104 protein-coding genes, 1 other RNA gene and 3 pseudogenes (2 of these 108 cut by a window edge) are annotated in these 115,343 nt (G+C 38.2%); 19 read left to right on the top strand and 89 right to left on the bottom strand.

Going from position 1 to position 115,343, the window contains the following annotated elements; translation table 11 throughout:
* The 5 genes from BKO01S_RS07280 to BKO01S_RS07260 form a co-directional block, all read right to left on the bottom strand.
* Nucleotides 1–5, bottom strand: partial view of an alpha-glucosidase/alpha-galactosidase gene (locus BKO01S_RS07280; protein WP_066051041.1) — the beginning only. Its footprint begins 1,324 nt before the window's first position; only the first 5 of its 1,329 coding nucleotides appear in the window; it begins with the start codon at nt 3–5; its stop codon lies off the left edge, out of view.
* Between the two features lie 122 nt (nt 6–127).
* Nucleotides 128–958: a carbohydrate ABC transporter permease gene (locus BKO01S_RS07275; protein WP_066051040.1), complete on the bottom strand. Its 831-nt coding sequence runs from the start codon at nt 956–958 to the stop codon at nt 128–130.
* On the bottom strand, nt 958–1,863 hold the full coding sequence (locus BKO01S_RS07270; protein ID WP_066051323.1) for a carbohydrate ABC transporter permease: 906 nt from the start codon (nt 1,861–1,863) through the stop codon (nt 958–960). The genes BKO01S_RS07275 and BKO01S_RS07270 overlap by 1 nt, the downstream gene beginning before the upstream one ends.
* A 92-nt stretch (nt 1,864–1,955) precedes the next feature.
* Nucleotides 1,956–3,221 carry an ABC transporter substrate-binding protein gene (locus tag BKO01S_RS07265; protein ID WP_066051037.1) on the bottom strand — a complete coding sequence of 422 codons (1,266 nt, stop codon included), beginning with the start codon at nt 3,219–3,221 and terminating at the stop codon, nt 1,956–1,958.
* A gap of 263 nt (nt 3,222–3,484) precedes the next feature.
* Complete coding sequence (locus BKO01S_RS07260; RefSeq protein WP_066051034.1) at nt 3,485–4,498, bottom strand: LacI family DNA-binding transcriptional regulator; 1,014 nt, start codon at nt 4,496–4,498, stop codon at nt 3,485–3,487.
* Nucleotides 4,499–5,071: 573 nt separating this feature from the next.
* On the opposite strand from BKO01S_RS07260, the gene BKO01S_RS07255 reads away from it, so the two are divergent.
* The gene (locus BKO01S_RS07255; RefSeq protein WP_066051031.1) at nt 5,072–5,275 is read left to right on the top strand and encodes a hypothetical protein; all 204 of its coding nucleotides are present in this window, start codon (nt 5,072–5,074) and stop codon (nt 5,273–5,275) included.
* Here BKO01S_RS07255 and BKO01S_RS07250 read toward each other — a convergent pair.
* From BKO01S_RS07250 to BKO01S_RS07215, 9 genes and pseudogenes are all read right to left on the bottom strand, one after another.
* Nucleotides 5,268–5,432: pseudogene (locus BKO01S_RS07250) on the bottom strand (thiamine pyrophosphate-binding protein); the annotation flags it as partial. The gene BKO01S_RS07255 and the pseudogene BKO01S_RS07250 overlap by 8 nt on opposite strands.
* Before the next feature lie 187 nt (nt 5,433–5,619).
* The gene (locus tag BKO01S_RS07245; protein WP_066051023.1) at nt 5,620–7,032 is read right to left on the bottom strand and encodes a PQQ-dependent sugar dehydrogenase; all 1,413 of its coding nucleotides are present in this window, start codon (nt 7,030–7,032) and stop codon (nt 5,620–5,622) included.
* Between the two features lie 760 nt (nt 7,033–7,792).
* On the bottom strand, nt 7,793–9,253 hold the full coding sequence (locus BKO01S_RS07240; protein ID WP_066051021.1) for an aldehyde dehydrogenase family protein: 1,461 nt from the start codon (nt 9,251–9,253) through the stop codon (nt 7,793–7,795).
* Nucleotides 9,254–9,355: 102 nt separating this feature from the next.
* The gene (locus BKO01S_RS24275; protein ID WP_157077320.1) at nt 9,356–9,493 is read right to left on the bottom strand and encodes a GapA-binding peptide SR1P; all 138 of its coding nucleotides are present in this window, start codon (nt 9,491–9,493) and stop codon (nt 9,356–9,358) included.
* A gap of 23 nt (nt 9,494–9,516) precedes the next feature.
* Entirely contained in the window at nt 9,517–10,485 is a 969-nt protein-coding gene (locus BKO01S_RS07235; RefSeq protein ID WP_066051018.1) for a transketolase family protein, read from the bottom strand.
* Nucleotides 10,486–10,488: 3 nt separating this feature from the next.
* Entirely contained in the window at nt 10,489–11,358 is an 870-nt protein-coding gene (locus tag BKO01S_RS07230) for a transketolase (RefSeq protein WP_066051015.1), read from the bottom strand.
* Between the two features lie 27 nt (nt 11,359–11,385).
* The gene (locus BKO01S_RS07225; RefSeq protein ID WP_066051011.1) at nt 11,386–12,429 is read right to left on the bottom strand and encodes a zinc-dependent alcohol dehydrogenase; all 1,044 of its coding nucleotides are present in this window, start codon (nt 12,427–12,429) and stop codon (nt 11,386–11,388) included.
* Between the two features lie 11 nt (nt 12,430–12,440).
* On the bottom strand, nt 12,441–13,226 hold the full coding sequence (locus tag BKO01S_RS07220; RefSeq protein ID WP_066051007.1) for an SDR family oxidoreductase: 786 nt from the start codon (nt 13,224–13,226) through the stop codon (nt 12,441–12,443).
* 21 nt (nt 13,227–13,247) lie between these two features.
* Nucleotides 13,248–14,681, bottom strand: coding sequence for an MFS transporter (locus tag BKO01S_RS07215; protein WP_066051004.1), 1,434 nt, complete (start codon nt 14,679–14,681; stop codon nt 13,248–13,250).
* 185 nt (nt 14,682–14,866) lie between these two features.
* Here BKO01S_RS07215 and BKO01S_RS07210 point away from each other — a divergent pair, with 185 nt between their 5' ends.
* On the top strand, nt 14,867–16,462 hold the full coding sequence (locus tag BKO01S_RS07210) for a helix-turn-helix transcriptional regulator (RefSeq protein WP_066051001.1): 1,596 nt from the start codon (nt 14,867–14,869) through the stop codon (nt 16,460–16,462).
* Nucleotides 16,463–16,979: 517 nt separating this feature from the next.
* Here the strand turns inward: BKO01S_RS07210 and BKO01S_RS07205 are convergent.
* Together BKO01S_RS07205 and BKO01S_RS07200 are read right to left on the bottom strand one after the other, a co-directional pair.
* Complete coding sequence (locus BKO01S_RS07205) at nt 16,980–18,251, bottom strand: anaerobic sulfatase maturase (protein ID WP_066050998.1); 1,272 nt, start codon at nt 18,249–18,251, stop codon at nt 16,980–16,982.
* A gap of 124 nt (nt 18,252–18,375) precedes the next feature.
* Nucleotides 18,376–20,706, bottom strand: coding sequence for an arylsulfatase (locus BKO01S_RS07200; protein ID WP_066050996.1), 2,331 nt, complete (start codon nt 20,704–20,706; stop codon nt 18,376–18,378).
* 143 nt (nt 20,707–20,849) lie between these two features.
* Here BKO01S_RS07200 and BKO01S_RS07195 point away from each other — a divergent pair, with 143 nt between their 5' ends.
* Entirely contained in the window at nt 20,850–22,511 is a 1,662-nt protein-coding gene (locus tag BKO01S_RS07195; RefSeq protein WP_066050993.1) for a PucR family transcriptional regulator, read from the top strand.
* Between the two features lie 596 nt (nt 22,512–23,107).
* Here the strand turns inward: BKO01S_RS07195 and BKO01S_RS07190 are convergent.
* Nucleotides 23,108–24,085, bottom strand: coding sequence for a ring-cleaving dioxygenase (locus tag BKO01S_RS07190; protein ID WP_066050991.1), 978 nt, complete (start codon nt 24,083–24,085; stop codon nt 23,108–23,110).
* Between the two features lie 234 nt (nt 24,086–24,319).
* The gene (locus tag BKO01S_RS07185) at nt 24,320–24,913 is read right to left on the bottom strand and encodes an NADPH-dependent FMN reductase (RefSeq protein WP_066050988.1); all 594 of its coding nucleotides are present in this window, start codon (nt 24,911–24,913) and stop codon (nt 24,320–24,322) included.
* Nucleotides 24,914–25,615: 702 nt separating this feature from the next.
* Between BKO01S_RS07185 and BKO01S_RS07180 the strand changes: the two genes are divergently transcribed.
* On the top strand, nt 25,616–27,298 hold the full coding sequence (locus BKO01S_RS07180; protein ID WP_066050985.1) for a pectate lyase family protein: 1,683 nt from the start codon (nt 25,616–25,618) through the stop codon (nt 27,296–27,298).
* Nucleotides 27,299–27,728: 430 nt separating this feature from the next.
* Nucleotides 27,729–28,502, top strand: a complete 774-nt coding sequence (locus BKO01S_RS07175; protein WP_198158778.1) for an IclR family transcriptional regulator — start codon at nt 27,729–27,731, stop codon at nt 28,500–28,502.
* A 326-nt stretch (nt 28,503–28,828) separates the two neighbouring features.
* On the opposite strand, the gene BKO01S_RS07170 is transcribed toward BKO01S_RS07175, so the two are convergent.
* From BKO01S_RS07170 to fdhA, 12 genes are all read right to left on the bottom strand, one after another.
* Nucleotides 28,829–30,298 (bottom strand): sodium:solute symporter family protein, encoded by a 1,470-nt coding sequence (locus BKO01S_RS07170; RefSeq protein ID WP_066050982.1) that lies wholly within the window; start codon nt 30,296–30,298, stop codon nt 28,829–28,831.
* Between the two features lie 44 nt (nt 30,299–30,342).
* A complete protein-coding gene (locus tag BKO01S_RS07165) occupies nt 30,343–31,323 on the bottom strand; it encodes an amidohydrolase family protein (protein ID WP_066050979.1) in 981 nt (326 codons plus the stop codon).
* A gap of 32 nt (nt 31,324–31,355) precedes the next feature.
* Nucleotides 31,356–32,660, bottom strand: coding sequence for a TRAP transporter large permease (locus BKO01S_RS07160; RefSeq protein ID WP_066050976.1), 1,305 nt, complete (start codon nt 32,658–32,660; stop codon nt 31,356–31,358).
* A gap of 35 nt (nt 32,661–32,695) precedes the next feature.
* Nucleotides 32,696–33,271, bottom strand: coding sequence for a TRAP transporter small permease (locus BKO01S_RS07155; RefSeq protein ID WP_066050973.1), 576 nt, complete (start codon nt 33,269–33,271; stop codon nt 32,696–32,698).
* A gap of 92 nt (nt 33,272–33,363) precedes the next feature.
* The gene (gene dctP, locus BKO01S_RS07150; RefSeq protein WP_066050970.1) at nt 33,364–34,470 is read right to left on the bottom strand and encodes a TRAP transporter substrate-binding protein DctP; all 1,107 of its coding nucleotides are present in this window, start codon (nt 34,468–34,470) and stop codon (nt 33,364–33,366) included.
* 70 nt (nt 34,471–34,540) lie between these two features.
* On the bottom strand, nt 34,541–35,317 hold the full coding sequence (locus BKO01S_RS07145; protein ID WP_198158777.1) for an SDR family NAD(P)-dependent oxidoreductase: 777 nt from the start codon (nt 35,315–35,317) through the stop codon (nt 34,541–34,543).
* A 16-nt stretch (nt 35,318–35,333) separates the two neighbouring features.
* On the bottom strand, nt 35,334–35,666 hold the full coding sequence (locus BKO01S_RS07140) for a cupin domain-containing protein (protein WP_066050964.1): 333 nt from the start codon (nt 35,664–35,666) through the stop codon (nt 35,334–35,336).
* A gap of 61 nt (nt 35,667–35,727) precedes the next feature.
* On the bottom strand, nt 35,728–36,570 hold the full coding sequence (locus BKO01S_RS07135) for a beta-keto acid cleavage family enzyme (protein WP_066050961.1): 843 nt from the start codon (nt 36,568–36,570) through the stop codon (nt 35,728–35,730).
* Nucleotides 36,571–36,602: 32 nt separating this feature from the next.
* Entirely contained in the window at nt 36,603–37,403 is an 801-nt protein-coding gene (locus tag BKO01S_RS07130; protein ID WP_084361996.1) for a cyclase family protein, read from the bottom strand.
* A gap of 17 nt (nt 37,404–37,420) precedes the next feature.
* Entirely contained in the window at nt 37,421–38,365 is a 945-nt protein-coding gene (locus tag BKO01S_RS07125) for a 3-hydroxyacyl-CoA dehydrogenase family protein (RefSeq protein ID WP_084361995.1), read from the bottom strand.
* A 574-nt stretch (nt 38,366–38,939) separates the two neighbouring features.
* Nucleotides 38,940–40,220, bottom strand: a complete 1,281-nt coding sequence (gene ftsZ / locus BKO01S_RS07120; RefSeq protein WP_066050955.1) for a cell division protein FtsZ — start codon at nt 40,218–40,220, stop codon at nt 38,940–38,942.
* Nucleotides 40,221–40,651: 431 nt separating this feature from the next.
* The gene (gene fdhA / locus BKO01S_RS07115) at nt 40,652–41,866 is read right to left on the bottom strand and encodes a formaldehyde dehydrogenase, glutathione-independent (protein WP_066050952.1); all 1,215 of its coding nucleotides are present in this window, start codon (nt 41,864–41,866) and stop codon (nt 40,652–40,654) included.
* A 248-nt stretch (nt 41,867–42,114) separates the two neighbouring features.
* Between fdhA and BKO01S_RS07110 the strand changes: the two genes are divergently transcribed.
* Nucleotides 42,115–43,881 carry a sigma-54-dependent Fis family transcriptional regulator gene (locus tag BKO01S_RS07110; RefSeq protein ID WP_066050949.1) on the top strand — a complete coding sequence of 589 codons (1,767 nt, stop codon included), beginning with the start codon at nt 42,115–42,117 and terminating at the stop codon, nt 43,879–43,881.
* Nucleotides 43,882–44,108: 227 nt separating this feature from the next.
* Here BKO01S_RS07110 and BKO01S_RS07105 read toward each other — a convergent pair whose 3' ends face one another.
* From BKO01S_RS07105 to BKO01S_RS07090, 4 genes are all read right to left on the bottom strand, one after another.
* Nucleotides 44,109–44,459, bottom strand: coding sequence for a DUF6463 family protein (locus tag BKO01S_RS07105; RefSeq protein ID WP_066050946.1), 351 nt, complete (start codon nt 44,457–44,459; stop codon nt 44,109–44,111).
* A 16-nt stretch (nt 44,460–44,475) separates the two neighbouring features.
* A complete protein-coding gene (locus tag BKO01S_RS07100) occupies nt 44,476–44,700 on the bottom strand; it encodes a hypothetical protein (RefSeq protein WP_066050943.1) in 225 nt (74 codons plus the stop codon).
* 15 nt (nt 44,701–44,715) lie between these two features.
* Nucleotides 44,716–45,897, bottom strand: coding sequence for an ArsA family ATPase (locus BKO01S_RS07095; RefSeq protein ID WP_066050940.1), 1,182 nt, complete (start codon nt 45,895–45,897; stop codon nt 44,716–44,718).
* 219 nt (nt 45,898–46,116) lie between these two features.
* Entirely contained in the window at nt 46,117–46,599 is a 483-nt protein-coding gene (locus BKO01S_RS07090) for a MarR family winged helix-turn-helix transcriptional regulator (RefSeq protein WP_066050939.1), read from the bottom strand.
* A gap of 443 nt (nt 46,600–47,042) precedes the next feature.
* Between BKO01S_RS07090 and BKO01S_RS24270 the strand changes: the two genes are divergently transcribed.
* Complete coding sequence (locus tag BKO01S_RS24270; RefSeq protein ID WP_157077318.1) at nt 47,043–47,189, top strand: BH0509 family protein; 147 nt, start codon at nt 47,043–47,045, stop codon at nt 47,187–47,189.
* Between the two features lie 92 nt (nt 47,190–47,281).
* Here the strand turns inward: BKO01S_RS24270 and BKO01S_RS07085 are convergent, their stop codons facing one another.
* The 7 genes from BKO01S_RS07085 to BKO01S_RS07055 all read right to left on the bottom strand — a co-directional run bounded on the left by BKO01S_RS07085 (nt 47,282) and on the right by BKO01S_RS07055 (nt 56,490).
* Nucleotides 47,282–48,364: an ABC transporter ATP-binding protein gene (locus BKO01S_RS07085; RefSeq protein ID WP_066050935.1), complete on the bottom strand. Its 1,083-nt coding sequence runs from the start codon at nt 48,362–48,364 to the stop codon at nt 47,282–47,284.
* Nucleotides 48,348–50,063 (bottom strand): ABC transporter permease, encoded by a 1,716-nt coding sequence (locus tag BKO01S_RS07080; protein WP_066050932.1) that lies wholly within the window; start codon nt 50,061–50,063, stop codon nt 48,348–48,350. Before BKO01S_RS07080 ends, BKO01S_RS07085 begins: the two co-directional genes overlap by 17 nt.
* Before the next feature lie 89 nt (nt 50,064–50,152).
* A complete protein-coding gene (locus BKO01S_RS07075) occupies nt 50,153–51,172 on the bottom strand; it encodes an ABC transporter substrate-binding protein (RefSeq protein ID WP_066050930.1) in 1,020 nt (339 codons plus the stop codon).
* 564 nt (nt 51,173–51,736) lie between these two features.
* Nucleotides 51,737–53,389, bottom strand: a complete 1,653-nt coding sequence (hcp, locus tag BKO01S_RS07070) for a hydroxylamine reductase (protein WP_198158781.1) — start codon at nt 53,387–53,389, stop codon at nt 51,737–51,739.
* 348 nt (nt 53,390–53,737) lie between these two features.
* The gene (locus tag BKO01S_RS07065; RefSeq protein ID WP_066050924.1) at nt 53,738–54,127 is read right to left on the bottom strand and encodes a YkvA family protein; all 390 of its coding nucleotides are present in this window, start codon (nt 54,125–54,127) and stop codon (nt 53,738–53,740) included.
* 60 nt (nt 54,128–54,187) lie between these two features.
* Nucleotides 54,188–54,520, bottom strand: a complete 333-nt coding sequence (locus BKO01S_RS07060; RefSeq protein WP_066051314.1) for a nucleotide pyrophosphohydrolase — start codon at nt 54,518–54,520, stop codon at nt 54,188–54,190.
* 299 nt (nt 54,521–54,819) lie between these two features.
* Nucleotides 54,820–56,490 (bottom strand): DUF2075 domain-containing protein, encoded by a 1,671-nt coding sequence (locus BKO01S_RS07055; protein WP_066050920.1) that lies wholly within the window; start codon nt 56,488–56,490, stop codon nt 54,820–54,822.
* Nucleotides 56,491–56,936: 446 nt separating this feature from the next.
* Here BKO01S_RS07055 and BKO01S_RS07050 point away from each other — a divergent pair, with 446 nt between their 5' ends.
* The gene (locus BKO01S_RS07050) at nt 56,937–57,893 is read left to right on the top strand and encodes an NAD(P)-dependent alcohol dehydrogenase (RefSeq protein WP_066050915.1); all 957 of its coding nucleotides are present in this window, start codon (nt 56,937–56,939) and stop codon (nt 57,891–57,893) included.
* Between the two features lie 211 nt (nt 57,894–58,104).
* On the opposite strand, the gene BKO01S_RS07045 is transcribed toward BKO01S_RS07050, so the two are convergent.
* From BKO01S_RS07045 to BKO01S_RS07035, 3 genes are all read right to left on the bottom strand, one after another.
* Nucleotides 58,105–59,925, bottom strand: a complete 1,821-nt coding sequence (locus BKO01S_RS07045) for a GmrSD restriction endonuclease domain-containing protein (protein ID WP_066050913.1) — start codon at nt 59,923–59,925, stop codon at nt 58,105–58,107.
* Between the two features lie 269 nt (nt 59,926–60,194).
* Nucleotides 60,195–60,956, bottom strand: a complete 762-nt coding sequence (locus BKO01S_RS07040; RefSeq protein WP_066050911.1) for a hypothetical protein — start codon at nt 60,954–60,956, stop codon at nt 60,195–60,197.
* Between the two features lie 79 nt (nt 60,957–61,035).
* The gene (locus BKO01S_RS07035) at nt 61,036–61,593 is read right to left on the bottom strand and encodes a hypothetical protein (RefSeq protein WP_066050908.1); all 558 of its coding nucleotides are present in this window, start codon (nt 61,591–61,593) and stop codon (nt 61,036–61,038) included.
* A 1,672-nt stretch (nt 61,594–63,265) separates the two neighbouring features.
* Between BKO01S_RS07035 and BKO01S_RS07030 the strand changes: the two genes are divergently transcribed.
* Nucleotides 63,266–63,796 carry an RNA-dependent RNA polymerase family protein gene (locus BKO01S_RS07030; RefSeq protein ID WP_066050905.1) on the top strand — a complete coding sequence of 177 codons (531 nt, stop codon included), beginning with the start codon at nt 63,266–63,268 and terminating at the stop codon, nt 63,794–63,796.
* 453 nt (nt 63,797–64,249) lie between these two features.
* Here the strand turns inward: BKO01S_RS07030 and BKO01S_RS07025 are convergent, their stop codons facing one another.
* Genes BKO01S_RS07025 through BKO01S_RS07015 form a run of 3 tightly spaced genes read right to left on the bottom strand, consistent with a single transcriptional unit; the run spans nt 64,250 to nt 69,614 of the window.
* Nucleotides 64,250–66,718: a restriction endonuclease-like protein gene (locus BKO01S_RS07025; RefSeq protein ID WP_066050902.1), complete on the bottom strand. Its 2,469-nt coding sequence runs from the start codon at nt 66,716–66,718 to the stop codon at nt 64,250–64,252.
* Nucleotides 66,690–69,269, bottom strand: a complete 2,580-nt coding sequence (locus tag BKO01S_RS07020) for an MrcB family domain-containing protein (RefSeq protein WP_066050898.1) — start codon at nt 69,267–69,269, stop codon at nt 66,690–66,692. Before BKO01S_RS07020 ends, BKO01S_RS07025 begins: the two co-directional genes overlap by 29 nt.
* A 21-nt stretch (nt 69,270–69,290) precedes the next feature.
* Complete coding sequence (locus tag BKO01S_RS07015; protein ID WP_066050895.1) at nt 69,291–69,614, bottom strand: nucleoside triphosphate pyrophosphohydrolase; 324 nt, start codon at nt 69,612–69,614, stop codon at nt 69,291–69,293.
* 176 nt (nt 69,615–69,790) lie between these two features.
* Here BKO01S_RS07015 and BKO01S_RS07010 point away from each other — a divergent pair, with 176 nt between their 5' ends.
* Nucleotides 69,791–70,162 carry a hypothetical protein gene (locus BKO01S_RS07010; RefSeq protein ID WP_066050893.1) on the top strand — a complete coding sequence of 124 codons (372 nt, stop codon included), beginning with the start codon at nt 69,791–69,793 and terminating at the stop codon, nt 70,160–70,162.
* A 56-nt stretch (nt 70,163–70,218) separates the two neighbouring features.
* On the opposite strand, the pseudogene BKO01S_RS07005 reads toward BKO01S_RS07010, so the two are convergent.
* From BKO01S_RS07005 to uppS, 6 genes and pseudogenes are all read right to left on the bottom strand, one after another.
* Nucleotides 70,219–70,692: pseudogene (locus tag BKO01S_RS07005) on the bottom strand (DUF6946 family protein); the annotation flags it as partial.
* Nucleotides 70,693–71,046: 354 nt separating this feature from the next.
* Entirely contained in the window at nt 71,047–71,916 is an 870-nt protein-coding gene (locus BKO01S_RS07000) for an ABC transporter permease subunit (protein ID WP_066050886.1), read from the bottom strand.
* Nucleotides 71,900–72,832 (bottom strand): ABC transporter ATP-binding protein, encoded by a 933-nt coding sequence (locus tag BKO01S_RS06995; RefSeq protein WP_066050883.1) that lies wholly within the window; start codon nt 72,830–72,832, stop codon nt 71,900–71,902. Before BKO01S_RS06995 ends, BKO01S_RS07000 begins: the two co-directional genes overlap by 17 nt.
* A 66-nt stretch (nt 72,833–72,898) precedes the next feature.
* The gene (locus tag BKO01S_RS06990) at nt 72,899–74,032 is read right to left on the bottom strand and encodes an anti-sigma factor family protein (protein WP_066050880.1); all 1,134 of its coding nucleotides are present in this window, start codon (nt 74,030–74,032) and stop codon (nt 72,899–72,901) included.
* Nucleotides 74,029–74,577 (bottom strand): RNA polymerase sigma factor SigX, encoded by a 549-nt coding sequence (locus tag BKO01S_RS06985; RefSeq protein ID WP_232311187.1) that lies wholly within the window; start codon nt 74,575–74,577, stop codon nt 74,029–74,031. Before BKO01S_RS06985 ends, BKO01S_RS06990 begins: the two co-directional genes overlap by 4 nt.
* 76 nt (nt 74,578–74,653) lie before the next feature.
* The gene (gene uppS / locus BKO01S_RS06980) at nt 74,654–75,415 is read right to left on the bottom strand and encodes an undecaprenyl pyrophosphate synthase (RefSeq protein ID WP_066050874.1); all 762 of its coding nucleotides are present in this window, start codon (nt 75,413–75,415) and stop codon (nt 74,654–74,656) included.
* Nucleotides 75,416–75,765: 350 nt separating this feature from the next.
* Here uppS and BKO01S_RS06975 point away from each other — a divergent pair, with 350 nt between their 5' ends.
* From BKO01S_RS06975 to BKO01S_RS06965, 3 genes are all read left to right on the top strand, one after another.
* Complete coding sequence (locus tag BKO01S_RS06975) at nt 75,766–77,277, top strand: glycine betaine uptake BCCT transporter (protein WP_066050871.1); 1,512 nt, start codon at nt 75,766–75,768, stop codon at nt 77,275–77,277.
* A 229-nt stretch (nt 77,278–77,506) separates the two neighbouring features.
* Nucleotides 77,507–77,983, top strand: a complete 477-nt coding sequence (locus tag BKO01S_RS06970) for a DUF2975 domain-containing protein (RefSeq protein ID WP_066050868.1) — start codon at nt 77,507–77,509, stop codon at nt 77,981–77,983.
* Between the two features lie 10 nt (nt 77,984–77,993).
* Nucleotides 77,994–78,218 (top strand): helix-turn-helix domain-containing protein, encoded by a 225-nt coding sequence (locus BKO01S_RS06965; protein ID WP_066050866.1) that lies wholly within the window; start codon nt 77,994–77,996, stop codon nt 78,216–78,218.
* 282 nt (nt 78,219–78,500) lie between these two features.
* Here the strand turns inward: BKO01S_RS06965 and BKO01S_RS25170 are convergent.
* The 8 genes and pseudogenes from BKO01S_RS25170 to BKO01S_RS06930 all read right to left on the bottom strand — a co-directional run.
* A pseudogene (locus BKO01S_RS25170) lies at nt 78,501–78,596 on the bottom strand (hypothetical protein); the annotation flags it as partial.
* A 4-nt stretch (nt 78,597–78,600) separates the two neighbouring features.
* Nucleotides 78,601–79,827 (bottom strand): SLC13 family permease, encoded by a 1,227-nt coding sequence (locus BKO01S_RS06960; RefSeq protein WP_269748503.1) that lies wholly within the window; start codon nt 79,825–79,827, stop codon nt 78,601–78,603.
* A 445-nt stretch (nt 79,828–80,272) separates the two neighbouring features.
* A complete protein-coding gene (locus tag BKO01S_RS06955; protein WP_066050860.1) occupies nt 80,273–81,439 on the bottom strand; it encodes a sialidase family protein in 1,167 nt (388 codons plus the stop codon).
* 320 nt (nt 81,440–81,759) lie between these two features.
* Nucleotides 81,760–82,764: a 4-hydroxythreonine-4-phosphate dehydrogenase PdxA gene (gene pdxA, locus BKO01S_RS06950; protein ID WP_066050856.1), complete on the bottom strand. Its 1,005-nt coding sequence runs from the start codon at nt 82,762–82,764 to the stop codon at nt 81,760–81,762.
* Complete coding sequence (locus tag BKO01S_RS06945; RefSeq protein WP_066050854.1) at nt 82,712–84,046, bottom strand: four-carbon acid sugar kinase family protein; 1,335 nt, start codon at nt 84,044–84,046, stop codon at nt 82,712–82,714. The genes pdxA and BKO01S_RS06945 overlap by 53 nt, the downstream gene beginning before the upstream one ends.
* A 9-nt stretch (nt 84,047–84,055) precedes the next feature.
* Nucleotides 84,056–85,219, bottom strand: coding sequence for an iron-containing alcohol dehydrogenase (locus BKO01S_RS06940; protein WP_066050851.1), 1,164 nt, complete (start codon nt 85,217–85,219; stop codon nt 84,056–84,058).
* Nucleotides 85,220–85,264: 45 nt separating this feature from the next.
* Nucleotides 85,265–86,164, bottom strand: a complete 900-nt coding sequence (gene dapA / locus BKO01S_RS06935; RefSeq protein WP_066050848.1) for a 4-hydroxy-tetrahydrodipicolinate synthase — start codon at nt 86,162–86,164, stop codon at nt 85,265–85,267.
* Nucleotides 86,165–86,326: 162 nt separating this feature from the next.
* Nucleotides 86,327–88,090 carry a sigma-54-dependent Fis family transcriptional regulator gene (locus BKO01S_RS06930; protein WP_066050845.1) on the bottom strand — a complete coding sequence of 588 codons (1,764 nt, stop codon included), beginning with the start codon at nt 88,088–88,090 and terminating at the stop codon, nt 86,327–86,329.
* Nucleotides 88,091–88,521: 431 nt separating this feature from the next.
* Between BKO01S_RS06930 and BKO01S_RS23840 the strand changes: the two genes are divergently transcribed.
* Complete coding sequence (locus BKO01S_RS23840) at nt 88,522–88,635, top strand: VOC family protein (RefSeq protein ID WP_198158776.1); 114 nt, start codon at nt 88,522–88,524, stop codon at nt 88,633–88,635.
* Between the two features lie 27 nt (nt 88,636–88,662).
* Here BKO01S_RS23840 and BKO01S_RS06925 read toward each other — a convergent pair whose 3' ends face one another.
* From BKO01S_RS06925 to BKO01S_RS06900, 6 genes are all read right to left on the bottom strand, one after another.
* Nucleotides 88,663–88,878 (bottom strand): hypothetical protein, encoded by a 216-nt coding sequence (locus tag BKO01S_RS06925; protein ID WP_066050841.1) that lies wholly within the window; start codon nt 88,876–88,878, stop codon nt 88,663–88,665.
* A 197-nt stretch (nt 88,879–89,075) separates the two neighbouring features.
* On the bottom strand, nt 89,076–89,429 hold the full coding sequence (locus BKO01S_RS06920) for a DUF4181 domain-containing protein (RefSeq protein ID WP_066050839.1): 354 nt from the start codon (nt 89,427–89,429) through the stop codon (nt 89,076–89,078).
* Between the two features lie 183 nt (nt 89,430–89,612).
* Complete coding sequence (locus tag BKO01S_RS06915) at nt 89,613–89,792, bottom strand: hypothetical protein (protein WP_066050836.1); 180 nt, start codon at nt 89,790–89,792, stop codon at nt 89,613–89,615.
* Between the two features lie 89 nt (nt 89,793–89,881).
* Nucleotides 89,882–90,919 (bottom strand): TolB family protein, encoded by a 1,038-nt coding sequence (locus BKO01S_RS06910; RefSeq protein WP_066050833.1) that lies wholly within the window; start codon nt 90,917–90,919, stop codon nt 89,882–89,884.
* Between the two features lie 130 nt (nt 90,920–91,049).
* A complete protein-coding gene (locus tag BKO01S_RS06905; protein WP_066050830.1) occupies nt 91,050–91,628 on the bottom strand; it encodes a hypothetical protein in 579 nt (192 codons plus the stop codon).
* Between the two features lie 300 nt (nt 91,629–91,928).
* Nucleotides 91,929–93,503 carry a histidine kinase N-terminal 7TM domain-containing diguanylate cyclase gene (locus BKO01S_RS06900; RefSeq protein ID WP_066050827.1) on the bottom strand — a complete coding sequence of 525 codons (1,575 nt, stop codon included), beginning with the start codon at nt 93,501–93,503 and terminating at the stop codon, nt 91,929–91,931.
* Nucleotides 93,504–93,767: 264 nt separating this feature from the next.
* On the opposite strand from BKO01S_RS06900, the gene BKO01S_RS06895 reads away from it, so the two are divergent.
* Nucleotides 93,768–95,177 (top strand): phospholipase D-like domain-containing protein, encoded by a 1,410-nt coding sequence (locus tag BKO01S_RS06895; RefSeq protein WP_066050824.1) that lies wholly within the window; start codon nt 93,768–93,770, stop codon nt 95,175–95,177.
* A gap of 100 nt (nt 95,178–95,277) precedes the next feature.
* A non-coding RNA gene (gene ssrS, locus BKO01S_RS06890) (6S RNA) lies at nt 95,278–95,474 on the top strand.
* Between the two features lie 42 nt (nt 95,475–95,516).
* Here ssrS and BKO01S_RS06885 read toward each other — a convergent pair.
* From BKO01S_RS06885 to BKO01S_RS06840, 10 genes are all read right to left on the bottom strand, one after another.
* Complete coding sequence (locus BKO01S_RS06885; protein WP_066050821.1) at nt 95,517–96,278, bottom strand: ABC transporter ATP-binding protein; 762 nt, start codon at nt 96,276–96,278, stop codon at nt 95,517–95,519.
* Nucleotides 96,275–97,075, bottom strand: a complete 801-nt coding sequence (locus tag BKO01S_RS06880; RefSeq protein ID WP_066050818.1) for an ABC transporter ATP-binding protein — start codon at nt 97,073–97,075, stop codon at nt 96,275–96,277. Before BKO01S_RS06880 ends, BKO01S_RS06885 begins: the two co-directional genes overlap by 4 nt.
* On the bottom strand, nt 97,072–97,920 hold the full coding sequence (gene nikC / locus BKO01S_RS06875; protein ID WP_066050816.1) for a nickel transporter permease: 849 nt from the start codon (nt 97,918–97,920) through the stop codon (nt 97,072–97,074). The genes BKO01S_RS06880 and nikC overlap by 4 nt, the downstream gene beginning before the upstream one ends.
* A complete protein-coding gene (gene nikB / locus BKO01S_RS06870) occupies nt 97,917–98,864 on the bottom strand; it encodes a nickel ABC transporter permease (protein WP_066050813.1) in 948 nt (315 codons plus the stop codon). Before nikB ends, nikC begins: the two co-directional genes overlap by 4 nt.
* A complete protein-coding gene (gene nikA, locus BKO01S_RS06865) occupies nt 98,864–100,405 on the bottom strand; it encodes a nickel ABC transporter substrate-binding protein (protein ID WP_066050810.1) in 1,542 nt (513 codons plus the stop codon). Before nikA ends, nikB begins: the two co-directional genes overlap by 1 nt.
* Before the next feature lie 181 nt (nt 100,406–100,586).
* Nucleotides 100,587–100,943, bottom strand: a complete 357-nt coding sequence (locus tag BKO01S_RS06860) for a hypothetical protein (RefSeq protein WP_066050807.1) — start codon at nt 100,941–100,943, stop codon at nt 100,587–100,589.
* Nucleotides 100,944–100,964: 21 nt separating this feature from the next.
* The gene (gene rpsN / locus BKO01S_RS06855) at nt 100,965–101,234 is read right to left on the bottom strand and encodes a 30S ribosomal protein S14 (protein ID WP_066050802.1); all 270 of its coding nucleotides are present in this window, start codon (nt 101,232–101,234) and stop codon (nt 100,965–100,967) included.
* A gap of 40 nt (nt 101,235–101,274) precedes the next feature.
* The gene (locus BKO01S_RS06850; RefSeq protein WP_066050799.1) at nt 101,275–101,529 is read right to left on the bottom strand and encodes a type B 50S ribosomal protein L31; all 255 of its coding nucleotides are present in this window, start codon (nt 101,527–101,529) and stop codon (nt 101,275–101,277) included.
* A 210-nt stretch (nt 101,530–101,739) separates the two neighbouring features.
* The gene (locus tag BKO01S_RS06845) at nt 101,740–102,933 is read right to left on the bottom strand and encodes a GTP-binding protein (RefSeq protein WP_066050796.1); all 1,194 of its coding nucleotides are present in this window, start codon (nt 102,931–102,933) and stop codon (nt 101,740–101,742) included.
* Between the two features lie 48 nt (nt 102,934–102,981).
* Nucleotides 102,982–104,142, bottom strand: coding sequence for a Rossmann-fold NAD(P)-binding domain-containing protein (locus tag BKO01S_RS06840; RefSeq protein WP_066050792.1), 1,161 nt, complete (start codon nt 104,140–104,142; stop codon nt 102,982–102,984).
* Between the two features lie 295 nt (nt 104,143–104,437).
* Between BKO01S_RS06840 and BKO01S_RS06835 the strand changes: the two genes are divergently transcribed.
* A complete protein-coding gene (locus BKO01S_RS06835; protein ID WP_232311186.1) occupies nt 104,438–105,445 on the top strand; it encodes a metal ABC transporter solute-binding protein, Zn/Mn family in 1,008 nt (335 codons plus the stop codon).
* A 57-nt stretch (nt 105,446–105,502) separates the two neighbouring features.
* Here BKO01S_RS06835 and BKO01S_RS06830 read toward each other — a convergent pair whose 3' ends face one another.
* The 5 genes from BKO01S_RS06830 to BKO01S_RS06810 form a co-directional block, all read right to left on the bottom strand.
* Nucleotides 105,503–105,916: a hypothetical protein gene (locus BKO01S_RS06830; RefSeq protein ID WP_066050791.1), complete on the bottom strand. Its 414-nt coding sequence runs from the start codon at nt 105,914–105,916 to the stop codon at nt 105,503–105,505.
* Nucleotides 105,917–105,971: 55 nt separating this feature from the next.
* Entirely contained in the window at nt 105,972–106,523 is a 552-nt protein-coding gene (locus tag BKO01S_RS06825; protein WP_369690988.1) for a histidine phosphatase family protein, read from the bottom strand.
* A gap of 30 nt (nt 106,524–106,553) precedes the next feature.
* Entirely contained in the window at nt 106,554–107,432 is an 879-nt protein-coding gene (locus tag BKO01S_RS06820) for an alpha/beta fold hydrolase (protein ID WP_066050788.1), read from the bottom strand.
* A gap of 154 nt (nt 107,433–107,586) precedes the next feature.
* Nucleotides 107,587–108,048, bottom strand: coding sequence for a hypothetical protein (locus tag BKO01S_RS06815; RefSeq protein WP_066050785.1), 462 nt, complete (start codon nt 108,046–108,048; stop codon nt 107,587–107,589).
* A 164-nt stretch (nt 108,049–108,212) separates the two neighbouring features.
* Nucleotides 108,213–108,758: a DUF3231 family protein gene (locus tag BKO01S_RS06810; protein WP_198158775.1), complete on the bottom strand. Its 546-nt coding sequence runs from the start codon at nt 108,756–108,758 to the stop codon at nt 108,213–108,215.
* A 224-nt stretch (nt 108,759–108,982) separates the two neighbouring features.
* On the opposite strand from BKO01S_RS06810, the gene BKO01S_RS06805 reads away from it, so the two are divergent.
* Together BKO01S_RS06805 and BKO01S_RS06800 are read left to right on the top strand one after the other, a co-directional pair.
* Nucleotides 108,983–109,762 (top strand): ABC transporter ATP-binding protein, encoded by a 780-nt coding sequence (locus BKO01S_RS06805; protein ID WP_066050780.1) that lies wholly within the window; start codon nt 108,983–108,985, stop codon nt 109,760–109,762.
* 2 nt (nt 109,763–109,764) lie between these two features.
* Entirely contained in the window at nt 109,765–111,405 is a 1,641-nt protein-coding gene (locus BKO01S_RS06800; protein WP_066050778.1) for a hypothetical protein, read from the top strand.
* Nucleotides 111,406–111,546: 141 nt separating this feature from the next.
* Here the strand turns inward: BKO01S_RS06800 and BKO01S_RS06795 are convergent, their stop codons facing one another.
* The 7 genes from BKO01S_RS06795 to BKO01S_RS06765 form a co-directional block, all read right to left on the bottom strand.
* Entirely contained in the window at nt 111,547–111,861 is a 315-nt protein-coding gene (locus BKO01S_RS06795; RefSeq protein ID WP_066050777.1) for a DUF1048 domain-containing protein, read from the bottom strand.
* Nucleotides 111,858–112,184 carry a PadR family transcriptional regulator gene (locus BKO01S_RS06790; protein ID WP_066050774.1) on the bottom strand — a complete coding sequence of 109 codons (327 nt, stop codon included), beginning with the start codon at nt 112,182–112,184 and terminating at the stop codon, nt 111,858–111,860. The genes BKO01S_RS06795 and BKO01S_RS06790 overlap by 4 nt, the downstream gene beginning before the upstream one ends.
* Nucleotides 112,185–112,337: 153 nt before the next feature.
* A complete protein-coding gene (locus tag BKO01S_RS06785; protein WP_066050770.1) occupies nt 112,338–112,628 on the bottom strand; it encodes an RNA polymerase alpha subunit C-terminal domain-containing protein in 291 nt (96 codons plus the stop codon).
* A gap of 57 nt (nt 112,629–112,685) precedes the next feature.
* Complete coding sequence (locus BKO01S_RS06780) at nt 112,686–113,003, bottom strand: hypothetical protein (RefSeq protein ID WP_066051304.1); 318 nt, start codon at nt 113,001–113,003, stop codon at nt 112,686–112,688.
* 267 nt (nt 113,004–113,270) lie between these two features.
* Nucleotides 113,271–114,038 carry an alpha/beta fold hydrolase gene (locus BKO01S_RS06775; RefSeq protein ID WP_066050763.1) on the bottom strand — a complete coding sequence of 256 codons (768 nt, stop codon included), beginning with the start codon at nt 114,036–114,038 and terminating at the stop codon, nt 113,271–113,273.
* A gap of 127 nt (nt 114,039–114,165) precedes the next feature.
* Entirely contained in the window at nt 114,166–115,002 is an 837-nt protein-coding gene (locus BKO01S_RS06770) for an aminoglycoside adenylyltransferase domain-containing protein (protein WP_066050762.1), read from the bottom strand.
* Nucleotides 115,003–115,201: 199 nt separating this feature from the next.
* Nucleotides 115,202–115,343: the 3' end of an MFS transporter gene (locus BKO01S_RS06765; protein ID WP_066050760.1), read on the bottom strand. The gene runs 1,040 nt beyond the window's last position; only the last 142 of its 1,182 coding nucleotides appear in the window; its start codon lies beyond the right edge, outside the window — the gene reads right to left on this strand; it ends in the stop codon at nt 115,202–115,204.

Genomic DNA, 115,343 nt, shown 5'->3' with positions numbered 1-115,343 from the left:
GACATAAGGGAACCTCCAATTTTTTTAAGTGAGTTTTAATAGCTGTTTAGTAAGTTATTACACTTTGATTTTATAAACCAGACTTCCAATTGATGACTTCGATAGATATGAAGCTTTTTCTCGTAGATTATCCTTTAACCGATCCAGATGCCAACCCTTTAACAAAGTGCTTCTGCAATAGCAGGAACAAAACGACCATTGGAAGGACAGCCATGATGGCTGCGGCAGCAACAAGATTCATTCGGTTGGCATTTTCCCCAAAGAATCCTGCCAGTGCAACGGTACTGGTCTTCACTTCCTCTGCTTGAAGGAAGAAGATGGCAAATTGGTAATCGTTCCAGATGAATACGCATGAAATGATTAAAATAGATGCCGTAACCGGCTTTAACAGAGGGAATACAATCCGGAAAAAGATCCCGAGTGTACTGGCACCATCCATTTTTGCGGCTTCTTCCAATTCCTTTGGGATTGTCGAGCGAATAAATCCTGAATACAAGAAAATGGTTAATGGAAGGAATGACGCCACGTTATTCAAGATGGCAATTTCGAGAGTGTTCATCATTCCGATGTCGACTACAAGCTTATATAATGGAACTAAAGCAGTTAAAGGTGGTATCACCATCACCGCAATAAATATCATGAAAACAAACTTATTTAGCTTCGTCTGCCTTCTGGCCAAGGGATAGGCGGCCATCGAGCCAAAAACAATCAATAATAAAGCACTTACAAAGGTAATAATCGAGGTATTCGATAGCGCATTGCCAAGACTCGCCGTTTCCCACGCCTCCGCAAAGTTCTCAAACGCCAGCACCTTGGGGAACACCCATTTCGAGCTAAAATCTCCCCTTTCCTTTAACGATGTCGTAATCAAAATATAAAAAGGGATTAGGTGAAAGGCTGAGATCAAAAGAGCGACTCCTGAGAGTAACCACTTTTTCTTTTTACCCATATAGTCCATTACGCCTCAATCTCCTTTCGTTTGAAGTACACAAGCGCTGCCAGACTAAGAATCAAAATGATGATGGCCATAAATACACCTTGCGTCGCTGCATATCCCGCATCCTGTCTATTAAAATATAAATCATACATAAACGTGGACATGGATTGCGAAGCATAGCCCGGTCCGCCCCCTGTTAGCGAGATGATCACATCGAACAATTTTAATCCCCCAATAATGTTAATAACCATGTTGATGGTGATGGAAGGCATTAACATCGGCAAGGTAATATTTTTAAATTGCTGAAAACCAGACGCTCCGTCAATTTGTGCCGCTTCGTAATAATCCTTTGAAATACTTTGTAACCCAGCGAGGTAAATAATCATCGCAATCCCGACAAACTGGAAGGTATTAACGAACACGATCAACCAAATATTAATTTTTGGATTGCCTAATGCATTAATTTTATCCAATCCGATAAATACAAGCAGATCATTCAGTGCCCCGCCTTGGAAGGCAAAGAAAAAATAGAAGATGTATCCCATAATTAGCGGGCTGATAATAACCGGAAGGTACACAACCGTCCTGGTAAAATTCCTCATATGAATGCTTTGATTTAATAAAAGTGCGTACCCAAGACCAATCACATTTTGCAAAATGGTACTGCCGACACCATATAACAGGGTATTTTTTACTACCAGCCACGTATCCGGGTCCTTCAGCATCCTTGTATATTGACTGAATCCAACGTAGTCGTACGTTTGTGAAAACCCGTTCCAGTTTGTAAAAGAAATTTTAATTCCGTTTAAAAAAGGATAAAGGATGAAAAAGCAGACAGCAGCTAGAGCTGGAAGATACATCCACCACAGCGAAGATTCCTTCCGACTTTTACGGTTCCTTTTCACTTCTACAGAAGAGCCGGCCATCGACTTGCTTCTTGTCTCCACTCCTATCAACGTCACCAACTCCTAGAATGTTAGATTAGGAGGAGAGGCGCTACCCTTCCTCCATCACAAAACTATTTCTTCTGCGCTAGCAATCTCTTATATTCCTCTTCCATCTTTTTTGAAACCTCGTCCGGTGTCATTGTTCCAGATAATAACTCTTGACCAGTTGCACCCATTGGATCCCACATGCCGCTTGGAAGGTAAACCCTGTCGAAGTAAGGTTCAACTTTCACATCCTTGTACTTTTCGTAGTATTCAGAGTAATAGTTTTTCGACTCCGCATTGGTCAGACCACTTGGAAGAGACGTCCCCTCCGCAATCTCTTTCACCATCTCCGGTTGTGAAATGAATTCCAGGAACTTTTTCGCTTCGTCTTTGACTTTAGAATCTTTCCAAACGGCTAAGGTATGACGCTCCCCACCAATCCAACTTGGCTCGTCGCCTTCCTCGATCACAGGCATGGGAATGACCCCAAGCTTGACCTCTGGGTTTAACTCTTCCACAGAAGGACCAAGCATCCCGCCGCCAACGATAAATCCAATTTTGTTCTGCGCCATTAAGTCGACCATCTGATGATTCTGGGCCGTCAATATATCTTCATTAAGGAGCTTCTTATCGTGCATTTCCTTTAGTTTTTCTGCTAAAAACGTGTAATTTGACCAATCAAACGTCCCATCTAGTAATTCTTTTTGGAAATTTTGTTCTCCAGTAATTAATAGTGGTGTGGAAAACTGATCAAAATACTGTCCGAATGCGGATTTATCAGAACCAGCAAACCAAAGTGGAGTTACTTCGCCCTTTCCTTGTTTCTTGATTGTTTCAAGTGCTGTCACGAACTCATCAAAGGTGGTTGGCGGCTCAATTCCATATTCCTCTAGCAATGTTGCGTTATATGTAAGTCCGTCTTTTGCCTGGTTTAGAGGGTACGCATAGACTTTTCCAGATTCATCTTTTAAAATCTGCTCCAGTGCCGGATCAAGATCCTTCACCCAGTCCATATCATTTAAATCTTCTACATATTCCCCGTAACGGTGAATCGCCCAGCCGTGGGTATCAAATAAGTCAGGCATATCATTTGCCGCCATTTTGACTCGCAGCATTCCTTCATACCCGTCAGCAGGATAATTTTCTTTAATATCGATATCAGGATGTTCCTTTTCAAACTTTTTCACCACATTTTGCAGAGTGATTTTATCTGCTTCATTCGTTACAGTCGAATACAAGTTTACAACCGTCTGATCACTGTTTGCTTCATTCCCACCGGAAGCTTTATTGCATCCAGTCACAATTGTTGTCAACGCGGCTGCAAACACCACCGTTTTTAAAAGCTTTTTCAAAATAAACGCCCCCTCAGTCATTTTTGAAATAACAATAAGTGAAATTACCTATTAAACGAGTTCGTTTTCTTGCTGACGTTCGGGAGCAACTATATAATAGAGTTAGCTCCCGTTCAATCGTGGAGTAGTTTGTTAGTTTCCGCCCAATGCAATGTGATGGCAGTCACTTTGCACCCTGCAAGCTTTCATGCTGTGCAGGGTGGGCATTTAATAATTGAACAAGATCTACATGGTCGTAATTTTCATAACCACCTCCTTAAAAGTTATTTATTTTTCTTGCAGCTCTCCCGGATCACCAATTCGGTCGGCAGGGTCACGGTTAATGGAAGTTCCCTTCCATTCAGTCGATCTAGTAAAAGTTTTACTCCTGTTTTCCCCATCTCCTTCGTATGCACTCTGATGGTCGTCAAAGGTGTACTTGCGAACGATGCAGCTTCAATATCGTCAAAGCCGATAATAGCTACATCATCAGGAACTTTGAGATTGGCTTCTTGTAATGCTCTTAAGGCCCCAATTGCCATCGGATCACTGGCGATAAAAAACGCCTCGGGGAAATTCTTCCTTTCAATTGCTTTTTTCATTAAATCATAGCCTTGTGCCATTGAATACTCACCGATAAAGACTGTCTCCGGGTCAAACATTTTTTGTTCTTTCATCAATCGTTCAAAGGTGGTGAGACGTTTATCTTCAGAGTTGAACTTTTGATTTTTACTATGCTCCTTCTCCCTTCCTCCTATATAACCGATTCTCTTGTAGCCAGTTGATAATAAATGTTTGATTGCTTTCTCTGTCGCCTTTTCAAAATCAATCACAACCGCATCATACAAATCCTCGTTAGGTGAATGGTTAATGTACACAACATTTTCCACTTTACTGATGGCCTTGAGCGCCATCTCTTTTACCCTGCCGACGACAATGAGTCCATCAAGTCCGTCAATCATTTGATTAGTCTCCGTTTCATGTAAACGGAACGTAACTGTTCTGATTCCATGACTCGCTAGTTCCATTTCAATCCCTTGGCGGATGGATAGAAAATATGGATCACTGATCTCTTCGTCCAATGATTGGGTAACGATAATTCCGAAATGTTTCGAAGTCTGCTGTTTTTGTTTCAACCGTCTTTCTAAAATCGTTTCGTATCCAAGCTCCTTAGCAACTTGGATAATACGTTCCCTCGTTTCAGCCTGAACGGAAATCGAATCATCGTTATTTAAGACCCGTGAAACGGTAGATGCTGATACATTCGACTTGTCCGCAATATCCTTTATAGTTGCCATCTCATAACCCTCTTCATGTTCTTTTCGACACCCGTAAATTTTTACTTAACAATAACTAAAATATTTACTGGATATATTCGAATAATATCATCTTATGGAAGTGCTTACAAGTATAAAAACTAACTTTTCTAAAAATTTATACAGTTATTTTATTGAATAAACACTGATATAGTACGATTTTCTTATTAATGATCAATTTACATCTGGTAAATTATTTAGTAATATCCTACTTGAATCGTTCCACAGTTAATAATATTTCTGACTAATCCATAGCCTTTTTCATTTCAGAAAATGGATAATTGGAAATTTGTAAGGCTACTACGGTTTACCGGAACTGGTGTTCGGTATTAGTAATATTAAAAAAACCAGGAATAATCCCTAGTTTTCATTCATATTAACCTGGTACCTCTGTTTTTTGAAGCGTAAAGATTTTCGATTGTACGGTTCAATAAGCAAGAAGTTAAAATTGAGTTTTCCATCAGTATATCTTGAGGCCTAAATATGTTCCCCCTATAACCAATGGTAAATATATTGTATTGGTGACATATAAATCATTTAGAATGAGGTGGAACAGTGTATTTTTTTAAACCTATTTCTGAAGAGGTTCGTTTATCTCAAATCATATTCAATAAACATAAAAAAACGTTCGGGCTCATTTTAGTATCTATTTTTGCTTGTATTGCTATTATCCTCGAGGCTGCTGGTGGCTTTTTTCCTGGTATAGGATATTTTTTAAGTCCACTTGCCACTGCACCTATTGAAATAACAATGCCATAAAGGCAGCACCTTGTTCATGCCTCACATTGACAAAGTGAATTTTTTTAGATTTTGATAACGAATCTGCTAGATCAAGAGTCTCTTTGCCTACAATCCCAAATACGTATTCTACACCTTCATTTTCCAAACAATTGACTATAACGTCCGATACCTTCATAGAGGCCTCCTTATAAGACTTGTTCTTGAGGATTCAATAATCGAATAGAATCTTTACTGTTTATTGTCCTTTATGTGGTAAATATAAAAAGTCTTTCTTATTTAGTTTGATTTAATACCTTGAAAAACAAATAACCAAGAGAGCGCGATTGCTCCCTTGGTTTTCATTTCGAATCCATTAAATCTATTCATTGAACAATTTCAAAAACAGTGCCTTGGTTAAAATCAGTCACTTTCATGGAGCCATAAACACCTAAATATAACCTAGTTTGGTTCAGATTTGTTCCCAAAGAAACATAATAGGCCGATTGAGACCCAAAATCATAATCGGTTTGAATTACACTAAAATCATTTTGTTTACCATCGGGTCTTACACTGGTATATGCTAAAGCCCCTCTAACCTGAGGTTGAGAGTCTTTCCGGGCAAGATCGGTAAACACAACACTTCCTGTTAAACCAGGGATTGTATTTCCCATATATGGCTGAATTCCTGTAAGTGCTGTTCCTCCCATTTTATTGGGTCTGTTATCTTGATGAAAATAGCTAGTTAAATGCTGAAGACGACTCGCTGAAAGTGCTACTGTTTCATCGTAATAAGCAATCGTTTTCTCATCTAAATTTGAATTACCTGTACAGCGACTAATGGTCGAAGTAGGAAAAGCACCTTCCCATCCCCGCCAGCCAAAGTTAATAAATCCTTCTTGGTTAGGCTTAGAATTCATAAAAGAAGCTTGAATAAGCTGGGGAACCGGTATAGGTTTATAAAGAACGAATGAAAAAATCGACTCGACCAAATCTTGTCCGACATTTCCTGCATATTTAATATACTGCTGATTAAGCTTTTGAAATGAAATGCCTGATATATTGCGAACACCTTTGGCCATAACCGTGAGCGTATCCTGAATAGTTGGGGGAAGTTCATTAAAACGAGTGACAATGGCTGGATTATTAATGGATGTATTCTTACTTACATCTATTTCAATTATTTTACCAGCGATTTCTAAATCGTCTTGGCTTAAGTTAAATGGATCATAAGCTGCCCCACCATCTCCGGTTGTTAAAACAAGTTTTCCTGTTTCAGGTGAAAAGTTTAAACTATTGAAACCATTATGATTGGAAAATGGTCTTCTTAAGTTAAGTAATGTCCGTCGTTTTTGAGGTTGACCATTCGATTGTAAAATCCATTCTTCAACTGTATCAATATGATCATATTGAGTTTCTCTATTTAGCCACCTTAGGTTTAAAGTACTAGGATCACACGGGTCAGGTTTAAAACCTTCCGGATGAGCACCTGGACCTTGTGTTCCAGCTACTGAATAATGAAGATAAAACAGACCGTTGTAATAAAAGTTGGGATGAAAGGCTAGCCCTAGCAATCCTCGCTCATCATATCCACCACTAGAAGAACCTAGTTTAATAACTCGGGTGCGAATATCTAAAAAAGTCCTAATCTCTCCGTTTCCTATATAAAAGATTTCTCCTTCCTGAGTTGCAATAAATAATCTTTCGATTGAGTCGCCTGGAAGTATCGTGGTTTTCAAAACAGTAGGTAAATTTATCTTACTTACAACGGGCTGTAATCTAACTCTTATATTTCTCAACTAGCTAGCCCCTCCTTCTTAGTTTTTTCTTTTATAAGAATATGAATAGAACGGTTCTATAAGTACCAAATAAGGACCGGGGTATCTGACCAGGCTCCTCAAACTTCCAAATTTTTTAGAATACAAAGGGATGCCCATTAAGAGGCATCCCTTTTGCACTGATTTTATTTTAAATGAGTAATAAATAATCAGTTAGCCCTTTTAAACATTAAGATAAACTCCCCTTCAAGCAAACAGATTTTTATTATTAAATCTGTCTACCTAAAGGGAAGTATATCAGTTGTCGACTCTCCACCTCAGAAGTTGATACATCTAGGTTCAAGGGGTCAGAACTTATCGGTTGGGGGATCAGGAAAGCACCCGAGCTGAAAAATAGCCGGAGAGATTCCACTTATTTATTAATTATGACTAAATAAAGTAGAAATAGATGGAGAGACTCCGCCTATTGGCTCGAAAAATTCAAAAATGGAGGATTTTGCTTTGAATAAGCGGAAAACCTCCCCTTATTTACCCCGAAACGTGGCTCCATTCTGCATCTAACCTAAAATTCTCCGCTTATTTTACTTTTGTTAATTACTCGATTAAGAGTTTTACTTTTTTATACCAATAACGATGCCAATACGACTGTCATTTCTGCACGTAATTTATGAAAAGCACTTCAAAACGGAACCCTTGATCTTTTTTCGGAGGTCCTTTCATCAAATCACTTTTCTTTAACACTAGTACGACTGTTGGGCTTTTGTCATTTTATTATTGTTTTTTAAAAAGCGTATTTCCTTTCTTTTGTTTGGACAGATACCCATTTCATTGTTGTAAATTCATCGACAACCCATGGGTTTCCGAAACGGCCCATTCCACTTGATTTGTTACCACCGAATGGAATGTTAGGTGCATCATTGACTGTTTGATCGTTAATATGTGTCATTCCTGCATCTATCTGAAGGGCATATTGTTCCCCTTTTTCTAGATCACTTGTAAAAATAGCCGAGCTTAAACCTGCTTGAGTATCATTTGCCATTTTAATAGCTTCTTCATCATTTTCAGCTTTAATAATGAGTGCAATTGGTCCAAATAATTCTTTCTGAGCAAGTTGCCCATCGTTCTTTACATCTGTAAAAATAGTAGGTGTTAAAACATTTCCTTCACGTCTTCCCTCAAGGGCTACGGTTACTCCTTCTTTTTTCGCTTCCTCAATATAACCTAGCGCTTTTTCGATCTGACGTTCATTAATAAGTGGTCCAATGATTGTACTTGGATCCAGTGGATTACCTGTAGTCAATTGTTTTGTTCGCTCTACAAATTTTGAAACAAATGATTCATACTGGTCTTTATGCACAATAATCCGGTTAATAATCATACAAATTTGCCCTTGGTGAATGTATTTTCCAAATATCGCTGCATGAACGGCCTGGTCCACGTTTGCATCAGATAACACAACAAATGGACTGTTTCCTCCTAGTTCAAGTGCTACCCGTTTTAAATTTCGGCCAGCAACTTCACCGATATGTCGCCCAACTGCTGTTGAACCCGTAAAGCTAATTAAACGTGGAATGGGATGTGTCAGCATATCGTCACCTATCTCCTCGACATCGGTTAATAGCATATTGAACACTCCAGCGGGGAGACCCGCTTGTTCAAATGCTTTTGCTAGTACAACACCACCAACTAAACCGACTTGAATATCCGGTTTATGAACCACCGCATTACCTAGTACAATTGCTGGTGCTATCGTTCTCATTGATAGGTTCATTGGAAAATTAAATGGAGAAATAGATAAAATGACGCCCAATGGTAAACGATAAATTCGATTTACTTTTCCTTCTACACCAGTTGAGACTTCACGTACATGACAAGCTTCATCAGCATAACGAAGTGCTTCTTCCATTACTTCAAGCGTAAGATGAAGTTCGACATTCGCTTTTAAAATGGTTCCACCTGTCTCACGGCTGATTAGCTGAACAATTTCTTCCCGATTTTCTTTTAAGTAAGCAATTGCTTTTTCTACGACTACTCTTCTCTCTTCTACATTTGATTTTGCCCATTCCTTTTGCGCTGCAGCAGCCGTTTCAAATGCTTGTTCCATCTGTACTTTGGATGCAATATTCATTTCAGCAATAACCGAGTTATCATAGGGGTTCAAATCTCGATATACACGTCCACTGTCCCCACTTACCCATTCTCCGTTAATGTAACTTTTTGATAATAATTCATACTGTGACATAGCTATTCTCCCTCCGCATACATTTCATTGTACTCCTTCCAACCAAGTGCAAAAATCTGCCGACAAGATTAAAAATGATGTCTTGTCGGCTCCTTTATCAATCTAGGTTTCTTTTGATTCATCCTCGGTATCTCTATTTCCATGACTACAACTAGTACAGTGACCATATATTATGCTGGACTTCTCTGAGGATATAAATTCGATAACCTGTTCACATTGTTGACAAACGAGTTGTGTCATCTGTTCATTCCCCTTCCTGTTAATTACCGATTTAAAAACTCACGTACTGTTTTCGCAATCCCCTCTGGATCCATGCCATAGTATTTATACACTTCATTTGGCTCACCTAATACGGCAAATTCATCTGGTAAGCCGATGCGCTTAAACTTAGTGGGAATATTTGATTCTGCGATGATTTCCGCTACTGCTCCACCTAAACCTCCATTGATACTTTGGTCTTCCACCGTAATGACACATCCCGTTTCATTTGCTGCCTTTAGAACGGCTTCTTCATCAAACGGTTTAATGGTATGCATATCTATTACTCTTGCAGAAATGCCGTACTCTTCTAATTTTTGTGCTGCCTTCAATGACCAGTATACTGAGCTTCCTGTACCGATTAATGTTAAATCTGAACCTTCTTTAATGGTAATGGATTTACCAAATTCGAATTCGTAATTATTATCCGCATATACATCTGGCTCAGCACCTCGGGCAATACGGATAATCATAGGGCCAGGATAGTTCATTGACTGTCTAACAACTTTCGCACATTGATTGGCGTCTGCTGGGCAAACAACCGTTAAATTTGGTACTGCACGGTAAAACGAAAGATCTGCAATTGCATTATGAGTCGGTCCTCCACCTGACGTTACGCCAGCATGGGTTCCGATTAAACGAACGGGTACATCGTTATAAGCAATATCTGCATGAATTTGGTCTGCTGCACGAAGTGGTAAAAATGGTCCAAATACTTGTGTAAAAACTACTTTTCCTGATAGCGCAAGACCTGCAGACAACCCAACCTGATTGGCTTCAGCAATTCCAACATTGATACAACGTTCTGGATACGCTTTCATTAATTTGCCGACTTCAGATGATGGAGCGACGTTGTCTGAACAAACAAACGCAAAGTCCATTCCCTCATCCGCCATTTTTCTCAATTCTGTTCCATATACCTCACGTGCCGATGATAATATTTGGTCAAAGTTCAAGCTCACTTCTACAGCCATAATTTATCTCACCTTCCTTGTGTTTTCGATAGATTCAATTGCCTTTTCCAAATCTTCCTTGTTCAAAACCCCTGCATGCCAAGCTACGACATTTTCCATAAACGATACGCCTTTCCCTTTTGTTGTATTGGAAATAATACAAATGGGTTTTCTACGAATATGTGGATCAGATGGAGGAAGTGATTCTAGTGCCCCACAAACTTCCCCCATATCATTGCCATTAATCTCAATAACATCCCAGCCAAACGCTCTCATTTTCTCATCGAGTGGATCAATTGAATTTGTTTGATTCGTAGGACCGGACATTTGCAAGTCATTTTTATCAATAATCGTGACTAGATTGCCAAGTTGGTAATGTCCTGCAGTCATAAATGCTTCCCAGTTCGTACCTTCTTGAAGTTCACCATCACCAATAATACAGAATGTCCTCCAGTTTTCATTTGACATCCTTGCACCAAGAGCCAAACCTGTCGCTATTGGCATCCCATGACCTAGTGAACCAGTAGATGCTTCAATCGCATCCACATATTTTCGATTTGGATGCATACTGAATTTCGCTGTCTCTAGCGTTTCAAAATGATCAACCATATAATCCATAGTGTACATGCCCATGTCTTGATAAATGGTAAATAGTGCTTCGGCACAATGTCCTTTACTTAAGATAAGACGGTCACGGTCAGGCATTTCCGGATTCTGCGGATCATAATTCATATACTTATAATAAAGAGCAACCGCCATATCAATCATAGACAATTCCCCACCTAAATGGCCTGCAATACCGATTCGATATATAAAGGTACATAAATCTTTACGAATATTAATTGCTTTGTCTTCTAGTTCTTGAATCGTCCATTCATTTACAGTACTATTCATCATACTCTCTCCTTTTTTACTAACTTATTAATTACACTTAATGAGTACTTTTGGAAATTTCCCACTCATATGGGCTTCGAAAGCTTCTACTCCACGTTCAAGTGGGAAGATTTTTTGTGTAAAAGGCTCCAAATCGAGATGCGGCATCAATTGAATCGCACGTGGGAACGCATAAGGTGCAACAAAAGTACCCGAAATGGTTAATTCTTGTTCATAGCATTTTTTATAAAGGTTTAGTGGCATTTCGTACTCTTTCGGGAACATGGCAATGTATAAAACGGTGCCTCCTCTTGAGGCAATGTCAGTCGCAACAGTAGCTGCATGCGGAGAACCTGATGCTTCAATGACGACATCAAATCCCCGTCCATCTGTAATGGTATTTGCTACTTCTCTTACATCCTCTTCAAGGGGATTAATGACATGCTCCGCTCCGAATGATTTCGCAAGGTTCCGTCGATCTTCTATTGGTTCAATTAATGTGAGTGATGTTGCACCAAATCTTTTGAGTACCTGAAGTGTAAGCAAGCCGATGGGACCACCACCTGAAATGGCTACACGCTGTCCTACTCTCATATTCGCTTTATCTACAATGCGAACAGCGATCGAAATGGGTTCAAGTAAGCAGGCTTCTTCCAGAGAGACAGTATCAGGTACTTTCCACACCTGTGATTCATGCCAAACGATATATTCAGACATGCCCGGTCTGTTGTAATCATGTACGTTTTCACAAAATTGTTCTCGACCATCTAAACAGTAATAGCATGTTCCACAAAACTTTAAAAAGTTACCTGCTACCCGGTCTCCTATTTTCAGTCCCTTTTTCGTCGCTTTTGGCCCAAGTTCTACAACCACTCCAGATACTTCATGGCCAAGACCAAATGGAGGCTCCCATCCGAATACCCCTTCCACTAGATGTGGGTCAGACCCACATATGGAGCAGTAGGCAACTTTGATTTTGACATCTTCTTCCCCAAGCTGTTGCTCAGGAAGTTCAATGACATCTACCGCTCCCCGTGTATCTTCATTAGGATCATTTAATCGTCCGATCTTTACTGCTGCAATGGTTTTCAATTTTTCCCCTCCTAAAGTGTTGTGGCAAATCCGCCATCCACATTAATCGTCCAGCCATTGATATAATTAGAAGCACTGCTCGCTAGAAATACTGCTGTACCCATCAAATCAGCTGATACTCCCCAGCGCCCCACTGGTATACGATCTTCAATTTTATTGTAAAATGCTTGATCTTCCTGAAATCCTTTGGTCATTTCTGTTTCTAAAAAACCAGGTGCGATGGCATTTGTTTGGATATTATACTGACCTGCTTCATTCGCAAATACTTTGGTCAACCCGACAATTGCATGCTTACTGGTTGTATAAGGTGGACATTTTTTATCAGCCGTAAATGCAAGTGCGGAAGCAATATTGATGATTTTTCCTGAATGCTGTTTTGCCATTTCCTTCACAACAAGATGACTCAAGTAATACACCGCGTTTAAGTTGACATCCATGACTTTTTCCCACAAATGGTCGGGATAATCCATAAAATCTGCAAAAATACCAACACCCGCATTATTCACGAGAATGTCAATTTTCCCGTATTCCTTTATGCATCCTTCTACCACTTTTTGGACATAAGACTTATCTGTCAAATCTCCTTGGATAAAGGCTACTTTTTGACCTGTTGCTTCGATTAATTCTTTTACTTCTTCCACATGGTCTGTAAAATGTGGGATATATAAATCAGCTCCTGCTTTGGCAAAAGCGACTGCATATGCCATTCCAAGCCCTTGATTGGCACCTGTAACAATGGCAACTTTTCCCTTCAGTGAAAAGGCATCTAGTGAAAATTCATTTAAATTATTTTCCAAAGCACTTAACCTCCTAATCTATTAATTCTTTGCTCCATTTCGAATGGCCAACTCATTCATAATTTGTTCGACACGCTCTTCTGTTAAGTTATAAAACACCATAAAGATCACGAGTGTAACAAGACAAATGATTGCTGGTAATCCCGAAACAAGGAATAGAATCCCACCTAGTGCATCTGCTGATTGTGCTACGTTTGGCACATACCCTACACTTGCTAATACCCAAGTCGGAATAACCCCACCAATGGTCATCGATGCTTTTAAACCAAGGCCAATCGTCGTGTAAACAATCGCTGGATAGCGCTTACCTGTGTTATATTCTGCATATTCAACTGCATCAGGAATGATTGACCATAAAATCCCCATTAAAATTCCGTAGCCAAATGACGCCACTCCCTTTGCAACCATCATCAGAGTAATTGCTGATACAGGGATAAAGTAAAGTGCTAATGAACCAAGTGCTGCAATCGTCAACCCTAAAGCGACGGTATTTTTCTTTTTTATTTTTCGAACAAGCAATGGTACAAATGGAACAGCAATTACCGAAGGCAATACATTTAATAATGAGAATAACCCAATGAGATCGGTGCGTTCTGCGTTATAGGTCATATAATAAATACCTGAGGCTGAAGCAACCGTATTATATCCATAGACTCCAAGGAATAAAAGAAACAATATAATGCTTGGACGGTTTGTCGTTAACTGGATGAAAATGTCCTTTATCTTGACAGGATCAAGATGGGAAGTTGATTCAATCCGTTCTTTAATGGTCGTATAACTGTAGATTAAAATCGCTGCAGTAATAATCGATAAGAGAATTACGGTGATTTGATAACCTGTAGCCTGGTCCTCTTTCCCAAAATAAGCTGATAAAATCGGAATGAACAATGCAACCACAACTCCGCCACCCTGCGCGAACATCATACGAATGGAATTCAATTTTGTTCTTTCTTGTGGATCAGCTGTCATAACAGTTGTTAATGAAATGTACGGCTGGATAATGAATGTGAATAACATGTTAAGTAAGTTATACGTTACATAGGCCCAAACTAACTTACCTGCATGACCCATATCTGGAACCGTATAGGTTAAGATCGCCATTAAAGCAAACGGGATAGCCCCCCATAATATATAAGGTCTATATTTTCCTTTTTTCGGTTTCAACCGCTCCGTTATTGCCCCCATCATAGGATCGTTGATCATATCCCAAAATCTTGATAATAGGAACATCAAGGATACTTCGACAGCTGTAAGTCCATAAACATCTGTGTAGTAAAAAGTAATAAACATAAGGACTGCCTGAAATACTAGGTTCATCGCAAAATCAACTAAGGAATAACCCATAATTTCTTTTCTATCTAACTTGTAAAAACCTGGTTTAGGACTGGTTTTAACATACCCCCTTGAATCTACTAATGCTTCCTCGTGTTTATAAACTGTTACGTTCTGTTCCATCGTTACCCCCCTTTTTTGTTTGAAGCATCTTTCTTATTTTGAATTATAATGAATGCGCTTACATAAAAAGCGTGTTTTTTTTAGAGAAAAGTGTTGTTTTTTCTACTTTTCAGAATTTGCTGAATATAATCAACAACATTATAATGGTAATAATAAGAGTTTCTACGATCGGGAGGTGTATGACCATGGCCAAAAAAATAGTTATCTATACGGAAGAAAAGATAAATGTATTATTAAATGAATCTGCCCAAATTCACAGTGATAATTTTGAAATCGTTTACAACTCGGCTTCCTATGAAAAACTGATCGATAAAATAATAGAATTGAAAGCAGATATCGTCATGTTTCAACTTAAAACGCCCATTTATCATGCTCAAAACTTTTTTGCTGATTTAGCAGAGGCAAATATATCACCCCTGCTTTTTGCATTTGAAACGATCTCAGATGATGAAATCACCTATTTTACCACTACATATAATGATTTGGTCTTACTTGAAAAACTTAAAATTTTTTTTACAACCGCTCTTGAGAAAGATTATAATTGTTACTTTAGTTATATCGGAGAAAACTCAAAAACCAATTCAATCATGAGCTCTCGTTTGAAAAAATTGGAAAAGACAGAATATATGAATGATATTTTGCGTGGAGTGACAAAACAGGAATTTTACTATTATAAAAAACAAGCTTCTTTACAACTAAGTGATAGTGGATTCTTCCTATGTTTGTGGAATTTAGCGGAGATTGAGTATGTTGACCATGATTTAAACAAAAACATTTATTACTACGTAGGAGAAAAACTGTGTGAAGAATGTCAATCCGTCTTGGATAGTTATAATGGTGGAGAAGTCTTTTATATTACACCGACACATCTTTGTTTGATTATTAATGATATCCCTTCTAATAGTGAAGCAACTCGGATACAAAAACAGAGAGAGTTAATGAAGAAATTAAATGCAGTCTTAAACTGTAAAACAGCGTTTCGTTATCGAAGCTCGTTCATTAGAGCGATTGAAGATATCCGGCTCGCCTATGAATCGTACCACCGTTTAAAAATATACAACTTCTTTTGCAGAGAAGCAGAGTTTCTGACACCTGAACTTATTGAAACTTCTAGGAAAAAAGTTGACCACATAAAAATAGACGATTATTTAAATCAAATAAAAGAATTAATTGACCATAATATCACCGATCCAAGATTAGAATTATTGCTAAAAAATCTCTTTTTGAACATGATTAAACCCAGTTATAGCTATAATATCTACTATTATTGTCATACAACGATATCCGCAGCATTACTTGAAAGATTCGGAAACTTATATAAAAATCGCCTCATCGAAAACAATTCACCGCAAGAGCTGGTCTATTCATCCATTGAACAAAAATATACGAACCTCATCGAGTCTATCCATCTGTTACGAGGGGAAATTTCAAATCGATATATGATTAAAAATCCTCTAGTTCTTCAAGCAATCGATTTTATTCACGACCATTACACCGAAGACATTACGATACACATGATTGCAGAACATCTAAATTTGAATCTCTCCTATTTTAGTCAAATATTTACGAAAGAAATGGGGATTAGTCCCAGAAAATATTTAATCTCATTTCGTATTCAAAAAGCTAAAGAGCTGATTGAATCAAGCAATGAGTTAGTCTCTAATATTGGAATAAATGTAGGTTTTTTTGAAGTGAAACATTTTTCAAAAACATTTAAGAAGATCACCGGGCTTACACCGATGCAATACAAAAAACAATTTGCTAAAGGTGAATATGTGTAATGACATATTAGTGTTCATTTTGTTTACTTTAAAATTTTTTTTCAACCGATTTCGGAGTTCTGAACAGACATCCCTGTAGTTCCCCCACTCCAGTCTCGTTCAACCTCGCGCTTTAATCTACCAAGGTAGTAGAGATATCTGTTATTATTTAACCTATAAAATAACATAGCACAGGTCGTGATGCTGACCTGTGCTACAGTTACTCAACCCACAAACTTCAGTTTCCAAAATACTCATCCAATTCTGCGCTGAACCAACGACCATTCACACTTCACTGAAGATCTTTTGTTTAACCACTGAAAAAACAGAAGTATCTTGTTCTATCTCCTTTAACACATCCAATTTTCAGTTGAAACCGTAGACATTTCCGCATAAGCGTTTGTCTCATTTGCCGTTAACACTAAGTTAACCGGTTATATTTTATCCATGGAGCTCCACTCTGTTAACTTTTTTTGCCAATAGGAGTGTCCTTATATACGATTTATATACAAGGTATTTTGTAATTATAACAACTGGGCTAGACCGTAGTACTTTGGTGATTCGTAACAACGATTGGAGCTTTAATCACATCCATCACCTTTGAAGCAGGAAGTCCATTTTCAATCAACTGGACCATGACCTTCATGTAACGATGGATATGATGAAAGTAGTGCTTATAATCAGAGCAAAGATAACTCAGTCCTGGTTCATTATCGTGTGTTCGCATAAATCGATGTCTAGGGCATTCTCCATGGCAGGCAAACCTGACCTCACATTCCATACACTGCTTAGGAAGTGAACTCTTTTTGTTTTCTCCGAATGATCTCTGTGTGTTTGACTCGACCATCGCTTTTAGATCTTGCTCCAATACATTTCCTAAGCGGAAATCTGGGTAAACATAATGATCACAGGAGTACATATCCCCATTATGCTCAATGGCCAATGCATTGCCGCATTCTTCTGAAAAAATGCAAACAGTTGACGGAAGCCCTAACCAAGACTCTAGTGCCCACTCGAAGTTCATGACGTGTATGGAACCAACATCATTGTGAACCCTTTCATCAAAGATTTCCGTTAGAAAGGTTCCAAATGCTCCTTGTTCTACACTAAAATCAGTCACCAAATCTTTTTGTCCCTCTTCATTATTAGCATTTGGTGTAGCATGTCTAAGCCCCATTTTGGCAGCCATTGCATCCGGTATTCTTTCCACAATCGGGTTAAATTGAATAAATTCCACACCCTGTTCTTTTAAAAAATGGTAGACTTCCAGTGGCTCTTTGGAAGACTCTCTTGTCACACTAACGAGTACATTAAATGGAATTTTATATTTTTTCAGTAGCTTAAGTGCCTCAAGAACCTTGGAGAAGGTTGGATTTCCCTTTTTATCTACTCTATAGAAATTATGTAAATTCTCTGGCCCATCCAAACTGAGACCTACTAAAAACTCATTTTCCTTCAGAAAAGTACACCATTCCTCATTAAGCCGAATTCCATTGGTCTGTAACGAATTAATGATTTTCTTTCCTTCTGCATATTTCGCTTGTAAAGATACAATTTTACGATAATAATCGAGCCCAACTAAGGTAGGTTCGCCCCCTTGCCATACAAACTGTATCTCTGGGATATTTTGAGTGGAGATGTAGTTTTTAATAAATGTTTCAAGCACCTCTTCTGACATCCGAAACTGATTCTTCTTTGGAAATAATGCTTCTTTCTCCGTATAAAAGCAGTAATTGCAATCAATATTGCAAATTGGACCTGCGGGCTTTGACAAAATGTGGAATCCTGTTCCAATCTGTTCTTTTTGCATGATTATGTAGTCAGCTCCTTAGGATTGATCTATTGTTTAATAGCATAACGTTAATAAAAAGAAGCATGGGCAGCCTTGCTGCACTTGATCAAGGCCACCCCATGAACTTTTCCATTTTTAATTATTAATGCACAGCACCTGGTATAAACTTTGTAACATCGAATTGTACATAATCAAACTTCCCTGAAAAAGCAAACTCACCTAGTTTTTTATACTCTTTGGCCACTGGGTTCAGTGCGTCTTTACCAATACTCATTCCTTCTATGGTAACAAGAGGTGTCGTTTGAATTTCCCCTTCACCCACCTTTTGGCCATTGATATAAAGTGTCCCTATCCCGCCAGCCATACTAGTTCGCTTGAAGTCGATTTTCACTTCTGATTTGCCTAGTGGCACATTTTTGTTAGAAGTTATTTTGGAAATGGTATCAAACTTATTGTAGAGGAACGTAAGCTTGTTCTCTTTGATGTAAAGCGTGTATCCTCCTATTTCATCCCCCATTGCGACAAGAACACCCGATTTGGAACCGTTTTCTCTTGTCACAGGTACAGTTATCGTAAAGTTGCTCGTATTTATTGGCGGTGCTGCATTAGGAGTGACCATCCCTGTTCCTGGATAATATTTGAAATTATCCCGGTTGGCTGCTGAATCTTCTTTTATATATCCCATGTCTGTAGGACTACTTTCTTTCAAAGGCAGCATATTATATTTCTCTGCCTCAGACATAAATAGTTCTTGAAGTTCTGCTAGTTTGTCTGGTTCTCTGTCAGCAAGATTTTTTGATTCTGAGTAATCTTCACTAACGTGGTATAGTTCCCAAACATCGTCATCAAAGCTAGTACCGTTCTTATGGATGGAAATCGCCTTCCAACCTTCATGATAGATGGCTCGATTTGGCTGGAAATACGTAATGGCTGTTTTCCTAACCTCAGGAGCATTTGCATCATAGAAGGTGCTTGCCATACTAATCCCGTACATTGGCATCTGTTCAACCCCATCAATCACCTCTGGAACCTCATATTCAAGCACGTCAAGAACGGTAGGGGTAATATCTGTTACATGAACGTACTGGGTTCGAATCCCCCCCTTATCTGTGATTCCCTTAGGCCATGAGATAATCAACGGATTACGAAGCGCACCTGCGTACACGCTTCCCTTATAAGTATTGAAAGGTGTATTCGAAGCTTGCGCCCATCCCTTAGGATATAAAGCTTGCATTTCTGGTCCACCGATTAGATTATACTTGGGCATTAACTCTTCTGTTGTCGGTACCCTGCCTGCCGTTAAGCTGCTAAAAAAGCTATCGGTACCATCTGGACCGCCATCCCGAGTTGCTCCGTTATCGCCAAGAAGAACAATCATTGTATTATCATACTGTCCGATTTCCTTTAGATAGCTTACTAACTTCCCTACTTCTTCATCTGCCTGCGTCATATACCCTGCATAAGCCTCCATAAATCTTATATATAACTTCTTTTGATCAGCTGTGAGGCTATCCCATTTCTTTACGGTTGGATCAGAAGGCGCAAGAGTTGTATTTTCCGGTATGATGCCGAGTTCTTTTTGACGCTTAAATCGCTCCTCGCGAATGTAATCCCATCCTTTATCATAAACCCCATCGTACATGTCAATATATTCTTCCGGAACCTGAATAGGAGAATGGCCTGTTCCAAAGGCGTAATTCATGAAGAACGGCTTATCCGGATAAATCGAGACTTGATCGGTGATATACTTTTTGGCATGTGCAAGTAAATCATCATTCAGGTTATAGTCTTCCGTTTTAGGGACATCGATTAATTCATTTCCATTTACTAGCTGCGGAGCAAATTGAGAGGTCTCTCCATCCATAAAACCATAGTATTTTTCAAATCCTTTAGATAATGGCCAGTAATCATACGGACCTGCAGGTGTTACGGTATAAACAGGCGCGATATGCCATTTTCCAACACCAAACGTATTGTAATCGTTTTCTTTAAGAATCTCAGCTACCGTTCCTGCAGCATCAGTAACACCACCTTGCATATTTGGTCTATCTGGTCCTAATGAGACGTTTGCCACAAGACCCATCCCGACTGAATTATTTTCTCTTCCAGTTAGCAAGGACGCACGGGTTGGTGAAGAGAGTGGAGTGGCATTAAAGTTATTGTAGCGGAGGCCATCAGCAGCTAGCTGATCGATATTGGGAGTTTTAATTTCCGAACCGTAGGCACCAATGTCAGAAAAACCAATATCATCAAGAACAATGTAAATTATATTAGGCTTCCTCTCTCCATTTGCGTATGTAGTTTGATTTTTCGCAATTGCACTAGTACTTCCGATTATCCTTTCTTTAGGTTTCGTGCTTGTTTTTTCCGCTTGACTGGCCGTACCACATCCTGCAATACTTGTTGTAAGCACTACGGCAGAACTAACAGCAAACGCTTTCAAAATTGTTTTAGAACTACTTCTCTTTTTCATTACATCAACTCCTTTTTGTTAATAATTTTTTGAATTTTCTTTCTATAAAGAATCTATCATCTCAAATTCTTGTAAACAATGTACATATGTTTAAATGATTGGGTTGAAATTTGTGCACTTTCACAAAGGAATGGGAGGAGTCTATGGAAATACATATCGAGGTTTTTTTCGAAAAATTAGTCCACTATCATCCTAAAATATATGTAAACAATCAGGAGATAGCTGTAATAAAAGCGGTAAAGCTTATTGAAAAAAAACAAACCGCTTTTGATCCAAATATTTTATATATAGGAGATCCTTGTAATCTACCAGTTGGTCTAGATCATTTGAATGACACAAATTTTCTGTTGGTATCAATAGACCCAAAAATGCCTATCCCACTTACTACGAATAAAAGCCTGAATATTATTTCCATTACAGGTACTCTTACAGACTCAGTTTTTAACGAAATTCTTGAAATTACTTCTGCGTACCAAGAATTAAATCATCATTCGTCAAAACTATTTAAATTTCTCTCAGAAGGAAGAGATCTTCAGCAACTTGTTGATACGGCTTCAGAAATGATTGGTAATCCCATTTTTATTAGAGATGAAAATTTCAAAATTCTTGCTTTCACACAGAACGTTAGTTTAGATGACTATATATGGAATAAAATCGTTTCTAAAGGCTACCAGACTTATAATGATTTACAGTTTCTTTTGAAGAATGGTTTCCTAAGTTCGGTTCATAATGTAAAAGTACCCGTTTACTTTAAACATGTATACAATCGAACAGAAAAAAAGGAAAACGAAACTCAACAAATCGAAATCATGAAATCTGGACTAAAGCAAAATATGAGTTATATTGTAAAACCTGTTTTTTTTCAAATATCAAAAGTAGACATACCCCGGATTTGGTCAAATATTTATATTAATCATAAAAACATTGGTCATGTTGTTGTACTTGAAGCCTTCAAACCTTTTAGTGAAAGGGATATTGCATTAATAGGACGTTTCAGTGACATCGTCTCACTGCATCTGCAAAAGCATAGATATTATGAAAATTTGAGTGGAAACAAAAAGGAATTATTAATTGTAGATATATTAGACGAGACAATCATTGATCAAGAAACGGTTGATGATCGATTAGGTGTAATCGATTGGAAAATACCAAATACAATGCGAATCATTACGGTCACTACTAAACAAGGTGAAGTATCAGATATAACTTTCAAACACTTTAAGGGATTTTTTGACAATGTTTTCGATACAGAGGCTTGTGTCTTATATGAGGGGAAAATCGTTGTTTTATTGAATCATAATAAAAACTTTAATGAAATCCAAATAAGTAAGCTTAATGAAATCTTACAGGATACTGATATGTTAATCGGAATGGGCCGTTCTTTTAATGACCTGCTTAATATAAAAAAATATTATAAGCAAGGACTTAAATCCATTGAAGCAGGTAAACGTGTAAATAAAGAGAAAAAATTATTTTTGTATGACGATTATATTTTACAGCATATCTTTCATTTATGTTCTGGTCAGGAAGAACTGAGAGAATTATGTCATCCTTCACTCTTTAAGCTAATTGAGTATGATCGTAAACGAAAAACAGATTATGTAAAAAGCCTATATTCTTATATCATGAACATCAAAAGTCAAACAGAACTTGCAGCTGCAATGAACGTCCATAGAAATACTTTATATTACCGTATTGGCAAAATAGAAGAAATCATGAATATTAATTTAAGTAATATCGACGATGTTTTCAGTATTTATCTTTCATTTAAGATATTTGAGTACCTTTGTGAAGACCTATCTTAAGTAAAAATTCAAACTTTATCTTCTATATGTTTATTTATCATAAGAAAAACGGTAAACTCGTCCGGTCCTTTTTTTGTTTAGACAAAAAAACACAGAAATTATTTACTGTGCATTTAAATTTTTTCGGCTTTTTCTCGCGAAAAATGCAGAACATAAAAGAAATACGATTCCACAGCCAACGCCAAATACCATTGAATTTAAAGAATTGTTTCAGGAAACACCATACAGTTACTGGCTGAGGCACGGGGACAGGCACCGTGTCCCTGCCGATGAAAAATGAAAATTTCCATTGGAGGAGGAAAAATGGATTTCAGGATATGATCATATCTCTGAAATCCACTTTTCCAATTCCAATCTCTAACCACCCTGGAGGTCTACCTCTTCCCTAAAACCTCGTCCGCCTTACGTAATGCAACCTCGATAAGCTGGTCCATATTATAATTTTTATTCTCCGAGGCGCCCGCTACTCCTTATAAACATAATGATAAGTACTGTGTATATTAAAGCAGCCATCTGCTCACTTTTGAGTAAAACGGTCTCAAAAACAAACAAGGAAAGCATCCTGTTCAACACAGGACACTTTCCTATTGATGTTACTATTCTTTGATGATTTCCCTTGTACTTCTCACGGTATCAATGGGGCGTACTAATTTTTCAATTTGTGCACGTTTAGGCTCTAAGAACGGAGGTAAAGATAATTTTTCCCCAAGGGTTTCGTAAGGTTCATCGCCCATAAAACCAGGGCCATCTGTAGCAAACTCAAATAAAATTTGTGGAGCCACTCTTGCGTATAAAGACTCAAAAAAGTGACGATTGACATAACCGGATGTCGAGAATCCAAAACTACTCAATCGCTCTGTCCATTCATCCAATATGGAACGATCCTCTACGCGGAATGCCACATGGTGTACGGTGCCATAACCTTGTCGAGCTTGAGGGAGAATCGTATTGTGCTCTGCAATAACGGAAGCTCCATTACCGCCTTCCCCTACTTCGAATAAATGGAATGATCCTTCTTGCGCAGTTTCTTTAAATAATAGTACTTTTTCCAACATTTCTTTAAAGTAATCAAAGTTCGCAATTCGAACAAAGACAGGACCTAAACCCGTAATGGCATGCTCCAATGGGATAGGACCCTTTTGCCAAGGTGTACCAGATTCTACACCTTTATTGAATTCATCTGAAATTAATTGATATTGTTGATCATCGAAATCAACGAAAGAGAGAGTTTTCTTGCCAAATTGCTCTTTAATTCCAGTATGCTTGACGTCTAACCGATCAAACCGTTTACCCCAATAATCCAATGCGGCATCACTTGGTACACGGAAAGAGGTCTTAGAAATCTCATTTGTACCATGTACACCTTTCGGAATGCCTGGGAAGTCAAAGAAGGTCATGTCTGTGCCTGCACTGCCTTTATCATCAGCAAAGAATAAATGATAGGTTTGAATATCATCTTGATTGACTGTTTTTTTAACTAAACGCATCCCTAATACATAGGTGAAAAATTCATAGTTCTTTTCTGCACTACTGGTAATTGCTGTTACGTGGTGTATTCCTTTTAGTTGGTTCATTTTTATATTCCTCCTAGTAAATTCAGATTTAATAGTACGCTTGGTTTATTGATGAAACCTATTTGTCGTCCCTACAATTAGGATCTCTTTAGCATAACTACTGAGCACATCTATCAATTTTGCTTAATTATGATCTGCTCAACCTTCATACTCCTTTAATCATTCGAAATATGTACATGGGTATAAAAAACACCCATGTACATATTTTACACTTCAAGTAGATTTCCAAGTAAATTATCGGATGGTGAATAATGCTTTTGACCAAGGAATCAATTGATCTAGCATTTGATTTACAGAATCCTCTTGAACGGCCTGTGGTTTAAAGTCCGTTCCATTCTCAAAATCAGTGAATAACGATAGTGCTGGATGTACACGAACGTCTGCCACTAATAATTCACCTAAAATGCCTCGTAAATGTTCAGCCGCACGAGCTCCACCTACTGAACCGTAAGAAACGATACCAGCTGCTTTATTGTTCCACTCTTCACGTAGATAATCTAATGCATTTTTAAGTGCTCCTGTAATAGAGTGATTGTATTCTTGAACAATAAATACGAATCCATCTTGATCAGCGATCATTTCTGACCAAGCAGCAGCTCCTGAAGCATCTGCGCCAGCTTCACCAAGTAATGGTAATTTGTAATCAGCAATATCAATAATTGTATAGTTAGCGTCACCACGTTTGTCAGCAATTTCTTTTACCCATGCAGCTACTTGTGGACTTACACGACCTTCTCGTGTAGAACCTAAAATAATCCCAATGTTTAATTTTGTCATTGTTTCTCCCCCCTCTTGTTTTTTTCCAAATAATTTATCTAAAAATCCCATTTCCTTCTTTCACCTCCTTATAAGTTTTGAAATAACGGTCATTGTTGTAACAGGATGTAGAACTTTTCATATGAACATGAATGTAATTATCTCGATTTCGAGATATATAACCAAAAAAATTTAGTTCAAAATCAAATATCTTTAACCTGAGATAATTCTATAATAAATTCTTATTTATTGTCAACTCATTTAAGTAATTTTCTTGGATACTCAAGAATCATATTTCCTGATTATAGATGTTGATTGTTTCATTTAAAGTACTATGCAAGGTTAAACCAATATTGGTTGCTGTTCTAGAAGTGAAAATTGATTATTGTTAGGACCCTGTATGGACCTATAGCTTGTCCTCAGTACTTATGAATCAGGTTAATAGACATAATCATAATCACAAAACTTGCTCATCAACTTACTTTTTTTCGCTTCTGCATGCCTTTTTCCTTATTTCTAAGGAAGTGATTATATATAAAGAAAGCCTTTTCAATGTATATTTCTATGGTAAGATTCCCTGTAAATATTTATAAACCACATTTAGTAAGCGTTTACAGTTCTAATGGAATATTTCTAACTGCTAAAACTAGTCCAGTTCTGTTTGCTTTTTTACCATCTTTTAAGGAGGTGATCATATTCGGAAAAATAAGCTTACTTAATTGACAAGGTATTTGATCTAGCTCTTGTAAAAACTTCAATTAGGGAGGAAATATTTTGAATTTTAAAAGGACATTAATCTGGCTAGTGGCTTTGCTATTGTTTACCTCACCGTTATCTTTTGTAGATCATTCATTCGTAAATGCAGCAGAAATTGATTCCATTCCGAATACAACAAGAACAATGAAAGACTACGATCATACGTTTCTTTCAGTAACTGGTTATGCATCATTAGGAGTAAATGACCGAAGCCATTACATTGATACTCCTTTTTATCGCCAAGTGAAAACGGAACGAGAATTCTTGCAGGCAATATTGGATGCTGGAAATGGCAGCGTGAAAGTCATTGAAGTGGCTAAAGATTTAAACCTAGGTTGGAAAGCACTTAACCTGAGTTCAGATGAAGCTAAGAAATACGGGTTTATAAGAAAATATAGAGATCCTATGAATGGATTTACAAATCCGAAACTAGCTTCCTCCGGTGTTTCACAACTAGATATAAACAATATTAATGGGTTAACCATTTTCTCAAAAAAAGGGAAAACCATTAGAAGTGCTGAGTTTAAATTACAGAGATCTGTCAATGACATAGTCATTAGGAATCTGTCTTTTGATGGAATGTGGCAATGGGATGACACTGGAAAACATAAGGAAGTGGGCTGGTCATTCATTAAAGTAAACGGGGCCAACAATGTTTGGATTGACCATTGTAAATTCACTATTGCTGCGGATGGATTAATTGATACAGAGAATGGCGGCTCAAATATAACTATTTCCTGGACTGAATTCGGATTACCTGCAAATGAACATCCGTCAGAGGAAAGTGATATCTACCAATCTATTCAACATATGGAAGGTAAATATGCTTCCAATCAGTTGAATACAGATAGTGTATACTATAACATGCGCGAAGGTGGCGCAACGAAAGAACAGATCGTGGCATATGCTGCTTATCACAGCAAGGTTCATTTAAGTGGTTCAGGAGACAAAGATTATGTGAATTATGTAAGTAGTAGTGGGAATGAAATAAAGGATGGCAATCAAAGAATTCGTCTAACCCTTGCCTATAACCGCTATACCAATATTGGACAGAGAATCCCAATGATCCGTCAAGGGACTGGTCATATGTACAACTGTTACCTCGATAATTCCACTCATTATGAAGTATTGGACAATGTAAGTGCCATTGCTGAATACGGCACTGACACTCTATCACGAGCACTTAATGCAAGAAATGGAGCTTCTATCGCTGCAGATACCTGTGTATTTCAAGATATAACCGAGCCCGTTACTGGCGCTGAGCTTCAAGGATTAGATACAAAAAATATGGATGAACAATGGGCAAAGCTATTCCAAAGCGCCTATAACAGAAATTTAATTGTCAACTCCCATATCACCAATAAGTATGGAACCTATACAGGAAGTAGCTGGGACAACAACGGAGAAAACCTATTTAATAATGGATTTACTTGGTATGACAAATCAACGATAGGGAATTGGGCTTGGTCCTCACATATTGTGGGGAGTGAAAGCATGAGTAAATCAAATCCACCTACTGATCCATTTACCTTCGAATATCATTCGAATGAGAAGTTGCCTTATACTTATCAAGTACTTCCTTTAAATAATGTGGTGGCAACCCTTACAAAGTTTGCAGGCCCAAACAAAGTCAATCTGAGTCCAATAGGTTGGTTACAAACAGACTATCATTCTAAGAATAACAGTGAGATAAATAATTAATAGGTATACTGTGAGTACATTAGGCGCTTATCTTGAACTGGGATAACGCCTTTTGGTAATTTTCACTCCGATCTAAAATTAACTCTAAACAAGAAGGACAAATCATATTATTTCAGTACCGTTATGAAATAATATGATTTTTTCTTAATTGTTCACAAGTAATCTCACCAGCTGTTCGCTCCAACTTGCTGTCTTAATGTATCTGACGTAATAAACTTCCACTTGATCGGCACAACGCATTTTATAAAAACAAGAGAACCCTTCCTTGTATGAAAAACACATCAATTTTTAGGGTTAATTCCCCTTGTTTTACCAAACGGTACATAGTATCATTATATAGTACATAGCAAGTTTTCTGAAGATTACGTTTATAATTACCTATATGACCTTATCAGTGTATATATTTGATAATATGAAAGGAGAATTCTTCTTGGAGCCAACAGAGAACAATGAAACTACTACCAAAAGCTCTAGCGTACAAGTAATATCACGTGCAGCAACCATATTAAGAGTGTTAAAAGAGTATCCTTTAGGCTTGAGCCTGGGGCAAATCGCAAAAAAGGTGAACCTAGCAAGGTCAACCGTGCAACGAATTGTCTATGCTCTTGAAGAAGAAAAATTCATTGTACAATCCTCTACTGGTAGCGGGTTTCGTCTTGGACATGGTCTAGCTATTTTAGGTTCATCCGTTCATTTTGATTTAAGGGAAGATTTACATCCATATATTCAACAATTATCCATAGAAATTGATGAAACAGTTGACCTTGCCATATTAGATAGTGGGAAAGCTTATTTTATTGATCAAATTACCGCCTCTCACCGGCTACAGGCAGTATCAAAGGTTGGGACATCCTTTCCCCTTTACTGTACCGCTAACGGGAAAGCTATTCTTTCTACTATGTCTACTGATCAAATAAACCAAACTCTTCCCGGTAAACTAGACAAATTTACATCCAACACCATTACATCTAAAACAAAACTACTTGAAGAAATTGATCTGATAAAGAATACTGGGATTGCCTATGATAGAGAAGAACATTCGATTGGTATCTGTGCCATTGGAACGGCGATACAAGACCCACAAGGAAATGTCGCAGCCATCTCCATTCCTTTACCAACATTCAGATTTTATGGAAATGAAGGCCGGCTAATCGATGCTCTATTAAATACATGCGCACAAATTAAATCGCATTATACTTACTAAAAAAATAAAGCCAATGAGGAATCATCAGCTTCGGAACGGTTCATTTGGTGTAGTATTTGCTCCACTAAGTGAACCTTTAGTTATCGATTCTTTCTATTTTTTGAAAGTTTACTAAAGGATAAAGCAAAACCCCCATATACAACCATCATTCCTACAATTCCAGCCATCCATAATTGGTCTACGATCATCCACTTTCACCTTTCCTTTTCCCTAAATATGTATCAATACCTATTGATACTAGTTGTGCCAAAAAGGTTATTAAAATAATTAAACCTATTGATTGAAGCAATAAATTCACAAACATTGCTGATTCCCCCTTTGATTATTTATTTCATTGCTGATGTTCGCTTCTCCAAATCCATTTCATATCGATTTTTTCGAAACAATCCACGTTCCCCTTTCGTAAAGGCCGATAAAGTAAAACCTAAAACGATTGATAGAATAAAAATGACGTGGGCATTTTCTAAACGAACTCCGAGTACACCTGGCAGAGAAGTAAATGACCAAAGAAGATTAACAATCCAACAGACGGATAAAGTCACGGTAGCTGCTATAGTAGAACGCTTCCAAAACAATCCGATTATAACAATCCAAAATACGGGAATTAGCCAAGCGAACAACCAAGTAATGGCTGAAACAATTGGAGGATTTGCCATAGCGACTACAATTGCCAAAATCGACAGAACGATGATGACAATACGTGCCAGTCGCGTTTGCTTTTCATCACTCGCCTCTGGTTCATAGATCTTCACATAGAGATCCTTCACAAATATCGTTGCTGGTGTAATAGCTGTCATGGCAAAAGTTGATAGTAACGCTCCTAGAAAACTAGCTAATAACCAAACAACCACCCAGTTTGGTAACAATTCAACAATTAATGTAGCTCCAGCTAGCTTTGGCCCTAATGCATGAAACTCAGGTAAAGCTTTGGCTGCTAGCCCTATACAAACTGCAAACACACCAAAGACCCCATTTACAATCGCAGCGATCCATAATGACTTTTTCACGGTCCGTTCGCTTTTAGCTGACATGGCCGTTTGAAGCGTCATTTGACTGATTCCCTGTGCAAAAACAACTGATAATATGACTCCTAATGAAAATGTAAACATTAAATCAGGAGTGCCGAAGATATTGGTCATCCACGGCTGGCCTTCATTTACATAATACTCACTGACATAATCCCAATTTTGACCAGGTAATGCCTTTGCTAGGTAGATAGCAGCTATGATCATTCCCAAATACATGACCACTGTATTGATGAGATTTATCCATGCGATTTCTTTCATCCCGGCGAGGACTACATAAAACACACCTATAATCCCCCCAATGATCGCTCCTTTTTGAATCGACCAACCCGTCATTGATGCAAAAGCGATTCCTATTGCTTGTGTTTCCATCGTCAGTAGCCCAAAGATTGTCGGTGCCATGATACAGGCCGTAATAATTCGAATCTTAGGTCCGTAGAGCATTTCAATGAGCTCCGGAACCGTTGACACATTCAATCTTCTAACCCACCTTCCAGTACCAAGACAAACGACAGCTATTAATATGACATGGGCAAATGAAAACCACATACTAACAGCACCTAAATGCCAAGCCGTCTCCATTAGGCCAAAAATATGTGCTGAGCCCAATACAGTAAGAGCTAGTGTCACTCCAACTGCAAAAACTGGCAAATCGCGACCAGATAATAAAAACGAATCCTTCCCCTTTTTGGCTTCCCTACTTAAATAAAAGCCTATACCCCCAATGACAAGAAATTCGTAAATCAGCACAGAAATAATTAGCCCATTCAAACTCGTTCCCACCCTTCCCCATAGACTCTTTCCAAAAAGCAAGATTACAAGCTTAGTAACTTCTTAGCATTCTCGTAGCATATCTTCCTTAAATCACTAGGACTTAGAGGCGCAGACTCAATAAACTTCGTCGCTTCCTCCGGACATTGATAAGGATAGTCAATCGAGAACATGATTCGATCGGTACCTACTGCCAACTGTGTACAGAGCAATGCTTCAGGAGAACATACCCCAGATGTAGTCACCATAATATTCTCTCTAATATACTGAGATGGTGTTTTCTCAAGATTACGATTGTCTGCTCCTACACCAAAACGGTCATCTAAACGCTGTAAGGTAAATGGGAGAGTTTCACCCATATGACCTAACACAAGAGTAGATTTAGGAAAGCGATCAAACAGTCCAGATAAAATGATTCGAAGGGTATGTGTGGCTGTTTCTACTCCCCATCCCCACATTGCTTTCGTTAATTCGGGGTACCCCTCCATAACCTTCCACTGGTCAACTGGAGAATTCGGGTGTAAATAAATCGGTACCCCAAGACTTTCTGCTCTCTCCCAAATACACCAAAACTTTTGTTGGTCGAGGTACTCCCCATTCGTATGACCATTAATAAGTGCTCCCTTTAATCCTAGTTGAGTTACTGCTCGTTCCAACTCATCAGCTGCCTCTTGAGGATTTTGGCAAGGGAGACTAGCAAACCCTGCAAATCGATCGGGATTTTTATACGTTATCTCTGCTAAAAAGTCATTTACTGATTTCGCCTGGTAAACTGCTTCGTTAGCATCCTTAATAGCTTGGATACCAGGTACGGTTAAGCTCAACACCTGTAGTTCGATCCCATGTTCATCCATACTTTCTAGACGTTTTTCCGTAAATTCACCAATTCTATCTTCCATCCAATGACGAAAATTTGGACGAAAAGATTTAACAATACTATCTTCAAACTTGTTAAAATACTCGGTCAAAAAATGCTCTTCTAAGGTAATTTTAGGTGTTAATGGTTTCGGTGTAAGATAACTCATTTTAATACCTCCAATAGTTTTTTTAGTTAGAATTACATGAGAGAAGGCAGGAATGTAATAATTTGTGGGAATAGAACTAATAAAATAATGATGACGAAATCCGCCATAATGAAGGGATAACTACCTTGATAAATTTCTTTTAAATCACTGCTTGCAACTGAGCTTTTTATAATAAACAAACTAAGACCAAATGGTGGGGTAACCATGGATACTTCCGCTAGAAACACTAGCAACACAGCAAACCACATCCCATCAAATCCGAGAGCGACAATGGCCGGGAAAATAACAGGCAGAGTAATAAACATCGCTGGAACCATATCCATAATCATACCCAGTAAAAGATACATAATGATAATACCAATCAAAACGACGATAGGAGGAACCGGTAAAGAGACTAATGCTTCAGATAACTGAGTGGGAATTCTGGTTACGGTTAAAAACTTACTAAAAATAAACGCTGCACAGATTAGCAGAAAAATAGAACTGGATGTTTTAATCGTTTGAACCATAGAATCTTTTAAATCGTCTTTACAAAATCCTTTTTTAATTAGACCTAGGATAAAGACAACAAAAGCTCCAACAGACCCCGCTTCTGTTGGGGTAAACTTCCCCGTATAAAGTCCTGCAACAATAATAAATACCAATAAAGCAAAGCTCCAAATATTTTTCAAAGAGAGGAGTCTTTCCTTAAATGGCACTTTCTCTATCGAAGGTGCGATGGATGGATTTCTTTTAACCAAAATATAAATCAAGATCATATACACTAATGCTGCTAGAATGCCAGGAAATACACCTCCTATTAACATTTTCCCGATTGACTGCTCTGTTGCAATCGCAACAATAATCATGATGACACTTGGAGGTATCAAAGCTGCTAATGGTCCTACCGATGCAACCACTCCGTAAGCTAGCTTTTTGTCTACTCCATTTCTGATCATCTCTGGGATGGTAATCTTTGATAGCGTGGCAGTCGTTGCAGCACCTGACCCTGAGATGGCTCCAAACCCGGCTCCACCGACAACCGTCGCCTGAACAAGTCCTCCTTTTGCATGTCCAACCCATTTTTTTGCCGTATCAAAAAGTTCCGTTACAATCCCTGAATAATAGGCCAAGTATCCCATTAATATAAAAAGGGGCACTGCACTGAAGCTGTGATTAGTTAAGGTTTGATATAGCGTCGTACCGACCACTTCCAAACTTGGCCTCGACCCACTAATTAACAAATATCCTATAAAACCAACGAAGGTCATCGCATATGCCACACGAACTCGTAAGAACATTAAGAGAATCATCGTACAAATGCCGAATACTCCGATCATCTGAGCACTCATTTCCATATTTTCACCCCTAGCATATATATTAGTCTAAATAATCAGAATTTTATATCCTCTATTTCACTTAAATCTATTTCTTCTGAATGTTGATTGCTTTGTATATTTTTTTGTTCACCTAATACTAACTTTGTTAATACATACAAGGAATCAATTAATAAGCGGATGGCTAAAACACCTAAACCTACGGAAAGCAGAAGCTTCGATGGCCAAATAGGCAAACGAATGAGTCCCATTGTGAATTCTTTTGATAAATAGGAGGTTTGAAGAGATCCGAGACTATTCCATGCAATAATAGAAACAACAACTAAACCAATCATACAGCTTATGAAATCCAATATATCCTTGTAAAATTGTGGCAAGGAGTTCGTTGCAATTTCAACTACGATATGTTCATTCTCCCCTTGGACATAGGCAAACCCAAACGCGATAATACCAACTAATAGCATACTAACAATCTCAAAAACTCCTACGAGAGGCTTGTTAAATACATTCCTCATAATGACATCCGTTGTTACAAGGAACATGATAAAAAAAATCGTCAGACCCGCACACATTAATAAATAGTACTCCAACTTGTGAAATTTCTGATCTATCTTAGATAGGATCGAATACACGTATACTCCTCCTCTCAATTGATGAAGGCTGACAGAGAACCCTATTGGGTAAAGACAAAGGAAGGAAATCTCTATCAGCCTAAAAGGTATTATTATTCCGCTTCAAACGGAAATTCTGCCTCGTACTTTGCTTCCAGTTCTATAAAAGTATCCATAATTAATTGTCCTGGTTTTCCGGCGGCTTCCGTTTCCTTTACCCAGCTATTCCAAACATGTTTGGCGTGTTGGTCTATAAACTCCTGAACAACTTCTTCGGATGGCTTTTTAATGTGGATATTATTATTTTTAAAGGTCTCATGAGAGGCTCCTTCTCCTTTTTGGATATATACTTGGTAGAAGGAATCTGACTGGAAGTCATTTCGAACATCAGTGATGATTTCTCTTAAATCCTCAGGTAGGTCATCCCATACTTTTTTACTCATACCATAGAACATATTTCCGCCACCTACAGGGAGCTCCCAAACATATTTAGCTAATTCATCTATTCCGTTCGTTTCACCCGCTTGATAACTAATCGTAACAGCATCTGCTGTTCCTCTTGACAATGCTTCGTAAAATTCAACAATAGGAATACCTACAGGAGTAGCACCCACTTCGTCCATTAAGGAGGTGATGGCCCTTGTGTTCGTTAGCATTCTCAAACCCTTTAAATCCTCCACTTTCGTCAATTCCTTAGAGGGTGACATAATATAAGCAGATGGCATCGTTACCCAACCCACATCAATGACACCTACTTGATCGAGCTCTTGTCTTAATTCAGGTATTGTCTCGTACAATTCAGACATCGCTTTGTTGGCAGCCCATGAGTTATTGAAAATTGCTGGGTTGGTAGCTACTGTACCGAGTTCAATTCTCCCTGATTGCTGAGAGGGATTTACAAGTGCGATATCAACCACACCGTTTTTTAATGCATCGACGGTATCTGTCCCACCAACCAATGTTCCTTGATAAAATCTTTCAAACGTAATCCGTCCGTCTGACCTTTTTTCAATTTCATCCAAATAAGCATCAAATGCGTCACTCATCGGACCAGGAGGTGTATGGGAGCTCGATGTTAAGACAATCGGATCCCCTTTCGCTTCCTCGTTATTGTTTGTTGTACTGCCTGTTGTCTCCTCCGTTTTATTACTCGTATTACAACCGACAAGACCTAAAATTAACACTAGTACTAAGCTCATTCCTGAAATGATCTTTTTCAACTTTATTCCCCCTCAAATAAAGTAAGCGCTTTCTAATTTGACCAGTGGAATCTATTATTAAATTTATCTACTATCCTGCTGTACAGCCGCCATCTACATAAAGAATTTGACCCGTAATAAAATCAGAAGCAGGAGAGGCAAAAAACACGGTACTGCCTACCATGTCATCGGTAACAGCTGCTCTTCCCATCGGGATTCTCGATAAAAAGATATTCTTTAATTTTTCATCTTCTAATACCTCTTGAGTTAGCGGTGTCCAAAAGATCGTTGGTGCGATCGCATTTACATTTATTTTATACTTTGCCCATTCGGTTGAAAGTTGCTTTGTCAGTAGGTTAACTGCCCCTTTACTAGTACCGTACGCAGCATACCCGCCTGGATGACCTGAAAATGCTCTCACAGAAGAAACATTAATGATCTTCCCTGATCCCTGCTCCTTCATCACCTTAGCCACTTCTTGGCAACATAAAAATGTTCCTTTCACATTAAATTGGAAAACTTTATCGAATTCCTCAATTGGAAACTCCTCGGCTGGGTAACGTCTGGCAATCCCGGCACCATTGACTAAAATATCTATCCTTCCGAATGCTTCAACCGTCTTTTTGACAAGATTTACAACATCTTTTTGGTTGGTAACATCCGCTGTTATGGCTATACTATTTCTCCCCATTTCCGATATTTCCTTTACTGTTTCTTCTAATGTTGTTAATGTTCTACCGGTTACCACAATATCTGCACCATATTTTGCTAGACCGAGTGCCATCGCTTTTCCTAGTGACCCTGCACCACCGGTTACAATGGCCACTTTCCCTGTTAAATCAAATAAATTAGAGAGTTCTACTGCCACTTCCCATCCCCCTTTTCTATTGATAATTCATAACAACAAGCATGCTAGCTGGTTGATTGGTCTCATTTATAATCTCTCTACCTTCGTTCGCCCCTATAAAAATGGAATCTGTTTTTTTTAATACAACTACTTCGTCTTGAGTCTTGATCGTAATTTCTCCATCTAAAACCAGATACACCTTTTCTAGGGGGGATGCATCATATTCCGCACCACCACCTGGTAGAAAATGAGATAATCCCACAGAAAAATGGTTACACCCCGTCTCTTTCCCGTGTAATCTTAGAGCTGTCATGGCAAAATGTTTCGGAGCCTCATATTGAAGAACAGCCTGTAATTCTACCTTTTTCATGTGCATTCATCTCCTCTATACTAAGAAATTACCCATAAAAATGGGTAACCATATGGCATTACTACATTACTTGTTTTTGAGATTGTTTTTTCAGACCTAAAAGAATTCTTGCTTCTTCTGGAGTTGCAATTTCTTTTCCTAATTCAGAAACAATTCTTTTGGCTCTCTCCACAAATTCTACATTGGATTTAGCCAAAACACCTCTTGAATAAAAGATATTATCTTCCATTCCCACTCGAATATGTCCCCCAAGTGCTAACGTGGCATACAAGATAGGCAAATGCATACGACCAATTCCAAAAGCACTCCAGGTCGCTTCCTTAGGCAACAAATTTTTCAAGTATACTAGATTCTCTACGGTAGCTGCCATTCCTCCTGGTGCTCCTAGCACAAATTGAAAATGAGGAGGAGACTCTAACACGCCTTTTTTCAAATAGTATTCAGCATTGTAAAACATCCCCGCATCAAACACTTCGATTTCTGGTTTCACTTCACTTTCCTTCATTTTCTGTCCTAACTTTTCAAGGAAAGGTGGACTATTAATAAAGGTGGTGGAATGCGCCCAGTTCATCGATCCACAATCAAAGCTCGCTAATTCAGGCCTTAATTGCATAAACGGTTTCATTCTGACTTCATCGTCTAATCCTAAACCACCAGAGGTTGTTAGATTGAGGCCAATATCACAACGTTCCCTTACTAACTTCACAGTTTGCTCAAACTTCTCGTAATCCATAGACGCTTGATCATGATCATCTCTCACATGAATGTGAGCAATGGATGCCCCAGCGAGATAACAAGCATAGATTTCATCAGCAATTTCTTCTGGCTGAAGTGGAATATATGGCGTATCATGCTTCATTGGCCATGCTCCAGTTGGTGCTACTGTTAATATGACCTTATCCATCTGAATCCCTCCTTTTTTGATTTTTAAAGTAATCAGCTCGTTCCATAAGGATAAATTCTTTCAGGCACGTTATTAATTTCATCTTCATCTATAAAAGCTACTAGTCTAACAATTGAGCCGTCTCCCATGTACCAACGAATGGGAAAACCAGAAATAGTGACCCGCTTACCAACCACCTGCTCAATATCACCACCAACATTTTCCCAACCCATGATTCCGTTTCCTAATAAGAGGCGATGGGCAGGTTCCCATTCTGGAAAATCCTCCTTTGCTTCTCTCCCTTTTTCTTTTTTATATTCTTCAAGAATGGATGGAAGTAATGGCCCTGGTCCGTGGTCTGCAATAGCTGTATTTAATGGATGATCTAAAGCTTGTTGATCTACCCCAACAGCTTTCACTTTTTTCTTCACTAACCACTCAGCCCCATCTCTTGATAACCCTGGTGAATGAGCGAAGTATTTTTGACTATCCCCCCAGTGCCTGTGCCATCCTGTGTGGATAATTACAATATCCCCTTCTTGAATCTTTGGTGTTGCATTCTCTAAGTCTTCTGCTGTGATTTCTTCCCATTTACCCTTTGGAATATCCACTACTACTCCCGTTCCATAGTACTTTTCCAATGGAATTTCATGTGTATAAGCCTCTCCTTCAATGACATGTCCAGGAGAATCTGCATGTGTTGTACAATGCATTACCGTAGTAACTTTCTGTGAAAGGACACCAGATTTCGCATGATAATGGACCCTTTCAATTTTTACATCTTCAAAATATGGCCATAACGGCGCTTTATCTCCAAACGGATGACTTAAGTCTACTAATTTTAATTTTCCCATTTCTTCCACCAACCCTTTTATTTTTTAACTTGTGATTTCTCTGATTCTTTTACTAGTTTGACAAGATGATCGAACAAATTCTTCTCGGTCTCTTTCTTTTTTTCTTCCGTCCATGGAAGGAAGCCACTACCACTTTTCACACCTAACTGATTTTCCTCAACCATATGTTTTAAAAGTTTCGAAGGCTCTGGAGAATTATTTAAGTACTTTAGTACATAATCGTGTATGGCGTAAGTCAAATCAGTGCCCACCAGATCAGCATTTTCGATTGGACCAAGTACAGGTAACCTCATGGCAAAGCTATATTTTATTGCTTCATCCACGGTTGCTGCGTCTGTGATACCGCTTTCAATTAAATGAATGGCCTCTCGCCACAAAGCATGCTGAAGTCTATTCGCTACAAACCCAGGTACATCTTTATTTACTCTAATGGGATGTTTCCCTACCGTCTGTAAAAGGCTCACTGTCTTTTCCATTACACCCTCAGAGGTATTTACGGTCTTAACTACTTCCACTAAAGGTATTAAGTAAGCTGGATTCCAAAAATGGGTTCCAACGATTCTTTCTTTATGTTTGGACAATGCGGCTATCTCCGTGATACTCATGACAGATGTATTTGTTGCTAAAATTACATTAGGATCACAAAGTTCATCTAACGTTTGAAATAAGGTCTGCTTCATTTCCACTTTTTCTGGAATGCATTCAAAAATGACATTTGCATTAGCAACCACATCCTGAATATCATTCGATACAAATAAATGGCTTAAAGCTATGTTTTTTACACTTATACTAAGGAGCTCTTTCTCCACTAAGTATTCAAGGATCGTCTGAACCTTTTCTCTTACTCTTTCTTCGCTTTCCTCTACTGCATAAATGGTTGTTGGGTGTCCACTAGTTAAAAAAACTACTGCGATTCCACTCCCCATTAAACCAGAACCACAAATGGAAATATTCTCAGTCAATAATTGGTAACCTCCCCTCCAAACGCTAGTTGTATCGAATAGCGGTATATTTAATTACTTTGTGGTGCAGTTTGATTTTATAACAGGCATGTTTTACGTGTCAACAAATATTCTGATAATTTAAAATTATTTTTTAATTTAAAAATATAGCTATAATTTTCTTCGGAAAGGACCCCCTCACCTTATACTCATTCTCTCTTCGTTTATCCATAAAAATCCTTTTCTAGAATATGTTTTTAGGTAAGCGAAGCTGTGCATAGAATGGAGTGATTAGGGGTCCTAAAATGGCAGTTTAGGAGGGGGATTTAGAGATGAATCCAGTCATTGGTCTGGATGTTTTAAAAAGAAGAAAGTAGAAAGTCAATTTCGAGCATTTTTGTAAATAGGGGACCGGCTTACGTCATTTCATTTCCATTGGTTCCTACATGGTTATCTCTCATTTTCCGTTTATATTGTTCCTCTTCTGAACAATGGCTCCATGATTCAACCTTCCTTTTAATGGCGGAATTACCGTTTGTTTTAATCTATTTAAAAAGACCAAATCACAAATGATTTGGTCTTTTTGTTCGTTGGTTTACCGCCTTCTGTTTCGTTGCCGCAAGAACGATGGAATATCAAGCGAGTCATCCTGCTGCTGACTACCCCGTTCGTAATTCGCGGGCTCTTCGTAGGCAGGCTGCTGGCTGTGATTGTCGGATTGTCTGTTGTTTCTGGACTGGCTATAGCTGCCGGATTGACCGTAGCTGCCGTACTGGCTGTAATTTTGGGCTTGTCCGTAATTCCCCCATTCTGCATGGGCAACAGGCTCTCGCTGTCTCGCCTGAGCGTGATATTCCTCACGGGAATTGGCAATCATGTCTCTAGAACGGCGCGAAGTGTTTGACGATGGAGCTTCCTCCCCGTCATGATCGAAGCCGGTTGCAATCACAGTCACCATGATTTCTTCATTCAGGTTTTCATTAATGACCGATCCAAAAATCATGTTAAGCTGGTCATCTGTTGCAGCCGCCACAATATCGGCCGCTTCCTGGACTTCATACAAACTGAGGTTCATGCCACCAGTGATGTTCATCAGCACTCCTTTCGCGCCATTGATGCTAGTTTCAAGCAGCGGCGAGGAGATGGCCTTTTTGGCAGCTTCGGCAGCACGGTCTTCACCTGAAGCCACCCCGATGCCCATAAGTGCCGTTCCTTCGTTGGACATGATCGTCTTCACGTCAGCAAAGTCCAAGTTAATCAAGCCTGGCACGGCGATCAAGTCGGAAATGCCCTGGACACCCTGCCTGAGGACATTGTCCGCCTCACGGAAGGCTTCAATCATCGGCGTTTTCTTATCGACGATTTGTAGCAATCGCTCGTTTGGAATGATGATTAAGGTATTAACAGCTTTCTTCATCTCTTCAATTCCGGCTGCCGCATTTTGTGCCCGCTTGCGGCCTTCAAAAGTGAACGGACGAGTCACCACTCCAATGGTAAGTGCGCCAAGTTCGCGCGCGATTTGGGCAATCGCCGGAGCAGCTCCGGTCCCTGTTCCGCCACCCATTCCGGCCGTTACGAACACCATGTCCGCACCTTGCAAGGCATCCTGGATCTGCTGCCTGCTTTCCTCGACAGCCTTTCTGCCGATTTCAGGATTGGCACCGGCCCCCAGGCCCCTGGTCAGCGAACCACCGATTTGCATCGTGACCTCCGCTTTTGACATGTTGAGAGCCTGTGCATCTGTATTCACGGCAATGAACTCCACTCCCTGCACGCCGTCCTCAATCATTCGGTTTACGGCATTATTTCCGCCGCCTCCAACCCCAATTACTTTTATAGTGGCGAATTGATCGATATTGGTTTCATATTCTAGCATGTAAAGTCCCCCCAAATAGCTTCAGATATTGCCCCCTATTTTTCTCTATACCTATAAAATTCGCTGCCGGCTTGGATATTCTGTCTTTTTCTGCGATTTGTTATAGAACTGTAATGTTACAGTAATAAAGAGTCATTCTTTGTGGGGTAATTTCACACCGACTCGGCGGGAGTTGTTGCTTGGTTAATGGCCATTATGTACAGGCATCTTCTCCATAAGAATTATCTGCACAACAACCAGTCTTTTATTAAGAACAAAAATCCTTTTCATACAAAATAAAATAAGTTTTTAAATAAGAAAACAGGCACCAAAATAGGCGCCTGCTTTTTCGCTAAGTACCAATTCACAAGCCATTTTTCACTAACGGTATTATGGCTAGTTCATTCGATTTTTCACTTCAAACTTTTTATAGATCGAACTTATATGTTTTTTTATTTTACAAGCCCATGCGGGTCAATGACATATTTCCGCGCAGCCCCTTGATCAAATTCCATATACCCTCTTGGAGCTTCATCTAAGGAAATAACCGTTGCATTAACTGCTTTTGCGATTTGAGCTTTTCCACTTAAAATAGCTGTCATGAGCTCTCTATGATATTTCATAACAGGTGTTTGACCTGTGACAAATGTATGTGCCTTCGCCCAACCTAATCCAAGTCGAACTTTCAATGTTCCAATTTGTGCATCTTCGTCAATGGCACCTGGGTCACCTGTCACGTACAGTCCTGGAATTCCAAGTCTTCCTCCTGCACGTGTGACAGTCATGATCGAATTTAGGACAGTTGCAGGTGCTTCCACCGCATTGGTTCCATGTGCCGAGGCTTCAAATCCAACGCAGTCAACAGCACAGTCAACCTCTGGTGTTCCGAGAATTTGTTCGATTTGTTCTCCAAGGTTTGGATGTTCACGCAGATTCACCGTTTCACAACCGAAGCTTCTTGCTTGAGCGAGTCTTTCGCTATTTAAGTCACCAACAATAACGACGGCTGCTCCTAATAATTGGGCGGAATGTGCGGCTGCCAGACCAACAGGACCAGCCCCAGCAATATATACCGTTGATCCTGGCTTCACACCTGCACTTACGGCTCCATGATAGCCTGTTGGAAATATATCTGAGAGCATGGTTAAGTCCTTGATTTTTTCCATGGCTTGGTCTTTATCTGGGAATTTTAATAGTTGGAAATCAGCATAAGGTACCATGACATATTCTGATTGACCTCCAACCCATCCACCCATGTCTACATATCCATAGGCGGAACCTGGACGGTCAGGGTTTACATTTTCACAAATATGAGTATCGCGTTCTTTGCAGCTTCGACAGCGACCACAGGCAATATTAAATGGAACGGAGACAAGATCCCCTTTTTTAATAAACTCCACATCTCTTCCAACTTCTATTACTTCCCCAGTAATTTCATGACCAAGGATTAACCCAGAAGGCGCTGTGGTTCTTCCTCTTACCATATGCTGGTCACTACCACAGATATTTGTAGTCACTACTTTTAGAATAACTCCATGATGACATTTACGCCCGACATTTAGCGGGTTTACACCAGGACCATCTCGTAAGACTAAGTCAGGATATCCAATATCTTGTACCTCTACTTTTCCAGGCCCCATATATGCTACTGCTCTATTTCCCTTCATATGAAAATCCTCCCTTTTTGTTTATAAGATTGTTTACAACATTATAAATGCAATTTTTATGCCAACTCTAAAAAGCTATTATTTGAATCATTCGATGTACCTAGGGATGTAAGCGTGTTCAAAAAATGAGCAAAAGATGTCCTATTTTGAGACAAACAACATTTAATCTTTTCCTGAATATTGAAATAATAGTATAATATGTTCAAAGAATGAATGGCCTGAATGTGAAAAGGGGGTAATCATCGCCAATGTTTACGGAAGTTCTTTTCGATAAGTATGATCTCATTAGCCAATCTTGGAAACGTTGTCAAGATATCGGACTCTCACCAACAGATCCTCTAGAGGACTCTTTTATAACTGGTAAGGCTTTAAGAAACTTAATGAAAGAAAATGAACCGTTCATCACACATGCCTCTTCGGCTATTAACACACTCTTTCCCAGCTACTATTCTGGTCTAGTCATCACCATTGTTGATCGAAACGGAACCATCATACATAGAGTAGGCCAATTGGATACAACCTGTTCTGATGATGTTTTATCCATCGGTTCGAATTGGTCTGAAGAAAACAAAGGCACCAATGCCATGGGGCTAGCCATCTTTGCGAAAGAGCCCATTATCACTCATGCAGATCACCACTTCTATGTGAAAAATCAATTTCTAACCTGTGCAGCCAGCCCTGTTTATTCGCCAACTGGTGAACTAATTGGTGCCGTGAATATAAGTGCAAGAAAGGAATTGTATCACCCATTTCTATTCTCCCTAACAAACATCATGGCGAATTTTATTCAAAATGGCTTGCTTTTAGACAAGGCGAAAAATGAAAAGGTTTTGACCATCAAAGAGCTTGAAGCGACGGCATACTTGGCAACGGTCCCCCTTCTTTCACTAGATGATGACAAAAGAATCATTCGTGCCAATCAGTCAGCACGTCAATTACTAGGTGAAGACTGTTTGGGAAAGGAATTTCATAATACAAAGGGATATGCTACAGAAGTGGTTTCTGATCCATCACGTAAACAATATCGCTCCGTATTAGCTTTACAAAAACCTACGAATAAGACATCTACTCAACCTCGTCTATATACCATTACGGATATTGTCGGGTCATGCCCAAAGATGAATGAAATTAGAAGGATCGTCAAAAAAGCAGCACTAACCGATTTTCCAATGATCATATATGGAGAAAGCGGGACAGGAAAAGAGTTAATTGCACAGTCTTTACATACATCTGGACAAAGAGGAGATAAGCCTTTCATTGCGGTTAATTGTAGCGCCATGCCGGAGGGTCTAATTGAAAGTGAATTGTTTGGCTACGAAAAGGGAGCATTTACCGGTGCCAATCGTGAAGGGGTTATAGGGAAATTTGAGGCAGCGAATGGAGGAACACTCTTTCTAGACGAAATCGGTGACATGTCCCTAAAGGCACAAGCTGTTTTGCTAAGAGTCTTACAAGAAAAATCAGTCACTCGTGTAGGCGGAATTAAACCTATACCAATCAATACAAGAGTGATTGCTGCCACCCACAAAAACCTTAGAAGAGAAATAGAAGCAGGACGTTTTCGAGAAGACTTATATTATCGACTAAAAGGTGTCGTTATGACACTCCCTCCTCTCCGTGAGCGTTCAGACCTGATTGAATTGTCACAATACCTAATGAAAAAGTTAGATTACCCTTCTTTACATCTTTCAAGAGAGGCGAAAAATAAGCTTCTTTCATATCATTGGCCAGGAAATGTGAGAGAGCTGAATAGTGTTCTTATGCAGGCCTCATTTCTAGCTGAAGGAAATGAGATTAAAGCGGAGGACCTGGATTTCGAAATCGAATACGAGCAGGATCAACCATCCCAACAGGAAGAAAAAGGTCCCCCTACCTCTCTTATCAATTCCGAGAAAGAGGTGATTCGAAAAACGTTGGATTATGTAAGCTGGAATATTAGTAAGGCAGCTACGATCCTAAAAATAAGTCGGAACACCCTTTATCTTAAAATTAAAAAATATCATTTACAGCAATAGTGATAAAAGACAAAGCTACCTTGGAATAAAAAGAACCCTATAGAGTAGACACATAGAAAAAGTCTACTATAGGGTCCTTTTTCTCCACGTTTTTTAAAGTGATTTCTCGACCTTTCATTGACTCACGAAAGAAGGTCTCGTCATTTTCAACATCACCTTGAAGCTATATTTACTAGTGAATGCATCGCCAGAATGGTATTTATCAAAAACTGTTATTTCATTAGTCATTATCTCTTTATAATGATCAAGGCTTGAGGGACGACTAGCCAAAAACCGGAACCTGGTATGATGAAAGCTCCCACAATAGACAACCACAGCAAATGCCAGCCAAGAAAGGCTGGAATTTCTTTTTTTAGGTCATTTGCCAGCCAATGCATGAAATGCCCTAGGATAAACATTAGCGCTCCTGATAATAGAAACCAAAAGAGGGTCGCTCGATCAAAATGAGGAGCGACAGAGTTAAATACTCCTGCCTGAAATATATCCACCAAAGGCTCCCAAAACAAAACAATCCCAATAAGACTATGGATGATAGAAGTGAGTATGAGTAATAGACCACTTCGTTTTTTCCAATTCATCATGAATTCCTCCTCTTTAATCAGATATGTTAATTTTCTTTACCGCTTGATGGTTGGAGTGAGACATGGATGTTTCTCTTTCCACCATTTGATGATCAATCCAAGTACGGATGCCCATTAGTACCTCTTTATGCGCCTGTCGAAAATGATTCTGTGATTCCATTGGCATCTTACTTTTTATAAACTGCTCATGAGATTCTAATAAAGCCTGTAAAATATGTGGAGTAGATCCTCGCTTCATTTTACGCGCTCCTTTCTAAAACGGATTGATACTTTCTGAAAAATGGAGATTCAAGACATGTTCATTGATTCGAGCCCTTTCAATTTCTCTCCCCAGAAGGGTACGAGGCAACACTAGTTTTCTCTTATATGAACCAATTTGAACGATGAGCTCATCACCTTTTTGTGAAAGTTCAATTTCATCTTTACTCACAAAGGGGAGTGAAATCTCTAAAATATATTGACCATTCTCTTTGCGAACTTGCTCTGTCTGGCCCGAAAATAAGATGTTGGACATATTAGTGTCACCAAAGGCTACTTGAGAAAGTTGCTCCAATTGCAATATCCCCGAAACCTCTGAAGGCATTAACGGAATTCGATAAATAGGGAGGGGCTCGAAGCAGCTTTTAATTTCTTCATCATAGCGTTGATGAATATGATGCCAATTGGCTAAAAAGCCTTCTCTAGCTTCCTCGGGAATGATTCGGTTAACAAGAATGGCATCGGTATTAAAACCAAATAAATTCAAGTAAGTGAAGGCTCTTCTTGATTCGGCAATGACCATTTTTTCGGGATTTAAAATAATTCTGACAGACGTGACATTTCGATCTAAAAGGATTTTATTCATTTCTTCTAATTCTCTTACAAAACGTTCAATACTGTTTAGCACCTCATCACTCGGTAACTCCAATCCACCCATAACGAGTTTTCTTACTGGACGGGCCACCTTAATGAGTCGTCGCTCATAAGGGAATATCTTTTCTAGCCACCATTTCATCAGGTTGGGATAGCTTAAGAGCCTTAGTGTTTCGCCCGTTGGAGCACAATCTACGATAATGACATCATATTTTCTGCTTTGAGCATGAGTTTTGATTTGCATTAAACTAAATATTTCCTCCATACCCGGAAAAATCATGATTTCCTCAGAACTGATATCCTCTAGCTCCGCCCATTTCATCATGCCACTCAACCATTGTTGGACGGCTCCCCAGTTTCGTTCCGTTTCTCGTAAACTATTAACTTCAACTCCCCATAAACAGTCATGAAGCTGAGTTGGTTGATCACTTAAAGGTTGGTCAAAGGCATCAGAAAGACTATGTGCTGCATCTGTACTCATGACAAGAGTTCTCAGTCCTTGTTGCGCTAATTTTACGGCTGTTGCTGCGGCAATACTGGTTTTACCAACTCCACCTTTTCCCGTATAAATAATAATTCGCATGTTCTTCACCTCTTATAGTTGGTTTATTTTAATACGACATCGTACTAATTGGTTAAAAAAACATTGTTAGGCATTGTGGCACTTTAACTTTACTCACTAGATGAAACTACGATATCGTACTATTTGTTTATAATAAAGATGAACAGCGTTTTGATCACCCTGTTCATCCTTATTTAATGATTCAACTTTCTTACGCAAAACCCTCTTTGAAATGAAACATTATTCATCAATGGAGATTTTTCGTATAGCAGGTTTCTTTTTTATAGATGCGTTGTACTCATTTTCAGGTTGTTGCAAGGATTTGACTACCTTTAACACAAGGGACACAAATTGCTCTAATTCTTCTTCTGTTAGGGCCGTTTGGATACGTCCCAATGCTTGCTCCATCATTTCATTAGCCTGCCTAGCCAGCTCTTTTCCTTCTTCAGTTAAATAAACCATAATAACCCGCTGATCCTTGGGTGAGCTTGTTCTTTCAATCCAACCCTTTTTTTCAAGGCGTTTGGCCATACTTGTGGTCGTACTTAGAGGTGCACCTAAGTCAGAAGCTAATTCTGACATCGTTAGCTGTTCTTTCAGTTTCAAAATCACTAAGGCAGATAAATCTGTGTGGGAGATTTTTTTCTCTAATTCAGCTGCTTTAGGAAAGTAGCTGAAGGGTTTAATTCCGTTCTTAAGCAAAAGTTCAACTAATTGTTCCATGTCCCACACCTTTTAGATTTAAATTTCTACCTTTAAAATACTACGATATCGTACTAAACGCAAGAGCAATGATTGATTATTATCATTATTATTTCTTTCATACAACCTATTTAAGTTTGAAGAGATGTTCCATTGTTTTAAAATGCCTTCTCTATATTTCTAGTAACTACACTCGCAAAGTAGCATAATCCTTACTTTTGTGTGTTCAACTTATTGGCATTACTCCATAACCGGTAACAAAACACAGGTTTAGCCATTCGACCTTTTCCTCTCTACTGCTTCAAAGTAAGTAGATAATAACAGTTTTATATTATTTTCTAAAAAATCATCTAAATTTGATATTGGTTTAATCTAATTTTTAGATGTATAATAAAAACAAGAAAAGAAAACGTTTTCAACACTTACATACTTCATTACTTCTCATACAATAGGGAGGATTTACAATGAGCCAAGTAGAAAGAAATGCCAAAGCGCAGAAATTAATTGATCAACAAAAATTCAGTGAGAAATCCATTTCCAAGATGGCAGATTCCCAGATTGAATATTATCACTGGCTCTATTTTGATGATTCTGTTTATGATTATATGTAACTCAAATAAAAAAATATAAAGCGGGAAAACCATCGATCATTCAGGTTATCCCGCTTTTGCTTTTATCACTTTCTAGGAAAACATAGGGACGGTTATACAAATAGAAGTTGGTTTTTCTCCCCGATATTCCTTCTATCATGCCATTCCTTTAAATGAACATATACCTCATCACCGATGGAGAACTTTGTGAAAACATCCTGATGGACCACCCACTGCTCCCCTTCCACCATAACCGTGTAGTGAATCTCTTTTCCTTGATATTGGACATTCGTGATTATTCCTTTTACACCATCAGCATGATATGAAATTTCTAGTTGCTCCGGACGAGCGGGAAATAGGTTTTTCTCCCTTAATTCTTCTGTGACCGCCGTTCCATCCCATTTAATAGAATGCTGATCAAAAGGAGAAAAGGTTGTCCCTTCCCATTTTCCTTTTATTACGTTCGCTTTCCCAACAAAGGAGGCAACAAATGGTGTGGTTGGTGAGCTATAAATTTCCTTGGGAGTCCCTACCTGTTCAATCTTCCCCTTATTCATGACCACGATTGTATCTGCCATCGCCAGTGCTTCCGTTTGGTCATGTGTCACATACACAATCGAAGCCTTTGTCACATGGTGTAGTTGCTGAATCTCCTTACGCATTCCCATTCGCAATTCAGCATCCAAGCTACTAAGGGGTTCGTCCATTAACAATAAGCCTGGTTTGGGAGCGATCGCACGTGCTAAGGCCACTCGTTGTTTTTGCCCTCCTGATAGTTCACTTGGCATTCTTTCACCTAGATGATCCATATCTACCATTTTTAACACTTCGTCCACTCTTTGATGAATGCTGGATTTATGGTCTTCATTTAAAAATTGATGATGTTTTAAAGGAAAGCGAATATGATCCCTTACATTCATATGCGGCCACAAAGCAAAGGATTGAAACACCATTCCGATATTACGCTTTTCAGGTGGTAAGAAGGAGGTTTCATTTGCGACTAGTTTGTTATTCACCAACACTTCTCCTGACGATGGTGAATCAAAACCAGCTAATATTCGAAGTAACGTTGTTTTCCCACAGCCTGATGGACCAAGAATCGCAACAAATTCACCCTCTTTTATTTCCAAGTTGATTTGCTGCAATGCTTGAAAGGAACCAAAGCGTTTTTCTACATTTTTAATCTGAGTGCTCATGACGCAGTACCCTCCTATCCCATAATTTTTGTAAAATAGCTACCAAAGTAAAGGCTAATAAAATCAATAAAACAACAATACTTGAGAATGCCGTTGAATACGTTGAATACCCAGCTTGTTCAAAATTAAAAATCACAAGCCCAATTGTCTCCGTTCCACTAGACCATAGAAGAGAGGAAACCGTTAGTTCCGTTAATGCAGTTAAAAAGACGAGTAACGCACCACTAATGACTCCAGGCAAAATCAATGGCATCAAAATTTGCTTCCACTTATAAAATCCGTTAGAACCACTCACTCGAGCAGCTTCCTCCATCGAAGGGTCAACCTGCATAAATGCTGTAATGCTTCCCCTGACCTGTAAAATTAAAAAACGTGTCACATAAGCAATGAATAGAATCGTAATGGTCCCGTATATTCCAGGATTCCAGCCTGGAATGGGTTCGATCCAAGCAAATATCATCGCTAATGCTAAAACTGTGCCTGGTAATGCATAAGGAATTCCAATAATCATCTCTAAGCCTTTTGTCATCAAAGAAGGCATTTTTGTTCGAACATAAGCAATGGCAGTCCCTATCACTAAACAAATAACCGTGGTGACCATTGCCAAATTCGCACTATTTTTTAAAGAGGTGATTGCCTTTTGATTTTCAAGCAACACAAATTGATAGTTTTTTAAGCTTATATTTTCAGGTGCAAACGGCAACCCATACGCTTTAATCAGCGAGGCTGATAGCATGGACAGTAGTGGAACCAGGGTGGTTACTAGTAAAAAGCTCCATAAAAGCAGTTCAATGGTAAGACGGGTTCTTTTCGAAAAGAGAAATCTTGGTTCTTTATCCTCAACCGCTGTTTCCATATGTTTAGACTTCTTTAATAGCAACCACTGAATAGCAGTACCTGATAGTGCAATGACCCCTAAAATCACCGATAAAGTGGCCGCCCTTTCAAAGGAATTCGGTCCTAGCCCTACGATTTGCTCATAGATATAGGTACTGAGCACTCGGATATTCCCTGGGATCCCAAGAAACGCAGGAATGCCAAAATTATCAAGGCTTGAAATAAAGGCCAGAAACCCACCACTTGCAATTCCTGGTAACGCAAGTGGAAGCGTGATTTTTTTGAAAGACTGCCACTTGCTTGATCCTGAAACCCTTGCCGCATACTCAAGATCACGGGGGATTTTTCGAAGGACACTCACCGTTAATAAGTAGACAAGTGGATAATGGGATAATCCCATGACCAGGATGATTCCTTGTAAACTATACATGTTCAAGGGCTCAATGGATCCCAGAAGCATGCTTACTAGATGAGCGAAAAATCCATCCTTGCTCATGAACTGAGTCCATGCTAATGTCGTGATGTAGGATGGAATAATAAAGGGCAAAAAGATGAAAGTTTGGAGCAGTTGTTTGTACCTAATATTGGTGTACGCCACAACCCAAGCCATGATAACTCCTAAGATAATCGCGATAATAGACGAACCACCAACCACATATAACGTATGTTCAATCGTTTTCCATGTAGAACGATCCTGAAGAACGGAATTATAATTTCCTAGTGTGAAGCCTCCTTCTGAAGAAAAGCTTAGAAAAACGAGTCTACATATAGGTACCACAAAAAAAATCACTACAAATAATACACCAATGAAAAACCACCATTTATGTTGGTTTTGAACTCGACTGACCACATTTTGCAGCATTCAGTATTTCTCTCCTTAGATGATGATGACCTTATGAAAAAAGGCTAGCTCAACGTAAGAATTTGAGTAGCCTTTTAAATAGGAAGCTCTTATTGTCCAAAAATGGTTTCAAATTCCTTTTTATCATCTTCTCTTGCTTGATATAATTCACTAATGTCCGCATCCATCACTTTCATTTCGTCAATCGTTTGTAAACCTTCTGGAGCTTCCACACCTTTGCGGATAGGTGTATAGCCAATTTCCGCTGCCAACTCTTGCCCTTCTTCTGATAAAACAAAATCAACAAACGCCTTTGCTGCTGCTTCGTTTTCAGCATCCTTCATAATCCCGATTGGCTCAGTAATCACTGGTACCCCTTCTTTTGGGTAGATCAGTTCAACGGGAGATCCTTCCGCTTTAGCTCGTGCCACAATAAAGTCAACAACCATTCCATATGATTTTTCCCCATTGGCAACCGCTTGAAGAACCGCTCCATTCCCTTTTGTTACCGTCATTTCATTTTCTTTTAAACTCTTAAAATAATCCCAGCCGAATGCGTCATTTCGTATAAATACACCTAAATTATAAGCAGCAGCACCTGAATAAAAGGGACTTGGCATGATAGCTTCCCCTTTAGAACTCTCATCTGTCAGTACATCCCATGAGTCTGGCATTTCCTTTACATTTGCTGTGTTTGCTACTAAGGCTGTAGCCATCACCTTTGTACCAGCATACATGCCATCAGGATCCACTAGTTTAGAAGGAATTTCACTAAGCTCCTCGGATTTATATTCAAGTAATAAATCTTCTTCCTTCAAATCCTCAAACGTGACAGAATCCGCTACTAGTAATACATCTGCTTGAACGTCTCCCGCTTTCTGCTCCGCTTTAATTTTGCTAATGACCTCTTCTGTCCCTGATCGATATGTTTGTACCTTTACATCCGGATATTTCTCTGTGAATGCATCAACTAATTTCTGAGCATCCTCATCAGGTTGTGACGTGTAAAAAGATAAATCCCCTTCAATTTCAGTTGCACTTCCACTATTGGTACTACTTTCCTCACTACCGCAGCCAGCAAGCGCAAATGATACAAGACCTAGTAGTAATCCACCTTTTACTTTATTCATGTTTCCTCTCCTCCTTAATTTTGATTGGAAATGTTGATTTGATGATTCGTATGTAATTTTTGCAAGTCTCTTTATGAACGCAGCCTTTTAGAACAATAGAATACTTAACTACTGCTCGTCCGAATACTCAGATTGTATAACCAGCCCCCTCTTCGACACTATAATTGTAAGTGTAATAGATCGATATTAAGCGACATTAGAGGCACGACTAATATTTTGTAAATTTCTTGTATAGGGAATCAGTCAATTTTTGCTTTCTCTATCAGATTATAGTGATGTTATTTTCTAGAATTGGTGGTTTTAAGGAGGTTTTCGGGAGGAACAGATGTAAACTTTTTGTTACAAATTTACAATTTCTTATTAAATAGTAAAGTCATTATCTATAGTGGATGAACTTGGCTTATACTACCATCTAGGTGTTGTACCAGATAAACTAGCACTCTTCTTATTACTGAAAAACAGAAAGTGCCCAGTTACTATGAATGGTCTAGATAATAAAAGAAGATGACTCAAAAGGTCGTTAAAAAACGATCATTTGAGTCACCCTCTTGAAACAACTGTAAATTAGTTTGCTACAGCCTTCATAAACATGTCAATATCATCCGTTGTATTCGTAATGCTTCCTACACCAAAGTTTTCTACCAAGAAGTTTGTTACATTCGGTGAAAGGAAAGCTGGTAATGTAGGACCAACATGAATGTTCTTCACACCTAGATGGAGAAGTGATAGGAATACAATGACTGCCTTTTGCTCATACCATGCGATATTATAAGACAATGGAAGGTCATTAATACTTTCCAAGCCAAAGGCATCCTTTAGTTTTAATGCGGTCAAGACAAGTGAATATGAATCATTACATTGACCAGCATCAAGTACTCTTGGAATCCCATTAATATCACCCAAATCAAGCTTATTGTATCTATATTTCGCACAACCAGCTGTTAGTATGATGGTATCGTTAGAAAGCTCTTCAGCAAACTCTTTATAATACGTTCTACTTTTATGGCGTCCATCACAGCCAGCCATAACAAAGAATCGTTTAATATCTCCATTCTTCACAGCGTCGACTACTTGATCAGCCACTTGAGCGACTTGATTATGGGCAAATCCTCCAATAATTTCACCCGTCTCAATTTCAATCGGAGATTCACATTGTTTTGCATGCTCAATCATCACTGAGAAGTCTTTTGTTCCATCCTCTTTCTCCGCGATATAAGTCACACCTTCTACTCCTGTTGCCCCAGTCGTATACATTCTATCTTTGTACGAAGCTTTTGGTGGGACAATACAGTTTGTTGTCATGAGAATCGGACCGTTAAAGCTTTCAAATTCTCGTGTTTGTTCCCACCAAGCATTTCCGTAGTTACCTACAAAGTGATCATATTTCTTAAATGCTGGGTAATAATTGGCAACGAGCATTTCACTATGTGTATACACATCCACACCAGTGCCCTCAGTTTGCTTTAATAATTGTTCAATATCTTTCAGGTCATGTCCGCTTATTAAAATTCCTGGGTTTTTACCCACACCGATGTTTACTTTTGTTACCTCTGGATGTCCATAAGTGGATGTATTTGCAGTATCTAATAATTCCATCCCATGAACCCCATACTTTCCAACTTCCATAGAAAGGGCAATCAATTCGTCCAATGTTAATGTATCATCTGTTATCTGCGACAATGTCTTTTGCATAAAAGCATAAAGAGAGTCTTTTTTATAGCCTAAATGTGCGGCATGCTGAAGGTAGGCAGCCAATCCTTTTAGACCATATGTAATTAATTCCCTTAACGAGCGGATATCTTCATCTGTTGTTGCAAGAATGCTTACCTCTTGTGAAGCAGCTTTGTTTTCAAATTCAAGACTAGTCTCACCATACCAGGTAACAAAATCGCTTGTATTAGCTAATTTTGAGCCAGCCTTTTCAATCGACGACTTGATCTCTTCACGAATGTTCAGACCTTCTCGAACCTTATTATAAAAATCATTCTTATCCCAGTTGGCATTTGTAATCGTCATAAAAAGACCATTTACAATAAACTCATCTACTTTACTATTCTTCAACCCTAGTTCTCTAGCTTCAGTATGAACAATCCCCAGACCCTTTACCACATAAACCAATAAATCTTGCATATTCGCTAAATCATCTTTTTTCCCACAAATCCCGGCAATCGTACAACCTGTTCCATTTGCTGTTTCTTGACATTGATAACAAAACATACTCATTTTTCTTCCCCCTACCCTTTAATCATTAGGTGACCTTACATTTTTCATTCAATAATGAATTCACTTTACCAACTATCGGTAAAAGTAGGTGTGATATAGCTCACTTTTAAGACATAGTTCACTTAATTGACTAAATTAGAAGGGAGGAAATCAAAAATAACTTGATTTTCTAAGGGTTATATAAAGTTAGGGGATGTTCTTTTATAATAGACTTAAAACAAGGTCACTCGAAAAAAAGTTATTATCTTCAAGATTGAAACTCTTTTAAAACTTACAGCAGTTAGATATATAAGAAAAAAATAAAAAAACTAGGGAGTATCCCCCCCTAGTGTCCATCCCTGATTAACCAATCTTCCCATCGATGTCGGAGGTATCAACGTTATCTCCGAACCATTCTCTTAATTTCTCTTTTGCTTTATTCTTAATATCTTCATCTATATATATAGCCACTTGGAACAAGGCAACTCCTAGAGCGCCTAAATCATCTGTAAACCCTACTCCTGGCGTTATATCTGGAATTAAATCTAATGGAAGAATAAAGTATCCTAATGCACCAATGATGATGGTCTTTGCCTTTACAGGTACCTCTGGTTTTTGAAGAGTAAAGTATAATAGTAAGACTGCATATACAACGGAGGAACCTGCTTTTTTTGCAAAATTCTTTAATTTATCCCATAAGTTTTCATCTGAAAAGTGTTTCCCAGAGTCTTCTAATTCTTCTGTGTTATTCATCGTTATTCCCCTTTATTAGATATTATCAAATGTTCAAAGCATTCGTTTACTATTTCTACCTTATAAATCCGTATATTTCTTACTCGATCCAAAAGACTTATTAACCGGGTACTTTTGTCTGTTTTTATGGATTTTTTCTTTAATGGCCTGTTCTAAATTTATTTCTAGCTCATTAGATATTAATAATGCATAGATTACCACATCTGCTATTTCATCGGTAATATTATCAATATTGTCGTCTATGGCTTCTTTATTTGTTTTCCATTGAAAGTTTTCCAATAATTCACTTGCTTCCAAGGAAAGGGATATAGCTAGATCCTTTGGATTATGGAATTGCTGCCAATTTCTTTCGTCTCGGAAGTCTACAATCTCCTCAATTAAAGGATCAAAGATGGATGATTCAAAATCGAATCCTACATCCTTTAATTCTTGGTAAATTTGTTGAGCTTCTTCATATTGGGAAGATGGGACTATCAATGAAATAAAAATGGTTGGGTTCCCTTTCATCTCTTCATTGTCGTGCAATTTGGTTTGCCAATTAATTTTAGGATATTTATCTTTTAGTTCTGCTATGATTTTATCTAATTTTTTTCTATCTTCCATTTCAAATGAGTCCAAATATTCCAAGGTCAACGCTCCTTACTTACTAGCCCAATATGATATATTCAAATTTTTTAAAAAAACGCATCGATTTAATGATAATTACTATTATCCTCTGCGACCATCATATTCCCATAATTTTTCGTACGATTTTGATAAAGTTTTAATAAATGTGCTCTTAGCTTTGAATTACTTGCAAATATATATAGACCCTTTATTCCCCTCTTCAATAACACATTTATCGAATTTATAATGATTTTTTCCTTAACAGATTCAGGATCAACAAATTCATCTTTACCTCTGAAAGCCTCTGTATCCCTATAATGTTCTGTAATAATCTTCAATTCATTTTTTTCCTCATCATACGAAACCGATGGTCCTAAAATAACACCCACATAATTTAAATCGAAACCTTGAATCGTATAGATAGAACCAACTTCCCTGATTGTATCTTCTCTTTCAGCCCAGGTGGTATCTCCTTCAGTAGTGTTCCAAGGCAATTTAAATTGATCTTCTTCTATATAGTAAGTCTCACCATCTTTTTTATGAACATAATCGAATGTTGAGACCATTCTTGCTAGGCCAAATTTCTTATTCTTCTCACGTATTTCTTTATACATCTTAGCTGCTGAATCAAAAATTTGAAAATCAAACTCTTCTTTTTCAGGAATAGGAGTAATCTTTTTTTCGATCAAATGATCGATCCAACGAATCATATGATTACTAGCACGCATGCGAAATTGATTTTTTAATATAAATTCTTCCGAATGTTGACTATCTACAAGACGTAGAAGCTTATTTTTATCCCAATAGCTTTTCATTTTTAACACTTGCTTATCATCAAATACCAAGATGACAATTTTGCTATGTTTCATAATCTCTTCTAGATGGTTATTCTCTTTGAAATTATTAAAGCTGTCTGATCTGGTTAATAATAAATGCGCTTCATCTACAAATACAATATCAGCTTTTTCGTTAGCTTTTTTTCGTTTATTTATGAAAGGAGTCGGTTTGTCAAAATTATTCTTTCTAAGTGCTTTTACTTTCCCCGCAATTTTTTGATACGTTTTTAACATCTCCGAATGATTGACTAATAAAAAGTTATTACTGTTATGAAGAGCGGAAGATTTCTCCTTTGCTAACTCTTGAATCCGATTAAAGACGGCGCTTAATACCACACTCTTACCCGTACCTGCTTCACCTTTAACAAGGAAAACAAATGGTTCTTCGTCCTTGATATGTTTTTCACAAACCTCAATAATCTTTTCCTTCAACTCTATTTGTTCAGCCGAAAGCTCTTTGAACGGAGATAATTTAAAAATATCTTTATTTTCTATGACTTCTCTTGAGTGAGTAACATAGTCCTTTTCCTTTAACTGGTCCCATAATTCATTAAATAACTTTTCATTATAAAACGACTTATCATAATAATTGTGGCTGACACTATCAGCTGTCTGACTCTTATTTTGAAGTTTATAGCGTTCATCTGCCAGAAAATAATTAATAAGCTTCGTTTCAATATTATAGGTTGCTGACCGATTGAACTTTTCATGAACAATCAATGTCATTTGATCCAATGATTTTCTTTCCAAATTATTCAAATGATTTTTCATACGATTTCTTACAGCTACTGACTCTCCAATGTAAACCATCGTGTGATTGTTTAAAAAATATACGACTGGATAATCGGAATAAGGTTTACCCTGTAAAGAGTCTATTGAAGTATGAGTAAATGGCATGGATATGATTTCTAATGTATTCATTAGGAAATTACCTTTCATATTACCTTTTAATTAAATTATCGATATGAATATTTTACCATATTACATTAATAGCATTTACATTTATATTCTTTAACAAATTTAAAATTAATATATGAAGATTAAAGATGACTCGTGTGATAGTCAACATGGTAGAAAGACCTTTTCCTTCGAGGATATAAAAAAATGAACCCAACTACTTCTCTTTTGAAGTACCCGGAAACGAAATAACAACATGGTTTATTTTCAACATTAAAAATGTGTACTTAAGGTCATATAAATTAATTAGACGAATATATAGAAATAACCTTATTACCATCGTATGACTTCATATAGAAAACATACAACTGTGATTGTATATCCCTATATTTATACAAAAAAGCGTAGATTAACATGAAATGACAAGTTCTAACCAAATAAAAAAAAGAATACTAAAGGAGGTAATGCAGGTGAGAGCAGCTATTTATTCAACCTATGGTCCCCCTGAAGTAATAGAGGTAAAGGATGTCGAACAGCCTTACATTAAGGATGATGATAGATTGCTGATTAGTGTACACAGCGCGTCTGTGAATGCTTTAGACTATTTGTACCGAAAGGGCTATTTACCTACAAGGTTAGATAATGGACTAAAAAAACCTAAAAATTTCATACTGGGTATAGATGTTGCGGGTACGGTTGAGGCAGTCGGTAAAAACGTACATAGATTTAAAGTGGGTGAACATGTTTTTGGGAGTTGTTTCGGGTCCCATTCTGAATATGTCTCTTCGCGTGAGATATACCTAAGTCATAAGCCTAAAAACGTAACTTTTGAAGAAGCCGCAGCTATACCATGTGCTGGTCAAACTGCGCTACAAGCATTACGTGATGTAGCACAGGTAAAAAAAGGACAAAAAGTCTTAATATATGGTGCGTCAGGTGGTGTAGGGCACTTTGCAGTTCAACTTGCACTATACTTTGGGGCTGAGGTGACTGCTGTTTGTAGTACCCCCAATCTCGATTGGGTTAAGGAACTTGGGGCGCATTACGTTCTTGATTATACGAAGGAAAATTTCGCGGATAATGGAAAAAAGTACGATGTTATTCTGGATGCAGTTGGGAAGCGGACATTTTTCAGTTGTATACGCTCTTTAACCGAAAATGGTGTTTATATTACTGAACATCTATTTTACCCTAAATATCACCCGGTTCAATTAATGATAAGTTCATTCATTGGTGGAAAGAAAGCAAAAATTCACTTTGCAAAACCAAACAATAGAGATCTAGATTTCTTATGCAATCTTGTGGAGGAAGAAAAACTAAGACCCGTTATTGAGAAGTGCTTTCCTTTGGAACAGATTGTAGAGGCTCACCAGCACATTGAAAGTGGTCGTACAAAGGGGAAGATTGTTCTTAAAATCAAGGAATAAATATATAACTGTTTATAAATAATATTTTAGGAACTTCCTATAACACTTATGTGTAATGGTTACATAAAAACGAAACCTGCCCTCCCAGTGTGATAGTGCTTACTACGCTGGGGGAGGCAGGCATTAGAATTAAATAATATATGTAGACATCTATTCCTAGAATTAATATCAATAATGGCGATTTGTTATTGATGTTTGTATATTATCATTATTAATCCAACCGTCCACCAAAACCTGCTATTACATCTTCTCCATTAAGATTAGGAATAGATTTTGACATTGCCTCACTGATCAATCCTAGTAATGATTTAGCACGTTTAATAAAAAATTCATCAAAATTATCACTTCTCAAATCATTTACGTCAATTTTATGAGTTTTAATATGATGATCTAGATTAGTACGTGCTACATGATTACTTTTTTCAATCTTCATTAAATAATCAGTAGGTGCATTCCCACCTATGATTCGGTTTGTTCTCGCAAATAATGGCGTTTTATTTACGATTGAGTTCCATTTGGTTTTGTTAAATTGCTTCGCTTCACAATAAGCTCGGGGGAATATATGATGGATATCTGTATTTTCATCTAAGTAAACAGTAAAATCCATAGCGCTTCCACTAATAAAATCTAGACATCCCTCTTTTAAAATTAATGCCATAACACCCTTATATGCGGCACTTAACCTGGTTTGTAGAGATAATAACCTTGTAGGTTGGAAATAGGCTCTTTGTACTGTATCAGGTTCATTTCCACCATTAATCCAATCTATCATTCCGCCTACATCATTAGCATACCTTGTTTCATTAGCACCACCATACATTTCACCGAATACTCCGCACCAATACCAAGTTGAGATCTTCTCTTTAATGATGCTATCTTGTGTTCTTGTTTTTAATATGGAGAATATAACCGCCAACGGCATTAACTGTGTACTATAAGGCAAGTCTCTTGCAGAAAATATTCGTTGTTCTTTTAAAAAGCTGGCTGCTTGAATAAAACCCTCAGTTAGAACATCCGCATAGAGCTGATACTCAGATAAAGATAGTTTTAATACATCTTTTTTCTTACAGCTAATGGCTTCTCCACCATTTATTTTAACGTAATATCGATGCAGTAATGTTATTGCAGTCAAAAAGTCCGTTGACGACACTACTGATAATATAGCTTCTTTTTGATTCGAGACTGATAAGGCCGACTTTTCTATTAATTTCTTATATCGTTTCTCCCAGTCTTTTCTTAATTCAAAATTATCTGCAGCAAAGGTTGCTGTTATTAGCTCGAACACAGTTAAGGAGACTCCACCAGTATTCACATTTTCAAATACTTGGCAAACTGCTTCCTTAGGGGTTTCTTTGCTCAAAGTGATAACCGGAACTTTATAACTTTGAATAGGTACCAAAATATCTGCAAAAAATTGCGCATACTTTGCTAAAATAACAGGATCGTAATTGTAGTATTTTTGATATTCATTCATCCACATTTGAGCTTCAATAGGATCATACACAATATTTAGAGGGAACATATTGTTTTTGCATTCATTTTCTCTAGTACTTAAATCAAGCTCAATGTCTCTTCCGAAATTTGAACGTACAAACTTATCCTCAGGTACTGAGATAATTGCATCGACACGATCAGTTGTACTATTTAAGCAACGTTCAATGTCCAAATAATAAAATCGTTTTATTTCTTTATTTTTATCTGTTCTCGTCAAGACCGCCTGTCTAGAGAACAATGCATTAAAGATAGATGTCATTCTTTGTTGTCCATCAAGAACTAATACTTCAGGATTATGTATAGCAGTTGCACCAGTAAAAGGACGATATTTAAAACGAACATTTCCGCCTTCACTATATTCCAAGAACATTAATGCTCCAACTGGGTATGAATTTGTGATACTCGCTATTAGAGCTTTAATTCGATTATCATCCCATACCCAACCTCGTTGGAAATCAGGTAATTGAATTATACCTTTTTCTATAGAACGTAATATTTCAGAAACTGGTGTATCATTGGATTTAAACGTGCTCCCCATGATAATCCCTCCTCTATAAATTTTATATTATCAAACTTCATAGTGTATAAGCTGTTATAGTTTTTCTTTGCACAACTTATATTTATATTCAAATGTAACTAAACATATAACTAGAACAGTAATAGTAATGTTGAGACTAACTACCACCAAAAAATCCGGAATCTCTAAAAAGATCCGGCTAGGTTTTATTTCCTTAAATGATGGTCCCTCTGTCACCTATAAGATTGGAGAATTAAATATAAAACTAGCTCTATTAAGTAATCTAGTTTTCATATACCTTCTTTAGGAATGTGTTCTTGTACATTTATTATAATTTTACCTTCATCATTACTCGTATCTTTGCAAACCCAACATAAGATTACTTCTAGTTGATTGTAATCACAACTATATCGACTCTTTACATTGTTTATATCATAAGTAACCATTATACTTTTACCTTTTCTTTTAAAATCGTTAATAGATTTATTAAGTGAACGAATCATTGAATGTATAGATTCATGACCTACTTCTTGAACAATTCTAGCCCAAAGCAACATCATGATTTCCATTAGTGAATCAAAGGTGTTCATCATTGGCGTGCTAATTTGTTCATAATCAAAATTATTAGTAATAAGACCTTTATACGAGTAGTCCCTATAAATATAATATTCTGTGTTAAATTTAGTTAGCTTTCCAAAAATATTACTAAAGTAATATTTTTCTTCTTTGTCAAGTGAGGATATTTGTTCGTACTTATAAAGATTTTCAATTACTGGTATTCTAGGAGCTCTAGTAGGTACTTGAAAGTTATTGTCTGATTTCATGTTCAAATCATGAACTCTTTTAATTGAGGTTAAAAAATCTAAATTTGCCATTATTTCAATAGCTAGGATATCTTTTAGGTCCTTATTTGTTTGTTGTGTTTTTTTCTTTACTGAAAGCTTACCTAAATAATACGAAATAAATACTGCAAGAATACTTACAACTATACCTATTACTGATATTATCCCTCCATTAGCATTCATCCATTTTATTATCATGTTTATGTTCAAACTTTATCACATCCTATCAAAGAGATAAGCTAATATTTGGATATATCAGCCTCGAAAATAGTTACCTTACTTTTGAGACTTATTTATATCTCAACTTTCTTCTAGGCAGTAAGTAGTCGTGTTCAATATTATTTTTATTAGTTGTTTCAGGCTGTTCCTTTTGAATTGATTCTTCTAATAGAACAATTTGAATCATGTAAGATATGTCATTTAAACTTGAAGTTGAACCAAAGTCTTTACATTGTTTTAGAAATCCACCTATCATAGCTATTATTGCTATGCATGTAAGATAAACTGCTATTAAGTTAGATGCAGACTCTTGATTTCCATACCTTATCTCAATAAATGCATATGATAATAATCCTGTAGTTAAAATCGCTACAATTAGTTGTTTAATCATTTCTGATAGTGGATATTTCCGATAGTATTCATTTAATGATAACTCCCTTTTTATTATTTCATCCAATCTTAACAGTTGTTCCTCTGTTACTATTCCATACTTTTCATAAAGCATTTGTTTGAATGGTTGCACATCAAATCCAAGTGAATTGAATGGCCTTGCTTTTATCATCTTCCTCTTATGTTGTTCACCTCCGAAGAAGAGAACAGTTAAATAAACTAATATAGCTAAGATCATAAAACTTAACATCTTTATGAAAAAAAGATAACCTATTAGAATAGGAAAACACAGACTGACTGATAAACAACCATAATAAAATCAATTTATTAGTCCTTATATTACGAATTAGTACTGTTTTAAAACCAAAACGTTTTCTATATTCTTTCAATAGTTGATAAATAAACATTGAATCCTCTTCTCTTCCTTTAATTTGATAATAGCAAATACATTGGTATAAGGTTGTCATTTTAATTATTCAATACCTGAGGATGATTTTATTAATTTAAAAAATCTACACTTCTTATTCTATTAATTTAATTTTGTAAAGGAAACACGAATTTTGTATAAAATTGTGAATTTATAACTAGGATAATTAATTACAAGAAGGTAAAGTAGATGTGATTGAATTAAAGTAGATCTTAATAGATGTGGAAAAAATTAATTTAGGTAAAAAGCTCTATACCTGTAGTCCTCTGTACGAGAGAATTTGCAACACAATTTATTCTTCGCTGTATATGGTAAGGAAATGTACACTACACTGCATATCCTGTTAGCATTAGAAAAGGAGCACAAAAACAATAAAAAGTGAAAAATATGTAGATATTATTTAAATATAAAGATAACTGTCTTATAATGGAAAAGATTCAGAAATGAAGGCGTCTTGTAAAATTGGTTGCAAGAGAGATAAGTTTCAACTTGTCAAACTTTATGAGCTTCAAGACTTCGACAAGTAACCAAACAACTTCCACGAGTGTAATCAACATTTGCACCTCTGAGAGGTCTCCTAAACTTATCACGGTTATAATTGACTCCTTAGTTATATTATAATTGAATCGTTTAATGAACCAGTGGTCAACGGGCAATTCGAATTTTTTTTGAATCCCAAAAAGGTATGCTAGGAGGTTTTCTGTCTTGAAACAGAGTAATAGGTCACAACAATTACGTAAACTCCCTAGCTCTTCTGAGGTTGACTGGTCAAAATATGAAACTAAATACTACTTACACTTTGATTCCCTAGTATATATTAACCATGTAAAAAGTAACATTATAGACCCTAGTTGGGTAGAATCGTATGCTTCTTTACCCTCCATTCATTTTAATATCACCTATAACTAATATGTACAGTTTCGAATGATAAAACACTTCCTCTGACCCAAAGAAAAGAGAACGCCAGATTTTTTATGCTACTCATAAAGATAGATTTATATATAAATATTATGGAGATCTATTAAACGCTGCATATAACCGATATGCCCCAAAAAAGGAATTGATGAAATTGCATTAGCATATCGAAATAACAAGTCTGGAAAAAATAATATAGATTTTGCACACGAAGTATCCTAATTTCTTTTATCACAAAAACAAGCTGTTATTATCTCAATAGACTTTACAAAGTTTTTTGACCATATCAATCATTTCACACTTAAAAATAATTTAAAAACGGTTCTTGGAGTCGATGAACTCCAAATGACTGGTATAAAGTCTACAAAAATCTCACACAGTTTACGTACGTCCATAAGTCAAATATAGATAAATACTTAAAGGAACAACATGGTGTCAAGAAACTCAAAGAACTATTAAATAATAGAAAGCTACTATCTAAAATAATGGAACCATCTGAGTTTCGAGATTTCAAAAAGCAAAACCTTTATAAAAATAAAAAGCTTATGGTATCCCGCAAGGTTCTGGTATGAGTGCCGTTTGTTCCAATGTCCATTTAATTCATTTTGATCAACAAATTAAGGCATGGGCTGATTCACACAACGCCCTTTATCGTAGATATTGTGATGATATGATATTAATAATACCAACTGAGACGATTTTTTCCGATTTACTAGAAGAAATGAAGAGTGATGTTTTTAAAATAATACATAGTTATGAATCAGCAGGATTAAAGATTCAAGAGGGAAAGACAGAAATTAATAATTTCTCAAACGGTAAAATCTATGACGAAACAGGTAATAATAGCTCCTTAGACTATTTAGGGTTTGTGACAGATGGACAGGTAGTACGCGTTAGAGTAAAGAGCCTGTTTAAGTTTTATTGTCGTGCATATCGGAAAGCTTCATCTATGAAGCGAGTTGGATTAGCAACAAAACGAAAAAGCCCAAGAAAAGATTTATATAATATTTATAATCATCTTGGTTTCAATTATAAGAATAGAGGTAACTTCATTACCTATGCATACCGTGCGTGCTCACAAAAAAATGTCAAAACTTAAAATTAAGAGCTTAATCCGAAAGCAAGTAAAAAGACATTGGACTAAAATACATAAGCGGTTGTAGTGACAAATTATGGAGTACCGTTTGTAAAGAAAAATATTTAAAACCTAGACAATAATTTTAATGATGTATATAAAATTTTGCTCATTATAATTATACACTACCCCAACCCAATAAATAGATAGGTTGGGGTAGTGTATAAATAGTTTTAAACAAAATAATTTCTCCTAATTGTTCCATCTTTTTCAACTATGGTATTTTACTTTCAAATTCATTTAGTTCTTCTAAAAACTTTTTACGATTTTTGTTTGAACATCAATTCCTCTTTTATATTCCTTCTCCTTCACTTTACCACTTATCATATTTGTATAGATTATCTTCATATGTTTAGCATACAAAAAAGCTACTCTAACTATTAAAGTGGCTTTTACACATATTTTTACACTCTCAATTTAAAATAATCTATTTAGCATTTTAAATACTCTACTAGGGTTCTGTAGTAATTCATATTTAGAAACTTCAAATTCATTAGTATCGCTATTAAATTTAATACTTTGCTCTATCCTATCTAAGCTTACTGTAATAGCATTTATTTTATATTTAGTTACTCGGTTTGCATGATCCACATTATCATTATCTAAATTCAGAACTATTTTATCAGACACTCTTCTCAACATTCGCCAAACAATCATTTCCTCAGTAGACTTCATAAATAATTCCGGTAGTTCAGTCGATTCGTTTAAACTATGTAAGGTAGTTAACATATAATTAGAAATCCCGTACCCAACTGGTTTAATCAAGTTTTTTAAAGTAATCCAATTTTGTAACCTAAAGTTTATACATTCCAAGCCATCAAATATAGCTACTGTAACTTTTTCTATTTTCCCGTAGTATTTGATTCCATTTTCCTGCTGCTCAATTCCGCTCTTAACATATAACGCAACATATTTTGCTTCCTGCCAGCCCTTCTTCAATTTGTTAGCCGGCATAGAATAGTATCCTTCTTTAATAAAACGGAGATAATCCTCACCATTTGAAACAAGTCCAACTAATACCAATTCGTCTAGACTAGATTTCCATTCCTCTAACGTACCTCTTGGCAAGATTCCTTCCTTTTGAATCTCTTCAGGACTTTTATTAATTAGCCATTCTACAAATTGCTCAACTAAAACCGTCGCGTTTGGTAGAAAAGGTAGACCACCGATGTTTACCTTGTTTATACTCTGATAAAAATGATGATTTTGATAGGTGTGTTCATCAAACCACGGAAATAGAACATACGCTCCAAAAGCCGTTCTTTCATACGGACCGTTATTCTCAGCAACAATTGAATCTCGATATCTATGCATCGTGTAAATATCATCTTCCATAGGACCAGGGGTTTTGTATCGGTTTTTATAGAAGCTACCCTCTTGCGCATAGTCGATACGGTACTTGGCATCAAAGATATAATTAAATGTATAGTCTTTCCCCTTTTTCTCAATACTCAACATCGTGTCAGGCTTTTGTGGAATGGTAGGGAGTTTCGCCTCGTACTTTTGATAAGTTAACACGATCTCTTCATTTGTAATCGGATGCTTAAACACACGTTTAGCCATTCGATTTGCTTCCAAATTAACAAATAATCCTTCTCTATTCACCTGAATAATATCCTGACTTACGAGAGTATATTTTCGTCCCAGTATCTGTCCAAGCTTAAGGAAGGTCCAATACTCGTACAGAGTTGCTACATCTTTTACTGACATTTGGTACAGCTTTCCTTGAAGGGCAAGTCCCTTTGACACCGTTAAGAATATTTGAAACGCGTCTCTATAGCCTGGTGCCATTTGTAACACGAGACTCATGACGGATCGGTCCAACTTTCCGATTCTTGACCAAAAATGATCATTGGTTTTATTTTGGAGCAGCTTAATCATCTTGTTTATTCGGTCAATCAGATCTGGATCGGGTTCTACCATATATTTGTTCATCTTATGGACAGTTTCTAATAAATCAACTAGCTTATGAACCAATCTCCCCATCATCCATTTGACGTATCGATTTTCCAGTGTATCGTAAGTTAACTCTTTTTTACTCTTTAATCCCTCATAAGGCATTATGTTCTTGCTATTAATAGGTATCCCTTTTTCAACCTCAACAAACAAGTTGGACCTCTTTCGCAAGTATGCTCTACTGGTACTATCAATTTTCTTTAGTTGATCTCCTCTAGCCTTTTCATAGGTTTTATGTAGTGTATGATGTGGCTGATGTTCAATGCGCGCAATGGCTTGTGTAAACTGACGGAAATGTCCAGAGATTAATCGGTAAAACTCCGCTCTGGATGGTCTGCCTTCCAGTTTAACCGAAGCTCCTAAATACGTTTTTCGAATGAAATGATAGGCCAGATTATATATCTCGTCATTTACTTCCTCAAGAAGTTTCTTATAGTCATTTTTGTAATCAAGCTTCGATGGAAAAATCTCTAGTGTAACCTCTAATAGTTTTTTCTTATCCTGTAAAATCTGAAAGGTTGTAAATCCCACTTCATTCTGGAATTGCAGGTTCCCCATTAGTACAGACTGTGTTCCAAACTCCATTGCTGAGACAGCTTGCCTTAATAAAGGATGCTCATGATAGAAGGTTAGTTCCTGGCCAGTTTTCGACCAAACGACTAGCTGGTACACACCATTTTCGAAAAAGATAGGACGTAGATTTACGGGATCTACCATCTCTTGTTTGTTGATGTCGTAGACATTAATCGCCTGGATATTTACTCCTTCGACATTAAATTCCATGACATCGTGGTAATCCATGCTCCGATATTGCTTAAGCCCTTCATATCGCTCATGATAAGGTTTTCCTTTTAACACTAAGGTTAAATCGTCGGTTTCCACCTTAACTAATTCAACATCCTCACGAGATCCAGAAGGAAGTGAAACCATCGTCTCTTAACCTCCCTACCATTTCCACAACCTTTGCAGCACTTTTCGGGTATTTCGCACTTTGTAATTCCTGTTCAGTCAATTCTACATCTTCCTCATACTGCTTGTTTGTAAATTGGATATAAAGCTTTTTGAGAAGTTGATCTACCCTCGCGTCACTTCCAGCAATTCGAGGTAATATCTTTTGTAAGATACAATGGTCGAGTGCCTCGGAGAACTCCATTAGCCTTGCTTCTTGGTTATATGCAATGTAGAAGCAAATTTCATCACGTACACGATACCCAACATGTGCATTCGTTAGCTGAAGAGCGGCATTCATGCTTTCTAACTCTGCTGTTACCTGCTCTACGATGCTATTATTCTTTACATATACATCTTTTAGATGCAGGTAAGTCGAAGCAAAAGATCCTTGATCACTTACTATTGAATTTACTTGCTCTTGCTCGTATAAATATGTCAGGTTTCCTAGCTCAATACGATTAAACTCAATGGTATTGGCTCTATCTAAAACCTTCTTACTGAATGGATGGGTCGTTTCGTCCATGTTGACTGTACCAATGATATATAGATTATTCGGTAGTTTTAAGTCGAATCCTGCTATTTCCTCGGAAAGCAAATTTGAGGAAACTATTTCTTCGTCCTTCCATTTACGACTTTCCATGACACTGAGGATATCACTGAAATAGTACTCTACACGTGCTAGGTTCATTTCATCTAATAGAACAAAGTATGGTAGATCTGGATGATTCTCAGCTCTTTTAATTACTTTCGTTAGTGGACCTTCTTTAAACTCTCCTTTGATGTCTACATAACCTAGTAGGTCCGAACCATCATTCCAATCCGGACGAATCGGTATCAGAGCAAATTGTCCATTTTCTTCTGTCGCTCCTACACTTTCAGCAAACCATTGAACCATTTTGGTTTTTCCTGTTCCAGAAATTCCGGAGAGAATGACAAATGGTTTTGTTTTTAAAGATAAGAATAGATTGATTACTTCTTCTTTTTTATAATAGAAGCCTTTGCTTCGAATATAAGAGTAGATATGCTCAATTAAATCTTTATCATTTAGTGTAACTGTTTTATCCTCGTGTACCTCGTTATGTGTTTCCGAAGGAGTATCGTATGTAAGTCCATTTTTACTAGCGATATAATTCTCGTAAATGTTCACCATTTCATGTAGGTCAGCTACATGAACACTTTCACTTGGCATCTCGTCAGAGTTATACCTGATATAAGCTGCAGTAGAAAGAGCATATTGCTTTGCTTTCTGACTTGTCCCAAGATTGATTAAGTCATCTCTTCTCACCTTACTTGAGCTAGATATGGATTGACGAATGTCCTCTTTAATTCTCAGCATTTCATCCTTTGAGGTTTCTGTTACTCCCTGTGCGAGTGTTAAATAAACAGTCTGCATATCCTCGCTAAACAAATATACGATGTAGTACCCTCGTTGGGTGGAAACAGTTATCTTTCGATTCATGATTGCTATCCATGGAACAGACGCCCAGTTCCCTTGACCGACGGATCCCGTCACGACGTACTCTGAGGAATCAATAAAATCCAGTTGATAAAAACCTAATGGGATATCATTACGAACAATAGCCCCTAGTTGGTTCCCTCCAAAGGATTCTCTTTTTGCATCCAAGTAGGTGTTCATTACTCTTATTAGATTGCTTCTTATATCACTAGCCATTTTCTGCTCCTTTATGCTTAAAGTATCAAAGAAGGGTACTGTTGGAGTCCATTCGTTATCAATGAGTCTTGTATGCTCTAACCATTGAAGAAGGAAGTTCGTTCTTTCCTTTGCCACAGACTCTACCATCAGGTTATCCCCACGTGAGTTTCGGACGACTAACATACCTAGTTCCTCGATAGCAGCCTTCTTGTCTGACTTACTGTAATGACGAAGGAGGTCCAAGCAAACGAGGACCACACGGAAATATCCCAGATTTAATAGAATTCGTTTTATGTATTGGTCCTCGTGTTCCGACTCCACATACTCTTTCAGCTGAAAGTGATTTGACTCGTTAAACTCATTGATAAAACCAAGCAGCCGGCCATCTTGCCTGCTTCTTGATTTGATTCTGTATAGATTCCCGTCGAACTGCTCATTTAATTGTGTCGGATCGTATGTACCTGAGATAATTTCATCCAAAAACTCTTTTATGCTTTTGTAAGAGACATTCGGTAGCTCGTCTGTCTGGAATTCTCTTAGTCGAATAGATGTACTTTTTCCTTTTGTCGCTTCCACAAACGGAAGCTGTGAAAATAAAGCCATAAGGAAAGAAGTTCGCCCTCTTACCTTTTTAAAATCATTTGCCTCTGCCTGGCGAATATCAATAAATTCGTACCAACCATCAAGTAGGAAACGGAATGGAATGAATTCATACGGTTCTGTTTTGTTACCGCTTTGATACTTTGTTCTAGAGGATTCAGTTTCAACGTAAACCCCTTTATCATCGACCTTTGAAATTACATTTTCTTTCTTTGAACTTAATGTTTGTACACTTTTTATCCTTTTTACTAACTCAATGATGATGTTATCTAACAAATGTAATCACTCCGTACGTCATTAATCTTCCACTTTTACAAGAAGAATTCTTTTATCAAATCCACCGCGTTCCTTGAACTTTTCTTTTCTAACTTGTTCCACTTCCTCAATGGAAGAACCATGAACCTTTGCTAAGGAGTGAATGACCTCTAACAAATCTGCTAATTCCTCAATAGCTCCCTCATTACCGTCAGTATTTATGTATTCATCTAGTTCTTCTCTAATCTTCTTTTTCAGCTCACTTATGTATTCATTATTTTCTAAAATCCTTGTAGAATACTGCTTTCCAGTAGAAGCAATGATCTCAGGTATGATATCTCGAACTAATTTATTGTAAACAGGCATTGAATTCTCCTCTTTCAACCACATGAAAATTTAACCATACAAATTTCTTACTTTTTCCCCATTATACAGCAAAACTTGCATCTCTTTACAGATTTTAGGAATGTCATTTTATTGTCATGTGCCTGTCCTTTTGAGCTACTTCCTCATATATAGAAATTAATAGGAGGTGAATACATGTGTCAATCAAAGCTACTACGATCGAGTCTTATGTGGGTTATTCGCAGTTTGATCATGTGAAGGAGTTTCGTGAGCATGTAGATTTATGGATGACATTGCTGAAAAGTGAATTTACAAAAAGTGAGCAAATTGCATTACAGCGCCTGGTTCTTTTCTCTGAGAAGTTGCCAGGTGTTGGTTATGCAAAGATAAGAACGATGCTTAAGTCCATCTATGAGGACCGGGGAGAACTTGGAATGATTTCGAGGGCAACTTTTAAACGGATGATTCAAAAGGCGATTAAGTTTGGCATTATTACTGTATATGAAACTGTCCGGAAGAATGGCTCGCAGTCTAGTAATCTATATGTATTTAATCGGTATCCTTATTAATAATGTGAAAAAGCGTTTACCCTAAGTTGTAGGATAAACGCTTTTGATTTATTGATTTACTTTTTAAGAAATTCAAGTTCTCCAGTAACCCATCCAAAGTAAACGTTAATCCCATTTAATAATACTGGCCCTACAATTTCTTCTTTTTCAACTTGTAGCCCTAATAGCCTTGCAAACTCAAGATAATCCTCAAACCCTACATAGCTCTCACTAAAAGAATGTACTAGCATTAGTGCATTAGGAGCATTTATCTTTTTTGCCTCCAACATCGCTGATACCCTTCTATGTAATAATTGATACCTAATGTTCAAACCCTCGTCTTGATTGAGTTGGAGTTCACTAATTAAGAATTCAAATCTTTCTCGTTTCCCATTACTAGGTTCATTCCCTAGCCATTTTTCTACGGTTTTACCAAATGATTCCGAGACTTTGCCTTCAACCATAATGGAGATGAGTTCTCCTCCCCCTTTTCCGATAACAAAAATGTCATTTTGAGACGCTTTGTTCCCACCAGGTAGATCTACTTTGTACTCCGGAAAACCCTATAGGAATTCAATATTTTGAAAGATAGGTTTGGATGACTTGTTAAAATCTATAGAACTAGAAAAAAATCGACAAGTACATTACGCTTGTCAAGTAAGGCCACTCTAAATCAAACTGTCAGTGGTTACTTTATTAATCTTGATTTCATTTTTCCTAAACAATTTCTATAGTAGACTACCCTGTCTACACTCAAGCAAAGGAGTCTCCCCCCCGATACACCGAGATTTTTCTGGAACAAAAGTAGAAAATCCTTCACGACCCTCAATTACTAAGACGAAATAATACAAAAAAGAGAAGCATTTTCTTACCTTTGCTCCTCTTCCCCATAATATTTGTTTTTTTTACACATCACGTTTCTTAAAAATATATATAGAAACAACCACGCCAATAACCCCATACAGCACCGCATACCAAACCATCACATTACTAGGACTGGAAATACTAGTAAACATCCCACCTTGCGCAATGGACAGAGGATTATCTGACGTTTCAAATAAGAATACGGTCATTTTCCGGTACATAGAATCTACGGGGAAAATTAGACTTGTAACAATTCCGATATTGACTAGATTGGCTTTGTCGATGACTGCTCCCAGTTGTTCGATAAAGCCTCCTATAAAGGATGCACCGTACAAGATAATGCAAACAATTCCGGCATTTAACGTGGTCATCCGTGTACTTAATAAGATTCCGAATGCGATTAATACAAATGGCTGAATCACAAAGACACTAACGGCTTTGATCAGCTGCATGGGTTGGAAGTCCAACGCCATCCATTCTCCACCAATCCCTTGATGAAGAAGAACGATGCCAAAGAAGAGGCTACCGGCATAGACCATCATGAGAATGACTAACCCTATAAACTTCCCCAACACAAACTGAGCTCTAGAAATCGGACGCATCAGCCATGTATCGATTTGATGACTTGCCACTTCTCCTGAAATGGCACTGACACTCGACAAGATTGCTAGCAATGCGGTGATAAAGGAAGAAAAATAAAGGCCCACTCCTAAAAGCTGTGAAGCAAAAAACTTCTGCATTAAAATGGCTTCGGTCCCTTGAATCGCTCCTGCTGCATTGGCGGATTCCTTGGCAGCAAAATAAATCGCTGTCCCATAAAGGGCCAGAAACACGAACGTCATAATAATCGTAATCAGAAAAATCTTTTTTGAAATCATCTCTTTAAAGGTTAATTTACTGATTGTCCACATACATGTTCTCCTTTTTCTGATTCACCCAATACAGAAACACATCCTCTAAATGAGGGGTGATTGGTTTTACTTCATAGATCGGTGTCTGATGGGAGGACAAGTAATGAATGATGTTAGGAATATCACTTTCGTTTTCTAGCTGAAAGATCATTCTCGTTCGGTCTCTCTCATTTTTGTGTTGATATTCTGTTACAAAGGCTGGCATTGGTACGGTTATCGGCTGATCGGTTACCACTTCTACTTTGGCTTCTGTGACCATTAATTCTCGCCATGGTCCTTGTGCGACCATATCGCCTTGGTGAACAATCGACACATGATCACAGACAGACTCTACTTCATATAGCAAATGACTGTTTAAAAAAACAGTTTTCCCTTGATCTCGTAGATAGACCATGAGATCTCGGACGTCCTTCCGTCCTATCGGGTCAAGGGCCGAAGTAGGCTCATCGAGAAACACGACCTTCGGGTCATTTAAAATGGCGCATGCTAATCCAATTCGTTGCGACATTCCTTTTGAAAACCCACTAATTCGTCCGTTTTCTCTACCCGTCATTCCTACGAGCTCTACGACTTCTTCGATTCGTTTTTTCCGTTGGCGAACAGGTATTTTACATAATTCTGCATGACTTTCTAACAATTGTCTGCCCGTCAACCAATCGGGGTAACGAAACAACTCTGGTAAATAGCCTACCTGTTCCCTTGACTTCGTTGTTCCTATCGGTTCACCGAGAATATATCCTTCCCCACTTGTTGGTTGTAATAACCCCAGCAGAGTACGAACGAATGTACTTTTTCCAGAGCCATTCGGACCTAAAAAGCCATAGATGATTCCCTCGCCGACAGATAAGGTCACATCGGAAATGCCACCCTTTCCATTGTACGTTTTGGTTAAAGCGTTCGTCTCGATTACGCTCATCCTGTTCCCTCCCCCTATGTAATGAAGAGTCAGAGTGCCAATCGATGGCCCTCTGACTCTCTCCTTTTACTTCATTTGTGTACTTACTTGAATCAATTCGTCAGCACTCATGTTTCCTTGTGCGATGATGACATGAATGTCTCCATTTTTCTCCCAAACAATCGAGGATTCATGGTCACCCTCTACCGCAAAGCCTTGAGCATTGCCTACTCGAATTTCTCTCACCTTTGCTCCTTCTGTTTCGACAAGCGGAATTGGCAAGGTCGTTTCAAAATTCTCAATTCCTGCTAGCTGTGTCTTCACATTTTCAGGGATGAATGGCAGTGACAGTAAGGTCGCTCGTAACTCCCCAACAGACACACCTTCCGGAACCTTAATTTCTGGTGATTTTGTATGCATATAAGAGATGTATTGCTCATTTCGTTTATAGCTTGTATGAACAGCATCCGATGTGGATACCGAAAACGGCTTATCATCGAGTAACGTATCAAACTGCTGATCCGATCCTAATTGAGATAATAATTGATTCGCTTTTTCTACATTCAGGGTAAAGGTGATCGTTGTTGCAGGAGTCACTCTTACATCCTCAACCACAAACTCATCTAATGAAGGAACTGCATATCCAGCTTCTTTAGCCAATTCATATGTGTCAAATTGCTTCACTTCCCCTGCATTCTCTGACACTTCGAGCTTTCCAATTCCCTTTAGGTCTAGCGTTCCTGTTTTATTTTCATTCACCCAATTCTCAATTTCACTAATATCATTTTGGGTGAGCTTCACCATTTCAAATTGATCCACACGGAATAAGGATAAAAATTGACTCGCTCCCGCTTGAACCTGTGGGATCGTCAATGAGCCAAAAATAGCAACTGCCGCAGCTCCTGAAATCAATAAACGTTTTGTTTTGGATTGCATCTTGCTCCATCTCCTTTTTATCGAAACATGTTTGTTTTCTTCCTTTTTCTGATGTCCTGTCTGTTGAATCTGTTTTTCAAACCTGGCCCATGCCTGATCGATGTCTATTGTTACATCCTTCACCGCTAGAGTTTTCTCACAAAAGGAGTGAAGACTTTGCAGTTCATCCATGTTTTCCCGACAGGTTTGACAATTCTCTAAGTGCTTCATGATTTGTTTTTTCTCCTCACGGCTTACTTCTCCATCTAAATAAGCCTGCAGGACACCCATATCATGACAAGTCATGTCTCCTCTCTCCTTTCCTGCATATAAAAATTCTTAAAGCGTTTCTTCGCTCGAGCTAATAGAGTTCCGATGGATACCTTTTCGACCCCTTTGCTTTTCGCAATTTCCTCGTAGCTGTATCCAGAAAATTGCATGATCAACAGATCCCGATCCCGTTCAGGTAATTTCATCAATGTGTTCTGAACTTCCTTAATCTTTTCAAGCGTCAAATAGCTTTCTTCTACTGACCCAACGGAATCATTTTCATAGATTTGTTGTTTATCTATTCGGGCTTGATGGCGCTTTTCCGTTCGAATATGATTATAGGCTGTGTTAATCGCAACCTTTGTTAGCCAACCGAGTATGTTATCAATCGTTGTCCGATCCGTATGATATAGTTTCACGAATACTTCTTGGGCAATATCTTCTGCAATGGATTGTTCTTTCACTACGATCATTACTTTTCGAACAACATGAGGATAATATTGGGTAAATAAGTCCTGAAACGTTTCTTCTTTTGACGGATGGTTATTGTTTTCCGACAAATTGGCCTTCACCTCCATCATCATATCCTCCTTTCTAAGAGCTCTCACTAGTAGGACACCAGATTCCTTGTTTTTGTGACAGGTAGAAATAAATTTCTTAAATTCCACCGTACCTTCTTTTTCTTTGTCGATAGTCCTTCAACGCACGAAGGAATTCCATCTCAGAAAAATCCGGCCATAGCACATCGGTAAACCAAAACTCTGTGTAGGCAAGCTGCCATAGCAGGAAATTACTCAACCGCTTTTCTCCGCCTGTTCGAATCAAGAGGTCAGGCTCTTTCATTCCAGCTGTATAAAGATAGTTTGAAAACTGCTGTTCATCAAGTTCGTCTAGTGATTGATTCGAGTCGTTGATATCTTTTAGCAGACCTTTCATCGCATGTAGAATCTCGTTTCTGCTTCCATAGTTAAGGGCCATATTCAGTAGTAAGCCGTTATTATCCCGTGTACGGTCGATGGCAAACTGCATCGCTTCACGTGTATGTGCTGGAAGATTTTCTAAATCTCCGATTGCCTCAATTCGAACATTATTCGCAATCAAGTCTGGGAGGTAGACGGATAGAAATTCCTTTGGAAGTCTCAAGATGGTGTCTACCTCTTGCTTTGGACGTTTCCAATTCTCCGTGGAAAAGGTATAGAGAGTCAGAATCTTCACCTGGCATTTGACAGCCATCTTGACCACCTTTACGACGGTAGAAAGCCCTTCTTTATGACCAGCCACTCTAGGCATTCCACGCTTCTCGGCCCAACGTCCGTTCCCATCCATAATGATCGCGATATGCTCTGGTGTATGACCATCCGAATAATCGAAGGATTCTTGTGATTGTTTATTAGTAAGAAAAGGATTCTTCATGATCATTTTCCACCTCTCGAAATGTTGTTGTCTCTCCCATTCCAGGGATTGGCCACTGCTTTTAGTTAATAGGCAAATACATAAAGTAAGAATCTGCATTCTTATCAGTTATTTAAATCTTAATGTTTTTGTCATTTTGAAATTTATCATAATATTTATCGTTTTGCAATAAATTTTTATTCCTTTATACATTATTTTTATCGATAATTTCAGTTAAAAAAGCATCCCATGTATTGAAGGAATGCTCAATTCCTGCAGCGTTTCTTCTTAGATCACCCCTTGCTTGCTTTTTTACATCATAAAAATAAAAAAGCAAATACTACTAGTAATCGGTAACACACGAAGGAGCTAATGCAATGAAACAAGAGTATTTGGTGTTTTACATTTCCATATTTATACTGTCTATTCTCGTGATTGCTGGAGTGGCGATTCCTAATCAATTAGAGGAAGTCACTTCTAATATTCAAGCTTTCTTTACTGATGCATTTGGATGGTATTACCTCATCCTAGTCAGTATCATTCTTGTGATCTGTTTATATTTTTTAATTTCACCTGTTGGTCGGATTAAACTGGGAAGGCAAGATGAAAAACCGGAATTTTCTACACCCACTTGGATTGCTATGTTATTTAGTGCCGGTATGGGGATTGGAATTGTTTTTTACGGCACATCAGAACCCATTAGTCACTATGCCATTAGTTCTCCTACAGGCGAAGTGGGTACCGATCAAGCGGTGAGAGATGCCCTTCGTTTTACTTTTTTTCATTGGGGAATTCACGCTTGGAGTATCTATGCGATCGTTTCTCTAGCCATTGGCTATTTTCAATTTAGGCATAATAAATCGGGTTTAATCAGTGCCACCTTACAGCCCCTATTCGGCGATAAGATGAACGGCATGACAGGAAAAGCGATTGACACCTTTTCTGTGTTAGCAACGGTTCTTGGAGTGGCTGCTTCACTCGGATTTGGAGCCATGCAAATCAACGGTGGCTTGGCCTATCTATTTGCCGTACCGAAAACCATTTGGATGCAATTTATCATTATTGCCGTTGTTACTGTACTATTTTTACTATCGGCTTGGTCTGGACTTGGGAAAGGCATTAAGATATTAAGTAACGCGAATATGATTTTAGCCGGGGCGCTATTTTTGATGATGTTTCTATTTGGCCCAACGTTATTTATCCTAAATTTATTTACCCATTCGATTGGTACATATATTCAAACGCTCCCACAAATGAGCTTTCGAATTGCTCCTTTAAATGAAGATATTCGTGGCTGGATCAATGCCTGGACGATTTTTTATTGGGCCTGGTGGATTGCTTGGTCACCCTTTGTAGGAATCTTTATTGCCCGTGTTTCAAGGGGAAGAAGTATTAGGGAATTTGTTTTCTTTGTCCTACTGATCCCTTCCGTTATTGTTTTTCTATGGTTCTCCGCTTTCGGAGGTTCAGCTATTGCACTCGAACATAATGGGATCGCTACTATATCTAACTTATCTCCTGAAGAATCGTTATTTGGCGTCTTTGCCAATTATCCACTTTCTATGGTAGCATCCATCACTGCCATGATACTGATTGGGTCCTTCTTCATTACGTCTGCGGATTCAGGAACCTATGTGTTAGGGATGATGACCACCAATGGATCACACCATCCTGGAAATAAAATCAAATTCACCTGGGGAATTTTGCTATCTGCTATCGCGCTAGCGCTCCTTTACTCGGGCGGTCTTCAAGCACTACAAAATATGATGATTATCGCCGCTTTGCCTTTTTCGATTATTATCGCTTTAATGACCATCAGCCTCATAAAAGCGTTAAGGGAAGAAGCGAGACAACTTGGGATTGGCCAGATTAAAAAAAGAAAGGCATAATACAACAAACGACATAGACTCTCATGCTATGTCGTTTGTTTTATTTTCAATATTCCTCTGTATGATTGCTTACCTCTTACTTTCCATTCTTCCTTCCTTTTAAAAAAGCAATGCTCCCCTTACCTTTTCCTTGATTCCAGATTTTTTTCAATAAACAACATTTTTTTATTGAAAAACGATAAATAATAGTTTATTATCAATATGAAAATACATTAACGAGGTGTTCATAATGAAAAGAGGGTCAACGCTATTTCTACGAATGGCACTTATTTTACTTGGAGTTCCTGTACTTGCATTAGGGATTTTTGGGCTGACTTGGCTACCTAAGCATCCATTTAATGCTGATTTTGACCATATCCTATATCCGATACTAGTAGGTATGTATGCATCAGTGATTCCGTTTTTCGGGGCTTTGTATCAGGCGTTTAAGCTGTTAAACTTCATTGACAAGAACCAAGCTTTCTCTGAATTGTCGGTGAAAGCACTACAAACGATCAAATTCTGTGCTATCGCATTCAGTGGTTTGTATGTAATCATTCTGCCCTTTGTTTATATCGTCGCAGAAATAGATGATGCACCAGGTCTTATTCTCATGGGAATGGTCCCTACCTTTGCTTCCTTGGTCATCGCCGTCTTTGCTGCGGTTCTTCAGAGACTGTTACAAGAAGCAATTGATATCAAATCAGAAAACGATCTAACGGTCTGAGGTGAATACAATGGCGATTATTATTAATATTGACGTAATGTTGGCAAAGCGGAAAATGAGCGTAACGGAACTATCAGAGAGAGTTGGCATCACGATGGCAAACCTTTCGATCTTAAAAAATGGCAAGGCCAAGGCCATTCGATTATCCACTTTAGAGGCCATTTGTAAGGCATTGGATTGTCAGCCAGGGGATATTTTGGAGTATCGAAGTGATGAGGAGAATCAAGAATCGTAGACTTCTTGATATTAACTCCCCCGTAACATATAAAAAAGGATTGATGAGCAAGATAACACATCTCTTTCAATCCTTTTTTTGTACCCATAATCATTTCAACCCTCATTCGCGGAAATCCCTTATCTTACCCTGCTGATCTATTGCGATAAATCATCAGAGTATCGGATTTGCACGATTGTAACAATGAAGAGAACTCCTGCAGCAAACGCCACCGCTCCCATTGTGTCCACCAGCAGAGTTCCCCAAGACTCTAATTCGTTCGGGATTATTAAGATATTTCTCTGAATTCGCTTTCAAAAAACGTGCTAGTCCCCTGCAGTCATAGATAAATGCTGGTAAACCCAACTGACTAGCTAAGCGAACTATTCCTTCTATCACTTTATTAGCTTACAGGGAACATAATCATAGCTCCTATACATAGCGCTAGAATACGGAATAGGTACATAGGTACTGAGAACAACCAGAACTGCGGAAGCTTATATTTACCCATGCCTAAAATCATAGCCGGCATACCATCGACTGGCATATAACCGCCGTTCCATCCTGATATGACAACTGCAGTTGCGGCAGCAACAGGATTAAGTCCCAAACTCATGCTTGTTGCAATAGCTATTGGCGCAAAGATGAATACAGAACCCATATTAGAACCAGTAAAAGTAGCACAGGTACTGGTTAGAAGTGCGAAGATGAAGATAAGAATGAATGGGCTTACATTATTACCTAATGAATTCGCCACAACATCTCCGATCATCACTGTAAATCCAGAGTTAGCTAGAGCGTCAGCAACACCGATCACACCAGCCATCATAAGGATTACAGGTGCACCCATATTATCTCGAACTTCCTTGAAGTCAAGTACATTGATGATTAGTAAGAATGCACCTGCAAGGCCTGGGATTACAAAGGCAGCATTACCTATCACGCTCATAAGCATCATACCAACAACACTGATGATAAATACAGCGATGGTAGAGTATTCTTTCCACGCAGGCAAAACCTCAATCTCAGTCGTAGCCGCCACCTCATCATATTCAGAAGCTTCCGTTATTGGATGATCAGGTAGAAGACGATAAGCAACCAAACTCCATACCAAGAATCCAAGAGCCAAGATGAAATTCACTATAGCAAATTTCGACATTGACAGTCCGCCGGTATAACCTGCCGTTTCCAGTACGCTGACAGTAACACCATAGAAGAGTGCTACATTGAAAGGAAGCAAAGGGTGGTTAGTAGCAAACCCCAAAGGCATCATCAGCTTGGACGTAGGCATTTTTTTATTGTAAGGGATAGTAGATATTAAAGATAGAATCAGTACATAGTAACCAGTGGATCCAGAGCCTACTAAACTGGCACCAAGCATAACTACCACGAGCAAAAGAGCATAACTCTTATAACCGCCCTTATTTACCAACGCGAGCATAGAGGACTGAACCTTTCCAATCAATCTAGTCTTCATTAGTCCCGCCATAACAACCATAAAGCCAGCGATCATGATAACGCTTGGGTTCACGAAGCCTGCGAAAGCCTCCTGAACAGTGGACAGACCGACGACGACTAGCATAAGGCAAGCAAGGATTGGTGGTGCGCCGAATGCCATTTTGTCTGACATGATCAGTACAATCATCAGAATTAAGATACCAAGGGCAAGAATCATTTCCATTGTCATTTTCTGTTTCTCCTCTCTCTCTTAAGGGCTGACACTTTGCTATCATTTTGAAACTGTCAAGATCTATTAGAGAACCTGAGCAGCTGTTGAGTTATCATTCCTACTCTCTATTCTTCCCCACGCAACTTTGCCTGGATGTGGATCTGGTATGTAAGTAGGAATGTAGGCGATTGCACTTCAACCCTCGTAGACGCAGCACAATCATGCTAGAGTAATAGTGTGGGAATGGAGTCAGCCTCCAAGTCTCGTCCTAGTCGAAGGACTAACTGTGGTGAATACGATCATCCTCACGGGTACGCTTACAAGCAACCAGATGACCATTATCTTTATGGACTGACCCCATACTCTGAATGAGACGATCAAATATCATTATGTGATCACTTAATCTCTAACTTATTTCTCCAGAAGTAGGATTGTAAACCCCTTCATTTTCACGTTTTTCACCATATATATCTTCAACTGAAAAACTAGTATATTTCACACAGATTCTATTCTTATAGGCGTATACTAAATGCAAACGTCCTTGTGCATCTTGATAAATAGTTGGATATTCAAATTGTGAATTATTCGTTTTGTTCTCTGCTCCAATGAAACCTTCTGCATGTTCAATAATTCGACCGATTGGCCAGGTATTTCCGCCATCTTCAGACACTGAAACCACTACCGGGTTTCTTAATCCAGGCCATGCTACTTTACCTTTTTCTGGATTATTAGCGGAGCTTGCATTATATGCAATAGCAATTGCACCGTTATCCAGTTTGATGGCACTTATACTTGCATTATTATTTGGTAGGATGGTTGGCTCAGGCACTGTCCAAGAATCTCCATAATCCGATGACTCACTTCTATAAATATAATCCGCAAATCTACTTCTCATAAATGCCACTAAATGACCTTCTTCTAATTCGATCACATTGGCATGGACTCGTCCGTTACTTTCAGGCATGCGTACTTCTTTCCATGTTCGTCCTTCATCATCAGATACTTGAAATACGGTAGGATCATTTGTAAGACCTAATTCTGAATCTTCACATACCCACGTGCTAAATATCCATCTTCCATTACTTAATATTTGAATCGTTTGTCGAACAAAAGTACCAGGCTGACTAAATAATACTTCTGGTTCCGTCCAATTTTTACCATTGTCGTATGTTTTCTGATATTTAATAATGGACGTATACTGCATATTATCTTTACCTGGTTGTCGACCTTCCTGAGAAGTATAGATTAACCATACTGATTTATCAGGTGCGTGGAAAAATGATGGGTTTTGCTCACTACGCGTATCATCCTTAGAGATAATTTTCGGTTCGTTCCACTCCCCTGATTCATGATTAAATTTAGATAATACAATTGAAATATCAGGGCTACCTTCAAATGAACCTGCAAACCATGCACATAATAAATCTCCATCGTCTAACTTAGTAATCGTTGGGGCATGTGCGGTTGGAAAAGGGCCAGATGGAATCAAAGAAAAATCAATATTTGTATAGTCATCATGATATAATTTACCGTTCGGAATTGACTTGTTAACTACTAATTTATTATTACTCATACTAATCACCCTAATCACCTTATCTTTCTAATTAAATTTCTATCTTAATTACTATCTTAACCTCTGGGAGCTTCTCTAAATAGCTCTCTACAAACCTTTATCTCTTATTAGTAAGGGGTTACATTTTTGTATAAACTTTTTTTTGGAAAAGCTTTGATTGAGATTTCAGCTCCGAAACGCATGGTCTGTGTGTTCTCGGGGAACTTAAGATGATTCCTACGTGCTAAATGTTCGAATGACCTAAAATCCATCCACATTACACGAAAAATTCTTCTTTAAGCCCCCTTAAAACTCTTTTTACATAATGAATACCCTAATTCTTATTTGAACACTTCTTTTGGAGATAAATCAGCAGCAGATTGGATGGCTGCTAGCATACTTCTCTCGTCAGCTATATTCTTCCCGGCAATATCAAATGCAGTTCCATGGTCTACAGAGGTGCGAATAACCCCACCATTTAAACCAACCGTGATATTCACACCCTCTTCCAAACCTAATACCTTTATTGGCACATGGCCTTGATCATGATAACAGGCAACAACCAGATCAAAATCACCACGAACCGCTCGGAAAAACACAGTGTCTGCAGGGTGTGGACCGCTTACATTTATTCCTTCAGCCATCGCTAGCTTAATTCCAGGAACTAGTTTTTCTTCCTCTTCCCCTTCTCCAAACATGCCATTTTCACCGGCATGTGGATTAATTCCGCAAACCGCGATTCTTGGATTTGTATAGCCCGCACGTGTTAATGTTTCGTGGGCAAGCTTCACCACTTTATACGTCCGTTCTGGAGTAATAGACTGAATCGCTTTAATCAGACCAACATGTGTGGTCAAATGGATGACCTTTAATTTGGGTGAAGATAACATCATCGAATAATCTACCGTTTCCGTTAACTCTGCTAGGATTTCAGTATGTCCCGGATATAGATGCCCTCCCTTGTGAAGGGCTTCTTTATTTAATGGTGCGGTACAGATCGATTGAATCTCCTTACTCTTTGCCAGTTCAACAGCCGTCTTCAAATATTGAAAGGCAGCATCTCCCGCTTGTGGTGATAATTCTCCAAAAGGCAGGTCAGCAGGTAGTAAATCCAGATCGATACAATCAATTCTGCCTAAGTCAAATTTGCTTTCAGTGACAGATGCAACCGCCGTAACGGTTAATGGTGATTGAGTGATACGAATGGCTCTTTCTATCATTTTCGCATCACCTATCACAACTGGTCTGCACATTTCGTAAACAGCTGGATGCCCCAAGGCTTTCACGATGATCTCAGGCCCCACTCCTGCGGCGTCGCCCATGGTAATCCCTATAATCGGCTTCATCATATTCCCTCCCATGAAGTTTATAAACGGCTTTCAACATGACTTCCTTAGAGCCAAAGTTTCCAGCCTTAGTGACAATAAATAACTCTTTGTCAGTGAATACCCGGCCAAGCGGGATACCGGATTCTACTTCGTCCAGTAAAATAAATTCATTCACATGTAATTTAAGGAACACTTGCTGAGCGGTATCTCCTCCAGTTAAAAATAGATACTTTAAATCATGAACACGGATCAATTCTGACGCAAATTCACCTAATACCATTGAAATGATATTACTGATTTTAACCGAATCATATCCCAGTTGCTCTCCCATTTTACGGGTTTCAATCACATTATTCGAAGAGTATAACACTACATTTTTCCCTTGCAAAAAGGCCTCTTTAGCGCCAGACAGGATTCGCGTCAATTCCATAGCCTTTACATCTTCGTCTTGTAAAACTTTTGCCGAGTCCATTTCCAATCCAACCGTATCCGAATAGTTCAAAAGATGCTGCAGCTGGGACCTCCCTGTTGCACTAACACTACCAACAACCAAGAGAACAGGTTCACGATGAATAGGAAGAGGAAGCGTTTTTTGGACTTGTTTCATCCCGTAAATCTCCGGTAAATAATTCATTAACCCGGCAGAACCAACCCAAACGACGGAGAAGTCGGTCTGGTGAATCAACTCTACTAACTTTTCCAAATCGGACTCTTGAGCAGAATCAACCGTAATGTAAGAGATCTGATTGTTCTTACATGAAACCAGTTTGTCCATGATCGTGTCATAACCTTGATGAATCTCTCGGAAAGAAATATGCTCTACCTTCTGCTTCGATTGATTCTCTATTAATCTTTTAATCTCTGACTCCCTGACAGGTGTTTTTGGATCTTTTGCCACCTCGGTATTCTCCAATTTAACGGAATTCAGATAATGAATCCCATTGATGACTTTACGCCCATTCACCGGAAAGGCAGGGGCAATAATCACGAAATCCGGGGCAAAAGAATCATAGATAGCATTGATTTCCTCCCCAATATTCCCTCTCATGGTCGAATCAATCTTTTTATAGACCAAGTCAACTGTTCCTGATTTGATCGTGTCACATACCTTTTTCACTCTTTCGTAAGCCTCAAACCCGGTAACTGAGCGGCTGTCTGTATTGTAAATAACTGCGTCATAGTCATTCATTTTTTTAGAATGTTCCTGCACCACAACGGACACCTTTAAACCAAAACGGACTAGCTGCCCCCCGCAATCACTTGCCCCCGTTAAATCATCCGAAATGACTGATATTCTCATAATCTGGAATTATAGCAGTTGGCGATAAATCGCTTCAATATCTGCTAAACTTAATTTTTTCGGATTATTATTTAATAAACGGGTGACTTGAGAGGCTGACACAGAAATTTCCGGCACTTCTTCTTCTTTAACACCATAGTTTTTAAGATCTTGAGGGATTTCCAACACATGGGTCCACTCAATGATTTTTTCCACCACTTTTTCTGCCAACTGGCTATTGGAAAGACCCTGAACGCTGATTCCCATAGGCTCAGCAACTAAAGCCAATCGGTCCGTTATTGCATCCATATTGTATTTCATGACATGTGGAAGGAGCATAGAATTTGCCACACCATGAGGAATTTTATATTTTCCTCCTAAAGGATAAGCCAGAGCATGTACGGCAGCTGTTCCTGCACTTGTTAATGCCATCCCGCCATACATAGACCCTACCAACATTTTTTCTCTTGCCTCGATCGATTCTCCCTTTTGATACGCTTCCACAATACTCGAAGAGATTAAGCGGATCGACTCTAACGCAAACATATCACTGATTGGATTTGCCTTTGTTGAAATAAAGGATTCTAAAGAATGAGTAAAAGCATCCATTCCTGTTGCAGCCGTAATTGGCTTAGGTAATTTTAATGTAAGAACAGGATCAAGAATCACAAGGGTTGGAAGTAAATACTTACTTACAATACCAACCTTTAATTCTTGGTCCGGCAGGGTGACAATCGCATTTGGAGTAACCTCTGCACCAGTTCCTGAAGTGGTTGGAATCAAAATCGTTGGGACCCCTGCTTTCGCCACAAGGTCAGTTCCTAAAAGCTGCTCAACCGACGCATCGTTTGTTTTTAACACGGAGAGAATTTTTGTCGTATCAAGAACACTCCCCCCGCCAATACCAATCAATACATCGTAATTCTTATTTGCCACTTCTTCAAATACTTGTTCAATGTTCTCTAATGTAGGTTCTGGCAGAATATTTGTATTCGTATCAGCCGAAATTCCTTTCGCCGCCAATTGACTAACGATTTGTTCGACAAAGCCCAAATCCACCATCGTCGGCTGTGTAATGATCAGTGCGGATGTCAGTTCCACTCCCAGTAAATGCAATTTTTCTCCAAGTAACTGGAGTGAGTTTGGTCCTGCTACAATATTCTGTGCGGTTTGAAATTGATAAATCGTTTGCATGTCCATCCACCTTTCTAATTCCGTTATGTTGTGGTTTCCCTATCGTTATTTAACCAGCGATACTTTTTGTTGTTTATACCATTCCACCATTTCTGCGACCTTCACTAGCGCATCTCCAGATATCTCAGATACGGGCATTTTGGGCGGACCTACTGGAACACTATAAAGTTCTACCGCTTTCTTTAATACAGAAGGCAAGGTACCATATTTAAAGGTGTCACGAAGAGGCTGTAATTTTTCCTGTTTTTCCTCCGCCGCTTCTATATTTCCCTCTAACCAGTTGTTGTAAATTGCAACCACCACATCCGGAACCATATTGGCTGTCGCAGCAACTGCTCCTTTTCCTCCTGCCTGTAAGGTTTGGAGAATCAAAGAATCTGTACCGGCAAAAACGGAAAAATCTTCTTCCTTTGTAGCAAGGATGTAATTCTCGATGTTGGCAAAGTTGCCGCTGCTATCTTTGATTCCCACAATATTTGGCACTTTAGCTAGTCGTGCAACGGTTTCAGGCTCAAGATGAACCCCTGTTCTAGCCGGGATATTGTATAGAAGAATCGGTAGGGAAGTACTCTCAGCTACCTTTTCGAAATGAACGGCCATTTCCTCCTGTGATGGTGATATAAAGAACGGAGTGATCAAGGATAAAGCATCCGCGCCAAGCTGCTTCATTTTCTGTGATAAATCAATCGTTTCCTCTGTGCTAATACCACCCGTACCAACGATTACAGGTACTCTTCCTTTTGCTTCCTCGATGACAATCCTAGCAAATTTTAATTTTTCCTCGGTATTTAATGATTGAAATTCCCCGTTTGTTCCAAGAATGAAAAGGCCATGTACACCTGAATCAAGCAAATGATTTGTTAATTGTCTTGTAACAGATTCGTTGACTTTTTGTTCCATCGTTAATGGAGTCAACATAGCTGGAATGATTCCTTTTAGTTCCATATCCTTACACCTTCTTATTTAATTGTTTATTTTTGAAACAGTTATAATATCGCTTACATGTTGAATTATAGATCATACTGTTTATTTTAACAACTACTATCTTTAATAAAATAATAAAAACATCAAAACTGTTTAAATTTGAAACAGTTTTGATGTTTTTATCTACAGTTCCTTTAATTTTCTCCATAAAGTGGTTCGGTTAATCCCTAGCCTTTCAGCTGTTTTGGTTTGATTCATCCCTTCTTCCAGCCAAACCTGCCTGATGATTCTATGTTCGATTTCCTCTAAAGTACCCGTTAGATCCAGCTGTGTCATTTCCGTTTCCTTTACCTTTGTTTTTAAAATATAATTGATATCTTCTCTTTCAATAAAAGGTCCATCTGCTAACAGTACCGTTTCATTTATCACTTGTTTCAATTGGGTGATGTTTCCCGGCCAACTATAATTCTCTAACTCCTCGATTGCTTCATTCCGAATCCCGGCAATTTGTTTCCCGTATTTTGTATTCGACTCATTAATAAAAATACGAGCAATATGATCAATATCTTCTTTTCGCTTGGATAACGGCGGAATACTTAAGGTCAATTGGGCCAGCAGATAATACAAATCATTTAAAAAGACACCGCTTTCAATCATGGTCAAAATATTCTCACTTGATGACACAATCATGCGTGACTTTGGATTATTCTTTTTGAGATAGGACAACAATTCCTTCTGATTGGATAAAGCAATGGAATCGATACTTTTGAGAAAGATTGTTCCATTATCATTAGATGCAAGCAGGCCTTCTTCTTCATTCAACAACAAGTTCCACTGTTCTGCCGTTAAAAGAGAACAATTAATGGTCACTAGGGGAAAGGCGCGTTTGGAACTGCGATAATGGATATAATGAGCTAATTTTTCCTTCCCTGTTCCTTTTTCGCCGCTGATCCAGATCGATTCTTCTTTTTCACTATATTTTTCGGCTGTTTGTATAACCATTTTCATCTGGTTACTTTTTATAAAAGAAGATTTGATCGGGCTAGAATTCATCAGTGAAGAAATAATGTTTATACCATCGGAAAGCCTTTTGTGATTGGATTCCACTCTTTGTAATCGAAACAAAACCAGTGATATTTCAAATCCTTGTAATTGGGTCCCCTTTACCTTCCAAAAAACGTTGTTGTTTTCAATTAAAGTTGTATATTCGCCTTTTGCCATAACTTCTGTCACTGCATCTTCAGTCTTGATTGAAGCCTTAAAGGTTTTGCTTAATTGTTCAGTGAAATATGTATTGGAATAGACATGATTAAATGTTGTGTCAAACACCACGAAGCCTTCTTCTTCTACTTGAAGAATTTGTTGCGCAATCGATAATTTTCCTCTAAGAATGGAAAAATAATTGTGCATTTTTTTAGCACTTTGAAAAGCCTTTAGGATGCTTTCTTTTCCAGAAGTAATTAATATTCCATTCAATCCAAGGTTTTCTGCTTCCTTCACGGTAATGACATCACCAATAATCACTTCATATCCCTCTTCAAGCAACTGCTTTAAAGTTGGTTTTACTTCCTCCTCTTTTGAAATAACATAGTGGGAAATATCCATTTCAAGTAGTTGACTAACAGTTGCTGCTCCCTCCGATATGGGTGGAAAACCGACAATCGCGGCCTTACCAGGATAGTCTCTTACAAGGGTTAACACTCGGAGCATATCATATCCGGAAACTTCAATTTCAATAACAGGAATGGATACTTTCTTTTGGATGAGTTCTGCCGTTCCCCCACGGCTAATAATAATATCAAACCCCTGATCTGCTGCCCGACTGGCGAGCTCAACCCCTTTTTCTAAATCTCCAACCTCCACATGTATTTCAAAATCTTGATTACGTCCTAATTCTATGATTAATTCTTTTAACCCCTCATAGGGGGCGATCGACAAAGCCTTCACTTAACATCACCTTCTGTTGCATTATTAAACAATCTTTATCTTTACTATATCAGAAAAAAATCAAACTGTTTATTTATTAAATCATTTTAGCAAATCACATGATACGTTCCAAGTTCCACAAAGTCCCACAGGACGTTCTCGAATCACGAAGGCTAACCATTTTTTTGAGATAAAATAAAAAAGGATGACGAGCAAGTGTTTCAATGTTCGATCTCATAGCCAAACATTGTGAGATCAAAGCAAATGGATGGAGTCATATCATGAAAACATCAATTAGAGAGATAGGCCCGGTTAAGTAGAGGGTTTTTCATTAATGTATGACAAAAAAGGATTACAAAATAGGTTTTGGCAAATGAACGGCACGAAAGTACATAGAAGGAGCGGTCATGACGGTTGATTTGAATTGGACGGAATCACATTTGTCGCGTTAAATGGGGGGGCCAAAATATACATTCTCTGAAGCGATCTCGCTGATTATCAACTGTGAGACACAAGAGGAACTAGACTATTATTGGGAACAACACACTCAGAGACAGCCTCTCTGAGTGTGTTGTTTTGTTTGGTTGTTAGGCTTACTTTTTCTTATCAGTGCGTGAATGTCTTTTATCGGCCGCATTCGCTATAAATAAGAAAGCAATTCCAAAAATAATACCTGCAACTATCATCGTAGTCCAATTACCAATAGGGAAAAATAGTGATAACAAGAATAACAATACTCCACTACCTACTACTAAAGTTAAGCCTATCGTAAATGACATCTTTTCAGGTAATGCTTTGATTTTATCCAATATGGTGTCACCCTTTCTAATTTAATTAACTATTAACTAAACCTGTTGATTACAGCCACAAACAACTCTATTCATCCCCTAAAATTGAATTTACTACCTAGACGATCACTTGACGAGGTAGAAAGACACCGTTTCATTCCTTTCCTTAAACTCATTGTTATTGTTATATATACAAACCTCAGTTATAGAGAATACAACTAGGCAATCGTATCTCTAAAAATCAGAAAGATGGTTCCGTATAACAGAATGTTAAAGACTGCAAGTAACGTCAACACGAATGTCTTTTTTTCTTTTTCATATTTCCATTTTATAAATGCTCGTAGACTGTGTAACAAAGCAAAAAAGAGGATGGTTAATAGAAATATATCATCGATAAACAATAGTAAAATGAAATGCACAATTAATAAGGACCGTTCTAGCCATTTCTGAGTAGCGTTCAACGGTTTGTAAATGGCCCAGGGAGTCTTCTCAATCTGCAACTTTTTACGTAGATACCGATTCAGTATCCAATCGTACAAAAAAAACAACGCAAAAAACCCGAGGATTTTCATAAAAGTGAAACTCCTTTTAGACTTTATTTTATTTAACTAAATATTACCATCTAATTACATAGTTTGATACTAAGAGGGTAACAATCCTACAAGATTCATAGCTCAAACCTTAATAGTAAAGCGACTAAATGAAACCACAAAAAGAACCCCCTTTCGTTTCCCTGAAAGGAGATTACAAATTTTCTATTTTTTTCCTAGACGGCCAAGTATAAACGTATATAAAAATGCCACAATTGATGCACCTAAGAAAAATGCTGTTAAACCGCCGAAGGCCATTCCCATCCATGGATTCTCACCAAAAGTTAAAGCAATCGTGATTACTACGCCTACACCAACAAGGGCAAGATTCACTTTTGCAGGCAAATACCTTCTGGAAGTGTGGAAATATGAAAGATAGGTGATTACTAGAATTATAAGCAGGATATAGAGCCCCGCTGCAGTTTGGCCATTCGCTACATTTGAAATAACGGATAGGACACGTTGAGCGTTGATTCAGGCGGCATGTGGAACGTAACATAATCCAATTCCTTATTTCGTACGTCTTGGATCATAAATTCATATTTTTCAGGAGACCCCGGCCAGTTCGTATTTTCCAGGAAAGCGATTCGTTCCTCCTTGTGAAAAAACATGGGAGCTATAACGGATGTATTCAAATTTGTCATTCTTTCCTTTTTTCCTGACGCAACGTCCATCAAAAATAAATCATATTCATATAATGAGCTGTTTCGCGACTCTTCGGCGATGGATGTATAAACAACCTTTGTTCCGTCCGGAGAAACCACCGTCGAATAGGCCTCGACTGGCAGAAGGCTGGAACCATCAGCAGGACTCTCTGTCCCTGTCTCAAGGGAATAAGAGGTGAATTGTTCCCGATTCCCATTATATAAATGGTAAAACACTTGATCCCCGGCTGGCGAGATGGACAGCGCGTTCATCGTAAAGTGGTTCTTATCGGTTAATTGCTTATTGTCTTCACCGGTGATGCTCACAGAATATAAATCTAGCCCTTCCTTTGTCTCGCCTTCAGCTTTCCGAAAATCCTCCTCAAGGATGGCTGTATAAAAAACAGTGTCCCCTGCAGCAGAGAATACCGCTTCGGATACATGCATATTCTTCTCACTCAACCTTTTTTGATTGCTGCCGTCGCGATGTGCCATCATAAGTGAATTAATGCCATCCGAATGAGAGGAGAGAAACAAAATCCTTTCCCCTTCTGGAGAATATTTTGGGCTATGGAGCCTCGCCTTCCCGGCATCAACCAGCTTCTGTACATTTTCCCCATTCACATCGGCCTCATAAATATCTTTATCTCCGTTTAAATAATAAGAAATTAGCACCTTCTCGTCATTCGGCGAGATATCAAACTTATTTCCAAGTCCAACGAAGAACCTATAAGGGTCATCCTGACTAAAAAAGGTAAATACTAGAGTCGATACAAATAAAATCGTTGTAGCGACGATTAAACTTCCCAACGTTCGTTTTCTTCTCATGTTCTCTCCTTTGTTTACTTAGCATTTTTAGACTCCATCGAGGAGATTGAGTCTATTGGACTTTCTGTCATTCTATTTCCACGCCTAATAAGAAAACTTTTTAATTTCATAGGTCCTTCCCTTCAGGATCTTATCCACCTTGCCTGTCTAACACCTCTCCATTACCCGATAGACCTCTAACAATCATTTCTCTTCCTATTTGGAAGTAGTATCGTAATCCATTGCTCGATATGATTTTTGCTTCCTCAAAGGTTTCTTCCTCATGTGTTTTTGTTTCCACTGTTACAATATTGGGGTTATTTATTTCTCCAAACACCACGTAAAAATCATGAAGGGTATTACCTTTATGGTCGTAGTCACGAAGAGCTTCACTATAAAGTGTCATATTCTCGTTCTCATAGTGACTCCATCCATGTTGGCCAATGCTTTCCCACCCTTCTTTGTCGTTTCCTTTAAAGAATGCAACAGCGAGGGCCTCATAGTCCGCGAGGGGTAGTTCCTCTTGATCGGGAAATGTTGTATACATAACAATGGTTACACCGTCGTAGTTTTCCTTATGAACAATATGGTTCACTTGATGCGGGATCCCTTTTTGTAATGCTTCTTCAAAATCGTCGAATGTACCGAATTCCCAATCAGAAGCGAGAGCCCAGCGACTGAGTCCTATGGCTGCCAATATCACTAGACATACAAAAAAACCTTTACGCACGGAATCGCCTCCCCATTTATCAATCACCTTCAGTTGTATGGCTCATTGGAATAGGACTCAAAGGCCTGATTTATGACCATCCCGGCTCCTTACGATCGGTAAAATGCGGGATGCGTTTTCTTTTAACTGTTTGATCGAGCGTTTTGGTTTTCGCATACATACTCCTCAAAAGCATGTAGTTATAGGAATATTTTAACATGAATGGATAGGAGCTAGGAGAAAGAAAAATGCCAGGTGAATAAAATCACCTGACATTCCTCTAATAGGTACGTTCTTTCCAATTGTAACTTTTCCCAATTATCATCTTCGCACAAGAGAGTGTTCTACATAAACCTGAACCTGATTACGTCCATTCTCTTTCGCCGAATATAAGGCTTTGTCCGCTTGATTCAGAAGCTGATATAATGTCGTCCCTGTCTCATGTGTGACTTCAGCTACTCCCATGCTTACCGTAACAGGAATCTCTCCTTCCTTCCATTTAAAGGGGTGAGCTTCTATACAGCTACGAATGTGATTGGCTAACACTTCCCCTTCTAAGGCCGACCTCCCCTTTAGAGAGAAAATAAATTCCTCCCCGCCATATCGGGCAAAGATGTCACCTTCCTGTAATTGGGTTTGACAAGCTTTTGCGACATGAATGAGTAATTGATCACCTACATAATGGCCATAGGTATCATTCACTTTTTTAAAATAATCAATATCCATTAAGATCACCGTATAAACACTCGATTCCTTCATGGCTTTTGCAAAGTCTTGTTCGCTTTTATGAAAAAATGCACGACGATTATAAATTTGGGTGAGTTCGTCATAATACGCTTGTTGCTCCAACTGACCCTGTAGCCGTTTGACCTCTGTGATATCGGTAAAAAGTATCAATAATCCTTTGTTATTTTTCGAATTCTGCAACAAGGTGGTACGCACCTGGTAGATACGCTGTGAATCCTCACCAGTAGGCACCTCTATTTCCTGATAATGCTCGGTAGCGTCTAGTTTAAAAGAAATAGCTGTTCCCGACAGACCCTGCCAAACCTGTTCAAGGTCGGTCCCATACATAGCTGTATTCAATGGTGGAAACATCTTTTTACACGCTGTGTTAAACTCTATTAATCTATTGGAATCATCTAACACCATGACCCCATCATTCATGCTATTAAAGATCTCATCTTTTGCTATAGGCATGATCGTAAACAGGCGTGAGGAACCTATAGCCCATAAATAAAAGAGCGTCGCAAGCCATCTGACCATTGGTACCGGGTCCACCCCTGCTGGTGTTAACCCAATCAAATAGACAAAAGCGGTGATCATCGGGACTAATTGCCCGCACATAAGAGCAATTAATTGAGGACGATACGCTTTGGAGGTTTCCTTCCAATGAGCAAGTATGAGGATAAATCCGGCAAACAGGCACGAGAAGGTGAAAATGCCATGAACCACATACCATCGACCAATTTCCAAATGAATAAAAGGCGCTCCTAGGACAGGATCCACTTCGAATACTCGATAATGAAGATGATGCCAGTCATTCGTAGCCACCATCACCATGCTAATAAACGGAATCGTAAGAAGAGCGATACACCTTTTTTTCGTGATTTTCATGCCTAAAAACTGCATGGTAAACAATAAGCTCAATGGTGGAGAAAATGGCATGCCGACATATTGAATCGTTGTCCAAAACTTGAGTTGTTCAAGAGTTGTTGCCATCATGCCAAAGGCAGCCCCTAAACAATAAATCGTTGTCGCTGCCGTATATAGAAGAAACATCCTTGCGATATTCGTGTATTTGTGACGATTAAAAAACACGTAAAAAAATAGAAACAAGTTTAATACACTGGATGTACATATAAGAGTAATATAAGCCGTTAGTTCTGAATTCACCTGTGTTCCCTCTTTAGAAAGTAGTATTCCTATAATTTAGCACAAATGAATGAGAAATGTCGTGATTTTTCAAAATCAAGTAGTGTAATTAGTCCTGATTTATTCTGAAAGCAAGTCACATCCGCCCACTCACAAACCCAACGGATTGTTTTTTTCTCCTCCGTTCATATTGTAGAAACTATTGAACAAACTAGTAACAATTATTAGGCATTTCAGGTGTGAGAAAGGAGGGTCATTCGAATAAAAAAAGTTAGGAGAGCGTTTATGATCATTCTCGTCTTTTATCTATTGTATATTACAATATTCGCCGCTGTAATATTTAACTATAACCATCCAGAGGTTAGCAGTAGCTATAAAGAACAACATAAAGTGGAACGATTCTATGGGAATGAGGCCTCCCAGGATCGCGTCATTCTCCTGGAGGAAAAAACGTTCTCAGGGGTCACCCGTATTAACTTAATGGAAAATGCCCAAGAGTCTATTGATATCGCCTATTATTCGATTCATAAAGGGTATATTACCGATCTTATTTTCGGAATGATTCTCGATGCGGCCGATCGTGGCGTAAAGGTACGGATCCTTTTGGATGGAATCGTTCATGGCCTTAGATTTGGTCTAAAGGATCTCAAATATGCTTTACTCAATCATCCCAATATCGAGGTAAAATTTTATGAACCCTTCAACCCGTTACTCCCTTGGACATGGAATAATCGACTGCATGATAAAATCTTTGTGGTCGACAATAAGTACGCACTGATCGGCGGAAGAAATATCGGAAATCGTTATTTTGTTCAAGAAGGTGAAAAAAACCCTACGTATGACCGAGATGTTCTCATTATTAATACGGATCCAAAAACAAAGGAAAACAGTGTGTTAAACCAAATGGAAGGCTACTTTAATGAAGTCTGGGACCATCCCATTACAAAGGTGCCTTTAGATAAGCTATCCACACGTCAACAAAGGAAAGCAACAGAAGCCACTCACCAATTAAAACAGAAACTAGAGAACCTGAAAAAAACGGATACAAAATTATTTAATACTTATTATGACTGGGTGAAGATGTCTCTTCCTACAAAAAAAGTCACTTTTATTCATAACCCTATACAAAGATTTAATAAAGAGCCTTGGGCATGGTATGATTTAACGAATCTCATGAAGAACTCGAAAAAGTCTTTACTCATCCAAAGTCCTTATGTGATACCAACGAAACCTATGCGCACCTATATCAATTCGTTACAAGTACCTCCGGAAAAGACAACGATTTTAACCAACTCTATGGCATCGACAGCCAATGTGATGGCCTATTCCGGACATATTAAGCATATCAACAGTATGGTAAACGAGGGCTTAAATGTATGGGAATATCAAGGTCCAGACTCCATACATGCCAAAACATTTATCTTTGATGATCGATTAAGTGCGATTGGAGCATTTAATGTGGATGCGAGGTCCGCTTATATAAATACCGAATCCATGGTTGTCATTGATAGTGTGGACTTCACCACAAATCTCGAGAAGGAAATGAACCAATATTTTAAAAAGAGCTTAAAGGTAGCAAAGGATCAGTCGTATATAGAGGATCCCCATGTAAAGCCAGGTAAAGTCAGTCGGGTTAAATCATTCGGTATAAAAGCACTCTCCTATATAACCGGTTTATTTCAGCATTTATTATGAGTCTCTTCTAAAGACCTCATGAATCCATCAAGTGAAAGTTAGAGGAAGTTCGCGGAATGATTACCATTGATTCCGGACATAATAAATAGTAAGATAAATACATGAGCTGCATTGTTCGTATTCATAATAAAGTTTTAACCTTTAAGCTGTAATAGGGAGTTTAACATTGAAACACGAATGACAAGCCTTCGTCTATATGACAAGGAGGACACGCAAGAATGTTTCTGCGAACACCCACTTTGAGGAGTGGTGGTTTAAAACTTTCTTATACCTTTATACGGCAAATGCGGCACTACATATGGAAAAAACCAGTTTCCCACCGGAGACTGGTTTTTTTCATTAGAAAATGGATATCAGTTCTTTTGTATAAGGATGGCGATCTGCACTAAATAGCTGTTCTTGGTTGAACTGATCGACAATCTCCCCATCTTTCATAACCATGATTCTTTGACTCATTTGGTTAACGGCAGCAAGGTCATGTGAGATAAACAAGTAAGAAAGATGTAAGGTTTCACGAAGCTCGGTTAAAAGATTGAGTACGGCCCCCTGGGAAATCACATCTAAGCTTGCGGTCGGCTCATCTAGCACAATGAGATCTGGCTCAATACTGATCGAACGAGCAATCGTTACACGCTGCTTTTGTCCCCCACTTAGTTCATGCGGATATTGATTCGCTATATGTGACGGGAGTTCCACCGCTTCAAGAAGCTGCCCGATAAATGCTTCCTTTGATGTATAGGAAAAATGGCTAAGGGTTAGTTCCTTCCTATATTGTTCGTAAGGTTCAATGATGGAGTCTTTTATTTTCAGCTTTGGATTTAATGCGGCTGTCGGGTTTTGAAATACGATTTGAATTTTTTTCCGATGAGGATATAACTTGCGCTCGTTCATTCTTTCTATCGCTATATCATTTAAATAGATTGAACCACTGTCAACGGATTCAATCCGTAGTAAGCACCGTGCTAATGTACTTTTCCCACAGCCACTTTCTCCGACAAGGCCAAGACATTCTCCCTTGCCCAGGTGAAAGGAAAGATTGTTGACTGCCGTCTTTCCTCCAGGAAATGTTTTCATTAGATTTTCCACTACGAGTAAACTCATACACTTCCTACCTCCTCTAGCCCTGATGGAAGTCCCCGTTGTAAGATCGGTGCTGCCTGTATTAACTGTTTCGTATATTCGTGTTGTGGATGGTCTAGAATTCGATGCTTTCCGCCTGATTCTACGATTTTCCCATTCTTCATGACCGCTAAGCGTGTTGCATAACGTCTCACATGACGCCAATCATGAGTAATAAACAAAATCGTACAACCTGTTTCTTTTTGTCGCTTAGCAAGTAGCTCTAGCACTCGATGCCCGGATACACTGTCAAGAGCGGTCGTAATTTCATCAGCGATAATCAAATCAGGTGATAATAATAGGGCCAATGCGATAGAAACGCGCTGAAGCTGTCCCCCACTTAGCTGAAAAGGATATCTTTTGTATAACGTTTCATCTAAACCAACTGATTCAAGCGCTTCAATGGTCTTCGCTTTCCTACTTTTCGAATCACGATTCCCGTGCGCCTTCTGGTACTCATGAAAATGCTGACCGATGGTTCGAAAAGGGGTAAAAGACCCCTGATAATCTTGAAAAATATACGCAAGCTTTTGGCCACGAATCGCCCTTATTTCTTTGGGTGATAAGGATTGTAAATCATGATCGTTAAAAATGATTTTTCCCTCCACCTGCAAATTAGGTGAAAGCATACGTCCAATGGCCTGTGAGAGTAAGCTTTTTCCACTTCCGCTTTGTCCCACTAGTGCATACCACTCTCCTTCACGGATGGAAAGCGACACATTGTCCACAATTTTCTTTTCTCTCGTTCCAATGGATACTTGCTCCAGTGATAATATCATTGCTGTACCTCTTTCTTTACATCAAAACGATCCCGTAAATAATCGCCCAGCATATTGGTTAATAACACAACACTTACAATTGCTAAACCAGGATAGATCATTAATTCTGGTCTAGACTGAAAATAAGGCCGTGAGTCATTTAACATGGCTCCCCATTCAGGCATGGGAGGCTGCGCACCCAGTCCAATATAGGAAAAGGCAGAAATAAGCAGTATAATTTTCCCAAGGTCAAGACTTGCGAGAACAAGAACATGCCCTACTACATGGGGAAGCAAATGCTTTCGCATAATTTTTCTTGAAGATAGTCCGTTGATCCGAGCAATTAACACATAATCCTTTTGGGATTCCGATAATACCGTACTACGTACCAGACGGGCATAGCTTACCCATTTGACCAACACAATTGCCAGAACTAAATTACCGATCCCTGGCCCCATTAATCCACTAAGAACAATCGCTACAATGGTATCAGGAAAAGATAAAAATGCATCGCCAATTCTCATAAACACCCGGTCAACGAGCCCTCGTTTATATCCAGATATAATGCCAAAAGGAACGCCAATGAAAAGGGCTACCATCAATGCCAGCAAGCTATACCCTAGGGTCTGTTGACCACCTAATAATAACCTTGTCAATACATCTCGACCGAGCTGATCGGTTCCGAGTGGATGCTGTAAGCTCATTCCAAGAAGACGTCGATCGAGATCGGTTAAGACTGGATCATGCCGTAAATATAAAAACGTATAAATGAATACTGCCGAAAAGAAGACGACACCTAACAAGGCTATACCCGCTTGGATTCTGTTTTTTTTCGCCCTCGGCAAACGTATGGACAATCCTGTCATTCGTTCATCTCCCTTTCTTTTAGTTTCATTTCTGGATTTAAATATCGGTAGGAAATATCCACACATGTATTTACTAAGAAAACAACGATGGCCATGATTAAAATATATCCTTGGATGAGTGGATAATCACGTTGACGTATGGCATCAACCACCATCTTCCCTATCCCTGGATACGAAAATAATACTTCAATGACCACAACACCACCGATTAAGCTGCCTAAACTCACACCAAAGACCGTGATAACGGGGGGCAGGCTGTGTCGAAATGCATGAGCGAAAAAAATCCTCGTTTCCGATAATCCTCGAGCTCTGGCCGCTCGAATAAATTCCTGGCTAAGAGAATCTAGCAAACTAGAACGAAGCAAACGTACGTATACGCTTGATATAGCAAGACCAAGGGTCAATGATGGCAAGATCAATGAGATCAACCCATCTCTTCCCATGGTCGGAAGGATATTTAGACGTGCACCGAATAGATCAATAAATATAAGACCAAGCCAAAAACTTGGAATCGCCGCACCAAGAATGGATAAGACCCTACTGATTTGATCAATCCAGCTATTTCGATAAAGAGCAGACAAAGAGCCTAGCGGGATAGATACCAGTAACATGACGACCAATGCACCGACCGATAATTCAATAGTGGCAGGTAAGCCCATTAGAATCATATCCAATACGGGTTGCCCTGTAGCATAGGACAACCCAAAATCAAACTGAATAAAATTCATTAGCCATAATCCATACTGGACGAGTATTGGTTTATTAAACCCCATATCCTCTCTTAGCGCTTCTACTTGCTCCTGACTAACAGATAGCTCATCCACATTCAAAATCGTCAATACAGGATCACCAGGTGCCATTCGAACAAACAAAAAGCTAACAAATGTAATAAATAGGACAAACACTACTACTTCAAAGAATTTTCTTGTGACAATTCGGAACATTACTTCACATCCAACTCGTTCGTAATCATGTAATATTCACTTCGTGTCGTTACCCAATTTTTCACTTTGTTTTCGTCATAAGCCACAATGGTGGATGGGTGCAGGACAAATGAATTGATCACATTGTTATGAACAAAATCCGCTGCCTGCTCCGCGAGCTCAGCTCGTTCTTCTTGACTAACCGTTTGATTCAGTTGATCAATGATTTTTGTGAGTTCAGGCTCTTCCGCACCACTAAAGTTCAGAGCACCAGTTGGGTGATACGTGGCATTTAAGTAGTAGCCTGCATCTCCACGTGGAGCCGTTAAGTTACTATATGTGGCTAAATCCCAATCACGGTTTGACGCCATGTATTCCTCAGGAGTATCAATTTGACGAATTTCCACGTCAATTCCGATTCGTTTCGCATCCGATTGGAATACTTGCGCAATTAATGGCAAATCCGCTCTCGCACTATAGGTTAATAGGGTAAATGTTAGTGGATCCCCATCTTTTTGCATTTTTCCATCTACTAGTGAATACCCAGCGTCCTCTAAATACGTAACAGCCGTCATTGATTCACTTTTCTCATACGATGGAGCAAATGGTAGGGATGGTAAAAATGGTCCGACTGCTGGTTCCCCATACCCTAGAAGAATCGTATCAACAATCTTCTGGCGGTCAATCAATGCATCCACCGCACGACGTACATTGACGTCCTTCAAGCTTTTGCGTTCCATATTCATCGTCATTTGATGCACACGGAAGGTTGATGTTGATTCCACCTTGATTCCCTCTTGGGCACGTAACGACTCTAAACTTTCTACCTCTGGACGGTACACAATATCCACTTGTCCAGACTTCAACGCAAGGGTACGAGCATTTGCATCCTCATTGAAAGCAAATGTGACGGAATCAAGATTCGAAGCTCCATCCCAGTACTTAGCATATCTCTTAACCTCTAGCTTACTTCCCGGTGTAAAGGACTCAAGAGCAAATGGGCCTGTACCGATTGGTTTATTAATTATATCTTTTTCTGATACGTCGATAATAGAGACATTTGGATTCACTAGTTCAGATACGAATTCTGGAAACACTTCTTTCGTAGTGATGTTCAAGGTATACCCTTCTGCTTCAATGGACTCGATTTTCAATGCATTTTGAATCGCTACACTCTCCTGTAGCGCTCGGTCAAGTGAAGCTTTCACTGCTACCGCATCCATCTTCTTCCCATTATGGAACGTGACATCTTGACGAAGATGAATCGTCCAGTTCTTACCGTCCTCCCCTTCCCAGCTTTCTGCAAGCCATGGGGCAATCGTTAAGTTATCTTCGTCTAATTTGACTAACGTTTCTGTTATCCCAGCTCTTAGTGGAACGTAGCTTGAGTCAACATGAGGATCTAGAGAATTCGTAGAGAAATTGTAAAGAAAACTTATGTGCTTACCTTTTTCATTTACTGTACTCTGAGAAGAATTTGTGCAGGCACTTAACAAGATGACACCTACCAATAGGATAGCTAATTTGAAAAAGCTAGCTCTTATGTATTTATGGGGATTCATAATCAATTTAATCTCCTTCTCGGTCATTATATTTTATAATCGTAATCATTATGATTTGTATTATATCGAAATGATTCCGATTTGACAATGAAAAACTAGAAAGTTACTAATATATCTCCTGTTGTTACCTTCTAATTCATAGGTAAAAGGCTGATTTCTCATTTGAAATCAGCCTTTCTAACTAAGAGATAACAAAGAAATATTGTGTACTTCTATTATTTTTAACTTGGTTCCCATGTAATTGTTCTGTAAAATCGATCCACTTATAATTCTTCAGTTTATTTTCAAGCTTCTCACTAATTTCATCCTCAATATCATGCATGAATCGTACCGTTTCCTCTATTGACATATGGAATCGATCGGCCGCTTGATGATGTGGGGAATGCTCTCTTAGAAGGGCTAAGAATTCTTCTCTTGTATCGGATTGCTGAGCAAGAGAATCTTCAATTCCTTCGATAAATTGATAGAGCTTTCTTCTACTCCTAGGTAAGGAAGCTACAATATTTCTAACAAAAACCTCCATCATTTTTTCATTCATGCCTAATCCCCCTTCTTTCTCTTACCAGCTGGATTTCTTTACACCAGGGATCTGTCCCTTATGGGCAAGTTCGCGAAAGGCAATGCGTGACATCTTAAATTTTCTTAAATATCCTCTAGGTCTACCTGTCACTAAACAGCGATTGTGAAGACGGGAGGGAGCGGAATCACGTGGAAGTTTACTTAACGCTTCGTAATCGCCTTTTTCTTTTAGTTCTCTTCTCATTTCTGCATATTGTTCCACTAGCTTTTGTCTCTTAAGCTCTTTTGCCACTTTTGATTTCTTTGCCATATTCAATTGCCTCCTCTATGATAAGCAAAATCATTACGATTTATTTTTTATCCTTCATATTGTATTTTTGGAGGAAACGGTCCACTCTTCCGCCTTTATCTGCAAACTTCTGCTTACCTGTGTAAAAGGGATGGGTGTCTGAGCTAACTTCCACTTTTAGTAAGGGATACGTTTTTCCATCTTCCCACTCAATCTTCTCATTTGATCTTTTTGTAGAACCTGTTAAAAATTTAAAGCCACTGTTCACGTCCATAAAGACGACTTTATCGTAAGTAGGATGTGTATTGGGTTTCATTTTCTTCACCTCAGATAATTTTTTTCTTTCGCTTCGGAAGTCATAACCCTCTCTTTATGACCGATTCAATTGATTTTCCCATGTACCACACGTCATAAAACTCTTTTTATGACCTCTTCCCTTCCATATCCCCTGCCCCAGACGTCATAACTTTCACTTTATGACCTCCGCAACCTCCTATTTAATACCCAACGAGTCATAAGAGATATCTCACACCGTTACTTCTTCTACATGAAAAGGTGGAAGTGGATCACTTAGCTGGTTCCAGTCCTGAGCCATTTCCTCTTCTGTTAATAAACAAGCATCTAGACTCTCTACCAGTTCTTCTTTGTTAAAATCTATGCCGATGAAAACCAGTTCATTCATACGGTCACCATACTCCTCATCCCAACGTTCCCGTAATTCTGGTTCCTCCTCGAGAATTCTCGCTTGTTCCTCCTTAGAAGACGCCGCAATCCATTCTCCTGCTCCTTGAAAGATAATGGAGGGTCCCGCCTGTGAGAGTAGACCTGTCATGTTGTTTCGAGTCGCTAACCAGAAGAACCCCTTTGCACGAACAATCTCTGATGGCCAATTTTCCAACCACTGTTTCCATCGTTCTGGATGGAATGGCTTTCTACTTCGATACACAATAGAAGAGATTCCGTACTTCTCTGTCTCTGGTGTATGCTCTTCATTTAACTCCTTGATCCAGCCTGCAGCTTGACTTGCTTCTTCAAAATCAAAAAGACCCGTATGTAGGATATTGGATAAAGCGACAACCGAATGGGCACTTTCGACCACTTTGGCCTCTGGATTCAGCTTCTGAAGTACCGCTTTCAATTCCTCCACGCTTTCACGACTAACAAGATCGATTTTATTTACAATAAGAACATTCGCAAATTCAATCTGATCAATGAGTAGATCTACCACTTCCCTTGTATCACTTTCGTCATTCGCCTGTTTTCTATCAAGGAGACTTTCCCCTGATGCAAAGTCATGCCAGAAACGATTCGCATCAACCACTGTTACCATCGTATCAAGTTGGCAATACTTAGACAGCTTAATACCTAAGTCTTCATCCATATAACTAAAGGTCTGAGCAACAGGTACAGGCTCAGAGATTCCCGATGATTCGATTAAGATATAATCAATATCTCCCACCTTCACAAGCCGCTCCACTTCCACCATTAAGTCCTCGCGCAGTGTGCAACAAATACAGCCATTCTGCATTTCAACCAGCTTCTCTTCCGTGCGGCTAAATCCACTTTTCTTCACCATTGACGCATCAATATTTACCTCGCTCATATCGTTAACAATCACCGCAACCTTCAAATGGTCCTTGTTATGTAACACGTGGTTTAACAATGTCGTCTTCCCTGACCCTAAATATCCACTAAGAACCGTTACTGGTATCTTTCTCATCTTCTTCTCTCCCTTGAATTGATTTTAGGAACCATTCCGATTTAAACTTTATAAACTAGCGACAATTCTCTCAGCTGCCTGCCTAGCTCCAGAAATATCTCTAGCAATTGGACCTATTTCCAACTCGGCTAACGGTCCCATTACATACAAATGAGGACACCATTCGAGGTCTTTATTTACAATGGGATAGCCGCAATTGGCACAATGTAGATTTTCTTCTTCAATTAGTTTCTCTACCCAATTGCCAGGTCTAGTTGGTAAAAATCCTGTTGCAAGAAAGACATGTCGGACTTGATAAGCCTTTGAACTGACGCGAAGAGTTAGATACTCTTGGTCCATTGTATAAGAGGTTACTTCCCCGTCAACCACTCGTAGCTTTTTCTTTGCTTCTAGACCCTTTACTTTATGTAAGACGTCCGTAGGTACAGACCCTTTTAATCTAGCTTCTTTTATTTGTTCCCGACGAATACGATAATCCTTCACTTTACGATAGGGTCCTTGCCGTTTTAATCCTAACCAGCCTGGATCACTATCAAAGTCATGAACCCGAAATGGATGACGTTTGATTAGTGTCACTTCACCTGGATATTCTGTTGACATCTTGATCGCAAGATGAGCTGCCGTAATCCCTCCACCAATAATCGCTATCGGAGGTTTCATTACCATTAGATTTTCAAGCGTATCATCAAATATATGGTGAACTCGTTGGGGAGAATGCAAAGCCAGTTCTCTTGCCCAATCAGGTATCACTAATTGCTCATTCACACTAATGGCAATCACGACATTTTTCGACTGTATCAATTCTCCATTCTCCGTAGTTGCTTCCCACCCCCTCTTTCCTTTTTGAACCTTTGTCACTATCCCTTGATACCAACTCTTCTTTAAATGAGTGTCGGAAATGACTTGATCACTATGGTCATTAAACAATTGAAGGGAAGGCCGCTTATGCATTCGGTAAAATTGGTTATGTTGATCCGATATTTTACCGAATTGCTGCAAGCTAAAGGGATGAACATCAATATGATGAACGAAAGGAGACCGGAGATATTGCATACTTATTCGATCCGTATTTCGTTTCCATCTCGCCATCGGCTCCGAATGGGGATCAATGATACAAAGTTTCTCATTTTGTACTTTTCCATGTTTAAGCAAATACGTTGAAATCGTACAGCCATGAATTCCGCCTCCGATCACTAACCAATCAAACATTTCTTGACCTCCTTCCTTTTAATCGTAATTGTTACGATTTACATTCTAAACAAACTGAAAACGAAACACAAGTCCTCTTTTTTTATATTTAGGGAAAAGTTTCCTGCCTTTACCCCTTTTAAATATTTCATAAAAATGACAAATATGCCATTGCAAATCGTAATGATTACTATTATAATCAACCTAAATCGAAATTATTCCGATTAACCATACAGAGAAATATTTTTTTGAGGGAGTGAGAAAACTGAAGAAAAAAATAATTTTGCTACTTTCTTTTCTAACGGTTTTGTTCATATTGGCAGCTTGTAACAGTACTACGTCAACTGAGAGTAATGGTAAGACCACCAGTGACAAACTACAAATCTATACAACTATTTATCCCCTGCAATATTTTACCGAGAGAATCGGAGGAGACTTTGTTTCAACAGAGAATTTAGTACCTCCTGGCGCAGATGCTCATAATGTGGAGGTTACGACGAAAACCATGATCAATGTTGCCGAAGGAGATGCCTTCATATACACAGGAACTGGGGTAGAAGGATTTGCAGACGCCATCATGAAATCCCTCGAGAATGAAGAGGTAACCATTGTCAACTCCACTGAGAAGGTGTCGTTTATTGGTGCTACAGAAACGCATGAACATCACGAACATGCAGATGAAGAACACGCTGAGGAAAATCATAGCGAAGAAACCGCTGAAGAACATGGAGCACATGAAGAACACGAGGACCATGAAGCTCATGATGAGCATGAGGACCATGAAGGTCATGTACATACCTCTGACAAGGATCCTCATGTATGGTTAGATCCTATCCGTTCTATTACAATAGCAGAAAATATTAAAAATGCTTTAGTTAAAATGAAGCCTGAACAGAAACAAGAGTTTGAGGATAATTTCTCTACATTAAGAGCTGAATTAGAAGACTTGGATAAAGAATTTAAGAGTATGGTAGACCGTTCAAAAACGAAAACCTTTGTTGTTTCCCATTCTGCTTATGGATATTGGCAGGATGTCTATGGATTGCAGCAAATTGGGATTAGTGGTCTTTCCCCCACTAACGAGCCTTCCCAAAAACAGTTATCCACTATCATTGACCTGGTTCAAGATAACGGTCTGAAGTATGTCTTTTTTGAACAGAACTTGGAGAATAAAGTCGCTGAGATTGTAAAAAATGAAACGGGCACCGAAGCTCTTACCCTTCATAACCTTGAGGCCATTACAGATGAAAACATTCAGAATTCTGAAGACTACTTTGTCATTATGAGGGAAAATATTCAGGTTTTAGAGCAAGCTCTTAATTAAAATAAATAGCTTAACTAACCAGTTCCATGTTGGGAGCTGGTTTTTTGTTGGTTAACGTTAGGACTTCCCCTTTAGACTACCTAATAAAATATAACCTGATACAACTCCTGCAATGGTTGTCGTTACATATTGAGTGCCAAGGAGATAATTTGATAAAAAGATAGATACTACTGGTATACCTATTGAAAAGAGAAATGGGTACAAGGCAATATATAATGTGGGAATACCAATCATAAGGACTTTTCCCCAATCGATTTCCCATCGTTTGTTTTGTTTTAATTCTTTTACCAAACCGGGCACACGAAGAAACATTCCTATAAGTATTGGAAAAAAGCTCACAAACAACATCAATGGTACCATCCTATAATTCGAACGTTGGTACTCTTGTATTTCAAGTTGAATGAACGCTCCGATATATAAAATAATAGCAAAAACGACTGTCACAAAAAGGTACTTAGAGATGTGAATCATATCATCCCCTCCTTATTACATCCTACAACGAAAATGTAAAAATATTACACTATTCTTAGGCTCTCTTTTCCCATATCCGACTAAATCTCACGTTACCTTCAGTAAAGTTGATTTGAAAAACATAAGGATTACTAAGATTCTTCCAACACTCAAAATCAAAGTCGCGATTATAGTGCTTTAAAAGTAAAGCCATTATATTTCCATGACTAACGATTACCGTATCTTCAGACCCACTGTGAATCACTTCTTCTACCACATGCACGATTCGATTCATCGCTTCTTGGCTGGATTCTCCTCCTTCAAATTTTAACTCCATGTCAGTAAAAGTTTCCTGGAGTTTTTCATACCAGTCGGGTAAATTCTTCGCGCTTAGTACCCGCTCTGATAGACGATCATCAATTTCAATTTTTATATCTCTTCCCTCGCTTAGAGGTTGTGCGGTTTGAATCGCACGTAAAAATGGACTGGCAATGATTCGGTCTATTTTTGTATCGTTAAAAAACTCTACTAGATTCTCCGCTTGTATCCATCCTTTTTCTGTTAATGGCGATTCCGAAGGCTGTCCCTTTGCTTCACAATGTCGGACAATATACATTTTTTTCAACATCTTTCTTCCCCCCATAATAAAGTAATCAGACTAAAGGAACGAATTCACCTGTTCAAGAAATGCTTCTGGCTCTTCCATATAAGGAAAGTGAGCACTGTTGTGAAAGAGGACCAACTTGCTGTTCTCTAGCTGCCTATGTATTTGGTTGGAGATCGGTACTCCAGAATTTCTGTCATGCACTCCCGTGAGGATTAAGATTTCATGCTTTATCTCTATTAATCTCTTATATAGAGGAATCAAAGGCGGTTTATTCTGAATGGCTTTTAACATATGACCTGTATTGGTCATGTTACTCTCCTGTGTAAAGCGTCTGTACTCTTTGGCAAATGATTGATGTTCAAAAAATAATCGATCCACCGTAGCGGTATCGGCAGCCATCCAAAGACGCACATATTTTTCTTCAATTGTTCCTGGTTCCTCTAGAATGCGTTCGATGTCTGAAATAAATGAAGGATCCGCGATGGAAAGAAAACCTGCGATTTGAATAAGGTATTGAGCTTTCACTCCTAGTAAACTAGGCGCAGAGACAATCACTTTATTTATTTTGTTTGGGAATGCATGAGTGATCTCTAGCGCTAGCTCTCCTCCAAACGAATAACCCAATAAGTCCACCTTCTCCACACCGAGCCACTCATGGATTTCCTTTAAATCATTTATTAAATCTGAAAAGGTAAAAGCGTGTTCGGAATCCGGACTTTCACTTCTCCCGCAGCCACGTTGTTCATAATAGATCACCGTTCTATTTTTAGATAGTTGTGGCCCTATTGTTCGTTCAAAAGCATATTGATTTCCTCCGGGACCTCCATGAATAATCACTAAAGGAGTGGTGTGGTTCTCTGCTCCATCGATCCTAATCCAGTGAACAACCCCATTTATGTTTTGCATATATTCACCATTTTTTATTTTCATAGCTTCTCCCTGTCATCCGTCAATATGAAATAATTGTAAACTATTGGGTATTCCTACATCCACTAAACGGCCTTCATAACATAAAAAAAGAGGCTTTTAGCCCCAATACATTACAGTTGTATCTAACTTTCTAAATACATTTGTTATCGAATTTTCAAATTTCCTCATGAATTTTGTAGTCTTTCTCATACCACACTTGGAATAAATAAATAATGAGAGAAACTGCAATCATAATGGCAAATGTAATATGCGGAGACATATCTCCAGAAGCCATTCCGAGTTTTTGCTGAATAGGATACCATCCATAAATGTATCCACCATCTAACAATAAATTGGTGATCATATAAATAATAAATCTTCCATATGTAAGTCTAAATATCCAAATCGTTGCCACTAAATAGGCACTATACACCCAAGGGATATTAGCGATCTTATCCCATTTAAATAATGGCATTTCTCTCCACCAGTTAAAGTGATAAGCAGCTTGATAAATGATCGTGTTAATCACTGTTACCAATAAGGCCACTGGCAAAAATCTTTTCAAATGCATGTTCCCAATAAAAAGCAAGGTGAACCATGGGCCGATGAATAGACCCCACAAAATGACTTGGTTCAAGAATATCACTTCCAGTTAGAGTAAGGTTATCAATAATATTTGAATATTTTATTAAAGTTATACAAATATTATTTGATTATCATCTTTGTTACAAAATAAAGTAGGGAAACCACTTTTGTGGTTTCCCCCTTAAAACGGGACAGTGTACCTGTCCCCCTAACCCACTATTTTTCTGCTCCTGGTGGAAGATAAAACGGCGGTACTTTAATCCATCCGCGTTTACGCATTAAATGTTTTAACCTAGTAGCGAGTGCTAATTTTTCAGCTTGAAACTGAATAAACAGTAATCCAACGTCAGTACGGATGGACTCACAGGCACCACCAGCAGCTTGCATAATTAAACTAACCAGCTTTAGGGATAATTCATTGGCCAGTACATCATCCGTCATTTTCACACCAAGAGGGATACTTTTCGGGTCTGATTTTGGCACATCTTCCGGTGCAGAAGGTAATGTAACCCCTTCCTTAATTAAAAAATCATGCAGCTTTTCCCTTTGGCTTGTCCCTAATTTCATATCTTCTTCTAGCATTACTAGTAATTCATCATCGGTTGTGGTATTCAAGCCTGCTTGAACCGTTACTTTGGCTAATTCAAGACCAGATAAGTACGTCCAGCACGCCATCACTTCTCCCACATGAAGAGGCTGTTCTTTGTCTTGCTCTGATTGTGATTTCATCGCATCCATGATGGTTTCTATTATATTTAACATGCCTTTCCCTCCTGAACTCATTGCATCCTTCATAATTTCTGCCATTTCTCTCTTTATTATTCAGTATTACAGACGGCTAATATAGTTGCAGGCTACTTGTTCATTACTGCAAAAAACAAAGGGATAACTGAGATAATTTGTTGTTTCCTCTTTAGAAAACAACGAAGCTAATGTTACACTAGAAATCAAAGAAATGGAATAATCTTGAAATGGAGGATGAAGCAATGGATGAACCAATATTAGAAATAATTGATTTAAAAAAGAATTATGGTCCAAAGTCTGTGCTGAATGGTGTATCTTTTCAAGTGAAAAGTGGAGAAATCATTGGGTATATTGGTCCAAACGGGGCTGGAAAAAGCACGACTGTAAAGATTATGCTTGGCATTGAAGACGACTATTCAGGTGAGGTCAAAATTTTCGGCCAGGATATTTCCGATGGAAGTATGGAGTATAAACGAAAAATCGGTTATGTGCCAGAAATCGCCGAAGTTTACGATAATTTAACTGGCCATGAATATTTAACTTTTATTGGCGAATTGTATGGCCTTACTTCCGGTCTTGCCAGCGACAAGGCAAAAAGTCTAATGGAGATATTCGGCATCGGGGAAGTATATTATTCGCGAATTGCTTCTTACTCGAAAGGAATGCGTCAAAAGCTATTAATTATCTCGAGCTTATTACATAATCCGGATGTATTGTTTTTTGATGAACCCATCAATGGTTTGGATGCAAATAGTGTCATGATTTTTAAAGAGATTATGACGCAGTTTGCCGAGCAAGGAAAAACGATTTTTTACTCTTCTCATATTATGGATGTGGTTGAAAAAATAAGTAGCCGCATTATTCTGCTGCATGATGGAAAAATTGCTGCTGATGGTACCTTTGAAGAGCTAAAACAGCAAAATTCGGAAGGGTCACTTGAACAGATTTTTAACCAACTAACAGGATTTAATGAACATAAAGAACTTGGTGCCAGATTTGTATCGGTTGTAAGGGAGATGTGAGTATGCAGGACTATCGCACGCTTAAACTATTGGATCGTTTTGAGCGGGTATTTATCAGCCTGGGGGTAGATTACCAGGTCATGAGGAGAATCTTACAAGTAAAGTTAACGATGGACGGACGGCGTGTACCGACCATTTTTTCTCAGAATGCCAAAAAAGAAGATAAAGAAAAGAACAATCAGTACATAAAGTCTTTGTGGATTTACGTATTATTTGGCTTATTTATGATACCCTTTTTACTGATGGGGGAAAATTTTCTTTTTCAAATGAGTCTCTTTTATGGGATATTCACCTTTTTTGTCATGACTTCCATGATTTCTGATTTTTCTTCTGTTTTACTTGATATTCGTGACCGAAATATCCTGTTTCCTAAGCCCGTCGATCGAAAAACAATTAGCACGGCGAAAATGATGCATGTGATTATTTATCTATCTTTCCTTACCATAGCATTTGTCGGTATTCCTTTGATTGTTGGAATATTCAAAAATGGCCCATTGTTTCTACTTGTTTCAGTCGTAAACATTATCCTGATTAACCTATTGGTTGTTGGATTAACCGCGCTAATCTATTTATCTATTTTACGTTTCTTTGATGGAGAAAAATTAAAAGATATGATCAACTATGTACAAATTGGACTATCACTTATGATCATGGTTGGATATCAATTACTTATTCGCTCTTTTGCCATCATTGACGTAACGATTTCACTTGAACCCCAGTGGTGGCAGGTATTCATCTTTCCGATGTGGTACGGAGCAAATATGGAAATGATAATGAACGGTACCTTTCAGCCATTTTTTATCGTATTTTCAGCGTTAAGCATCGTTTTACCTATCGTATCGATCTGGATTTATTTGAAATTTAATTCCAATTTCGAGAAACACCTGCAAAAGCTAACCTATCACGGGAAACCAAAAGTGCCGAAACGTAGTAAAGTTAGCCAAACACTCCTTCGAATGATTTGCCGCTCACAAGAGGAAAGAGCATTTTTTCAATTTGCCAGTTCCATGATGAGAAATGAGCGGGACTTTAAAATAAAGGTCTATCCATCTTTGGGTTTTTCTATCGTGGTTCCTTTTCTTTTTATTATGAATAGTTTTGATACTGACCTTGCTCATCTATCCACTAGTAAATCCTATTTAACGATTTATTTTAGCTTAATCATCATTCCGACGATCATGATTCTTTTAAAGTATTCAGGAAAATATAAGGGTGGTTGGATATTCAGAGTTTCCCCGCTAAACCAATTAAAATCGGTGTTTAGCGGTACAATAAAGGCATTTATTTTTAAATTATATCTGCCAGTTTACTTGATTCTAAGTATTCTCTTCCTTGCACTATTCGGTATAAAAATCCTACCTGATTTGGTTGTCGTATTCATCAATGCCTGTCTATATGCGGTCATTTGTTTTATGATTCTAAAAAAATCGATTCCCTTTTCAGAGTCCTTTGATCAGCTTCAGAACAGCAATAGTGCGATTGTATTTGGTTTAATGCTGTTCGTTGCCTTATTTGCTAGTCTGCATTACGTGAGCACTTTATACTCATTTGGAATCTACCTATATTTAGGGATTGTCGCCATTAGCTTGGGGATTATTTGGAGAGTAGCTTTCAATATCACTTGGGAAAAAATTCTTAGATAGTCCACTAGGAACGATAAGTTTCAAAAACTATTAAACGGCCTTAGCCACTATACAGCTAAAGCCGTTTAAATCACTTTCCACTATCTATTACGCTGTTTAGATACTATTCGTAAAGTAACGACTTTTTTCACGGCTCTCCCCTTACTCAATAGAATCCCTTAATTTTTTTCTCATTTTATCCATCCATGTTTCTTCTGGAAATTCTGCTAGTAATGAGTCGGCAAATCCGGCGTTATCATCTCCAACTACATCTCGTACACTTAAACCATCACTCTCACTATTTTCGAACATCTCTAAAATATTTTTTAAGAGCTCCAGCATTCCTGATCCTTTAGCATAGTTCCACATATAGGTTTCAATTGCTTTCATTGCCTTTCTGTATTCTTCTGGTAATTTATTCACCCTTTTTGTATAAGCACGATATTCCCGTTTTTCTTGAATCATCTTTTTAATCATTTTCTTTGCTCCCTTATCTCATTCATTTTCCCTTCCAGGAATGTCCATCTGCTCCAAAAATTCTCCAATTCTTGTTCACCTTTAGAATTTAAAGTATAGAATTTCCTCGTAGGTCCGAGCTCTGACTTTTTCTTCTCCATTTCAACGAGCCCTTTTTTCTCGATTCGAACAAGAATGGTATATACTGTTCCTTCTACAATATCATCAAAGCCTAAATCGTTTAGGTACTTCGTTATTTCATAACCGTAGGTTTCTCCGGCATGTATCTTTTGAAGTATCACCCCTTCGAGAACACCTTTAAGCATTTCAGTTAAATCCTTCATATATCCTCCCAACAATCTACTTAGTAATACCGAGTACTACTATATAGTATTACTAAGTAGTAGTTGTGTCAAACCCATTTTTATTTTTATATGAAGAACTATTGAAACGAAAAAGACTGGACCTATATTGGATCCAGCCTAAATTATGCACGTTTATTCTTTAAATGATAACCCTTCTTCTTCTAATGAAGCTCTCATAATAGGTAATGAAGCTGGTCCAATACCATGAATTTTTAAAATATCTTTTTCAGTGTACTTTGCTAGTTCTTGCAATGTGTCAATCCCTTCGCGAACCAATCCATTTCTTGCGGGTGAACTGAGTTTCGAAAGGAAGCCACTTTTAGGCTTATTCTCTTTATCACAGGTAGGGCAACTTGAACACTCACTACTTTTGTAAAACTTATGTCCCTTTTCACAAACCCTTAAACTTTTTTCTACTGTCAAAATAATACCTCCCAACAAATTCTGTAGCTAATTTTAACTAAATATATTGTTCGAGTGTTAAAAAGGAATCTCCCCTATAAAAAATGGAATAAAAACTCCAACAGTAGCAGCAATAACAAGTACCCAAAATGTTTTTGAGGTTAACCTTTCCTTCAGTAACTGATTTTCTTTTGACACAAAAAAGGAGAGTACAATTGTATATAATCCAAATAGCATAAATGATAAACCAAACCATACTACCCATACGTTCCCTATAAATCTAATTCCAGCACTCTCATAAACTTTCTTGAGTACATTATCAGTTAATAAAAAACCAACAACTAAAGATAGAATTATTTCAATAATAGTTAGTAAATACATTTTCCATATAGCCATCTCTTCACCCTCTGGAAAGAATAACAAATGTGTTATAGTACTCAATAACAGCATTCCCTACATATTGAGCATTCCGCTATCTGTATTTAGCTTAACTACAATTGCATATTCACGTTTTTCACACTAAGATCGTCGTAGCATCATTATCTTTAAGCCTAGCCCCTAAAACAAGTTTTACCATGAGATGGACTGCTGTAACTTTCTGAATTGGCAAAACTTCTCCACCTCCATAGTAGCTAAATTTTTGCACCACACTAAATACTCAACTTAACTAATATCAGTGTTTTTATTTATTTGTTTTACACAATCCACGATAGCCTCAATGACGACTGTCGGCTCTGTTAATTGAGGGAAATGTCCACTTTTGGGAGCGATAATGTGTCTGCTTTGCGTAGATAGCGAAAGATACTCTAACTGATTCTGTAATCGTTTTTTACGAACTTCCTCGGGCACCATTCGATTCTCTTTTTGTCCTGTAATAATATATACCGGTATTTCAGGAAAAGCATCAGATTCCTGAAGTTGGTTCACAGTTAACTCTACAAAATTGACTTCATCAAATCTTTTATGTGAAGACAAATGATCAAACAAACCCAACATTTTATTTACCGTTTTTAAAGTTTTACCTTGGAATTCATTTAGGTCTAGATCTTTTGGATGACTAGACTCTAAAAATACAATTCCGGCGATTTCATTAGGATAAAGTCGGGCGAATAAATTAGCATACAAACCACCAAGAGAATGGCCTACCAATAAGTATGGAGGCTTAATATGAGCGATGGATAACGCTTCGCGTAAAGTTTCAACGATTGTTTTCCCATCTTGGGGTTCTCTAGGTTTGTCGCTATTAGCGACGCCAAAACGATTATAAGAAAAAACAGTGGCTGTTCTTGAAATTTCCGGAAGAATCTTCATCCAGCCTTCTATCGGACCTGAACCACCGTTAATCAAAACCATGCTCGGTTTGCCTGTTCCACAAACACTGTATTGTAACTTCCCTTTTGAGGTTTCTAATATATCCTTTTCAATTTTCATTCGTTACACCTCTTCCGGTTAGAATACGAGTACCTGAGTTACGTGTGTAACAAGCCATTGGTTTCATTTTGTGAAAACGAAAAATACATTAAAAGAAGAGAATCTTTTTATTCATAACCGGGGGTGTTTAGTTAGTAAGGGTTGATGAGTCATTGTTACAGTAATTGATTATGTACTTAGCAAGTCCTACAAGAGAATCTATACTAGCTTTCTTAGATTCGAATAATTTCTCTTTAGCTCCAATCCTTATATTTGTTGCTTCTCTAATTATTTCATGCCACTCTTTCGGAATATGCCGTAATCCATACTCTCCACTTTCCAATTTTGATATAATTCCATTTTCCTTAAGTGTGTAGAATTGTCGTAACAGTCCTAAAACAGTCCATTCTATCTCTATATCAAGTTCTTCTTGTGATAGGTTAAGTAATTTTTCTACTGATTGTTCTACTAACCTCACTCTTTCAGCCCAATAAGTATTCATATTATCTAACACAAATGTCTTTAGTTGTATGGGGGAAATCTCCAAATCAAGCAAACTCGGATTGGGGCCAATTATATTTATTCCTCTCTGCTTTAAAAGGATCCATGTAATCGGGTTAAAGTTGAAGTATGGCCCGATGAGTAACTTATTATTGTTATAGTAAGGAAATTCAGTAACATCAGATTGATCCTGGTTGTATAGTAAACCTACGTCTTCCCACAAGAGATACACCCCATCCATTTCTGGCTTCTTATATTTTTTAGAGATTCTCTCATGAATAGTAGACAATATTTCTAACTCATCATGCTCTAATCTACGACTTGTAATTGTGATAAAATCAATATCACTTGACTCTTCCACAAAGGCATTAAGTGCAACAGAACCATGTAGATATAGTCCTTCGATTGTATCTGGTAGTACATCATTTAATAATCCTATATAATCTTGTAAAACTGCTGTTACTGTTTTAGGTAATCCTTTCATTTTGGTTTTGCTCCTTTTATACTACATTACGGATTGCTCACTTCAATCCAAATTGAGTGACAATAATAAAATTCACCTTTTCTACTTAAGAGTCCTTCCTGAACTGTACTGTCCCACTGAGATTTTTCAGAAGTAGCAAATTATCTCTCCTAAAAAAACAAAAACCCGCTCTTGATTACGAACAGGTTTTATTCTTCGTTTAATTTTCTAAACTAGCAAGTTGATTCGTTTTAGAGCTATCCATGTAGTTTCTTAGGAAAATAGGTACCGAAGCTGCTATTATCGATATAAATCCTACAAATATGACGTACGGTGTACCCATTCCTGATATGAATAAGCCT

This window comes from Robertmurraya korlensis NBRC 107688, assembly GCF_001591645.1.
Lineage (GTDB): Bacteria > Bacillota > Bacilli > Bacillales > Cytobacillaceae > Robertmurraya_A.
Note: the sequence above shows the minus strand (reverse complement) of the source record. Positions and strands in the feature narration are given on the sequence as shown.

Coding starts and splice junctions, on each gene's coding strand:
- BKO01S_RS07275 (WP_066051040.1), bottom strand. CDS start 958: ATGGACTATATGGGTAAAAAGAAAAAGTGGTTACTCTCAGGAGTCGCT.
- BKO01S_RS07270 (WP_066051323.1), bottom strand. CDS start 1,863: ATGGCCGGCTCTTCTGTAGAAGTGAAAAGGAACCGTAAAAGTCGGAAG.
- BKO01S_RS07260 (WP_066051034.1), bottom strand. CDS start 4,498: ATGGCAACTATAAAGGATATTGCGGACAAGTCGAATGTATCAGCATCT.
- BKO01S_RS07240 (WP_066051021.1), bottom strand. CDS start 9,253: ATGTCACAGTATGAATTATTATCAAAAAGTTACATTAACGGAGAATGG.
- BKO01S_RS24275 (WP_157077320.1), bottom strand. CDS start 9,493: ATGACACAACTCGTTTGTCAACAATGTGAACAGGTTATCGAATTTATA.
- BKO01S_RS07235 (WP_066051018.1), bottom strand. CDS start 10,485: ATGGCTGTAGAAGTGAGCTTGAACTTTGACCAAATATTATCATCGGCA.
- BKO01S_RS07230 (WP_066051015.1), bottom strand. CDS start 11,358: ATGAATAGTACTGTAAATGAATGGACGATTCAAGAACTAGAAGACAAA.
- BKO01S_RS07215 (WP_066051004.1), bottom strand. CDS start 14,681: ATGGAACAGAACGTAACAGTTTATAAACACGAGGAAGCATTAGTAGAT.
- BKO01S_RS07210 (WP_066051001.1), top strand. CDS start 14,867: ATGGCCAAAAAAATAGTTATCTATACGGAAGAAAAGATAAATGTATTA.
- BKO01S_RS07205 (WP_066050998.1), bottom strand. CDS start 18,251: ATGCAAAAAGAACAGATTGGAACAGGATTCCACATTTTGTCAAAGCCC.
- BKO01S_RS07200 (WP_066050996.1), bottom strand. CDS start 20,706: ATGAAAAAGAGAAGTAGTTCTAAAACAATTTTGAAAGCGTTTGCTGTT.
- BKO01S_RS07195 (WP_066050993.1), top strand. CDS start 20,850: ATGGAAATACATATCGAGGTTTTTTTCGAAAAATTAGTCCACTATCAT.
- BKO01S_RS07190 (WP_066050991.1), bottom strand. CDS start 24,085: ATGAACCAACTAAAAGGAATACACCACGTAACAGCAATTACCAGTAGT.
- BKO01S_RS07185 (WP_066050988.1), bottom strand. CDS start 24,913: ATGGGATTTTTAGATAAATTATTTGGAAAAAAACAAGAGGGGGGAGAA.
- BKO01S_RS07165 (WP_066050979.1), bottom strand. CDS start 31,323: ATGAGTTATCTTACACCGAAACCATTAACACCTAAAATTACCTTAGAA.
- BKO01S_RS07160 (WP_066050976.1), bottom strand. CDS start 32,660: ATGGAAATGAGTGCTCAGATGATCGGAGTATTCGGCATTTGTACGATG.
- BKO01S_RS07140 (WP_066050964.1), bottom strand. CDS start 35,666: ATGAAAAAGGTAGAATTACAGGCTGTTCTTCAATATGAGGCTCCGAAA.
- BKO01S_RS07135 (WP_066050961.1), bottom strand. CDS start 36,570: ATGGATAAGGTCATATTAACAGTAGCACCAACTGGAGCATGGCCAATG.
- BKO01S_RS07130 (WP_084361996.1), bottom strand. CDS start 37,403: ATGGGAAAATTAAAATTAGTAGACTTAAGTCATCCGTTTGGAGATAAA.
- ftsZ (WP_066050955.1), bottom strand. CDS start 40,220: ATGCTAGAATATGAAACCAATATCGATCAATTCGCCACTATAAAAGTA.
- fdhA (WP_066050952.1), bottom strand. CDS start 41,866: ATGAAGGGAAATAGAGCAGTAGCATATATGGGGCCTGGAAAAGTAGAG.
- BKO01S_RS07110 (WP_066050949.1), top strand. CDS start 42,115: ATGTTTACGGAAGTTCTTTTCGATAAGTATGATCTCATTAGCCAATCT.
- BKO01S_RS07105 (WP_066050946.1), bottom strand. CDS start 44,459: ATGAATTGGAAAAAACGAAGTGGTCTATTACTCATACTCACTTCTATC.
- BKO01S_RS07100 (WP_066050943.1), bottom strand. CDS start 44,700: ATGAAGCGAGGATCTACTCCACATATTTTACAGGCTTTATTAGAATCT.
- BKO01S_RS07095 (WP_066050940.1), bottom strand. CDS start 45,897: ATGCGAATTATTATTTATACGGGAAAAGGTGGAGTTGGTAAAACCAGT.
- BKO01S_RS07090 (WP_066050939.1), bottom strand. CDS start 46,599: ATGGAACAATTAGTTGAACTTTTGCTTAAGAACGGAATTAAACCCTTC.
- BKO01S_RS24270 (WP_157077318.1), top strand. CDS start 47,043: ATGAGCCAAGTAGAAAGAAATGCCAAAGCGCAGAAATTAATTGATCAA.
- BKO01S_RS07085 (WP_066050935.1), bottom strand. CDS start 48,364: ATGAGCACTCAGATTAAAAATGTAGAAAAACGCTTTGGTTCCTTTCAA.
- BKO01S_RS07080 (WP_066050932.1), bottom strand. CDS start 50,063: ATGCTGCAAAATGTGGTCAGTCGAGTTCAAAACCAACATAAATGGTGG.
- BKO01S_RS07075 (WP_066050930.1), bottom strand. CDS start 51,172: ATGAATAAAGTAAAAGGTGGATTACTACTAGGTCTTGTATCATTTGCG.
- hcp (WP_198158781.1), bottom strand. CDS start 53,389: ATGTTTTGTTATCAATGTCAAGAAACAGCAAATGGAACAGGTTGTACG.
- BKO01S_RS07065 (WP_066050924.1), bottom strand. CDS start 54,127: ATGAATAACACAGAAGAATTAGAAGACTCTGGGAAACACTTTTCAGAT.
- BKO01S_RS07055 (WP_066050920.1), bottom strand. CDS start 56,490: ATGAATACATTAGAAATCATATCCATGCCATTTACTCATACTTCAATA.
- BKO01S_RS07045 (WP_066050913.1), bottom strand. CDS start 59,925: ATGGGGAGCACGTTTAAATCCAATGATACACCAGTTTCTGAAATATTA.
- BKO01S_RS07035 (WP_066050908.1), bottom strand. CDS start 61,593: ATGATCTTAGCTATATTAGTTTATTTAACTGTTCTCTTCTTCGGAGGT.
- BKO01S_RS07030 (WP_066050905.1), top strand. CDS start 63,266: ATGAGTGCCGTTTGTTCCAATGTCCATTTAATTCATTTTGATCAACAA.
- BKO01S_RS07025 (WP_066050902.1), bottom strand. CDS start 66,718: ATGGTTTCACTTCCTTCTGGATCTCGTGAGGATGTTGAATTAGTTAAG.
- BKO01S_RS07015 (WP_066050895.1), bottom strand. CDS start 69,614: ATGCCTGTTTACAATAAATTAGTTCGAGATATCATACCTGAGATCATT.
- BKO01S_RS07000 (WP_066050886.1), bottom strand. CDS start 71,916: ATGTGGACAATCAGTAAATTAACCTTTAAAGAGATGATTTCAAAAAAG.
- BKO01S_RS06995 (WP_066050883.1), bottom strand. CDS start 72,832: ATGAGCGTAATCGAGACGAACGCTTTAACCAAAACGTACAATGGAAAG.
- BKO01S_RS06990 (WP_066050880.1), bottom strand. CDS start 74,032: ATGACTTGTCATGATATGGGTGTCCTGCAGGCTTATTTAGATGGAGAA.
- BKO01S_RS06985 (WP_232311187.1), bottom strand. CDS start 74,577: ATGATGGAGGTGAAGGCCAATTTGTCGGAAAACAATAACCATCCGTCA.
- uppS (WP_066050874.1), bottom strand. CDS start 75,415: ATGATCATGAAGAATCCTTTTCTTACTAATAAACAATCACAAGAATCC.
- BKO01S_RS06975 (WP_066050871.1), top strand. CDS start 75,766: ATGAAACAAGAGTATTTGGTGTTTTACATTTCCATATTTATACTGTCT.
- BKO01S_RS06970 (WP_066050868.1), top strand. CDS start 77,507: ATGAAAAGAGGGTCAACGCTATTTCTACGAATGGCACTTATTTTACTT.
- BKO01S_RS06965 (WP_066050866.1), top strand. CDS start 77,994: ATGGCGATTATTATTAATATTGACGTAATGTTGGCAAAGCGGAAAATG.
- BKO01S_RS06960 (WP_269748503.1), bottom strand. CDS start 79,827: ATGTCAGACAAAATGGCATTCGGCGCACCACCAATCCTTGCTTGCCTT.
- BKO01S_RS06955 (WP_066050860.1), bottom strand. CDS start 81,439: ATGAGTAATAATAAATTAGTAGTTAACAAGTCAATTCCGAACGGTAAA.
- pdxA (WP_066050856.1), bottom strand. CDS start 82,764: ATGAAGCCGATTATAGGGATTACCATGGGCGACGCCGCAGGAGTGGGG.
- BKO01S_RS06945 (WP_066050854.1), bottom strand. CDS start 84,046: ATGAGAATATCAGTCATTTCGGATGATTTAACGGGGGCAAGTGATTGC.
- BKO01S_RS06940 (WP_066050851.1), bottom strand. CDS start 85,219: ATGCAAACGATTTATCAATTTCAAACCGCACAGAATATTGTAGCAGGA.
- dapA (WP_066050848.1), bottom strand. CDS start 86,164: ATGGAACTAAAAGGAATCATTCCAGCTATGTTGACTCCATTAACGATG.
- BKO01S_RS23840 (WP_198158776.1), top strand. CDS start 88,522: ATGGGGGGGCCAAAATATACATTCTCTGAAGCGATCTCGCTGATTATC.
- BKO01S_RS06920 (WP_066050839.1), bottom strand. CDS start 89,429: ATGAAAATCCTCGGGTTTTTTGCGTTGTTTTTTTTGTACGATTGGATA.
- BKO01S_RS06910 (WP_066050833.1), bottom strand. CDS start 90,919: ATGAGAAGAAAACGAACGTTGGGAAGTTTAATCGTCGCTACAACGATT.
- BKO01S_RS06895 (WP_066050824.1), top strand. CDS start 93,768: ATGATCATTCTCGTCTTTTATCTATTGTATATTACAATATTCGCCGCT.
- BKO01S_RS06885 (WP_066050821.1), bottom strand. CDS start 96,278: ATGAGTTTACTCGTAGTGGAAAATCTAATGAAAACATTTCCTGGAGGA.
- BKO01S_RS06880 (WP_066050818.1), bottom strand. CDS start 97,075: ATGATATTATCACTGGAGCAAGTATCCATTGGAACGAGAGAAAAGAAA.
- nikC (WP_066050816.1), bottom strand. CDS start 97,920: ATGACAGGATTGTCCATACGTTTGCCGAGGGCGAAAAAAAACAGAATC.
- nikB (WP_066050813.1), bottom strand. CDS start 98,864: ATGTTCCGAATTGTCACAAGAAAATTCTTTGAAGTAGTAGTGTTTGTC.
- nikA (WP_066050810.1), bottom strand. CDS start 100,405: ATGAATCCCCATAAATACATAAGAGCTAGCTTTTTCAAATTAGCTATC.
- BKO01S_RS06860 (WP_066050807.1), bottom strand. CDS start 100,943: ATGAATGAAAAAATGATGGAGGTTTTTGTTAGAAATATTGTAGCTTCC.
- rpsN (WP_066050802.1), bottom strand. CDS start 101,234: ATGGCAAAGAAATCAAAAGTGGCAAAAGAGCTTAAGAGACAAAAGCTA.
- BKO01S_RS06850 (WP_066050799.1), bottom strand. CDS start 101,529: ATGAAACCCAATACACATCCTACTTACGATAAAGTCGTCTTTATGGAC.
- BKO01S_RS06845 (WP_066050796.1), bottom strand. CDS start 102,933: ATGAGAAAGATACCAGTAACGGTTCTTAGTGGATATTTAGGGTCAGGG.
- BKO01S_RS06840 (WP_066050792.1), bottom strand. CDS start 104,142: ATGTTTGATTGGTTAGTGATCGGAGGCGGAATTCATGGCTGTACGATT.
- BKO01S_RS06830 (WP_066050791.1), bottom strand. CDS start 105,916: ATGATTCACATCTCTAAGTACCTTTTTGTGACAGTCGTTTTTGCTATT.
- BKO01S_RS06825 (WP_369690988.1), bottom strand. CDS start 106,523: ATGTTGAAAAAAATGTATATTGTCCGACATTGTGAAGCAAAGGGACAG.
- BKO01S_RS06820 (WP_066050788.1), bottom strand. CDS start 107,432: ATGAAAATAAAAAATGGTGAATATATGCAAAACATAAATGGGGTTGTT.
- BKO01S_RS06810 (WP_198158775.1), bottom strand. CDS start 108,758: ATGTTAAATATAATAGAAACCATCATGGATGCGATGAAATCACAATCA.
- BKO01S_RS06805 (WP_066050780.1), top strand. CDS start 108,983: ATGGATGAACCAATATTAGAAATAATTGATTTAAAAAAGAATTATGGT.
- BKO01S_RS06800 (WP_066050778.1), top strand. CDS start 109,765: ATGCAGGACTATCGCACGCTTAAACTATTGGATCGTTTTGAGCGGGTA.
- BKO01S_RS06795 (WP_066050777.1), bottom strand. CDS start 111,861: ATGATTAAAAAGATGATTCAAGAAAAACGGGAATATCGTGCTTATACA.
- BKO01S_RS06790 (WP_066050774.1), bottom strand. CDS start 112,184: ATGAAGGATTTAACTGAAATGCTTAAAGGTGTTCTCGAAGGGGTGATA.
- BKO01S_RS06780 (WP_066051304.1), bottom strand. CDS start 113,003: ATGGCTATATGGAAAATGTATTTACTAACTATTATTGAAATAATTCTA.
- BKO01S_RS06775 (WP_066050763.1), bottom strand. CDS start 114,038: ATGAAAATTGAAAAGGATATATTAGAAACCTCAAAAGGGAAGTTACAA.
- BKO01S_RS06770 (WP_066050762.1), bottom strand. CDS start 115,002: ATGAAAGGATTACCTAAAACAGTAACAGCAGTTTTACAAGATTATATA.